Source organism: Reyranella sp. GW821-FHT14A01 (assembly GCF_058803965.1).
Window position 1 is genome coordinate 1 of record NZ_JBXAPM010000004.1, and the last position, 115343, is coordinate 115343.

89 protein-coding genes and 2 pseudogenes (1 of these 91 running past the window's edge) are annotated in these 115343 nt (G+C 65.0%); 61 read left to right on the forward strand and 30 right to left on the reverse strand.

What is annotated here, in order from left to right; translation table 11 throughout:
* Nucleotides 1-3245: pseudogene (locus tag AC1ROX_RS08910) on the reverse strand (hypothetical protein); the annotation flags it as partial.
* A gap of 332 nt (nucleotides 3246-3577) precedes the next feature.
* Here AC1ROX_RS08910 and AC1ROX_RS08915 point away from each other — a divergent pair.
* Together AC1ROX_RS08915 and AC1ROX_RS08920 are read left to right on the forward strand one after the other, a co-directional pair.
* On the forward strand, nucleotides 3578-4936 hold the full coding sequence (locus AC1ROX_RS08915) for a putative O-glycosylation ligase, exosortase A system-associated (protein WP_493124537.1): 1359 nt from the start codon (nucleotides 3578-3580) through the stop codon (nucleotides 4934-4936).
* A 62-nt stretch (nucleotides 4937-4998) separates the two neighbouring features.
* The gene (locus AC1ROX_RS08920; protein WP_493124539.1) at nucleotides 4999-5943 is read left to right on the forward strand and encodes a right-handed parallel beta-helix repeat-containing protein; all 945 of its coding nucleotides are present in this window, start codon (nucleotides 4999-5001) and stop codon (nucleotides 5941-5943) included.
* Nucleotides 5944-5955: 12 nt separating this feature from the next.
* On the opposite strand, the gene AC1ROX_RS08925 is transcribed toward AC1ROX_RS08920, so the two are convergent.
* Nucleotides 5956-7005 (reverse strand): right-handed parallel beta-helix repeat-containing protein, encoded by a 1050-nt coding sequence (locus tag AC1ROX_RS08925; RefSeq protein ID WP_493124542.1) that lies wholly within the window; start codon nucleotides 7003-7005, stop codon nucleotides 5956-5958.
* A 250-nt stretch (nucleotides 7006-7255) separates the two neighbouring features.
* Here AC1ROX_RS08925 and AC1ROX_RS08930 point away from each other — a divergent pair, with 250 nt between their 5' ends.
* Together AC1ROX_RS08930 and AC1ROX_RS08935 are read left to right on the forward strand one after the other, a co-directional pair.
* Nucleotides 7256-7936: a helix-turn-helix transcriptional regulator gene (locus tag AC1ROX_RS08930; protein ID WP_493124544.1), complete on the forward strand. Its 681-nt coding sequence runs from the start codon at nucleotides 7256-7258 to the stop codon at nucleotides 7934-7936.
* A gap of 519 nt (nucleotides 7937-8455) precedes the next feature.
* Nucleotides 8456-9187 (forward strand): phytanoyl-CoA dioxygenase family protein, encoded by a 732-nt coding sequence (locus tag AC1ROX_RS08935; protein ID WP_493124546.1) that lies wholly within the window; start codon nucleotides 8456-8458, stop codon nucleotides 9185-9187.
* A 12-nt stretch (nucleotides 9188-9199) separates the two neighbouring features.
* Here AC1ROX_RS08935 and AC1ROX_RS08940 read toward each other — a convergent pair whose 3' ends face one another.
* Nucleotides 9200-10453 carry a glycosyltransferase gene (locus tag AC1ROX_RS08940; RefSeq protein ID WP_493124548.1) on the reverse strand — a complete coding sequence of 418 codons (1254 nt, stop codon included), beginning with the start codon at nucleotides 10451-10453 and terminating at the stop codon, nucleotides 9200-9202.
* On the reverse strand, nucleotides 10450-12039 hold the full coding sequence (locus AC1ROX_RS08945; RefSeq protein ID WP_493125321.1) for a nucleotide sugar dehydrogenase: 1590 nt from the start codon (nucleotides 12037-12039) through the stop codon (nucleotides 10450-10452). Before AC1ROX_RS08945 ends, AC1ROX_RS08940 begins: the two co-directional genes overlap by 4 nt.
* A gap of 689 nt (nucleotides 12040-12728) precedes the next feature.
* Here AC1ROX_RS08945 and galE point away from each other — a divergent pair.
* The gene (gene galE / locus AC1ROX_RS08950) at nucleotides 12729-13712 is read left to right on the forward strand and encodes a UDP-glucose 4-epimerase GalE (protein ID WP_493125323.1); all 984 of its coding nucleotides are present in this window, start codon (nucleotides 12729-12731) and stop codon (nucleotides 13710-13712) included.
* A gap of 16 nt (nucleotides 13713-13728) precedes the next feature.
* Here the strand turns inward: galE and AC1ROX_RS08955 are convergent, their stop codons facing one another.
* Nucleotides 13729-14514, reverse strand: a complete 786-nt coding sequence (locus AC1ROX_RS08955) for a Crp/Fnr family transcriptional regulator (RefSeq protein ID WP_493124551.1) — start codon at nucleotides 14512-14514, stop codon at nucleotides 13729-13731.
* A gap of 545 nt (nucleotides 14515-15059) precedes the next feature.
* On the opposite strand from AC1ROX_RS08955, the gene AC1ROX_RS08960 reads away from it, so the two are divergent.
* Nucleotides 15060-15854, forward strand: a complete 795-nt coding sequence (locus AC1ROX_RS08960; protein ID WP_493124553.1) for a helix-turn-helix transcriptional regulator — start codon at nucleotides 15060-15062, stop codon at nucleotides 15852-15854.
* A gap of 85 nt (nucleotides 15855-15939) precedes the next feature.
* Here AC1ROX_RS08960 and AC1ROX_RS08965 read toward each other — a convergent pair whose 3' ends face one another.
* Nucleotides 15940-16845, reverse strand: coding sequence for a Crp/Fnr family transcriptional regulator (locus tag AC1ROX_RS08965; protein WP_493124555.1), 906 nt, complete (start codon nucleotides 16843-16845; stop codon nucleotides 15940-15942).
* A gap of 587 nt (nucleotides 16846-17432) precedes the next feature.
* Here AC1ROX_RS08965 and AC1ROX_RS08970 point away from each other — a divergent pair.
* The 11 genes from AC1ROX_RS08970 (at nucleotide 17433) to AC1ROX_RS09020 (ending at nucleotide 33983) form a co-directional block, all read left to right on the forward strand.
* Nucleotides 17433-18149 carry a Crp/Fnr family transcriptional regulator gene (locus AC1ROX_RS08970; protein WP_493124557.1) on the forward strand — a complete coding sequence of 239 codons (717 nt, stop codon included), beginning with the start codon at nucleotides 17433-17435 and terminating at the stop codon, nucleotides 18147-18149.
* 320 nt (nucleotides 18150-18469) lie between these two features.
* Nucleotides 18470-18805 (forward strand): hypothetical protein, encoded by a 336-nt coding sequence (locus AC1ROX_RS08975; RefSeq protein ID WP_493124559.1) that lies wholly within the window; start codon nucleotides 18470-18472, stop codon nucleotides 18803-18805.
* A gap of 3 nt (nucleotides 18806-18808) precedes the next feature.
* Nucleotides 18809-20632, forward strand: coding sequence for a glutamine--fructose-6-phosphate transaminase (isomerizing) (glmS, locus tag AC1ROX_RS08980; protein ID WP_493124561.1), 1824 nt, complete (start codon nucleotides 18809-18811; stop codon nucleotides 20630-20632).
* Nucleotides 20633-20896: 264 nt separating this feature from the next.
* Nucleotides 20897-21343: a hypothetical protein gene (locus AC1ROX_RS08985; RefSeq protein ID WP_493124563.1), complete on the forward strand. Its 447-nt coding sequence runs from the start codon at nucleotides 20897-20899 to the stop codon at nucleotides 21341-21343.
* Complete coding sequence (locus AC1ROX_RS08990; protein ID WP_493124565.1) at nucleotides 21343-22119, forward strand: cellulose synthase operon protein YhjQ/BcsQ; 777 nt, start codon at nucleotides 21343-21345, stop codon at nucleotides 22117-22119. The genes AC1ROX_RS08985 and AC1ROX_RS08990 overlap by 1 nt, the downstream gene beginning before the upstream one ends.
* Nucleotides 22116-24281: a UDP-forming cellulose synthase catalytic subunit gene (gene bcsA / locus AC1ROX_RS08995; protein ID WP_493124567.1), complete on the forward strand. Its 2166-nt coding sequence runs from the start codon at nucleotides 22116-22118 to the stop codon at nucleotides 24279-24281. The genes AC1ROX_RS08990 and bcsA overlap by 4 nt, the downstream gene beginning before the upstream one ends.
* 26 nt (nucleotides 24282-24307) lie before the next feature.
* Nucleotides 24308-27055 (forward strand): cellulose biosynthesis cyclic di-GMP-binding regulatory protein BcsB, encoded by a 2748-nt coding sequence (locus tag AC1ROX_RS09000; protein ID WP_493124569.1) that lies wholly within the window; start codon nucleotides 24308-24310, stop codon nucleotides 27053-27055.
* A 106-nt stretch (nucleotides 27056-27161) separates the two neighbouring features.
* Nucleotides 27162-31160, forward strand: a complete 3999-nt coding sequence (locus AC1ROX_RS09005; protein ID WP_493124571.1) for a cellulose biosynthesis protein BcsC — start codon at nucleotides 27162-27164, stop codon at nucleotides 31158-31160.
* Between the two features lie 59 nt (nucleotides 31161-31219).
* The gene (bcsD, locus tag AC1ROX_RS09010) at nucleotides 31220-31672 is read left to right on the forward strand and encodes a cellulose biosynthesis protein BcsD (RefSeq protein ID WP_493124573.1); all 453 of its coding nucleotides are present in this window, start codon (nucleotides 31220-31222) and stop codon (nucleotides 31670-31672) included.
* Nucleotides 31673-31674: 2 nt separating this feature from the next.
* Nucleotides 31675-32736, forward strand: a complete 1062-nt coding sequence (locus AC1ROX_RS09015; RefSeq protein WP_493124575.1) for a family 8 glycosyl hydrolase — start codon at nucleotides 31675-31677, stop codon at nucleotides 32734-32736.
* Nucleotides 32737-32789: 53 nt separating this feature from the next.
* A complete protein-coding gene (locus AC1ROX_RS09020; RefSeq protein ID WP_493124577.1) occupies nucleotides 32790-33983 on the forward strand; it encodes an EAL domain-containing protein in 1194 nt (397 codons plus the stop codon).
* 22 nt (nucleotides 33984-34005) lie between these two features.
* Here AC1ROX_RS09020 and AC1ROX_RS09025 read toward each other — a convergent pair whose 3' ends face one another.
* Together AC1ROX_RS09025 and AC1ROX_RS09030 are read right to left on the reverse strand one after the other, a co-directional pair.
* The gene (locus AC1ROX_RS09025) at nucleotides 34006-35160 is read right to left on the reverse strand and encodes a GGDEF domain-containing protein (RefSeq protein ID WP_493124579.1); all 1155 of its coding nucleotides are present in this window, start codon (nucleotides 35158-35160) and stop codon (nucleotides 34006-34008) included.
* Nucleotides 35161-35191: 31 nt separating this feature from the next.
* Entirely contained in the window at nucleotides 35192-37105 is a 1914-nt protein-coding gene (locus AC1ROX_RS09030) for a diguanylate cyclase (RefSeq protein WP_493124581.1), read from the reverse strand.
* A 215-nt stretch (nucleotides 37106-37320) separates the two neighbouring features.
* Here AC1ROX_RS09030 and AC1ROX_RS09035 point away from each other — a divergent pair, with 215 nt between their 5' ends.
* The gene (locus AC1ROX_RS09035; RefSeq protein ID WP_493124583.1) at nucleotides 37321-37674 is read left to right on the forward strand and encodes an SET domain-containing protein; all 354 of its coding nucleotides are present in this window, start codon (nucleotides 37321-37323) and stop codon (nucleotides 37672-37674) included.
* Here the strand turns inward: AC1ROX_RS09035 and AC1ROX_RS09040 are convergent.
* Nucleotides 37662-38660 (reverse strand): Gfo/Idh/MocA family protein, encoded by a 999-nt coding sequence (locus tag AC1ROX_RS09040; protein ID WP_493124585.1) that lies wholly within the window; start codon nucleotides 38658-38660, stop codon nucleotides 37662-37664. The two genes, AC1ROX_RS09035 and AC1ROX_RS09040, sit on opposite strands and share 13 nt — an antisense overlap.
* Nucleotides 38661-38905: 245 nt before the next feature.
* On the opposite strand from AC1ROX_RS09040, the gene AC1ROX_RS09045 reads away from it, so the two are divergent.
* Together AC1ROX_RS09045 and AC1ROX_RS09050 are read left to right on the forward strand one after the other, a co-directional pair.
* Entirely contained in the window at nucleotides 38906-48436 is a 9531-nt protein-coding gene (locus AC1ROX_RS09045; protein WP_493124587.1) for a choice-of-anchor I family protein, read from the forward strand.
* Nucleotides 48437-48548: 112 nt separating this feature from the next.
* Complete coding sequence (locus AC1ROX_RS09050; protein ID WP_493124589.1) at nucleotides 48549-49697, forward strand: alanine racemase; 1149 nt, start codon at nucleotides 48549-48551, stop codon at nucleotides 49695-49697.
* 6 nt (nucleotides 49698-49703) lie between these two features.
* Here AC1ROX_RS09050 and AC1ROX_RS09055 read toward each other — a convergent pair whose 3' ends face one another.
* Nucleotides 49704-52022, reverse strand: coding sequence for a DUF3141 domain-containing protein (locus AC1ROX_RS09055; protein ID WP_493124591.1), 2319 nt, complete (start codon nucleotides 52020-52022; stop codon nucleotides 49704-49706).
* 135 nt (nucleotides 52023-52157) lie between these two features.
* Here AC1ROX_RS09055 and AC1ROX_RS09060 point away from each other — a divergent pair, with 135 nt between their 5' ends.
* The 4 genes from AC1ROX_RS09060 to AC1ROX_RS09075 all read left to right on the forward strand — a co-directional run bounded on the left by AC1ROX_RS09060 (nucleotide 52158) and on the right by AC1ROX_RS09075 (nucleotide 54657).
* A complete protein-coding gene (locus AC1ROX_RS09060) occupies nucleotides 52158-52967 on the forward strand; it encodes a glycoside hydrolase family 25 protein (protein ID WP_493124593.1) in 810 nt (269 codons plus the stop codon).
* A gap of 57 nt (nucleotides 52968-53024) precedes the next feature.
* Nucleotides 53025-53447 carry a GlcG/HbpS family heme-binding protein gene (locus tag AC1ROX_RS09065; protein WP_493124595.1) on the forward strand — a complete coding sequence of 141 codons (423 nt, stop codon included), beginning with the start codon at nucleotides 53025-53027 and terminating at the stop codon, nucleotides 53445-53447.
* A 155-nt stretch (nucleotides 53448-53602) separates the two neighbouring features.
* The gene (locus AC1ROX_RS09070; protein WP_493124597.1) at nucleotides 53603-54268 is read left to right on the forward strand and encodes an alcohol dehydrogenase catalytic domain-containing protein; all 666 of its coding nucleotides are present in this window, start codon (nucleotides 53603-53605) and stop codon (nucleotides 54266-54268) included.
* Nucleotides 54232-54657, forward strand: a complete 426-nt coding sequence (locus AC1ROX_RS09075) for a zinc-binding dehydrogenase (RefSeq protein ID WP_493125325.1) — start codon at nucleotides 54232-54234, stop codon at nucleotides 54655-54657. The genes AC1ROX_RS09070 and AC1ROX_RS09075 overlap by 37 nt, the downstream gene beginning before the upstream one ends.
* Here the strand turns inward: AC1ROX_RS09075 and AC1ROX_RS09080 are convergent.
* Nucleotides 54644-57514: an ATP-binding protein gene (locus AC1ROX_RS09080; RefSeq protein WP_493124599.1), complete on the reverse strand. Its 2871-nt coding sequence runs from the start codon at nucleotides 57512-57514 to the stop codon at nucleotides 54644-54646. The two genes, AC1ROX_RS09075 and AC1ROX_RS09080, sit on opposite strands and share 14 nt — an antisense overlap.
* Before the next feature lie 155 nt (nucleotides 57515-57669).
* Between AC1ROX_RS09080 and AC1ROX_RS09085 the strand changes: the two genes are divergently transcribed.
* Nucleotides 57670-59274, forward strand: a complete 1605-nt coding sequence (locus tag AC1ROX_RS09085) for an ABC transporter substrate-binding protein (protein ID WP_493124601.1) — start codon at nucleotides 57670-57672, stop codon at nucleotides 59272-59274.
* Between the two features lie 7 nt (nucleotides 59275-59281).
* Here the strand turns inward: AC1ROX_RS09085 and AC1ROX_RS09090 are convergent, their stop codons facing one another.
* The 8 genes from AC1ROX_RS09090 to AC1ROX_RS09125 all read right to left on the reverse strand — a co-directional run bounded on the left by AC1ROX_RS09090 (nucleotide 59282) and on the right by AC1ROX_RS09125 (nucleotide 68179).
* The gene (locus AC1ROX_RS09090) at nucleotides 59282-60610 is read right to left on the reverse strand and encodes an LLM class flavin-dependent oxidoreductase (RefSeq protein ID WP_493124603.1); all 1329 of its coding nucleotides are present in this window, start codon (nucleotides 60608-60610) and stop codon (nucleotides 59282-59284) included.
* Complete coding sequence (locus AC1ROX_RS09095) at nucleotides 60607-61971, reverse strand: LLM class flavin-dependent oxidoreductase (RefSeq protein WP_493124605.1); 1365 nt, start codon at nucleotides 61969-61971, stop codon at nucleotides 60607-60609. Before AC1ROX_RS09095 ends, AC1ROX_RS09090 begins: the two co-directional genes overlap by 4 nt.
* A gap of 34 nt (nucleotides 61972-62005) precedes the next feature.
* Nucleotides 62006-62989 carry a 2-hydroxyacid dehydrogenase gene (locus tag AC1ROX_RS09100; RefSeq protein WP_493124607.1) on the reverse strand — a complete coding sequence of 328 codons (984 nt, stop codon included), beginning with the start codon at nucleotides 62987-62989 and terminating at the stop codon, nucleotides 62006-62008.
* A gap of 71 nt (nucleotides 62990-63060) precedes the next feature.
* Nucleotides 63061-63861, reverse strand: coding sequence for a YggS family pyridoxal phosphate-dependent enzyme (locus tag AC1ROX_RS09105; RefSeq protein ID WP_493124609.1), 801 nt, complete (start codon nucleotides 63859-63861; stop codon nucleotides 63061-63063).
* 50 nt (nucleotides 63862-63911) lie between these two features.
* Nucleotides 63912-65480, reverse strand: coding sequence for a multicopper oxidase family protein (locus AC1ROX_RS09110; RefSeq protein WP_493124611.1), 1569 nt, complete (start codon nucleotides 65478-65480; stop codon nucleotides 63912-63914).
* 15 nt (nucleotides 65481-65495) lie between these two features.
* On the reverse strand, nucleotides 65496-66746 hold the full coding sequence (locus tag AC1ROX_RS09115; protein ID WP_493124613.1) for a carbohydrate porin: 1251 nt from the start codon (nucleotides 66744-66746) through the stop codon (nucleotides 65496-65498).
* A 58-nt stretch (nucleotides 66747-66804) separates the two neighbouring features.
* The gene (locus AC1ROX_RS09120; RefSeq protein WP_493124615.1) at nucleotides 66805-67320 is read right to left on the reverse strand and encodes a ferritin; all 516 of its coding nucleotides are present in this window, start codon (nucleotides 67318-67320) and stop codon (nucleotides 66805-66807) included.
* 13 nt (nucleotides 67321-67333) lie between these two features.
* On the reverse strand, nucleotides 67334-68179 hold the full coding sequence (locus tag AC1ROX_RS09125; protein ID WP_493124617.1) for an FTR1 family iron permease: 846 nt from the start codon (nucleotides 68177-68179) through the stop codon (nucleotides 67334-67336).
* A 143-nt stretch (nucleotides 68180-68322) separates the two neighbouring features.
* On the opposite strand from AC1ROX_RS09125, the gene AC1ROX_RS09130 reads away from it, so the two are divergent.
* The 3 genes from AC1ROX_RS09130 to AC1ROX_RS09140 are packed head-to-tail and all read left to right on the forward strand — an operon-like array spanning nucleotide 68323 to nucleotide 72182.
* Nucleotides 68323-70446 (forward strand): VTT domain-containing protein, encoded by a 2124-nt coding sequence (locus tag AC1ROX_RS09130; protein ID WP_493124618.1) that lies wholly within the window; start codon nucleotides 68323-68325, stop codon nucleotides 70444-70446.
* Between the two features lie 5 nt (nucleotides 70447-70451).
* Nucleotides 70452-71132 carry an endonuclease/exonuclease/phosphatase family protein gene (locus AC1ROX_RS09135; RefSeq protein ID WP_493125327.1) on the forward strand — a complete coding sequence of 227 codons (681 nt, stop codon included), beginning with the start codon at nucleotides 70452-70454 and terminating at the stop codon, nucleotides 71130-71132.
* A gap of 27 nt (nucleotides 71133-71159) precedes the next feature.
* Nucleotides 71160-72182: an ATP-dependent DNA ligase gene (locus AC1ROX_RS09140; protein ID WP_493124620.1), complete on the forward strand. Its 1023-nt coding sequence runs from the start codon at nucleotides 71160-71162 to the stop codon at nucleotides 72180-72182.
* Between the two features lie 8 nt (nucleotides 72183-72190).
* Here AC1ROX_RS09140 and AC1ROX_RS09145 read toward each other — a convergent pair whose 3' ends face one another.
* The gene (locus tag AC1ROX_RS09145; protein WP_493124622.1) at nucleotides 72191-72442 is read right to left on the reverse strand and encodes a DUF6496 domain-containing protein; all 252 of its coding nucleotides are present in this window, start codon (nucleotides 72440-72442) and stop codon (nucleotides 72191-72193) included.
* Nucleotides 72443-72657: 215 nt separating this feature from the next.
* On the opposite strand from AC1ROX_RS09145, the gene AC1ROX_RS09150 reads away from it, so the two are divergent.
* Complete coding sequence (locus AC1ROX_RS09150) at nucleotides 72658-73266, forward strand: hypothetical protein (protein WP_493124623.1); 609 nt, start codon at nucleotides 72658-72660, stop codon at nucleotides 73264-73266.
* A gap of 6 nt (nucleotides 73267-73272) precedes the next feature.
* Here AC1ROX_RS09150 and AC1ROX_RS09155 read toward each other — a convergent pair whose 3' ends face one another.
* Complete coding sequence (locus AC1ROX_RS09155; RefSeq protein WP_493124625.1) at nucleotides 73273-74049, reverse strand: bestrophin-like domain; 777 nt, start codon at nucleotides 74047-74049, stop codon at nucleotides 73273-73275.
* Between the two features lie 94 nt (nucleotides 74050-74143).
* On the opposite strand from AC1ROX_RS09155, the gene AC1ROX_RS09160 reads away from it, so the two are divergent.
* The 3 genes from AC1ROX_RS09160 to AC1ROX_RS09170 all read left to right on the forward strand — a co-directional run bounded on the left by AC1ROX_RS09160 (nucleotide 74144) and on the right by AC1ROX_RS09170 (nucleotide 76761).
* Nucleotides 74144-75286: an aromatic ring-hydroxylating oxygenase subunit alpha gene (locus AC1ROX_RS09160; protein ID WP_493124627.1), complete on the forward strand. Its 1143-nt coding sequence runs from the start codon at nucleotides 74144-74146 to the stop codon at nucleotides 75284-75286.
* An 87-nt stretch (nucleotides 75287-75373) separates the two neighbouring features.
* Nucleotides 75374-75892, forward strand: coding sequence for a DUF1993 domain-containing protein (locus tag AC1ROX_RS09165; RefSeq protein WP_493124629.1), 519 nt, complete (start codon nucleotides 75374-75376; stop codon nucleotides 75890-75892).
* A gap of 65 nt (nucleotides 75893-75957) precedes the next feature.
* Nucleotides 75958-76761, forward strand: a complete 804-nt coding sequence (locus AC1ROX_RS09170) for an SDR family NAD(P)-dependent oxidoreductase (RefSeq protein ID WP_493124631.1) — start codon at nucleotides 75958-75960, stop codon at nucleotides 76759-76761.
* Here the strand turns inward: AC1ROX_RS09170 and AC1ROX_RS09175 are convergent.
* On the reverse strand, nucleotides 76758-78032 hold the full coding sequence (locus AC1ROX_RS09175; RefSeq protein ID WP_493124633.1) for an MFS transporter: 1275 nt from the start codon (nucleotides 78030-78032) through the stop codon (nucleotides 76758-76760). The two genes, AC1ROX_RS09170 and AC1ROX_RS09175, sit on opposite strands and share 4 nt — an antisense overlap.
* A 222-nt stretch (nucleotides 78033-78254) precedes the next feature.
* Between AC1ROX_RS09175 and AC1ROX_RS09180 the strand changes: the two genes are divergently transcribed.
* From AC1ROX_RS09180 to AC1ROX_RS09195, 4 genes are all read left to right on the forward strand, one after another.
* Entirely contained in the window at nucleotides 78255-78683 is a 429-nt protein-coding gene (locus AC1ROX_RS09180; RefSeq protein WP_493124635.1) for a hypothetical protein, read from the forward strand.
* Between the two features lie 105 nt (nucleotides 78684-78788).
* Nucleotides 78789-79202, forward strand: a complete 414-nt coding sequence (locus tag AC1ROX_RS09185) for a GlcG/HbpS family heme-binding protein (RefSeq protein ID WP_493124637.1) — start codon at nucleotides 78789-78791, stop codon at nucleotides 79200-79202.
* 11 nt (nucleotides 79203-79213) lie between these two features.
* Nucleotides 79214-80017 carry an SDR family oxidoreductase gene (locus AC1ROX_RS09190; RefSeq protein WP_493124639.1) on the forward strand — a complete coding sequence of 268 codons (804 nt, stop codon included), beginning with the start codon at nucleotides 79214-79216 and terminating at the stop codon, nucleotides 80015-80017.
* Between the two features lie 13 nt (nucleotides 80018-80030).
* Complete coding sequence (locus tag AC1ROX_RS09195; RefSeq protein WP_493124640.1) at nucleotides 80031-80552, forward strand: nuclear transport factor 2 family protein; 522 nt, start codon at nucleotides 80031-80033, stop codon at nucleotides 80550-80552.
* 277 nt (nucleotides 80553-80829) lie between these two features.
* Here the strand turns inward: AC1ROX_RS09195 and AC1ROX_RS09200 are convergent, their stop codons facing one another.
* On the reverse strand, nucleotides 80830-83649 hold the full coding sequence (locus tag AC1ROX_RS09200) for an ATP-binding protein (RefSeq protein WP_493124642.1): 2820 nt from the start codon (nucleotides 83647-83649) through the stop codon (nucleotides 80830-80832).
* Nucleotides 83650-83709: 60 nt separating this feature from the next.
* The gene (locus tag AC1ROX_RS09205; RefSeq protein ID WP_493124644.1) at nucleotides 83710-84591 is read right to left on the reverse strand and encodes a hypothetical protein; all 882 of its coding nucleotides are present in this window, start codon (nucleotides 84589-84591) and stop codon (nucleotides 83710-83712) included.
* 62 nt (nucleotides 84592-84653) lie between these two features.
* On the opposite strand from AC1ROX_RS09205, the gene AC1ROX_RS09210 reads away from it, so the two are divergent.
* The 8 genes from AC1ROX_RS09210 (at nucleotide 84654) to AC1ROX_RS09245 (ending at nucleotide 92285) form a co-directional block, all read left to right on the forward strand.
* On the forward strand, nucleotides 84654-85175 hold the full coding sequence (locus AC1ROX_RS09210) for an RNA polymerase sigma factor (RefSeq protein WP_493124646.1): 522 nt from the start codon (nucleotides 84654-84656) through the stop codon (nucleotides 85173-85175).
* A 51-nt stretch (nucleotides 85176-85226) separates the two neighbouring features.
* On the forward strand, nucleotides 85227-86246 hold the full coding sequence (locus AC1ROX_RS09215; RefSeq protein ID WP_493124648.1) for a FecR family protein: 1020 nt from the start codon (nucleotides 85227-85229) through the stop codon (nucleotides 86244-86246).
* Nucleotides 86247-86367: 121 nt separating this feature from the next.
* Nucleotides 86368-88842 carry a TonB-dependent siderophore receptor gene (locus tag AC1ROX_RS09220; RefSeq protein ID WP_493124650.1) on the forward strand — a complete coding sequence of 825 codons (2475 nt, stop codon included), beginning with the start codon at nucleotides 86368-86370 and terminating at the stop codon, nucleotides 88840-88842.
* 9 nt (nucleotides 88843-88851) lie between these two features.
* Nucleotides 88852-90018, forward strand: coding sequence for a PepSY-associated TM helix domain-containing protein (locus AC1ROX_RS09225; protein WP_493124652.1), 1167 nt, complete (start codon nucleotides 88852-88854; stop codon nucleotides 90016-90018).
* Nucleotides 90015-90200 carry a hypothetical protein gene (locus tag AC1ROX_RS09230; RefSeq protein WP_493124653.1) on the forward strand — a complete coding sequence of 62 codons (186 nt, stop codon included), beginning with the start codon at nucleotides 90015-90017 and terminating at the stop codon, nucleotides 90198-90200. The genes AC1ROX_RS09225 and AC1ROX_RS09230 overlap by 4 nt, the downstream gene beginning before the upstream one ends.
* Before the next feature lie 60 nt (nucleotides 90201-90260).
* Complete coding sequence (locus AC1ROX_RS09235; RefSeq protein ID WP_493124655.1) at nucleotides 90261-90458, forward strand: hypothetical protein; 198 nt, start codon at nucleotides 90261-90263, stop codon at nucleotides 90456-90458.
* 15 nt (nucleotides 90459-90473) lie between these two features.
* Entirely contained in the window at nucleotides 90474-90827 is a 354-nt protein-coding gene (locus AC1ROX_RS09240) for a hypothetical protein (protein ID WP_493124657.1), read from the forward strand.
* 147 nt (nucleotides 90828-90974) lie between these two features.
* The gene (locus tag AC1ROX_RS09245; protein ID WP_493124659.1) at nucleotides 90975-92285 is read left to right on the forward strand and encodes an MFS transporter; all 1311 of its coding nucleotides are present in this window, start codon (nucleotides 90975-90977) and stop codon (nucleotides 92283-92285) included.
* Here AC1ROX_RS09245 and AC1ROX_RS09250 read toward each other — a convergent pair.
* Together AC1ROX_RS09250 and AC1ROX_RS09255 are read right to left on the reverse strand one after the other, a co-directional pair.
* A complete protein-coding gene (locus tag AC1ROX_RS09250) occupies nucleotides 92282-92794 on the reverse strand; it encodes a hypothetical protein (protein ID WP_493124661.1) in 513 nt (170 codons plus the stop codon). The two genes, AC1ROX_RS09245 and AC1ROX_RS09250, sit on opposite strands and share 4 nt — an antisense overlap.
* Before the next feature lie 114 nt (nucleotides 92795-92908).
* Nucleotides 92909-94141, reverse strand: coding sequence for a cation:proton antiporter (locus AC1ROX_RS09255; protein ID WP_493124663.1), 1233 nt, complete (start codon nucleotides 94139-94141; stop codon nucleotides 92909-92911).
* A 117-nt stretch (nucleotides 94142-94258) separates the two neighbouring features.
* Between AC1ROX_RS09255 and AC1ROX_RS09260 the strand changes: the two genes are divergently transcribed.
* Complete coding sequence (locus AC1ROX_RS09260; protein ID WP_493124665.1) at nucleotides 94259-95026, forward strand: potassium channel family protein; 768 nt, start codon at nucleotides 94259-94261, stop codon at nucleotides 95024-95026.
* A 9-nt stretch (nucleotides 95027-95035) separates the two neighbouring features.
* On the opposite strand, the gene AC1ROX_RS09265 is transcribed toward AC1ROX_RS09260, so the two are convergent.
* Entirely contained in the window at nucleotides 95036-95392 is a 357-nt protein-coding gene (locus AC1ROX_RS09265; protein ID WP_493124667.1) for a type II toxin-antitoxin system PemK/MazF family toxin, read from the reverse strand.
* Entirely contained in the window at nucleotides 95389-95613 is a 225-nt protein-coding gene (locus AC1ROX_RS09270) for an antitoxin MazE family protein (RefSeq protein ID WP_493124669.1), read from the reverse strand. The genes AC1ROX_RS09265 and AC1ROX_RS09270 overlap by 4 nt, the downstream gene beginning before the upstream one ends.
* A 568-nt stretch (nucleotides 95614-96181) precedes the next feature.
* On the opposite strand from AC1ROX_RS09270, the pseudogene AC1ROX_RS09275 reads away from it, so the two are divergent.
* Nucleotides 96182-96628 (forward strand): annotated as a pseudogene (locus AC1ROX_RS09275) (helix-turn-helix domain-containing protein); the annotation flags it as partial.
* A 271-nt stretch (nucleotides 96629-96899) separates the two neighbouring features.
* Nucleotides 96900-97574: a hypothetical protein gene (locus tag AC1ROX_RS09280; protein ID WP_493125341.1), complete on the forward strand. Its 675-nt coding sequence runs from the start codon at nucleotides 96900-96902 to the stop codon at nucleotides 97572-97574.
* An 82-nt stretch (nucleotides 97575-97656) separates the two neighbouring features.
* Here the strand turns inward: AC1ROX_RS09280 and AC1ROX_RS09285 are convergent, their stop codons facing one another.
* Nucleotides 97657-98964: a cystathionine gamma-synthase family protein gene (locus AC1ROX_RS09285; RefSeq protein WP_493124671.1), complete on the reverse strand. Its 1308-nt coding sequence runs from the start codon at nucleotides 98962-98964 to the stop codon at nucleotides 97657-97659.
* Between the two features lie 89 nt (nucleotides 98965-99053).
* The gene (locus tag AC1ROX_RS09290) at nucleotides 99054-100013 is read right to left on the reverse strand and encodes an alpha/beta hydrolase (RefSeq protein ID WP_493124673.1); all 960 of its coding nucleotides are present in this window, start codon (nucleotides 100011-100013) and stop codon (nucleotides 99054-99056) included.
* A 391-nt stretch (nucleotides 100014-100404) separates the two neighbouring features.
* On the opposite strand from AC1ROX_RS09290, the gene AC1ROX_RS09295 reads away from it, so the two are divergent.
* From AC1ROX_RS09295 to AC1ROX_RS09360, 14 genes are all read left to right on the forward strand, one after another.
* Nucleotides 100405-106506, forward strand: coding sequence for a matrixin family metalloprotease (locus AC1ROX_RS09295; protein ID WP_493124675.1), 6102 nt, complete (start codon nucleotides 100405-100407; stop codon nucleotides 106504-106506).
* A gap of 99 nt (nucleotides 106507-106605) precedes the next feature.
* Complete coding sequence (locus AC1ROX_RS09300; protein ID WP_493124677.1) at nucleotides 106606-107004, forward strand: avidin/streptavidin family protein; 399 nt, start codon at nucleotides 106606-106608, stop codon at nucleotides 107002-107004.
* A 119-nt stretch (nucleotides 107005-107123) separates the two neighbouring features.
* Nucleotides 107124-107954, forward strand: a complete 831-nt coding sequence (locus AC1ROX_RS09305; protein WP_493124679.1) for a chromate resistance protein ChrB domain-containing protein — start codon at nucleotides 107124-107126, stop codon at nucleotides 107952-107954.
* On the forward strand, nucleotides 107951-109321 hold the full coding sequence (gene chrA / locus AC1ROX_RS09310; RefSeq protein ID WP_493124681.1) for a chromate efflux transporter: 1371 nt from the start codon (nucleotides 107951-107953) through the stop codon (nucleotides 109319-109321). Before AC1ROX_RS09305 ends, chrA begins: the two co-directional genes overlap by 4 nt.
* A 35-nt stretch (nucleotides 109322-109356) precedes the next feature.
* On the forward strand, nucleotides 109357-110124 hold the full coding sequence (locus tag AC1ROX_RS09315) for a hypothetical protein (protein WP_493124683.1): 768 nt from the start codon (nucleotides 109357-109359) through the stop codon (nucleotides 110122-110124).
* Entirely contained in the window at nucleotides 110084-110371 is a 288-nt protein-coding gene (locus AC1ROX_RS09320; protein ID WP_493125329.1) for a type II toxin-antitoxin system RelE/ParE family toxin, read from the forward strand. The genes AC1ROX_RS09315 and AC1ROX_RS09320 overlap by 41 nt, the downstream gene beginning before the upstream one ends.
* 12 nt (nucleotides 110372-110383) lie before the next feature.
* Entirely contained in the window at nucleotides 110384-110683 is a 300-nt protein-coding gene (locus AC1ROX_RS09325; RefSeq protein ID WP_493124685.1) for a Fis family transcriptional regulator, read from the forward strand.
* Between the two features lie 46 nt (nucleotides 110684-110729).
* On the forward strand, nucleotides 110730-111044 hold the full coding sequence (locus AC1ROX_RS09330; RefSeq protein WP_493124687.1) for a Rap1a/Tai family immunity protein: 315 nt from the start codon (nucleotides 110730-110732) through the stop codon (nucleotides 111042-111044).
* Nucleotides 111045-111224: 180 nt separating this feature from the next.
* The gene (locus AC1ROX_RS09335; protein WP_493124689.1) at nucleotides 111225-111536 is read left to right on the forward strand and encodes a sulfurtransferase TusA family protein; all 312 of its coding nucleotides are present in this window, start codon (nucleotides 111225-111227) and stop codon (nucleotides 111534-111536) included.
* 24 nt (nucleotides 111537-111560) lie between these two features.
* Nucleotides 111561-111923, forward strand: a complete 363-nt coding sequence (locus AC1ROX_RS09340) for a DsrE family protein (protein ID WP_493124691.1) — start codon at nucleotides 111561-111563, stop codon at nucleotides 111921-111923.
* A gap of 13 nt (nucleotides 111924-111936) precedes the next feature.
* Nucleotides 111937-112812 (forward strand): phosphate/phosphite/phosphonate ABC transporter substrate-binding protein, encoded by an 876-nt coding sequence (locus tag AC1ROX_RS09345; RefSeq protein WP_493124693.1) that lies wholly within the window; start codon nucleotides 111937-111939, stop codon nucleotides 112810-112812.
* Nucleotides 112813-112825: 13 nt separating this feature from the next.
* Nucleotides 112826-113647, forward strand: coding sequence for a phosphonate ABC transporter, permease protein PhnE (phnE, locus tag AC1ROX_RS09350; protein WP_493124695.1), 822 nt, complete (start codon nucleotides 112826-112828; stop codon nucleotides 113645-113647).
* Nucleotides 113644-114423 carry a phosphonate ABC transporter ATP-binding protein gene (gene phnC / locus AC1ROX_RS09355; RefSeq protein WP_493124697.1) on the forward strand — a complete coding sequence of 260 codons (780 nt, stop codon included), beginning with the start codon at nucleotides 113644-113646 and terminating at the stop codon, nucleotides 114421-114423. Before phnE ends, phnC begins: the two co-directional genes overlap by 4 nt.
* On the forward strand, nucleotides 114420-115343 hold the 5' portion of the coding sequence (locus AC1ROX_RS09360; RefSeq protein WP_493124699.1) for a 5-methyltetrahydropteroyltriglutamate--homocysteine methyltransferase. Its footprint extends 606 nt past the window's final position; 924 of the gene's 1530 nt are visible here — the first part of the coding sequence; its start codon is at nucleotides 114420-114422; the stop codon falls past the right edge of the window. Before phnC ends, AC1ROX_RS09360 begins: the two co-directional genes overlap by 4 nt.

The window sequence follows — 115343 nt, forward strand, 5'->3', positions numbered from 1 at the left end:
GTCCCGCCCGTCATCGTGTCGATACCGGCGCCGCCATTGAGCACATTGTTGCCTGCGTTGCCGGTCAGGACGTTGGCCAGGGTGTTGCCCACGCCGTTGATGTTGGCGCTGCCGGCCAGCGTGAGATTCTCGACGTTTGCCGACAGCGTATAGCTCACCGAACTCGACACCGTGTCAGTGCCGTGTCCGCTCGCTTCGACGACGACGTCGCCGGCGTGATCGACCCGGTAGGTGTCGTTGCCGGCCCCGCCCGTCATGGTGTCGGCACCGGCTCCGCCATCGAGCGTGTTGTTGCCGGCGTTGCCGGTGAGCACGTTGGCCAGTGCGTTGCCCGTGGCGTTGATGTTACCGCTGCCCGTCAACGTCAGGTTCTCGACGTTTGCCGACAGCGTATAGCTCATCGCGCTCTGCACCGTGTCGGTGCCCTGTCCGCTCACTTCGACGACGACGTCGCCGGCGTGATCGACCCGGTAGGTGTCGTTGCCGGCCCCGCCCGTCATCGTGTCGGCGCCGGCACCGCCATCGAGGATGTTGTTGCCGGCGTTGCCCGTGAGGATATTGGCCAGGGAGTTACCCGTGGCGTTGATGTTGCCGCTGCCCGTCAGCGTAAGATTCTCGACATCGGCAGGCAGTGTATAGCTCACCGAGCTCTGCACCGTGTCCGTGCCCTGGCCAGCCAACTCGACGACCACATCGCCGGCACGGTTCACGATATACACATCGTTGCCCGCGAGGCCCTTTATCGTGTCGGCCCCGGCGGTACCCACGAGCTTGTCGTCGCCAACCGTGCCCAGAAGGCCGTTGGCTGGTTCGGATGGTTCGGACGGCGCAGCTTCGCTCATGTCGAAGATCGTGCCGCTTATCTTGGACGGCGCGAGGCCATTCAGCCGGATGGTTCGTTCCGGTGAAATGGTGAGCAGCGTGCCGCCGAACCCGTCCGAACGGGCAGAGGCAAGGACTGAGGCGAGCGATACCGGGCCGAGGAGGGCGATGATGTCCGTGCCGGGCCGGAAGCCTTCTATCTCGAGCCGGCCGGGGCTCGCCGCACTTACCTCGAAGCGCGCCGCGCCGCCGCGGACCAGGGCGTAGTCCTGCCCGTCACCGGGCACGTAGACATTGGTGCCGGTGCCGCCGATAAGATAGTCGTCGCCGGCCCGGCCCTCGAGCCGGTCACCCCCGCCGGTGGAATTATCGATCAGGACATCGGAGCCAACCGTTCCGATCAGTGTGGTGCGGCCGACGCCGCGGTCATAGGCGAAGACATTGTCGCCCGTGAAGGTGACGGTGGTGTTCTGCGCCGTGGGAGCGACGACGCGCATTTCCGTCACGCCGATCTGCGTGCCGTCGGGCATGCGCGGAACGACCTGGTATTGCGCATCGGTCCGCAGGTCCGGCATGCCGGCGGCCAGGATCCAGCCATAGGCGCGCATCGCATCTGCCGCCACGCGGTGATCGGTTGGATCCTCGCCGCCGGCGAAGACGGTGATGATGTTGGCGTTGCTCATGGCGGCAAGTTCCGCCCAGTAGCCGGAGGACGGGCCGGTGCTGTAGGTGCCGGCGGCTTGGCTGGCCGCCGCCACCTGGGCCCAGTTGGTCAGCGCCTTGCCGTCGCTTCCATACACGTTCAGCGAGTAGTTGAAGCCGTTGTAGGGATTGATGTCGGAAGAGAGGAAGCGCCCACTGAGGAAGTTTGCCTCCCATTTCAGGACGGCACGGGCATCAGCATTGCCTTGAAGGGCGGCGAGGGCGGTGGTGCTGGCGAAGAAATCCTGCTGCCAGGGGGCTATCGCCCCGGTCTCGCGATAAGTGCCTTCGAAATAGCCATGGACCGCGCCCTGCTCCTTGGTGAGCTTTGCTGTCGACGCGTTGAGATAAGCCCAGTTATTGTCCGCGATCTGCGTGAAATACGTCTTCTCGTAGGAGCCGTCCGGGTTGGCATAGGCAGCTTCCTGGACAGCACGCAGCGACCAGGCTTGCGCGCGAAGTTCCTCGTTCGAGTTGGCGACGATGCCTTTTGCGTTCTGCCGGGGATCGTTCCAACTGGAAGCGATCACGAACGAGGCCTGGGCGTTCAGCATGTCGAGATGGTAGCGATCTCCGGTCAGGAGCCAGGCAACGTAGGAGGCGTCGGGGCTATGGGCACGGTCGGTGGTCCAGCCCGATTCGGTCCCCGCGATCTGCGACGGCCGGACGCTGCCGCGCGAGTCGATCCACAATGACGGGTAGTCCGTGACCGAGAGAACGTGACCTTTCGCCGTATCGTAGTAGTGCCAGGGAATGCTGCCCGCGGCCTGTGCCTGGGCAAGAGCATAGTTTGCGGCGGCGGCGTCTTGCGTAATCAGCCAACGGGCATTCGCCTCGGTGGTCGGGCCGATATCCGGCCTTCCACCGGTGGTCGGCATGTACTGGTAAAGCCCGTTGACTCCGAGCACGTTGCTCCAGGACGACGGTACCGCAGGAGCACTACCCACGGTGGCGGTGAGGTCGTAGTTCCAGATGGCGCCGGTCTGCTCCAGGTAGTCGATGTCATGCCGGACATTCAGCGTCGGCTTGGCACTGCTGTCCTGGCTGACGTCCTGCGCCCAGACCTGGTACTGATACTGCGTCAGGTTGGTCGTGCTGAAGCGTGTTGCGCCGCCCTCGACGATGGACAGGCTGCTGAACAGTATGGCGCCGCCGGTGCTTCCCATGGCGGTGTCATTTTGAAACATCACTTTGGTCGAGATGCTGCCGTCTGCATAGGTGACGACATCAAAGGTGACGTGCAGTGCACGGGTGACCGACACATCGAATCTGATTTCGGTCGCCAGCGCGCCCTGGCGAAGTACTTCGAAATCGCCACTCGACAAGGCGGAAGAGAGTTTCTGTGCGGCGTTGATCGTCACCGCGCCAAGGCCCGAGATGTTCATGTTGACGGTGAGGTCGTAGCCCTGTGCCAACGCCGCGTTGTTCGCGATGGCCGCTCCGGTGGTTGGACTGCTCGCCGACAACGTGCCCTGCAGCGTCGCGCCGGCGGCGATGGCGGGGGCGGCTGCGGTCAGAATGGCTGATTTTACGGACCCGTCGGCATAGCGTGACAGCACGTCCATCTGCAGCGGCACAACCTGAGTGCCCGTGACAGCGCTGATGGATTGTCCCTTCGGCAAGTCGCCATCGGCGAAAGTCTGATTGAAGCGGATGTACTGCGCAGTGCTCTTGGTCGTCGTCGCGTTCTGAATGCCGAAGTCAATATCTGCCAAGCTCATGCCCGCTCCTCATCGTATTCGCCATCGGAGTTACCACGACAAGGTCCTTCCACAACCATCGGATGATGGATAACAAAGGAGTTCCGGCGCTTTCCCACGCAACGGTCACAAGAGGGGCGAAAATGTATGAGGGCCAAGTAGAGCACGGCTCCTGCAGGATCCTGTCCTTCAGCCTGCCTGCGCTTTGGATCGCGATGAGCGCATGATCGACAGTCTCGTCATTCTGCTGACATGCGGCGGAATTGTCGCCGTAGCGGTTCGCGCCATCCTGATGGAACGCCGCGACAAGGCCATGCTTCCGAAGCGCCCGCCACGCTGAGCGAGTCGACGCGATGCAAGCCCTCTTCATTTTTGGCTGCTGGGCATCGCTGATTGTTCTGGGCGGCATGGCGCCCTTCGTGATGGCGCTTGCTTACATATGGGTGGATTTGTTCCGCCCACATGACGTCGCGCCGGCGCTCGGTCAGCTTCTTCCATTCTCCCTGACAACGGCGGCACTCGCTGTCGGGGCCTATCTTGTGCTGGACCGGCGGGATCCTCCGCGGCTCGGGCTGCTGACGGCGTTGCTGGTCGTTTGGGCCGCCTGGATCACCCTGACGACAAGCTGGTCGCAGTTCCCCAGCTCAGCTTGGTGGAAGTGGGATTGGGCCTTCAAGACGATTGTCTTCACAGCGGTGCTGCCATTCGTCTTCCGCTCTCGTGTCCAGATCGAAGCGGCACTGCTCGTCATTCTGCTATGCATAGCCTCGAACGTACTTCCCTTCGCAATCAAGTCGGTGATTGGCGGGGCCGGCTACGGTCGCGCATTCGGGCTGATCGACATCAATGGCGGCTGGGGAGGAGAGGGCAGCACCCTCGGCACCTATGCATTCGCCTGCCTGCCGCTGGTCGTCTATCTGCAGCGTCATTCCTTGCTGGCGCCGGCGCGAGGCTGGCTGCGCTGGGCCTATCTGGCCGCTCCGGCCGTTGGGATCATCGGAGCTTTCGGAACCTTCGCGCGGGCAGCCGTCGTCGCTTGCTTCGTCTGGGCGGTGCTTACCTGGTGGCAATCCCGCCACAAGCTGATGGTGGTGGTCATGATGGCAGCCGCGGCGGCGGCCGTGGTGCCTTTGATGGGCGATGCCTGGCTCGCACGCATCTCGACGTCTCGTGATCCACGCCAGGAGCAGAGCGCAAATACCCGCCTGGAGGTCTGGGCCTGGACGATCGACCTCGCCAACAGGTACCCCGCCGGCGCCGGCTTCAACTCGTATCTCGGCAATCGTATCGAGGTGCGCGACGAATATGGACGCGAGATCGTCGAAGAAGGCCGCGCGTTCCACAGTATCTACTTCGAGGTCCTGGGCGAGCACGGTTGGATCGGTCTCGCGCTCTTCTTCTCGATCTTCGCCGTGTTCTTCTTCGACATGTGGCGTATCCGGCGACGGGTGCGACACAGGCCGGATCTGGAATGGCTCGGAGACCTCGCGCGTGCGTTGAGTCATGGCGTGCTGATCTTCATGGCGGGTGCCGCCTTCGTCGGCATCGCCTTCTACCCGCTGCAATATTATTTGTTCGCGCTGGCGGTCAGCGCCTCGGCTGCACTGCATCGCGCCGCCGCGGCACCAGCGCCAACGGTCGAGGCCCGCGTCGCGCCGGCTCTGCCCGGCGGCTGGCGGCATCGTGTCGAGCATGTGAGACCTTCACGATAGGTCCAATCCGTCGGGCTCCGACGGCGAGCGTGTATGACAGGCGTCCTATAGGGTGATCATCTATGCGTTTTGCCACGCTCCTCTTCATTCTTCTGCTGTCGCCAGGTGTGTTGCACGCCGAGGCCCGGGTGCTTGAGGTCGGCCCGGGCCATCCTTTCAGCCTGCCGTCGGCCGCCGCTGTCGCGGCCCGTGCCGGAGATGTCATCAGGATCGCGCCAGGAACCTACGAGGATTGTGCGGTGTGGCGAGCCGATAGACTCGTCATCGAGGGGGTGGATTCTGAGCGCGTTGTCATCGGCAATCGCACCTGCGAGGGGAAAGGCGTCTTCGTCATTCCGGGCAACGATGTCACGGTCCGCGGCGTGACCCTCACCGGTGCCCGCAGCGCCAACAGCAATGGCGCGGGCATCCGGGCGGAGGGCATCAACCTCACCGTCGAGCGCGTGCGCTTCCTTCGTAACCAAAACGGCATCCTGCATGCGGGCGTGAGGCGCGGCGCGCTGATCGTGCGCGACAGCGTGTTCACCGGCAATGGCAGCTGCGAGCAAGAATGCGCCCACGGCATCTATGCGGGGCCGCTCGAACTGCTGCGCGTGGAGAACTCGCACTTCAGCGCTCAGCGCGAGGGTCACCACGTAAAATCTCGTGCCTACACGACCGAGGTTCTGGGCTGCTCCATCGAGGACGGGCCTCAAGGCACGTCCAGCTACCTGGTCGATATACCGAATGGTGGCGCCGTCCTGCTGCGCGGCAACCGGTTGTCCAAAGGGGCTCGCTCGAGCAACCGCAGCACCGCCATTTCCATTGGCGCAGAGGGAGTGGACCGGCCGACGCCCGGGATCCGCATAGAATCGAATGTCCTTGCTCTCGAGGGCGCCTACCGTACTGTCTTCGTCAGCAATCATACGGCGACGCCGTCATTGCTGAAGGGAAACAGCCTGCCATCCACGGTCACCCCGCTGCGCGGTGATGGCCAAGTGGTGTCCGGAGCCGGAATATCGCGCTGAATCCCTAGATCGCTACGTCGCCGGATGAGGCGTCCGCTCGATCACTGCCGAATTTTCAAGACGGTGCACAATCCAGCCGCGTAGATCCTGCCACGCCGACCGCAGCCATTGCCGCAGTCCGAACCACCATACCCCGGAGCGACTGGCCTCCAAGGCTTCGGAAGCAACGTGATTGTCCTCCAACTGCAGGCTCCGGCCGGACCAGTTCAGCACGAGCAGCCCGTCGCCCTCCAGTCGGTTGCTGGTGATCAGGAGAGGATGCAGGCTGGCAGAAGGGAGGGCCAGGATCCCGGCGCGGTGGCCTCGCGGGCCTGTCCCGCCCTCGATGCGGTTGCGCACAGCCGTCAACCCGCCCTCGACCATCACGGCGGCGCCTTCAAGCAGCGCCCCGCCGCCGATTCGACAACCTTCCAGCTCCGTTCGATCGGCGCCGGAGAGGATCGCGGCCTTTCCCTGGCCATTCTCGAATACGCTGTCCCGGATCAGCAAGGTATCGAGGCGGCCGGCACGCACCGCCGCGCTGGGCGTGCTGCCCGGCATCGCGCCATTGCCGCGGAAGGTGCTCCGCTCGATGCGCAGGTCGCCGCCCGCGAGGCCGGGTGCAAAGATGCCGTCTTGGTTGTTCTCGATCAGCACGCCGTCCAGGGAAAGGTTTGTGCCTTCCGACCGGATCGCCGCTCCGTGGCCATCGAGACTTCGCGCGCGAGCCAGGGCCAGATTGCGGACGCGAACGTTGTGACCCGTTACGACGAAGATCGCCTTGCCATGGCAGATGCGGTCGGTGATGCGCGTCGTCTCGCCGCTGCCCTCTATGATCAGGTTATCACCGCGCCACACGGCACAGTCGTAGTAGGTGCCGGGCAGGATACGGATCGTGTCGCCCGGGTTTGCCGCCGCCGCTGCCTCGCTGGGCAGACGGAAGGCGTCGTCGGGGCCCGTGCCAACCACCAGCACATCGGCATGGGCGCGCGCGCAAAACGCCAGGGACGTGCAGAGGAGCAACAATGTGGCCAGCTGCTTGCGGCAGCGACGCGCTCCGGCGCGGCGTGCAGGCCATTTCATCGAAGAGACTCTCCTTTGTGGATGCTGCCGCGCTACCGCGTGTCGCCCAGTAACGGGTGGAAGAGCATTAAATGAACACAACTTATCTTATGTTAATTGAGGCGAACCATCATGGCGCTATTCTCCTTCGAGAAGCTTGGGGGCTGCTATGCGACAGAGTCTAGCTACGATGGTCATTGAGCCACGTTCGCTGGTACGCGAAGCGCTGGTTTCACTGATGGTAAGTCATTCCTATCACATTGTCGGAGATATGGCTTCGCCCGCCGACATCGACAGGACCTCGACTACCACCGATGCGCCGAGGCTGGTCATCCTCAGCGCATTGCCGGTCGATGAGGCTGCCTGCGCAGCCACGCACATTCGGGAGCTGTGGCCGGAAGCCAAGGTCATCTTCCTCTTTGAGCGTGCGTCATCGGGCGATTTCCAGAAGGTGCTGGCTTCGGAGATCGATGGATGCATCCCATTGTTCGCGTCGCCGGATACGCTTGTCGACACGCTCCAGAGGATCGTTGCCGCAAACCTCCGGATCCTTGTTCTGAAGGCCGAGACATGTTCGTCGATGCCATCCCGGACGATCAGAGAAGAGGCCGACGCGTTGAGCCTTGCTTCACACGATCCGGCACGAGGGGACGATGTGAAGAACCGTGTCATCGACTGCTCTGCCTCGCTTCGATTGTCCTGTGGCCTGTCCCAGCGCGAAGAGGAGATCCTGAAGGGCGTGGTAAAGGGCCTTTCAAACAAGATGATTGCCCGCACGTGTGGCGTTACCGACGCGACGATCAAAGTCCACATGAAGTCGATCTTGCGGAAGATACGCGTGGCGAACCGGACGCAAGCGGCAATCTGGGCGCTCGAGCGGGGGTACGGCGCCGAAGTCAATCGCGGCCCGCTGGCGCTTCGTCCAGTGGCACACGGGGTAGCCGCGGCTTGACGCACTTTGGTGCAGCTGCCTCGGTATTCGACCATCGGCGTTCAGCGAGAGACATTCCATTGCAATCAACAATCGACATCGGGGAAATCGACCCCGCTGTCGATCGGAGGGCCACGGGTTGTCGCACCCGGATGGTTAGCCTGGTCGCCTGTTTTTCATAGTAAGTGGTCCCTACAGGGCTACATCCAAAGCGCTCGGAGTAAGTAAAGCGGTTCTGTTACCTTCGAATTGGCTGATTGTAACGATGTACCGGAAGCTCTCGCCGCCGTTTCAAGATTCAATCAGACGCACGTGCCGATAGACTGGCCGGCTGGGTCGGTCCGTTATCCATAATCTGGTGTAGCAATGATATCCTATGCACCGTTGCGGCCCGGTCCAGGTTTCGTTCCCAGTCATGCGGCCGCCTATTATGCGCAACGCTGCGTTACCCATCCGGCCATCAGAAGGTGTGTCGCTCGTGTTCTCGCGGCTGCAGTGAGATTCCGGCATGCCCCATTGGCGACCCGGCGGGAGCCTGATTTGCAGGACGTCGTGACCGTGTTGGAGCGGGATGGCATTGCCAAGGTGCCGGATCTCTTCTCACCGTCCGAGCTGGCGGATGTCGTTGGGTATTGCATGCGCCAACCTGTCGTGGTGCAGAAGGGGAGCTGTGTGTCGCTCAACGAGCTGCCCGCGGGCACCGCGATGGCCGCCTATGAGCTGCCAACAGTGGTTGCCTGCCCTTGGCTGATGAGTGCGCTCAATCGGCCAGACATCCTCCGGCTTGCATCGGCCTACCTCGGCTGCAAGCCGACCATTTCTGCCGTAGGCCTCAGGTGGTCATTTCCGGGCTCGAACGCGCCTGACATGACGCAGGCTTTCCATCGCGACCCCGACGAATGGCGATTCCTGAAGCTGTTCGTCTATTTGACCGACGTGGACGGTGAGACCGGCCCTCATATCTACGTCGCGGGCTCCCACAACACGCGCGGTCGCCTGCGCGGAAAAGCCTACTCGGAGGCGGAAGTCGAGGCCCGATTCGGAAAGCAGAATTTGCGGTCTATCCTCGGCCCGCGTGGTACGACCTTTCTGGCCGATACGATCGGCATTCACGCAGGAATGCCGCCGCAGCGTGCGCCGCGTCTTCTGCTGCAGGTGCAGTACTCGATCCTGGCGAACTTCGCGTTGCAATACAGGCCCGTCGTGGATCCCAGTCATCATGGACTCGATCCCTACGTGAACAGGCTTGTCCTGGCCCAAACCGGCAGCTGAATGGTTCTTCCGTCAGGGCGTCGCGAAATTCTCGCAATCGACCATCGTCTTGACGTGTACGGATTGTCGACCGCGATCGATGGTGCGATGGCAGATCGATTCGAATTCCCGGCCGATTGCCTGCCATGAAAAGCGCTGTTCCTCCAGCAGCCTTCGCGCGGAAGCTGCGACGCGCCTGCGCAATTGCGCATCGGCCAGCAATCGGATGATCTCGGCTGCAAACGCTTCGGGCGTATCGGCGACCAGGCAGTGCTCGCCCGACACAACCGCAAGACCCTCCACACCGAGCGTCGTCGAGACCACGGGGCGGCCCAATGCCATCGCCTCGAACGTCTTCAGTCGAGTGCCGCTGCCGACCCTCAGGGGGATCACCGAAACATCGCCTGCGAGTACCTCCGGCCTCATATCATCCACGAAGCCGGTGAACCGCCAGGGAAGGCCCCTTTTCGAAGCTTCGGCAACCAATGTCGCCGGCGGATTCCTGCCGACGACAGCCATGCGCGCATCCGGCCGGGCAGCGGCTACGATCGGCCAGACCTTGTCCATCAGGAATCCGATACCCTCGATGTTGGATCGACTGTCCATGGCGCCCGCGAATACGACGGTCCGCGCCGTATCTGCTGGAGGGTGGAAGGCGTAGAAGTCCAGATCGATGCCAGTATCGATTTCCTCGACCGCTTTCAGGCCGAACCGTTGACGCAGCACGCGGCCATCGCGCTGCGACACGGCCACGACCGTATCGAATCGACTGAGAGTCGTGTGTTCGAAGGCCTTCATTTTTGAGGCCTCGCGCTGCCACACGCGCTTCCATAGTCCTTTGGCCACGGCGGCGTGGCGTTCGTAGATCTCCGTTTCGACATTGTGGGTGAACATCACAGAAGGCGAATGCAGTGCCTTCGGCAGCAGCACCGCCGTGTGGGGAAAATCCACCACGACCACGTCCGGGCGTGCAGCCAGTTCGCGCGCCACGGCGCGGCGGCCGGCGGCCGAACGGTCGCCGGCGACCGAGACCGGCAATTGCCCGATCAGTGTCGCGAGACGCTTGAGCGGACCGTGGCTCGAAGCGGTCCAGCCGACAAAGGCGTCGCAGACCTCGGCAAGGCTGTCGGCATGCCGCTCGGCATCCGGTGGCCGGGGAGATGCAAGGGTGATCTCGAAGGCACCACCCTTCATTCCGCGCAGGGTTCCCACCGTCCGGATCTTCCCGCCTTCGTCGAGCGGAAACAGGAACCGCGGGCTGATGAACAGGAGACGCGGGCGGCTCACCAGCAGATACCCTTGTAGGAGATATCGGATCGAGCTCGCAGTTCCCCAATTCCCGCCAGATCCACGACGGCCTGGCCGTTGAGTGCCGAGAGCAGTGCCGGGCGGTCCGCCGCACCAATATGACCGATCACAGCCAATCGACTGCCCGTGAGAGCGGCTTCCGGGCTATCCACCATGAGTCTCTCCAGATGCGGAATCTCGCGTTCGACATAGCTTCGATTGCTGCCGAGCAGTGAGGCGACCTTTACCGGGCGATCGAAGATGCTGAGTTCGTAACCTTTGCCGATCAGCCTCTCGGCCAGCTGCACCAGCGGGCTTTCGCGCAGGTCGTCGGTGCCTTGCTTGAACGCAAGCCCGAAGAGACTGACGCGCTGGCGCCCATGACACGCGATCAAGTCGTATGCGCGATCGACAACGGCATTGTTGCTGCTCAGGACTTGCGACAGCAGCGGCATGGGGATCGACTTGCGATCGCCCAGGGAGAGCAAGCCACGCATGTCCTTTGGCAGGCAGGAGCCGCCGAAGGCGAAGCCGGGCCGCAGATAGGCCGAGGAAATGTTGAGAATCCGGTCTTCACAGAACAGCCGAAACGTAGCGGGTGCATCGATGCCATAGGCCGCCAGGACGACACCGGCCTCGTTGGCGAAGGCCAGCTTCACGGCATGGTAGGCGTTCGACAGGTACTTGACGCTTTCGGCGACGCGAAACGGCACGACATGCAGTGCCGTCGCCAGCGGCTCGTACAATTGGCGCAGCAGATCGGCATTATCGCCGGATGCCGCGCCGACAAGCGTGTAAGGCGGGGCGTGAAAGTCCTGGACCGCCGTTCCCTCGCGCAGGAACTCCGGGTTGCTGTAGTAATGCAGCCCATCGCCCATGCGCCGGCCGGCAGCGGCCTCGAGCGCCGGAATCACGCGCTCCTCGGCGCTGCCTGGCGGGAGGGTGGACCGCATGACCACGGCATGCGGGGCCTGCTTCGCGGCGATCGCCGCACCGATCTCCGCAATCACCGCATCCACTGCGTTGAACGCGACGCTGCCGTCGGCCGCGCTGGGGGTGCCAACGCAGATCAATGACAGGTCGGTGGCCGCCACGGCCTCCGCACCGTTTTCGGTCGCGGTGAGCAGGCCTTGCCCGACAGCGTCGGCAATCAGCTCATCGACGGAGGGCTCCACGATCGGAGACAGGCCACGGCTGAGCATATCGACCTTGGACGGTGTCACGTCGACCGCGATGACCCGGTGGCCCAGACCTGCGAGGCAGACGCTGGACACGACACCGACATAGCCGATTCCGAAAACCGAGATGCGCATGTATTTGAGCTCGCTGTTGCACGGAAACGATACGATCGCCGCAGCGACCGCAACGATCACAACTGCCATGGCGCGAACTGATCGTGCGTCGAGGTAGAAGAAGCGGCAAGCGCGCGGGAGGATAGCCACGTTATCGGCGGGCTCGATCGGGCTACCACCGCTGCACCCGGCGGCTGGACGTCGGTACAAGGAACGGAGGCGGGGGCGTCCAGCGATAACTTGCTGTTTGCCGCTGATGTCGGGCCGGACTTCCTCCAGGCCGAGCGGCAGCACATTCAAGCGATGTGCGCAGCCATTCTCGCCGGGCCCTGCACGATGCCGCTATTTTTCATGAGTCCGACGGATCGGGATCGACAGTGCCCTCTAAAGCCAGGGAAGCCGCAACTCTCGCCGAGTCCGCGAGAGCCTCTATCCGAGTCGGGAATGTTCTTTCCGAGCGTGCGATCTCGCTGGAATCCTGCTGGCGGATAATCGTCCAGCCGAACGGTGCATCCGATGGACCCGAACGGGTAACGCGCAACAGGTAATCGCTGGGTGGGCTCATCTAATGAGACCCACGCGGAAGTCGATCGATTAACTCTGAAGAATCTGGGTCGCCCAATTTCAGCGACTGAAAATCTGGCACCACGGCTTACCCCACCCGATAGTTCCAATCGCAAATTAGCCTGTTTTCGGCAAGCCACTTTTTGCAAAAGGTTTCTCCAAAAGCGATGAAAAGGTGTTGGTAAAGCCCATGCGGCGTCTTGCAAGCGGGAGAGCGCCAAAGACAGCCCGACCTCGATAGGCAAAGGCAGCCATTGAAGTCCACGATCTCATCCGGGCCCCACCGTCGGGAGTACTCCCTGAAGGTCTCTGCTCTCTGCAGCGCTTGTCAGCTACTACCGTGACTGAATTTGCTGAACGTTCAGGATGCCGGCTGGTTTCAGACCAGAGGCGGGCTGGCTGGAAAGATCGAGGATGCCATGAGCGGAGTTGTCCTGGTCACGGGGGGCGCGGGCTACATCGGCAGCCATGTCAGTAAGGCGCTTGCGGAATCGGGGGCCCTGCCGGTGTGTTACGACACGCTGGAAAAAGGTCACGCCTGGGCGGTCCGGTGGGGGCCGCTCGAATGCGGGGATATCGGCAATGCCGACCGGCTCGAGGAGGTTTTCACCCGGCACAAGCCGCGCGCGATTGTGCATTTGGCCGGGTACATCGAAGTCGGCGAGTCGATGCGCTGGCCCGAGCGTTACCTGCACAACAACGCCGCAAACAGCGAAGTTCTGATTGAAGCCGCGGTGCGCCACGGCATTGACGCCTTTGTCTTCTCCAGTACCTGTGCTGTCTACGGCGTGCCGCAGACCGAGCACCTGGACGAAACACACCGCATCGCTCCCCTCAACCCCTATGCCGAGTCAAAGGCACGGGTGGAAACCGCTCTTACCCGCGCTGCCTCCATGGGCTTGCGCGCGGCATCGTTGAGATATTTCAATGCCGCCGGCGCCGACGCCGGAGGCGAGATCGGCGAAGCGCACGAGCCGGAGACACATCTGCTGCCGCTGGCCGTCGATGCCGCGCTTGGGCGCGGTCCCTCGCTCACATTGCTTGGCGACGACTACCCGACGCCCGACGGCTCCTGCGTCCGGGATTTCATCCATGTCAGCGACCTGGCCGATGCGCATCTCCGCGCCTTGCAGTGGCTGCAGCGTGCATCGGCCGCGGGCTTGCACGAGCGCTTCAACCTGGGAAGTGGTTCTGGCCATAGCGTTCGCGAGGTCGTCGCCCAGACGGCCCGAATAGCGGGTCGCCCGGTGCCGCATCGGATTGGGGGCCGCCGACCTGGGGATTCGCCGCGATTGGTCGGCGACATCGGGAAGTCGCAACGCGAGCTCGGCTGGTATCCCGTGCGGGATCTCGACACCCAGATCGAGGATACGCTGCGCTGGCGGCGGAGAATGCCGCGTTGAGGCGCCTTGCCGGCCTCTAGGTCGCCGCCAGGTCGTCGAGGTTGATCTTCCAGTTCGACAGCAGGCCCGGAATATTCAGGTACCTTTTATCGAAGCCGGCGAGCTGCGCCAGCCGTTCCCTGTTTGCAACTTCGAGGGTCCTTCTTTTGTTCGAGAGGGCGCCGAGATCTCGCAGTTCGCGAACGATGCGATTGACATGGACAACGGAGAGTCCGCCGGCGTCGGCCAGGTCGATCTGGGTGATGGGGATTACGGCGCTCTTGATGTTGATCGCCTCCAATCGAGCCAGCTGTTCGCAGATGATGCTGGCAATGCGCGGAAGCGCCGCCCGTCGACTTATGCTGAGCAATCTTTCCCGAAAGATGCTCGCCTCGAGTATCGAGGCACGCCAGAAAGCCAGGCCGAGCTTTGGATGTTTTGAAAGCATCTGGTCCATATCCTCGTGGCGAATGATGCCGATCGAGCAGTTGGTCAAAGCCGTCACCGTCACGGTCTGATCAGTTTCGGGCAGCACGTAGCGGTGGAGGTCGCAAAAGTCCCCAGGATACTGAAAGGTGTAGATCTGCCGGCTGCCATCTTCGAGCCTCTTGTTCAGGCACGCCACACCAGCCAGCATCACGGTCAGTTGCCGCGGCGAACCACGCATATCGACGATGTTGCTGCCTTGGCGCACGGTCTCTTTGACCTTGACGAGACTCGTGACCGCCTGGAGGTCCGCCTCGGAATCGAGTTCCAGGCTTTTGAACTTGAAGATCAAAGCGTCGAGCTCACCTAACTTTGGAGACTTTATCGGTCCGACCATCGCCGTCTCCGTCCTGAAAGTCGCGGCTGGACTTTCGCTCGTGTGCAACCAAGGGTGCGATCGACAACGGTCATGGCATTGAGGACTTGCGTCCGAGGTCGCAGCGCCGCCGGCCTCGGAAGGGCAGTAACATGCTGACTCGGCCCATCGGCGAAGAAACCAAAGGACGGGTCATGCAGGAGGCTGGGATGGACATCCGGATCGGCCTGCCGGGCGAGAGGGCTGAGAAGGTTTCGGCAGGCCTTGGCACTTTGGCGCAGACGCCGCCGTCAACCTTCCCTTCATGAAGTCTGCTCCCACGCTAAAGCAGGCGTGGTCGCTCTCAAGTGCGAAGAAGTGGTAACCCGGTGGTCCGGCGCCAGCATGGGAGAGAGTTTGTAAATCTGTTGCCGGCACGCCGACTGCCGCGCAGGAAGGGGACATGTCGTTGCGCTTCGGATCCGGCGCTCACCAATGACGCAAATGTTATTTCGAAGACGTGTCACAAGTTAATTGGCCAACTCGCATCAGCCGATATTGAGATACCGGATGCTTGGGGGTGAGACATGGGGGCAGGTGTAGCAACAATTGTCGTCGAGCCACGCGACATCGTGCGCGAGGCGCTCGCGTCGCTCCTGGAAGGACTGCAGTATCGCGTAAGTTGCAAGGTCGCGAGTCCGGCGGATATAGCCGATACGTCGATTGCCGGAGAGAGATGCAAGCTGGCGATCCTGGGAGCGGTCTCGGCGGAAGATGGCGCGAGCGACGCTGCTCATATCCGGAGCGTGTGGCCGGACTGCAAGATACTCTTGATACTGGAGTCTGCCTCCTGCGCCGATCTCCAGGAGCTGGTGGACTCCGAGATCGATGGCTGCATACCCTTGGAAGCTTCGGCCGATACGCTGAGCAAAGCGCTGGATTTGATCATCGTTCAGAAACTCCGGGTGATGATCGCGGGTGGTTCCGGAATTCGCCTGATGCGAAGCGCGCAGCGGCAGCCCGGTCAACGCCTGTTGATCAAGAACGAGGCCTTGTCGATCGTTATCACCGACATGCCGGAGCTCGCGGTCAAGGAAAGCGGCCCCTCCCTCGTGAGCTCAGGAAACAATGACCGAAGCATGAATGGCATCTCCCCTCTACGAGAGAGAAACCTCTCGGAGCGAGAGATGCAGATTCTCGATAGCCTCGTGAAGGGGCATGCCAACAAGGTGATTGCGCGGACATGCGCCATATCCGAGGCCACGGTAAAGGTGCACATGAAGTCGATTTTGAGGAAAATTCGGGTGGCGAATCGAACGCAGGCGGCCGTCTGGGCTCTGGAGCATGGCTATTGTGATGAGGGACCGGAGGCCGAGCCCTGAAGTCAGTCGCTAAGCTGACAACCGGACTGGCCCTGGGCAGATATCCAAAGTCAATGCCGCGAGACGGCTGGACACGGCAGCGCCGTTACACTCCGGCTGGCGGTGAGAGGCGTTGCCTCTCGTTATCCGGCAGCCCCTGGGCCACAGGCTTGGAGGGCAATGCCGCCGCAGGGGGGCGGGGGAGGCTTATGGGCGGCGGCCGTCCAGGACGCGTTGAACTGCCCGCGATTTTGATCTGCCAGCGTGAGAGCAGCTGCGGCATGTTGAGGTAGTTGCCGTCGAAGCCGGCAAGACAAACAAGCTTTTCCCTGTTCGTCACCTTCATGGCGCGCCCTTGTTTCGACAGGAGGCCCAGGCGTTGAAGTTCCTTGTAGGTGCGATTGACATGGACGATCGAAAGTCCAGTCGCGTCTGCGACATCCAACTGGCTGAGCGGAATGATCGGATTGTCGAGGCCGACCACTTCCTGCCGGGCTAGCTGCTCGCACAGGAGATGGGCGACGCGCTGGAGGGCGGGTTGCCGGCCGACATTGAGCAACCGTTTCCGGAATATGCTTGCCTCCAGCACGGTCGCCCGCCACAAGGCCCGGCCCAGCGACGGATGCTTCGAAATCAGTTGGTCCAGATCGACGTGGTCGATGATGCCGATCGAGCAGTTCGTTATGGCCGCCACGGCAACTTCGTTGTTTGTCTCCGGCAACACATGCCGGTACAGGTCGCAAAAGTCACCGGGGTACTGAAACGCATATATCTGGCGGTCGCCGCTCGTGAGCCGCTCGTACAGACAGGCGACGCCTGCCATCAGCACCGTTGAATATCTCGGCGACTCACCCGGAGCTATGATGTCCTCGGTTCGACTGCCGATAGTTCTTACCCTGATACGACTGAGAAGAGCGTTCAACTCGTCATCGCTCTCCATACCCAACGTCTTCAGTTTCCGTCGCAGAGGACCAAAGCCATGGCGCTCCGATTGCTTCAGCAATGTGATCATGTGCACACCCCAAGTAGCTGCACTCGACGTTCTGTGCTCCCAACACAGTACTGACGCTGCTTCTGTGCTCCCAACACAGTCCCAACGCCCCCACTTCCGCGCTCTCAACTCGGTACTGGCGCTCACTCCCATTTCTCGACGCTGAGGCGACGCTTACTCGCGCGTTCCAAGATGGAAAAGGCGCGGCACTTATTACATTTATAGTGATAAGATTTAGCTGGCGATGTGATGGTCGTCACAATGATGTGTGCGCTCGGAAGTTGCGCATCCAGGGTTTACTCTCTTTGATGATGAATCGGGAGGAGCGCTGAGGTAGCCTTTGCCGAGAACCTGTCATGGCGACGCGCTGCCAGGACAATAGCTTTGGCTAGTGTTGGTCGGATGCCAACATACTAGATATTGCGATACATCCAGAATTAGAGCAGAGAGGGACTACGACTACTTTTGACTGCACGAAACTTGTCGGCGCATCGGACTCGCAAGCCGGCTCAAGATCCGCTCTTTCTCCCGGCCGGAATTTGTTCGGCGGCCGATCGGAGCGGAGACAAGGCAAGGCTTGGAACCGGTCGCGCCAGGGGGCGTCGTCGATGGCATCTGAAACTGGCTTGTTCGGTGCTCGCAACCCGTTGCCGGCACTGCCTCATGAGCTCTCGTCACGGTTGTTGACGGGTGCCAGGACGATAAAGCTCAAAAAGGGACAGATCCTTCTCGAAATGGGCACCGCCGGAGACGGCTGCTACTGGCTCAACGAAGGCGTGCTCAAGGTCAGCATCGCGTCAAGTCAGGGTGCTGAACGCATCCTTGCGATCCTGGGGGCCGGATCATTGGTGGGGGAATGCGCCATAATCGATGGGCTGCCGAGGTCTGCTTCCGTCCACGCGCTTCGAGACAGCAGCCTGACGTTCGTCGCGCGCAAAACTTTCCTCGAATGCTTGAAAATGTCGCCGAGCTTCTCCGCTTACCTGGTGGACATGCTGGTCGCACGGTTGCGGCGCGCCGACGAAGAGGTCGTGGCCGCGAGCTTCCTCTCGCTCAAGGCGCGCGTCGCCCGTGCGCTTCTCAAGTTCGCTGAGCATCTCGGCGAACCCACGATGACGCCGGATCAGGTCGAGATCCGGGAACTTCGCCAGGAGGACGTGGCGGCTTTGGCCGACGTGGCTCGCGAGAACGTCAGCCGGATCCTGAGCGAGTGGCGAAAGCAGAAGTTGATCGTGCCTCAGACGTCGACCGTCTATGTCATTCACAAGTCGAGGCTGGAGCGCGAGGCCGTCGAGGCATCGACAGGAGGCTCCATGGGATTGTGACGGAGAACGCCGCGCCAAGGTCTCCGCCACATTATGGGTAGCTCTTCTTCCCTCCCGTTCAATTGTCTGTTCTCCGGTAGGTTGCGGCAGCCCCTCACTGCACCCCCCAACAAAGCGGTGAGTGGTTAGGCCCTGCATAGGTTCACCTGCTTATGCAGGGCCGCCGAGGGCGCACTCGGGTGCCGCTGGGTCGGGGAGCAGGATCGAGGCAGGTGCCGCGGATGAGGGGGGTAACCCAAGTGTGGTCAGCCCTTTGCGTCGATGCGGACGCAACGCTTGCAGTTAACATTCCGTCCAGGTGGCCGCTGGGCGAGGTGCTTATGAGCAGGAGCAGCAAGAACGATGCGACGGTGACGCGAAGGATTGGCGCTCTCAAGCGTGTTATCGACGCGTCGTTGATGGAGCTGACGGAGGTCGAAGTCCTCATCAATGCCAAATGTGGAAGGCAGGCGGAGGGCGGCGAGCTCGAGAGAACGCGCATGGTGCTGACGAATGCGATCGTGAAAATGGATGCGGAACTCAAGCAACTCCAGCGCAGTGTGACCCGGGCGGAGCGCCCTATGGCTTCATCCAATGAGGCCCGATCCATGAAAGTCACTCAGGAGAAGTACGCCCTGAAACGAAGAGGGGCGAGCGACAACACGCTCGAGACATAGATCATGTGCGGCATCATCGGCATCATCGGCAAGCCGTCTGTCGCGCCCTTCCTGGTCGACGCGCTGAAGCGGCTCGAATATCGCGGCTACGATTCGGCCGGCATCGCCACATTGGTGAACGGCCACATCGATCGCCGCCGGGCCGAGGGCAAGCTGGTCAACCTCGAGGCGCGGCTGGCCGCCGAGCCGCTCACCGGCACGATCGGCATCGGTCACACGCGCTGGGCGACGCACGGCAAGCCCTCGGAGCGCAACGCCCATCCGATCGCTACCGACCGCGTCGCCGTCGTGCACAACGGCATCATCGAGAACTTCCAGGAGCTGAAGGAGGAGATGGAAGCGGAGGGTCGCCGGTTCGACAGCGATACCGACACCGAGGTCGTGGCGCAGCTCATCACCTCCTATCTCGATCGGCAGATGTCGCCGGAGCAGGCGATGGGCACGGCGATGGCGCGCCTGCGCGGCGCCTTTGCGCTGGCGGTGCTGTTCAGCGGCCGCCACGACCTGCTGATGGGCGCTCGTCGCGGCAGCTCGCTGGCGGTCGGCTATGGCGACGGCGCGATGTATATCGGCACCGACGCGCTGGCGCTGGCACCCTTCACCAAGCGGGTCAGTTACCTCGAGGACGAGGACTGGGTCGTGCTCACCCAGGACGGTGCGAAGGTCTACCAGGGAACGACCGAGGTGAAGCGCGAGATCCGGCAGACCGGTCTCAGCGGCGCCATGATGGGCAAGGGCAACCACCGACACTTCATGCTCAAGGAGATCCACGAGCAGCCGGCGGTGATCGGCGACACGCTGCAAAGCTATATCGACCCGGCGAGCCGGACGGTCGTCCTGCCGGCGTTGCCGTTCGACTGGAACAAGGTGAGCCGCATCACCCTGACGGGGTGCGGCGGCGCCTTCTACGTCTGCATGGTGGCCAAGTACTGGTTCGAGCAGCTGGCGCGGCTGCCGGTCGAGGTCGAGCTGGGCTCGGAGTTGCGCTACCGCGCACCGCCGCTGCCCGAGAGCGGCGTTTGCATCGCCGTCTCGCAGTCGGGCGAAACGGCCGATACGCTGGCCGCGGTGCGCTACGCCAAGGCCAACGGCCAGACCATCCTCTCGGTCGTGAACGTGCCGGAGAGCGCGATCGCCCGGGAATCGCAAGTCGTGCTGCACACCCTGGCTGGCCCCGAGATCAGCGTCTGCTCGACCAAGGCCACGACCACGCAGCAGACCGTCCTGCTGGCCGCGGCGATCGCGGCCGGCCGGGCGCGCGGCACGCTGTCGGCTGCCGACGAGGCGCGCTACGTGGCCGCGCTTATCGAGTTGCCGGCCCTGATCAACGAGGCGATGACCATGGAGGCGCAGTATCGGCAGATCGCCGACCATGTCCTCGCCGAGGCGCGCGACGTGCTCTATCTCGGCCGCGGCACGTCGTTCCCGGTCGCGCTGGAGGGCGCGCTGAAGCTGAAGGAAATCTCCTACATCCACGCCGAGGGCTATGCCGCCGGCGAGATGAAGCACGGGCCGATCGCCCTGATCGACGAGCTGGTGCCGGTCGTGGTCGTGGCGCCCAACGATCCGCTGTTCGACAAGACGGCGTCGAACTTCGAGCAGGTGAAGGCGCGCGGCGGCAAGCTGGTGCTGCTGAGCGACGCCGCCGGCGTGAGGCGCCTGGGACCGCACGCCGTCGCCACGCTCACCCTGCCCGAGGTCGATCCCGTCGTGGCCCCGATCCTCTACACGATCCCGGTACAGCTGCTGGCCTACTATACCGCCATCGCCAAGGGCACCGACGTCGACCAGCCGCGCAATCTCGCCAAGAGTGTCACCGTCGAATAGGGCAGGTGCCCGCGGGACTCAACGAAACCAGCGCCTATAGGGCGGTATCCGTCGCGTACCACTGCGCCCGACGCGGCATGTGCGGTTTCGAACCAAGCCACACCACACAAAAATACCGTGAATCCAACGGCTTGTGACCGGCTCGTGACGATGGCGCATGAGAAATGAGCGCTAACACTCACTTTTTGATGGCGTATATAGTGGATGCCGAGGTGACGAGCCGCGAGTGATGGTGTATCAAAATCACCGGGTGGAGTTACGGACATGGCTATCAAGAACAACGACGATGTCGTCCATCTCCTCGATGCAACCGGTCGCACCGGTACGCCTTACCGGGAATTCGAAACCGTTTCGGATCAAATGTCGGCACCCCTGATAGACGCCATCTTCGGCAAGGATCCACCCCCTGCGGCGCGGGAAGAAGCGCCCTTGCCCGTGGGCTCGGGGTCCGGCCACGACCTGCTGGCGGACGTCTTCGACCGTTCGCCGGGTCCCCTTGGGGCAAAGCCCGCGGATCATGGAGGGTGGCGTGACGAGGCTTTCAGGCAGGTTTCGGCGCCGCCCGCCCGGCCTCCGGCTATGGCGCCCTCCAGCAGTCCCGTGAGATCGCTGGCCGATATCCGCCGAATCATCACCCAGCCTGTCGAACACGCGGCGGCGACGCCGTCGACTGGCAGCCTCAACGGACTCTTCGACCGACTGGCGCGTTAATGTCCGTTGTCTGCTTTTGTTCGCCCAAGGGCGGTGTAGGCAAGACCTCTCTCAGCATCAATGTCGCGGGCGTGCTGGCCCGCTCCGGTTTGCGCGTGCTCGTCGTCGATCTCGACGTGCAGAACTCGATGCGCCTCCATGCCGGCATCCAGCTCGCCGACGACCGCGGCTGGGCGCACTGCCTGGTCTACGGACGATCCATTCGCGACGGCGTCCTGCCGGCCGGCAACAATCTCCTCGTCCTGCCGTTCGGGCAGGTCACGCCGACCCAGCTCCATGCCGTATCGGAACACCTGGTCCGCGACGGCACCTGGCTGGCCAACACGCTTGCCCCCTTCATCGAGCGCGGCTTCGTCGTCGTTATCGACACGCCGCCCGGTCCCTCGGTCTTCCTCGAGCAGACACGGTCGATCTCGACGCTCGACATCGTCATCCTGCAGGCCGACGCCACGTCCGTATCGCTGCTGCCGTCGGTCGAATCGCAGACTTTCCTGGGACGCACGCCCGAAGGATCGCGCCGCCAGGTACGCTATGTTTTCAATCTGGTCGACATGCGCCGCAAGCTGACGCGCGACGTGACCGCGCTGCTGCGGCGGAGATTGGGGCAGGCGATGCTCGGCACCGTCAACTACGACGACAGCTTCGGCGAGGCGGTGGCCCACCAGCAACTCGTGATCGATCGCGCGCCGACGAGCAAGGCGGCGGCCGACGTGCGCGGCCTGGCGGCCGCTGTGCAAGGACTGCTTCTCGACGGCATGGACCCCGGACAGCGATGACCTCACTCGGCAATGTCGAGCTAACCCCGAACCGGCGAGTCCCGATCGTCACGAGACTCCTCTATCTCTTCGTCGCGCTCGTCGCCCTGGGGCCAGCCGCCTTCGTCATCATCACGCCCTTCGACCTGCAGACGCAGGCCATCTTCGCCGTCTTCACGGCCGCCATCTTCCTGCTGGTGAACCGCTTCAAGAATCGCACGGCGACCCTGATCGTCGTCGTTCTGTCGGCGCTCGTGTCGACCCGATACCTGTGGTGGCGAACGACCGAGACGCTGGGCTTCGTCGATCCGTTCGACATGATGTTTGGGTACGGCCTCTATGCCGCCGAGGTCTATGCCTGGATCGTGCTGATGATCGGCTATTTCCAGGTGATGTGGCCGCTCGAGCGGCAGCCGGCGCCCTTGCCCGCCGACGTCCAGGAATGGCCGACCGTCGACGTCTTCATCCCGACCTACAACGAAAGCCTCGACGTCGTTAAGCCGACCGTGCTGGCGGCGATGGTGATGGATTACCCGCCCGACAAGTTCAAGGTCTACATCCTCGACGACGGACGGCGGCCGGAGTTCAAGCGCTTCGCCGAGGAGGCGGGCTGCGGCTACCTGATCCGTCCGACCAACGAGCACGCCAAGGCCGGCAACATCAATCACGCGCTCACGATCACCAAGGGCAAGCTGGTCGCCATCTTCGACTGCGATCACATCCCGACGCGCGCCTTCCTGCAGATGACGGTCGGCTGGTTCCTGCGCGACCGCAGGATGGCCATGCTGCAGACGCCGCATCACTTCTATTCGCCCGATCCATTCGAGCGCAATCTCGGCACCTACGGCCGGGTGCCGAACGAAGGTCAGCTCTTCTACGGCCTCATCCAGCCCGGGAACGATTTCTGGAACGCGACCTTCTTCTGCGGCTCGTGCGCGGTGCTGAGCCGCGAGGCGCTCGACGAGGTGGGCGGCATCGCCGTCGAGACGGTGACCGAGGACGCCCATACCTCGCTGCGCATGCATCGCAAGGGGTGGCACACCGCCTATCTGCGCTGGCCGCTGGCGTCGGGCCTGGCGACCGAGCGTCTTTCGATCCACATCGGTCAGCGCATGCGCTGGGCGCGCGGCATGATCCAGATCTTCCGCACCGACAATCCGTTGCTGGGGCGCGGCCTGACCTTCGGACAGCGCATCTGCTACCTGAATGCGATGATGTACTTCCTGTTCCCGGTGCCGCGCTTCGTCTTCCTGACGGCGCCGGTGGCGTACCTGCTGACATCGCAGAACATCATCGTCGCCAGCGCGCTCATGGTCATGGCTTATGCCGGGCCGCACATGTTCCACACGTTGAGTACGCAGTCGCGGCTCGACGGGCGATACCGCTATTCGTTCTGGGGCGAGATCTACGACAACGTGCTGCTGTTCCACATCATGGGACCGACGCTGCTAGCGCTGATCAATCCCAAGGCCGGCAGTTTCAACGTCACCAGCAAGGGCGGCATCCTGGAGAAGGAGCTTTACGACACGCCCATCATGCGGCCGCTGATGATCCTGGCCGTGGTGCTGATGGCGGCCATCGGCGTCGGCTTCTATCGTCTCCTGTTCACCGAGTTGTTCCCGGGCGATGCGCCGGTGCTCTGGATGAACCTGTTCTGGTGCTTCTACAGCGCCTTCACCGTGTTCGCAGCCCTTGCCGTCGGCCGCGAAAGACGGCAGGTCCGGGCTCAGCCGCGCGTCCGCATCCGCCAACCGATCGCCCTCTATTTCGACGGAAGGCGCTCGATGATGGGGCGGACCGAGGATCTTTCCCTCGGTGGCGGCCTGCTGCGGATGGACGACCTCGCGGCCGATGTGACGGTGAACGAGGAAGTCGTCGTCAACTTCGAGCAGATCGAGGGCATTTCCGCGGTTCCGGCCCGTGTCGTTGCGGTCAAGGGACGAGAGGTCCGCCTCGAATTCATGCCGACGAACCTGGAAGAAGAGCGGACGATCGTCAGCGCCGTGTTCGGTCGCGCCGATGCCTGGCTCAACTGGGACGACCGGCCACCGGATACCGTGGGCAAGTCGTTGATCGATCTCTCGGGAGCCGTTCGCGATCTGGCCGGCATGGCCTTCCGCAACATCCGCCGGCCCCGGGCGTCGGTGCAGCAACCGGTGGCGGCGCCGTCGAGGTCGACGTGAGGGCTGCAACGGTCCGTCGCGCCGCGATGGCTCTTGTTCTCACGATCGTTGCCCCTGCCGTTGCGCAACAGGATCTCGGCCCGCGGACCGGTACCGGCTCCCAGCCGATGACCTTCTTTCCGCCGCAGGCGAATACGCCGACTGTCCAGCTCACCCAGCCGACCCAGATCACGCCGAAGTTCGAGCTGCCCTCCAGCTTCCCATCCATTCCGTCGGGCGTCGCCGTCATTCCGCCCCCGGACGCGCAGCGGCCGCAGGCACCGCTGCCGACGACCACGCCGATGCCGCCGGCGAACGTGGCAACGCCCATCGTGCCGCCAACCATTCCTGGAGCGCCCGCACCCGCCAGTCCCGTGCCGGCGGGCGCCCAGAGACCGGCCGCCCCGCAGGCACTTCCGCCGGCCGCGCCCGCTCCACTGCCACAAGCGGTCGCGCCGGCGCCGGCTCCCGTGCCCGCAGCGCCCATAGCGCCAGCTCCCACGGTGGCACCGCTGCCGCCGGCGACCCTTCCGCCCGCCGCGCCGGCCGTCACGGCAACGCCCGTCCCGCCGCCCGGCCCGAACCGGCCCGACATATTGCCGACGCCCTCATCGCCGCCGATGGCGAACTATCCGATATTCACCGGAACCGCGGACGGTCGCAGCCAGCTCATCCGGCTGCGAGACCTGCGGAGCAAGGCCCTTCACCTCGATGGCGCCGCGGCCGAGACCGGCATTGTCTTCACGACCCGCCAGGACGACGCCTTCGTCGCCGCGCGCATCAGCCTCGTCTTCAGCTATTCCAATGCCGTCGCCCGCGACGACGGCGTGCTTCAGGTGTTCCTGAACAACGAGCCGATCGGCTCTGTTGCACTGGGCAAGGCGGCTGGACCGAAAGCGCGCGCCGATTTCACCTTCACGCCGGCCTTGCTGTCGACCGACAACCGCCTGCAGTTCCGTTTCGCGCTGAAAGGGCAGGGGGCGAACGCCTGCAAGCTCGACCGTGACCGGGCGGTCTGGGTGAACATCGAGCCTGCGACCTTCATCTATCTCAGCACCACGCGGTTGCCGATCGCCGACGACCTGGCCTCGCTGCCGCGCCCCTTCTCCGATCCCAAGGATCCGCTGCCGCTCAGCCTGCCGTTCGTGCTGCCGCTCGATCCCGAGCCCGGGGTGCTGCAGGCAGCCGGTATGGTTGCCGGATATTTCGGCCTGATCGCCGGCAACAAGGGGGCATCGTTCCCGGTGCAGTATACCGGGCTGCCGGCGAGCAATGCCGTTGCCCTGGTCCTGGACGGCCACTATCCGCCGGGCGTTGCAGCCATTCCCGGTGAAGGCCCGCGGGTCGCGGTCGTCGCCAACCCCTCGCAGGTCGACAGCAAACTGTTGCTGGTCATCGGCGACAATGCCGAGCAACTACAGACTGCCGCGGCCACCCTGGCGACATCCACCTCGCGCCTGAGCGGTGGCTGGTCGGCCGCCAACGAGCCGTTGCCGTCGCCGCGGCGGGCCTACGACGCGCCGAAATGGATTCCGAGCAATCGCCCGGTGCGGCTCGGCGAACTGGCCGATGGCGGTGCCATAAACGGCCGTCGCCTCATCGATTCGCCCAAAGTGTCCTTCCGCACCGCGCCCGACCTTTTCTTCGGCGCCCTTTCGGGCGGCAAGATGTACGTGCACATCCGCCGCGCCGACGACAGTTGGGTCGATCCCGGAAATTCGCGTGTCTTCGTCGACCTCAACCAGCGCACGGTTGGCGAAATACCGCTCGAGCCCAAGCTGAAGGTGCTGTCGCGCCTGAAGGAATGGCTGTTCCCTGGAAACGCCGAGGACCGCGTCAGTCAGGTGCTGCTCCCGGGCTTCCAGCTCGCCAGCCAGAACCATCTCGATTTCCTGTTCGAATTGCGGGCCAAGGCGGACGCCGATTGCGAAATGCTCGACTGGAGCGACCGCACCGGCATCGATCCCGACTCGACGATCGATCTCAGCCGCGTCGCCCATTTCGCCGCTTTTCCGAACCTGGCGCTGTTCGCCAATGCCGGCTTCCCGTTCACCCGCTATGCCGACCTCGCGACCACGGCGTTCGTGATGCCCGAGAAGTCGTCGCCGGAAGAAGTCCAGTCGCTCCTGAACCTGCTGGGCATGATGGCCGACGCGACGGGCGTCGTGCCGACCCGCTATGAGGTGGTCGATGCGGCCAAGGTCGAGTCGGTGGCCGATCGGGACCTCATCGTCATCGGTCTCAACTCGAACCAGCCATTGCTCACGCAGTGGGAGTCCCACAACTCGGTCCGCATCGCGCCGACCAGCGTCACGGCGGCGCCCGGCCTCAGCTTCCTGCAGCGTCAGTTCCAGCCGACCGATCCGCGAGCGCCATACTATCGCGGCGCGGCCCCGGAACTGGCGAAGGCCAATCTCGGCAAACCGTTCGCTTACCTGTCCAGCTTCTGGTCGCCGCTCAACGAGGACCGGCTGGTGGTCATGGTCGGCAGCACCCAGCCGGCCGCCCTCGTGGAAATGAGCAGCCGTCTCGGCGATCCAGAGATGGCGGCGAACGTGCAGGGCGATTTCTATTACCTTTCAAGCGGTAAGGGCGAATTCTACACGTCAGGTATCAGGAAATTCGTCGGCGGATTGCCGATTTGGTGGCGAATTCAGTGGCTTGCGGGATCTTTTGAACTGGCTGCATTCATTTGCGTGATTTGTGTTATATTGATCTTCGCGGTTACGATTGAACGGTTCTCGGCGCACAGGGCTAACCGGCTTCTTACCCGGACGTTGTCCGACAGAAGTTGATTGAGTTTGGGGTCTTATGAGAAGGACGAGGCGTTCGGAGCGTAGCGGGGGACTGACCAGCGTTCTCGCCAGCGCGGTCGTCGTTTTGTCCGCTTCAGGCCAGGCCTTGGCAGCGCCGCCGACGACGGCCGATCCTTCATCCTCGTCGATCTACGGCCTGCTGTTCGAACAGGCCTCGATGTGGCGGGAGCGCAATCGCCCGGACCTCGCCGCGCAGTCGCTGCGCAAGATCCTGGAAAGCCAGCCCGACAATACCGAAGCCTTGTTCCAGCTCGGCTCGATCGAGCTGCAGAACCAGCGTTTCGAGCAGGTCCGCGCGACGATCGCGCGCCTTCGGCAGATCGATCCCCGCGACGCGCGGGCGACGGAACTCGAGCGCGCCATGGCGGTCGGCCAGACCGACGAGGTCGCCTTGGCCGAAGCTCGCCGCCTTGCCGCGGCCGGCGCTTACGATCGCGCCATTGCGATGTACCAGCGGGCATTCCGCGGCGGTCCGCCGCCCTTCGACCTCGCCGTCGAGTACTACGAGACACTGGCAGGCACGGGCACGGGCTGGGATGAGGCGCGCCTGCGGCTCAAGGCTCTGGCCGAGCGCAGCTATGCGACCTCCCGGACCAAATTCGCTTACGCCCGCATCCTCACCTACAACGAGCAGACACGGCGCGAAGGCATTGTTCTGCTGGCGGAATTGGCGAGCGATCCGGCCGTCGGGCAGGCGTCGTTCGAGGCCATGCGCCAGGGCATGCTGTGGCTGACGGTCGGGCCGCAGGACAAGCCGTTCTTCGAATCCTATCTCCAGCGATTCCCCGGCGACACCGTCGTGCGCGACAGGCTGACCGACTCGCAAAGGCCGGTGCGCCAGGATCCGATCGGGGCGGCCATCATCGAAGCCTACCGGCTTTCGGACCAGGGCCTGAACGACCAGGCCGTTGCGCGCTTCGAAGGGGTCCTTCAGTCGGATCCCAACAACGCGGATGCCGTTGCCGGCATCGGCATCGTGCGTCTGCGGCAGGAACGCTTCGCGGATGCGCGGGACCAGCTCGACAAGGCCATGAAGATGGCGCCCAGCCGGGCGGCCGAATGGATGCAGGCGCTCGAGTCGGCAAACTTCTGGATGTCGTATCGCGAAGCCGTCGCGTTGCGCGATCGGGGCGACTTCGCCCAGGCGGAGAAGATCCTCCGGCCGCTGGCCGACCATACCGGCACCCCTAAGGAGCGCGGCATGGCGCAGGCCCTGATGGGTGACCTGCTGCGCCGCCAGGGCAAGCAGCGCGAGGCCGAGGGTTACTATCGCGATGCCCTCGCCCGCGATCCGGGCAACAAGGAAGCCGTGGCAGGCCTTTATCAGGTGCTGACCGCCCAGGGACGCGACACCAAGAGCGAGCCGCTGGTCGCCAATGTCGATCCGGCGATCCGAAACCGCATCCAGTCCGACGGTGCCCAGGAGGCCGCGCAACGCCTCCGGGTCCAGGCAACCGGCCTCGAGCGTTCGCAGCCCGAACGGGCCGAGCAGCTCTATCGCGACGCGATGCGCATGGACTCCTCCAGCCCGTGGATCCGCTACGACCTCGCGAAGTTCCTGGCCAAGAGGGGCCGGGTTGCCGAAGCGCAGGCGCTGATCGACGAACTGGTTGCCAGCGGGCGTCCGGAAAGCATCTACGCGGCCGCCGTCTACTATTCCGAACAATCGCGCACGGGCGAGGCCGTGGCCCTGCTCGACCGGATTCCGGTCAACCAGCGCTCGGCGCGGATGAACACGCTGCGCAACGATCTCCGCAACGCCGGCGACACCGATCAGCTGATCGCCGCCGCGAAGGCGGGCGATACCGGCGCGCGGGCCACCCTGGCATCGCGCGCCAACGCCCCGAACGCGACGCCGTCGCAGCAGGCCAATGCGGCGCTGGCCCTCGCCAAGGTCGGCGATCGCACCCAGTCGATGGCGGTCGTCCGCCGCCTCTCGGCCCGCAACGACCTCAGCGCCGATACGCTGCGCACGATGTTCTACGCCGCGTCGGAGGCCGGCCAGGACGCCGAGGCCAGCACGCTGCTGGCGCGCATCTCCAAGAACACCGGCGGCCGCGACGTGGCGAACCTCCAGGAGTCGCTGGCCATCCAGCAGGCCGACCGGCTGCGCACGCAGAAGAACGTGACGGCTGCCTACGATGTGCTGTTGCCCTATGTCTCCGGCCCATCGCCCAGCGTCGGCGCGCGTCTGGCGCTGGCCCGGGTCTACAAGGATTCGAACTTCGGCGAGCAGGCGATCCAGGTCCTCGACGGCATCATGGTGTCCTCGCCGGCGGATGCCGATACGCTCCAGCAAGCCGTGAGTATCGCCATCGATCTCCGGCGCTATGAGCGGGCGGACGTCTGGATGGCCGAAGCGTTGCGCCTGCAGCCGCAGAATCCGCGCCTCTACATGGTCCAGTCGCGCCTGCTGCGCGCGCAGGGTGATTCGACGGGCGCCAAGCGCGCCCTCGAGACGGCCCAGCAGCTCAACCGCGGCCTGGGTCAGACCGAACTGGTTCCGTCGCCGGTGCCCGCGCCGGCCGCCGAGCCCGTGATTCAGCGTGCGGCCGTCGAGGCGCCGAGAGCCGGTGGCGTGAACGCGGACACCGCTACGCCGGTGGCGTCGCTTCGACCCGACGGCCAGGGCACGGATGCCGAGTTCATGGCCGAATTCGAACGACGGGTCGCGGCGAAGAAGGCTTCGGTCACCAATACCGATGGCGCGCCGAATCGGGCCGAGGTGATGTCGCTGGACCGGCCGTCGCTGGCGACGCCGGCCGTGCTGACGGCGCAGGCGGGGCCGGTGCGCGCCGCGCCGCCCGTCCTGGTGGCGCAGAATCCGCTGGTGCCGTTGCGCCGGCCGGGTGGCGAGAGCAGCGCGAACACGTCGGCGACCGCGATGACGCCGCCGCCGCTGCCGGGCACGCCGGGCGCGCCGTCGGGTTCGATGAGCGACAACGATCCCCTCAGCCGCGAGATCGAGCGCGAGCTCAACTCCTTGAAGAAATCCACGGCGATCATCGTCGATGGCGGAATCGGCTTCCGCGGCCGATCCGGCGAATCGGGCCTCGGCCGCATCAATGAGATCAACGTGCCGATCAAGGCCCGTATTCCCATCGGCAATGCCGCGCTGGTTCCGACGATCATGCCGGTGACGATCAACGCCGGTACCATCGGGGGCGACCTGTCGACCCTGCAGCGCTATGGCGCGAATGCGATCGCCGGGCTGGCGGGTGGTCTGCAGCCCAACAATGCGCAGGCCACGGGCATCGCCTTCGGCATGGGGCTCGACTGGGGACGTCTCTCCATCGACGTCGGCAGCACGCCGCTCGGCTTCCCGCTCACCACCATCGTCGGCGGCATCGCCTGGAACCAGCCGCTGGGCGACAAGATGAACCTGAAGCTCGAGGCATCGCGCCGGTCGGTCACCGATTCCGTGCTGTCCTATGCCGGCGTGACCGATCCCATCACCGGCCTGACCTGGGGTGGCGTGACGCGCAACGGCGGCGAAGCGATCATCAGCTACGACGATACCTCGCTGGGCATCTATACGAAGTTCTCCTACGGCTACTACACGGGCACGAACGTCGCGAGCAACCAGTCCTACGAGTTCACCGCGGGCGCCTATTTCCGGCCCATCAAGGACGAGGACCAGGAGCTCAAGGTCGGAATCTCCGCGACCTACCTCAGCTACAACCAGAACCTCAGTTATTTCACCTATGGCCAGGGCGGCTACTTCAGTCCGCAGAGCTTCTACAGCCTGACCTTCCCCGTCGACTGGACGGAGACTTCCGGCAAGTTCAAATACAATGTCGGCGCCACCCTTGGTGTGCAAAGCATCCAGCAGAGTTCGGCGCTGTTCTTCCCCACCAACTACTACTTCCAGAACGCGGCGAACGTCCTGGCCACGACCGGTGCTGCGGCGTTTGCGCCTATTTTCCCGGCGCAGAGCAACACGGGCATTGCCTTCGGCCTGCGACTGGGCTTCGAATACGCTGCAACCGAGCGGACGTCGATCGGGGCCAAGGCCAATTTCGACAATGCATATCAGTACGACCAGGGCACAATTCTGCTATTCCTGAGAAGCTCGTTTAACTAGCTCTGCTTCAGAACGGACCTTCGATGGCTGTCCGCCCCGCAAACAATTCATTCGATGCGATGACCCTTGGAATTGCCGCCCGGCGCTCACGCCCGGCGCCGCTGGGGAGTCTCATGGAAGGGCTGGCGACGGCGCTCTCGCAGGTCGCCGGGGACGAGCAGGCGTTGCGCATCCTGGCCGGTGCCGGCTCCGCCATTGCCAAGCAGCAGCCTATTCCGGTCTCCAATTCGCTCGCCGATCTCAAGGCGGCGATGAATGCCGGCCTGCAGGCCCTCGACTGGGGCCAGCTCGATATCTACGAGGCCGAGAAGGCGCTCGAATTCGTCGTCATCGGCTATCCGTACCTGGAAAGCGTCGAAGCGCAGACGGCCTTCGCCGCCATCCTCGAAGCGCTTCTGGAAGGCTGGCTGACCCAGGACGCGGCACGCCCGGGCCTCTCGATGCGCCTCGCCGAACGCGGCAGCGGACCCTATCCGCCACTGGTCTTTCGTTACGAACGGTCTGGCTTGTAGCCATGGACCGGGATCGGGTGCCGGGTGGAACGCGCCGGCGGCTCCTGAAAACGGGCGCCGGACTTGCGGCGCTTTCGCTCTGTCCCACGGCCGCCCGGGCGGATCAGAACTGGCAGACCTTCAGGCGCCGGTTCATCGTCGACGACAGGCGGGTGATCGACAGCGGCAACAACAATGTCAGCCATTCCGAGAGCCAGGGCTGGGGACTTCTCTTTGCCCAGAGCTACGACGACAAGGAGACCTTCGCGAAGATCTGGGACTGGACGTCGAAGTCCCTGCAGCGGGGTGACGGTCTCTTTTCCTGGCGCTGGTCGCCCAATGCGAAAGATCCCGTTCCGGACAAGAACAACGCGGCCGACGGCGACATCCTGATCGCCTGGGCACTCATGCGCGCCGCGGCGAAGTGGAACGAGCCGCGCTGGTTGCAGCCGTCCCGGCGTATCCAGTCCGCGATCCTCGAGCGACTTGCGGTCGAATTCCAGGGGCGACTGATCCTGTTGCCGGGCGTTCAGGGCTTTGCCCGCGGCAGTCGCTACGTGGTCAATCTTTCCTATTATGTCTGGTCGGCGATCCACGATTTTTCCGAAGGTGCGGGCGAGCGGGCAAAATGGCGCCGCCTCGAGGCCGACGGGTTGTGGCTTTGCGACAATGCGGCCTTCGGCGACTACAAGCTCCCGCCGGACTGGCTGCTGTTCGGGCCGCAGGTCTTCAGGGTCGCCGACGACTGGAAGCCGTATTTCGGGTTCGACGCCGTACGGATCCCGCTCTACCTGGCCTGGAACAACCAGGCCTCCCGCCTCGGCCGCTTCGTGACGGCGTGGAAGACACCGAGATTCGGAGGGCGCCCGCCGGCCTGGATCAACCTCGACGACGGTTCCGTGGCGCCGTTTCCGTCCAGCGGCGGTTACGCGGCCGTGGCCGCGGTGACGCAATTCGTGGCCGACGGGGCCAACGGACCGGCGCCGGTTGCGACCGTCGGCGACGACGACGACTACTATTCCGCCAGTCTCAAGCTGCTCTCGAATCTGGCAGGCCAGGAAGCGTCCCGTGCAAAACGCACCTAGCCGGTTCGCGGTCCCGGGGATGTTGCTTGGCCAACCCTGATCAGGCCCCTTCGATGTCGCGCAAGTTCCGTTCCCTGGTCGCCAGCGGCGACGACGAGCTTCGGGCAGAGCTGGTCGAATGGGCGATCAATCTCAATTTCACCGTCCGGGCCATCGGCTCGGCAGAGGAACTGCCCGAGTTTCTGCAGGGACGTCATTTCGATTGGCTGTTCCTCGACGTCGAACTCGGACACGCCCAATGCCAGAGGATCATCACCACCCTGAGTGCCGGCTGGCGGCCCCGAACCGTCCTGGTCGGCAACATCGATGCGGCCGATCGCAATTCCATTCGACGCAATGCCATTCGCGCCGGCCTGGATGTCGTCGGCGTTCTCGCAAAGCCGCTTTCCTTTGCAGCCCTGGCGGCACGGTTGAGCGCGCTCGAGGCCCGCGAAAAGGACAATACGATCGCCGACCTTGCCGCCCGCGAGTTCTCCCCAATTCCAACCGACGAGCTCGAGGTGCACTATCAGCCCATCGTCTCCATGCCGGACCGCGTATTCTCCCGGGTCGAAGCGCTGGTACGGTGGCAGCATCCCGACTTTGGCCTGATCGGGCCGGACGGATTCATCGGTCTCGCCGAGCGCTCGGGCGCCATCATCCCGCTGACATGGGAAGTGCTGACGAGGGCGGTCGAGCAGCAGGTCGCCTGGAAGCGCGAAGGGCTGCCGCTTTCCATGTCCGTCAACGTGTCGGCGCTCTTCCTCGTGTCGCTGCAGACGGCGGACGACATTCTCGAGCTGCTGCAGGCGAGGGGAGCGGACCCGCGGTCCCTCATCCTGGAAATCACGGAAACGGAGAGGGCACCCGATCCGACGGTCGCGCGCGGCCTGCTGATGCGCTTGCGCGAGGCGGGCGTGCGGATATCGATGGACGACTACGGCGTCGGCTATTCCGACTTCGGGCGACTGCAATACTATCCGTTCACCGACCTGAAGATGGACCGTGGCCTGATGACTCGCGTTGCCGGGGACCAGGAGGGGCGGGACATCGTCGCGATGCTGGCCTCCCTTGCCAGGCGCGAGGAAGTCACTCTGACGGGCGAAGGCATCGAGACGCAGGAGCAGTGGGATACGCTGGAAGCGTTCGGCTGCGACTTCGCCCAGGGGTTCCTGATCGCCCGGCCGATGCCCGCCGATCAGGTGACGGGCTGGATCGAAAGAATGGCGAGCGCCGGACGGTATTGGCCGCCGGGGTCGAAGGACTGAGCTTTCAATGGAGCCGCGCGCTCTATGAAGCGGGCGCGATGGCCGGTTCGTCGGCGCTCCGGACCTGGTCGCGACCCAGGGCCTTGGCCCGGTAGAGCGCCGCGTCGGCATTACGCATTGCGGCCTGCAGATCCCCCTCGAGCCTCGCCAATCCGACGCTGGCGGTGATGCGAAAGGAACGGTTGTCGACGTCGATCGACATTCCGGCGATGCCCGCGCGCAGCCGCTCCGCGATCTGCCTGGCTTGCGGCTCATCGACGTCACGCAGCAACGCACAGAATTCTTCCCCGCCGTAACGGGCGATCAGGTCCTCGGGGCGAAGCTGCTGGCGCGCGAGACGGGCGAAGGCGACGAGCGCCTGGTCGCCGCCGGCATGGCCGAACACCCTGTTGACCTCGGAGAAGTGATCGAGGTCGATCATCAGCACGCAGGCCGGGCCACTCAGGTGCTCTCCCATCTCGAGGAAGAACCGGCGGTTGGGCAGACCCGTCAACTGGTCGGTCGCCGCCAGTTTCTCGTAATGGTGCCGCAGGCGCTCGTTGGCCATCATCAGGAAACCGAGCGTCATCGCGACGACGCAGATCGTATTGAAGAGGAGCGTTATGCCCTGGGTCGGATCGTAGAAGGGCGTCGTCGGGCCTTCGGGCGGGTCGCTGAGGGTCGAGAAGACCGTGCGCACGATCATGGCGAGGGCCATGAGAATCAGCGCGATGGCCGTCGGGATGCGACTGTTCAGCGGTTCGCTGATCCGCGCCCGGAAAACCTCCCAGCCGGAGAGCGCGGACAGGATGGCGATCACCAGGGAACCGAGCGCGACGCGCACGTTGACGTCGGCGCCGCTCAGCAGGGTGACCGTATAGAAGACAACGAAGAGGGCCGTGGGGATGACGGCAAAGTTGATGGCGCGCTCGCCGGTATTGAACCGGCGCACGCTCATCCACACGGTGGCATATGCGGCAACGACCAGCGAATTGGCCATGATGACGAGCGCAATCGGTGAGCTGTTCGTGCGCAGGCTGAGTTCGAGGGAGCCTACCGCTCCCAGCGCGAGCGCCGTGGCCCAGCCGCGAATCCCCAGGATGTCGCGATGATGAAACCAGGAGAAAAAATAGATCCCGGCCATCACGAGGCCGATCACGAAATTCAGCAGATAAAGCGTCAGGATGTCGATCGACATCAGCTATTCCGCGCTGACCTGTTGGGCAATTCTAGGCGCTTTCGGCGCCCCGCCAGGCGACGACCTCGCCCGACATGACGAAGCGGTCGCGACCGGAATGCTTGGCGGCATACAGCACCCGGTCGGCTGCCGCGACCAGCGATGCATAGTTGTTCGAAGTCTCGGCATTCGGCCAGCCCGTCGCGCCGCCCACGCTCAATGTCACCCGCTTCGTGGGCGGATTCATCGCATGCGGTATTCCGAGGGTTTGCAGGGCCTCGCGAAGGCGGACGGCAACGCTCGCGCAGCCAACCTCGTCCGTATTCGGCAGCAGCAGCGCGAATTCCTCGCCGCCGTAGCGGGCTGCGAGATCCGCGGGACGCCGGGCTTCGGCCGCTATGGCCTTGGCGACGGTCCTCAAGCAGACGTCACCGGCCTGATGGCCATACTGGTCGTTGAACTTCTTGAAATGATCGACATCCACCATCAGAAGCGACAGGGGAAATCCGTCGCGTTCCGCACGACGCCATTCCTGTTGCAGCTTTTCGTCGAAATGGCGGCGGTTGGCCAGGCCGGTCAGGCCGTCCTGAGTGGCCATGATGGCCAGCTTCTCTTCCAGATCCTTGTGTTCCGTCATGTCGCGGGAAATCGCCACGACGCCGTCGACCTCGTCGGTGTCCGGATCGTGGGTCGCCCGCAAGGCGGTTTCCAGCCATATCTCTCCGCCCTGCCGGTGCCGTGTCCGATAGGTGATCCTGGTTTCTTCGACATGACCCGTCTTGAGGGCCTGGACGATTTCCCGCACGCGAGGCGCATCCTCGGGGCTGACCCCGGCCAGGGCGAGCGTCCCTTTCAGTTGCTCGGCGCTCCAACCGAGGAGCCGCAGACACGAGGGGGATACGTAGAGAATGCGTTCATCGAAACCGATGCGCATCACCATGTCGCTCGACTCCTCGGCCAGCAGGCGGAAGTCTGCCTCCTTGGCCGTCAGCACCGCTTCCATGCGTTGTCGCTGCAGCAACTGGCGTACGAGGTAGAAGCCTGTACCGGCGATCAGCGCAATCAAGCCAAGCACGAGCGCCATTCGGATCGTCGCTTCTTGGCGCCAGGGCGCCAGGACCTCGTCCTTTGCCTGCGTGGCGACGACGAGGACCGGAAACCGGTCGCTCAACTTGTAGAAGCCCAGGCGCCATGAGCCGTCAAAACTCGACTTGAAATAGTAGATGCTGGCCGGGAGCCGGGATTCGAGATCCCTGATGAGGGGAGAGTTCGACAGATCGCGACCGACGGAGCCCTCGTTGTCGACGCTGCGCGCGAGGACGACGCCGTCCTTGTCCAGCAACGCGATGACGCCCGTGGGGCCGAGGTCGAAGCGCTTGTAGAAATTCGCGAAGTAACTCGAGTCGATGGTCGCCAGCACGACGCCGGCGAAGGAACCGTCCGTATGATTGAACCGGCGCGAGGCGGTCACGACCCATTGTCCGCCCGAACGGCTCTTGACGGGTTTTCCGATCAGCAGCCCCATGTCCGGCGATTCCCGGTGCCGCTTGAAATACTCGCGATCGCTGTTGTTGAGGGTAGAAATATCGACGTTCTCCGACGTCGCCAGCCAGCGGCCCGTTTCATCGTAGACGAAGAGGCCGCGGACTCGCCCCATCGCGCTCTTGCGGAAATTGATGTCGCTCTGCAATCTTGCGGTGGCAACGGGGCCTGTGCCTTCCGTCTCCAGGCGATGGACGAGGCCGATGATCAGGCTGTCGGCTATGTCGAACGAGTCCTGGGCGTGCTGGACCAGCGACTGGGAAATGTTGGCGACATCCACTTCAGCCGCTTTGAGTGCGTCGCGCCGCAATCCCACTTCGCGTGTGGCGCTGAGGACGAGGAGCGCCGAACAGACCAGAAAGACGAAGCCGGCCGCCAGATAGACCGGGTGGCGAAGGCTGATGTTGCGGAGGCGGAATTTCATGCCGCACTTCCAGGGGAACGAACGCGCAGACGAACGCTTCCGGATGGGGGCGCACCGATGAGTGCGGTCAGGTCCATCAATCTTCCCAGAGAAGGCAGCAAATTACCCCAAGCGTCGCAAGCATAGGCCAACATCGACGGCAAACAAACTCGAATAGTCGCAGTGGCCGATCAATTTCATGTATTCTTCTGCCTCTGGAGCAGGAGTCGCGACGCGTGGCCAAGGTAGCGGTGAGGAAGTCGGGCATTCATGGCCAGGGCCTTTTCGCCGTGGACGAGATTCCATGGGGCACCAGGATCATCGAATACAAGGGCGAGCGGATTCCCGACCGGATCGCGCTGGCCAGAATCGCCGAAGGCGCCGACAGCATATTCGAGCTGGGAAAGAACGTGAATATCGACGGCGCCTCGAAGGGCAACGAGGCGCGCTACGCCAACCACCGCCGCCGCAAGCCCAACGCCTTCATCCTGCGCGACGAGGGCAGGATCTGGCTCGTGGCGGGAATAGAAGGCATCGCGGCGGGCGAGGAAATCACCTTCGACTACGGATCGACCTTCTATCCGCGGTGAGGCGCCAACCGACCGGCAAGTATCCCCTCGACGATCTCCTGAACGTCGAGCGCCTCTTCGAGCGTCGCAAGGTGATGGGCCTCGCCGCGCGCCAGCTTCGCCACGCCCTCGAGCTGCCGCTTGAGGGCGAGGGGACGGGCGCGCTCGTTGGGCATGGCGTCCGGTGCGGGCTGCCAGGTGCCGTCGGGCAGGCGCCGCTCCGCGATCGACCAGTCGCAGAGCCGAACGGCACCCCTGTCGCCCTCCAGCATCCAGACATTGTGATCGTCCTTCGCCGTCGCGCCGACCGCGCCTGAGAGCGTCACCGGCAGGTCGCCGGCGCGCAGCGTGGCCGCGATGCGCCGCTCCGACTTGCCCGGGTCCGTGAAGAACGCCTGGCCATCCAGCCCGTGCAGCGGCCCGAGGAGACGCCGCGCCAGGAAGAGGAAGTGCGAGACGACCTCGCGTGTGAAGCCGCCTTGCATCGGCCCGTCGAGCCAGGCAACGGCATCGGCCTGCCAGGGGCGCGGCCAGACCTTGAAGCCCACTTCTATCTCCAGGTGCCGCGGCGCGCCGATTTCGCCCTTGCCGATCCAGTCCCGGAGCGCCGCCACGGCGAAGGAGGAGGCGAAGGGGAAATTCACGGCGCCCCTTGTGCCGGCCTCTGCCACGAAAGCGCGTGCGTCTGCCACGTCAACGGACAGCGGCTTCTCGCCGAAGAAGCTCCTGCCGGCGGCGAGGGCCGCGCGTGCGTGGCCGAGATGCGAGGCCGGTGGCGAGGCGATGTAGATACAGTCGCTCGCCGCGATGACCGAAGCCGCATCGGACAGGCGCGGCACCTCCGGAAAGTTTCGCGCCATGCGTTGCATCGCTTCAGGCGAGGGATCCCAGATGCCACAGGCATGGAGCAGATCGGGACTCTGCTGAAGAATCGCATTGAGCAATCGCTCGCCCATGATGCCGGCGCCGATGATGCCGATCGCCACGCTCTTGTTCGTCACTTTCATCACACTCGCTTCGCATGCGTCGCAACAAAGATTGCACAAATCTTTAAAAAGATTCCGCGCGAAAATCTACACGACGCACAACGTGTGACATCAACTCGTAAACGAGCGCTCCTAGAAAAATCGCAGGAGATTTTCTGCCGGCGCCATTCCTTCGGCGCCGAACTGCAATCTGCGGTTCGGGGAAGGGCGGAGCCATGCCTGCTCAACGGGTGGCGGCGGCGTTCGTTAACGAGGAGCTGCAATCAATGTCGACCTCATATCACTCGCTCGCTTCCGGCAACCTCACGCAGAACTGGAGCAACGGCAGTCAGATCGCGACCAGCGACGACTGGTCGGGTGTGCCGAGCATCATGGGGTACAAGGCCGACGGGGAGGTCGACGTCAATGCCAACGCAGTCGGCAACCCCGACACGTTCACCACCGGTGGCGTCACCGAATTCGTCAACATTCCCAACCCGACCGTTGCACTCAACGGATCGGGCTCGGCGCCCGCGCCCCAGCTGATCTTCTATCTCGACGCCACCGGCCGGCAGGATGTCCGCGTCCAGTTCAACGCTCGCGATCTCGACGGATCGAGCGATGATGCGGTCCAGCCCCTCACCGTGCAGTACCGAATCGGCGCGGCGGGTGCCTGGATGGAAGTCCCGGCCGGTCACTTCGCCGACGTGACGACCGGCGGCACGGCCACGCAGGTGACGGCCGTCGACCTGACTCTGCCGGCCAACGCCAACAACCAGGCGCAGGTCGAAGTCCGCGTCGCGACCATCAACGCCGGCGGCAACGACGAATGGGTAGGCATCGACGACATCCACATCTCCAGCACCGCCGCCAACACGCCGATCGATCTCTCGACCTATGTCCTGGTTGGGCGATACGACCTGCCGGAGCCGACGCGGACCGACGCTCCCGCCGGCAGCGTGCTCGCCCAGGAAGTCTCGGGCGTGACGTACAACTGGGACACCGACACGCTGTTCGTCGTCGGCGACGGCGGCACCTCGGTCGTCCAGGTGAGCAAGACCGGGCAGTTGATCAACTCGATGACCCTGGCGCCGGGCGGCAGCCCGCAAGGCACCGCGTTCTACGACCCGGAGGGGATCACCTACATCGGCAACGGCAAGTTCGTGATGACGGAAGAGCGCGACCGGCAGGCGGTCGAGTTCACCTACGCCGCCGGCACCGTGCTCCAACGCGGCGACGCGCGAACCGTCGACCTCGGCACCTTTGTCCAGAATATCGGCCTCGAAGGCCTCACCTATGACCCCTCGACCGGCGGATTCATCTTCGTCAAGGAGTCGGGTCCGGAGGGAATTTTCCAGACCGCCATCGACTTCGTCGCCGGCACCGCCACCAACGGCTCGGCGAGCACCGAGAATTCCGTCAATCTTTTCGACCCGGCTCTGGCCGGCCTGGCTGATTTCGCCGACGTCTTCGCCCTGTCGAACCTGCCGTCCCTGAATGGAACGTCGCAGGCGAGCCACCTGCTCGTGCTGAGCCAGGAAGACGGCAAGATCGTCAACGTCGACCGCGCCGGCAACGTCCACAGCTCGCTCACCATCGTTTCCAATCCAGGCAATCCGCTGTCGGTCCCGGCCCAGCAGCACGAGGGCCTGACCATGGATCGTGATGGCAATCTGTATGTCGTCAGCGAAAATGGCGGTGGCGACTTCGATCATCCGCAGATCTGGATCTATGCGCCGTCGTCGGCCGCCAACCAGGCGCCGACCGTCGTCGCCCTGAACAACCAGACCAACACGCTGCCGGAGAACTCCAACACGACGGCCCGGATCAAGGTGGCGGATGTGGCCGTCACGGACGACGGGCTGGGAACGAACGAACTGACCGTGACCGGCGCCGACGCCGCGTTCTTCGAGGTCGACAGCAACGGCCTGTACATCAAGGCCGGCACGACCCTCGATTTCGAAGCAAAGTCGAGCTACTCGGTCACGGTCAACGTCGATGACGCCGTCCTGGGCGATTCGCCGGACGCGACCGCGTCGTTCACGCTCAATCTCACCGATATCGTGAACGAAGGTCCCGTCGCGCCGACCCTCTACGTCTCGGAAGTGGCACCCTGGTCGAGCGGAAACAGCCCCGCTGCGCTGGGGGCCGACTGGTTCGAGATCACCAATGGCGGCACGAGCGCCATCGACATCACCGGCTGGGAGATGGACGACAGCTCGGCGAGCTTCGCCTCGGCGGTCGCACTCAGCGGCATCACCTCCATCGGAGCCGGCGAGTCGGTGATCTTCCTCGAAGTCGCCGATGTGGCACAGTTCGCGGCCAAGAAGGCTGCCTTCCTGGCGACCTGGTTCGGCTCCAACCCGCCCGCCAACCTTCAGATCGGCAGCTACAGCGGCGGCGGCGTCGGCCTCAGCACGGGCGGCGATGCGGTCAACATCTACAACGCCGCAGGCGTCCTTCAGACGGGCATCACCTTCGGGGCTTCGCCTGCCGGCCCGTCCTTCCCGACGTTCGACAATTCGGTCGGCCTGAACAACACGGCGGTCTCGGATCTGAGCGAAGCGGGCGTGCACTCGGCCTTCGTCGCTTCCGGCGATGCGAACGAGATCGGCTCGCCGGGCACGGTCGGCAAGGTCTTCATCTCGGAAGTGGCGCCCTGGTCGAGCGGAAACAGCCCCGCTGCCTTGGCGGTCGACTGGTTCGAGGTCACCAACAGCAGTGCCTTCGCCGTCGACATCACCGGCTGGAAGATGGACGACAATTCAGGTTCGTTCGCGGCCTCGGTGGCGCTGAGCGGCGTCACCTCCATCGGCGCCGGCGAGTCGGTGATCTTCCTCGAGGTCGCCAATGCCGCGGATTTCGCGGCCAAGAAGGCAGCCTTCCTGTCGACCTGGTTCGGCTCGAACCCGCCTGCCAACCTGCAGATCGGCAGCTACGGCGGCAGCGGGGTCGGTCTCGGAACCGGCGGCGATGCCGTGAACCTCTACAACAGCGCCGGCGCTCTGCAGGCGACCGTGGCTTTCGGCGCGTCCCCCGGCGGCCCGTCTTATGCGACGTTCGACAATACGTCTGGTGCGACCGGCGCACCGACGCCGATCTCGCAGCTCAGTGCAACCGGCGTCAACGGCGCGCACGTTGCCGCGGGTGACGCGGCCGAGATCGGTTCGCCCGGTCAGATCGCCGCCGTCGCCGACACGACGGCACCGACGCTGTCCTCCTCGTCTCCCGCCGACAATGGCACGGGCGTGGCGGCTTCCGCCGACATCGTCCTGAACTTCAGCGAGGCCGTGAAGGCCGGCACTGGCGACATCACCATCACGAACGGCGCGGGCGACGTGCGCACCATCACGATGGGCACCAACGATGCAGACGGCACCGTCACCATCACCGGCAATCAGGTCAAGATCGACCTCGCCACCGACCTGGCGTCCGGCACCCACTACGATGTGGTCGTGGCGGCCGGCGCCATCGAGGACATGGCCGGCAACGACTTCGCGGGCATTGCGGCCAACGCGCTCGATTTCGCCACCGCCGCTCCGCCGCCCGCACTCACCGGCATCTACACCATCCAGGGCGCCGGCCATCAGTCGGCCCTGGCCGGCACGACCGTGACGACCCGCGGCGTGGTGACGGCCATCGATAGCAACGGCTTCTACATCCAGGACGCCGCCGGCGACGGCAATGCCGCGACGTCGGACGCCATCTTCGTCTTCACCGGCGGTGCGCCCTCGGTCACCAAGGGCCACCTCGTCGAGGTACAGGGCACCGTGACGGAATTCATCCCGTCCGGTGCTCCCGTGGGCAGCCTCTCGATCACCGAGCTCACCTCCCCGGTCGTGACCGACATGGGCGTCGGCCCGGCTATCACGGCCGTGCAGATCGGCGGCAGCGCCGGTCTGAAGCCGCCGACCTCGAATCTCGACGATGACGGCCTCACCACCTTCGATCCGGTCAACGACGGCATCGATTTCTACGAGGCCCTCGAGGGCATGGTGGTCACGGTCAAGGCGCCGGTCGCCGTCAGCCCGACCAACAGCTTCGGCGAGATCTTCACCATCGTCGACAACGACGACGATCCCGCCAACGGCCTGAACACCAACAGCCCGAGCGCGAATGGCGGCGTGATCGTCACCGGCGGCGATCCGTCGTTCGGCAACACCAACACGGTGGGCGGCGACTTCAACCCGGAGCGCATCCAGATCGACGACGACAGCGGCATCCTCGCCGGCTTCGTCACCCCGGGCGTCAATGTCGGTGCCCAGCTCAGCGACATCAAGGGTGTCGTGAGCTACGCGTTCGGCCAGTACGAGGTGGTGGCGACAGAGGCCTACACCGTGACGTCGCCCGGCACGCTCGCGCCCGAGACGACGTCGCTCGTGGGCACGTCCAGCCGCCTGACCGTCGCCAACTACAATATCGAGAACCTCGACCCCGCCGACGGCGCTGCAAAGTTCGGCGCGCTGGCGCAGCAGATCGTGAACAACCTGAAGGCGCCGGACATCCTGTGCCTGCAGGAGGCGCAGGACAATAACGGCCCGACCAACGATGGCGTCACCTCGGCCTCGACCACCTTGCAGATGCTGGTCGACGCCATCAACGCCGCCTCGGGCGGCACGGTGCAGTACGCCTTCCAGGACAATCCCTTCATCGGCGACGACCTGAACGGCGGCGAGCCCGGCGGCAATATCCGCAATGCCTATCTCTACCGCGTCGACCGCGGCGTCGACCTGATCGAAAGCTCGCTGCGCACCATCGATGCCAACGGCGCAGCCACGACCGTCGTCGGCGGCAATGCAGCGGCGGACCATCCCTTCTTCGCCTCGCGCCCGCCCCTGGTCGCGGACTTCACCTTCAACGGCCAGACGATGACGATCGTCAACAACCACTTCTCCTCGAAGTCGGGCAGCGGGGCGCTGATGGGCACCCAGCCGCCGTTCGACTCGGCCGAGGATGCGCGCGCCGAGCAGGCGCAGGCCGTCAACACCTTCGTCGACTCGCTGCTGGCCGCCAATTCGGACGCCCGCGTCGTGGTGGCGGGTGATCTGAACGAATTCGAGTTCGAGGAGCCGATGGCGGTCCTCCAGGGCACGGCCACCTATCAGGACGGCGCGGACGCCAACACCCTGCCGGAATACACGGTGGGCGGCTCCGCCGTGCTCGACTCGATGGCCGACATGCTGCCGGTCGACGAGCGCTACGACTATGTCTTCGACGGCAACTCGCAGTCGCTCGACCAGATGTACGTGACCGATGCCGCCCGCGCCAATGCGCAGTACGACATCGTTCACATCAACGCCGAATTCGCCAACCAGGCCAGCGACCATGATGCCCTGGTAGCCAGCTTCGACATGTCGTCCCCGGTCTCGACCACGCCGACCGGTGAGATCTCCTTCGAAGTCGCGGGTTCGCTCACCCTGGCCGGCGCGGAAATCTCGGCCTTCGATGCCGGGAGCGACCGCCTGTTCACGACCTCGAACGTCGGGCTGCAGGTCGTCGACCTGTCCGATCCCGAGGCGCCCACGTTGATCACCACGGTCGACTTCAAGACCCTGGGCTTCGCCACCACCGATATCACCAGCGTCGCGGTGAAGAATGGCATCGTGGCCGTCGCCCTGCCGGCCGCCGACAAGCAAATGCCGGGCAAGGTGGTGTTCCTGAACGCCGCCGACCACTCGTTGATCGGTTCGGTCAATGTCGGCTCGCTGTCCGACATGCTGGTCTTCACCGCCGACGGGAAGAAGATCCTGGTGGCCAACGAGGGCGAGGTCGCCGTCGACGGCACCGACAACGCTCCCGGCTCGGTCAGCATCATCGACATCACGAATGGCGTCGCCGCAGCCACGGTCCAGACCGCGACCTTCGACAGCTTCAATGGCCAGGAGGACGCGCTGCGCGCCGAAGGCGTGCGCATCTTCGAGGGCCGGTCGGTCTCGATGGATGTCGAGCCCGAATACATCGCGATCTCGCCGGACGGCACCAAGGCGATGGTGACCCTGCAGGAGGCCAATGCGGTGGCCATCCTCGACCTCGCCACGGCGACCTTCACTGACATCGTGCCGCTCGGCCTCAAGGACTGGACCGGCCTGCAGATCGACGTCAGCGACCGCGACGGCCCCAATGGCACGACGTCGGCCAACCCGATCACCGACTCGCACCTGTTCGGCATGTACATGCCGGACGCCATCGCCAGCTACTCGGTGGGCGGCCAGGCCTTCTACGTGATGGCCAACGAGGGTGACAATCGCGACGACTTCCTCGACCCGAACGAGACCATCCGCGTCGGCTCGGACGCCTACGATCTCGACGACGCGCTGTTCCCCGACGAGGCCGCACTGAAGGAAAACGGGGAGCTCGGCCGCCACACCGTCTCCAACGCTCCGGGCCTGCGCGGCGACACGGACGGCGATGGCGACATCGACCAGATCCTGACCTATGGCGGCCGGTCATTCTCCATCGTCGACTCGGCGGGCAACCGCGTGTTCGACAGCGCCGACGTGATCGAGCGCATCATCGTCGAGCAATTCCCCGATCTGTTCGACGACACGCGCAGCGACGACAAGGGCGCCGAGCCGGAGGGCATCACCATCGGCGTCGTCGGCGGCCAGACCTACGCCTTCGTCGCCCTCGAGCGCTCGAACATCACTTTGGCCTTCGACATCACCGATCCGGCCAATGTCAGCTACGCCGGTGCCGCCTCCAATGCCGGCGACCTCAGCCCCGAAGGCCTGCTGTTCATCCCGGCAGCGGACTCGCCCAGCGGCAAGGACCTGCTGGTCAGCAGCAACGAGGTGAGTGGCACCGTCACGATCTTCGAGGTCAACCCGCCGGCGCCGTTCACCCTGCAGCTCCTGCATCTCTCCGACGGCGAGGCGGGTCTGCTGGCCGGCGACACCGCTCCCAACCTAGCGGCGCTGGTCGATGCCTTCGACGGCGACTACGGCAACACGCTGATCGTGTCGGGCGGCGACAACTTCCTGCCGGGCCCGTTCGTCAATGCCGGTGCGGATCCCTCGCTCAACAGTGTGCCGGGCATCGGCGCCACGGCCGCCGCGCGTCCCGACATCGCGATCCTGAACGCACTCGGTGTCGAGACCTCGACCATCGGCAACCATGAGTTCGACCTCGGCTCGACGGTCTTCCGCGACGCCTTCACGCCGTCCGGTGCATGGGTCGGCGCCCAGTTCGCCTACCTCTCGTCGAACCTCGACTTCTCGGGCGATAGCGCGCTCGCGCCGCGCTATGTCAACACGGTGGACGGCAACCCCGAGACGCCGATCGCCGACGCCAGCACCCTGAAGGGCAAGATCGCTCCGGCGGCGGTGGTCACCAAGGGTGGCGAGAAGATCGGCATCGTCGGCGCCACGACGCAGCTCATCGAAAACATCTCCTCGCCCAACGGTACCGAGGTCAAGGGCTTCCCGACCGGCGCCGGCCCCAATGGCGAAGCCGACAACATGGATCTGCTGGCGGCGCAGCTTCAGCCGATCATCGATGAGATGATCGCCAGCGGCATCAACAAGATCATCGTGACCTCGCACCTGCAGCAGATCGCGAACGAGCAGCTCCTCGCGACCAAACTGAAGGGCGTCGACATCATCCTCTCGGCGGGCTCGAACACCCGCCTGGGCGATGCCGACGACGAGGCGGCGGCCTTCCCGGGCCACGAGGCGAGCTTCGACGGCACTTACCCGATCGTCACCCAGGGCATCGACGGCAAGACCACGCTGATCGTCAACACCGACGGTGAGTACACCTATCTCGGCCGCCTGGTCGTCGACTTCGACGCCAATGGCGACATCATCCTGGGCAGCCTCGCCGAGAATGTCGGTATCAACGGTGCCTATGCTTCGACCACGGAGAACGTGGCCGAGGCGTGGGGCGTGGACGAGGACGAGCTGGACACGACGGCCTTCGCCGAGGGCACCAAGGGCGATCAGGTGCGCGACATCACCGAGGCGGTCGATGCCATCATCGCGTCCAAGGACGGCACGATCTACGGCTTCACCGACGTGTACCTCGAAGGCGAGCGGGCCTTCGTCCGCTCGCAGGAAACCAACCTCGGCAACCTGTCGGCCGACTCCGGCATCTATGCCGTCAAGAAGGCGCTGGGCGATGCCGCCGATGACCTATTCATCGTCGGCCTGCGCAACGGTGGCGGCATCCGTGCCCAGATCGGTTCGGTCGACGACGACGGCAACAAGGTCGCGCCGATCGCCAACCCCGACGCGGACAAGCCCGACGGTGGCGTCTCGCAGCTCGACGTCGAGAACGCGCTGCGCTTCGACAACAAGACGATGGTGTTCGACACAGACGCGGCGGGCCTCAAGGCCATCCTCGAGCACGCCGTGGCGGTGGGGCCCGGCGACGGCCGCTTCGCCCAGGTCGGCGGCTTGCGCTTCTCCTACGACCCGGACATGGCCGCCGGCTCGAAGGTGATAAACATCTCTCTGGTTGACGAGAACGGCGTCGTGATCCGGCGTGTGCTGGAGAACGGCGTGGTGTCGGACGAGGCGCCGGACGTGATCACCGTCTCGACGACGTCCTTCACCGCCAACGGCGGCGACACCTATCCGATCAAGGCCAACGGCAGCAACTTCCGGTTCCTGCTGAACAACGGCACCCTGGGCATGCCGGTCGACGAGGCGCTCAACTTCACGGCCCCGGAGAATATCCCGGCCGATGCGCTGGGCGAGCAGGACGCCTTCGAGGCCTACATGCAGGCCCGCTACGGGAACGTGGACAAGGCCTACGACCTGGCCGATACGTCGCAGGCGGACGACATGCGCATCGAGAACCTGAACGTCCGGGCCGACGGCGTGCATGGTGCTTCGGCGCCGGGCGGCACCGGCGACGACCATGTCACCGGCACGGGGGCCATCGACAACCTGATGGCTGGTGCGGGCGATGACAGCATGAGCGGCGGCGCGGGCGCCGACGTGATGGACCTCGGCACCGGCGCCGACACGGTGCGCGACGGCCTGTCCGACCTGGCGGGCGATCGCATCTCCGGCTTCGGTCTCACCGACATGTTGGACATCGACGATGCGTTCATCGGCCGTACCAACCTCAGCGTCATCAAGACCGCCGACGGTGCGACGCTCAGCGCCGGCGGGTCGAGCTTCCATCTGGTCGGCGATTTCGCCGCCGGCGACTTCCTGGCGGTGGCGCGCGGCATCGGCATCGATGCCCACACGACCGTCACCTTCGAACGCTACCTGCCGACCCTGTCGGAAGGCGTGCGGGTCAACCCGGCCCTGATCAACGGTATCGCCAGCGAGGAATTCCTCACGGGCGACGGCAATGTCGAGTTCACCCTGACCATGCAGTCCGCCACGTCCGAGTACAGGAACAGCCTCGGCACCTACATGGTGGCGGCGGACGGCACGATCTCCGATGTCCGGATCCTCTTCAGCAACACGCTGGGTGCCGGCTCGGCGACGGTGAATCTCGGCAAGCCCGATGCCAACGAGAAGATCGGCTTCTTCCTGATCCAGGACGGCGCCGACGCCTACGGCAACCTGCCGAACAACCTGTCCTTCGTCGATCCGGGCACGATGAATGTGTCCGACCTCGACAACGGACTGGCGCCGGCGCTGCGCAGCGCAACCCTGGGACAGCTGAGCAGCGCGCAGATCTTCCACTCGTTCTCGACGCTCAATCCGGGCGACGCGAACCAGTCGCTGTCCGGTATCTCGACGAACGGCCGCGAGCTGCTTATCGGCTTCGAGGATCAGTTGGTCACGTCGGGTGACAACGACTTCCAGGATGTCGTGTTCAGCATCCGGGTGAACACCGACAACCTGCTGAACGTCTGACGTGTGAAGGGCGGCGATGCCGAGGGTTTCGACCTCGGCATCGTCGTCTCCAATTGCGCGGGAATGAGATATCGTCCTCGGTCACGCATCTATTGCTGACCGAGAGACGGAAATGACCGAGCCGCTGATTCCTCAACGCCCGACCTGGTGCGAAATCGACCTGTCGGTCGTGAAGGAAAACCTTGTCCTGTTGCGCGAGATGGTGGGCCCCGGGGTCGCCATCTTCGTTTGTCTCAAGGGTGATGCCAGCGGCTGCGGCGACGTTGCCGTCGGCCGCGCCGTGCAGGACGCGGCCGTCGCCAGTGTCGCGGGCCTGGCTTTCGGCAATCTCGACCGCGCGGTCGCCGCGCGTGACGCCGGGATAAGGTTGCCGATCCTGCTGTACCCGACATGCCTGCCCGAGGCGGCGCCGTTCCTGGAACGGCATGATTTCATGCCGACGCTATCGACCCTGGCGGAGGTGGCGGCCTGGTCGCACCATGCGACCTCGCTGAAGGTCCACCTGAAGCTCGATGGCGGCGGCTTCCGGGCCGGCGCCTTGCCCCATGACGCCGCCGCGGTCGCGCAGGCCATCGCCGCCAGTCCGACCTTGCAGCTCGCGGGCGTCTACGGCCATCCCATGACGTCCTACGGCCCGGTCGACGCCGGTTACACCGACGCACAGATCGCCTCCTGCCTTGCCGCATTCGACGCCATTGCCAAAGCCGGCATCGAGGCGCCGATCCGCATGCTCTCGAGCTCGGCGATCATCCTCAGCAATCCGGAGGCCGATCTCAACGCCGTCGATCCCGGCCGGCTCATCCTGGGCCACGGCTTTCCCGCAGCCGCCGGACGCGAGCGACCGTGGCGCAATGCGCTGGTGGGCCTGCGCAGCCGCCTGGTCATGGTGAAATCGTTGGCCGATCCGGGCGATGTGATGCCGGCGCCGTTCCTGCCGCTGCGTCCTGGCATGCGCCTCGGCCTGATCCCCTATGGCTGGAGCGATGGATTTCCGCGGCGCATGCCGGGGGCCGCCACGGCCCTCGTGCGCGGCCGCCGCGTTCGCCTCCTGGGACCAACCCATTCCGAGCTGATCCGCGTCGACCTCACCGACGCTCCCGAAGCCCAGCTCGGCGACGAGGTGGTTCTCCTCGGGCGCTCGGGCGGCGAGGAGATCACCTTGCAGGAGCTCGCCCAGCAATGGGGCGTCGATGTCTCGTCCCTGTATCCCCAGGTCGCCAAATCGATCCGTCGGGAATATGTCGGGTCGGGCAATCGCTGAGAAGCGTCAGCTATACGAGGTTCCGTTCGGCGACTGATTCTGGAACGGCTGGTTCTGGAACGATTGATCCTGGAACGGCTGATCCTGGAACGGTTGATTCTGATAAGGCTGGTTCTGGAACGTCTGACTCTGGAAGGGCGGATCCTGATAGGGCTGGTTCTGCAATCCCTGGCCCTGCAGGGGCTGAGCCTGGTGCCCCTGGGGCAGGAACGCTTCCTGGACGCGGCGCATCCGGGACTCCGTCGGCGGATAGCCGCTGGCGGCCATCACATCCTGTATGACCTGCCAGCTCGTCTCGCGCTGTTGCGCGTCCTCGGGCAGGAGGAGGGGCAGGGCCTCGATGGCGCGCTCCTCGTCGAGGCGCAGCAGCATATGCTGGTCGCGGACCAGCTTCTTCATCTCTGCGCCGGACAGCTGCTCGTTCGTCGGATCGAGGCGGCGCACCGCCTGCAGGACGGAGTAGCCGCGCTCGTCGGTGGTGCCCTGGTCCATCCGCAGATAGGCGATCGCCCGGATGACGGCGGCGGCCACGCCACCGGCCTCGAACTGCTCGTCGAGCTCGGCCCGCCGCTCGGCGATGACCGTGTCGCGCGCCAGGTCGCGCGTGGCCGCTTTCGGCCGGTCCTGGGCGTCGATGCCGGCCATCGCCTGGAGGAGCGGAGAGCCATAGGTCGCCAGGAACATCGCCTCGGTCGTTGCATCGCGCACGGTCTGGTAGTTCTGCCAGCAGCTTGCGATCCAGGAGGAGGTGGCTTTTTCCCAGGCGCGCAGCGGATTGTCGTCGGCGACCGGCCGGCGGTCGGCGCGGACGGCGGTCGCCAGCGACTGGATCGGCGAGGCTGCGGGGTTGCGGTCCGAGAGGGCCGCGAAGCGCAGGCGGTTGGGATGCGCCTCGCGCAGCCGATCCGCCGACTGTTCGGTGGTCGCGGCCTTCACGACCGGCTGCAGGAACGTGCGATAGAGGGCCTTGTTGACCTCCGAGACCCGCGCTGCCGTGGCAAAGCAGCGTTCGTCCTCGGCGCTGTTGGTGCCGAGCGCGCGGATGTCGTCGAGCTTGCGGGCTTCCAGGCTGAACAGGTGCTTGCCGTGCAGCAGGCCGGGATTCACCGTGTTGTCGTCGGTATCGGTGATCACCGCTTCGTAGAGGCCCGGCGGCAGAAGGTCGATCATCTCCATGCAGGAGGCGAACTCGGCATGTTCGCGCGTCGCGACCTGGCCCGAGACGAAGATGCCGAGATGGCCGACCGTCTTGTGCAGCGTATAGACGATGGTCTGCCCGTTCTCGACGATGTCGTCGTCCCTTTCGTAGAGGTCCAGGATCCAGTCCAGCGCCTGCTGCGGCGGAGTGATGTTGTCGCCCCACGAGCAGAGCACGACGATGGGGGAGCGCACGTTGCGCAGGTCGACGCGGATGCCGTCCGTCGTGCGGATCTCGCCTGAGGTCAGCTTGTTGCCGACGAACAGATTGTCGGCGATCCATTGCATCTCGCCGGCGTTGAGCAGCACCGGATTGCCCCACCAGGTCTCGAAGTCGAGGAAGCGCGGCGCCTCGGTATCGACCTTGGAATAGAGGTTGTAGCCCTTCTGCCAGAAGGTGTTGGCGGGATTGAGCGATTCGAAGTTGGCGATCAGGTTGGCGCCGTCGAAGATGCCCTTGCCGAGATCGCCCGAGAGCGCGGTGACCCAGGTTCCGCCCATGGTGCCGCCCAGGTAGCGCAGCGGATTGCGGCCGTGCACGCCCGCCCAGTAGGAGAGCGGCGCGCCGGCCAGCACGATCGGCCCGAAGATCTCGGGCCGGATCGCGGCCGTCATCATGATCTGCCATCCCGCCTGGCAGTTCGCGACGACGACCGGCTTGCCGTCGGCATCGGGATGCAGGCCGGCCACCACCTCGACGAATGCGGCCTCGGCGGCGCAGACATCCTCGATGGTCTGTCCCGCGACGGGTTCCGGCAGGAAGCTCACGAAATAGCATTCATGGCCCGCCGCGAGCGCCACGCCGATCTCGCTCTCCTGGCGCATGCCGCCGATGCCCGGCCCGTGCCCGGCACGCGGATCGACCACGATGAAAGGCGCCTTTTCGGGATCGACCACCGTGCCGGCGGGCGGAATGATGCGCACCAGCATGTAGTTGACCGGCCGCGCCAGCAGCCTTCCGTCGCGGATCAGCTCGAACTCGAAGCCCAGCACGTTGGGGGCGATCTTGTTCGACTGCTCGAAGAAGGTGTTTCCGCGCTGGCGCAGCGCGTCGAGCGTCAGGATGGAACGCTGCCATGCGTCGATCCAGTAATCGCCGATGAAGCCGAAATTGGGCGTGGCGGACATGATGCAACTCCTGGGTCAATGACGTCCCCAAGTGTCACACCGCCCTGCTACAGCGATGTGAACCGCCTTGTGTCCGGTATCCGACTTGTCCGGTACTCGACTTGCCGCGCGCGCCGAACGTCTTACTGTCCGTGCATGATCTCCCGCAGAGCCCTCCTTTCCGGCCTCGCCGCGACGACGGCCGCCGGATGCACGCCCATCCAGCCCGTATCGACCGCCATGCCCTATCCGATCGCACCGCCGCCGCCGGATCGGGCGGCGATGGGGCTGGATGCGGTCATCGACCTCAGCCGTAGCGTCACCGTCACGGATTTCCGCGCGGTTCGTCGCAGCGGCATGCTCGGCGTCATCCACAAGGCGACCGAAGGCGGCGACTATCTCGACACCGCCTATGCCGGCCGGCGTCCGCAGGCCGAGGCGGCGGGCCTGCTGTGGGGCGCCTATCATTTCGGCACGGGCCAGACTTCGGGCGCGCGGCAGGCGGCGTACTTCCTCTCCGTTGCTCGGCCCGGTCCGCGCACCTTGCTGGCGCTTGATCTCGAGGCCAACGAGAACAACCCGCGTAACTCGATGCGGGTCGACCAGGCCGAGGAGTTCGTGCAGGCCGTCGCCGCGGCGACCGGACGGCTGCCGATCGTCTATGTGCATCCGACCTGGGCCAACGGCGAGCCGCTGCCGACGTCTGGTCTGAGCCTCGGCGCCCGCATCACGCCGGACTCGATCCTGGCGCGCTGCGGCCTGTGGATCGCCGACTATCACGATTCACCTGAAATCCCCTTCGCCTGGGAAACGACCGGCTGGCGCCTCTGGCAATATGCCGGCGACGAGAGCGTGGGCAAGCCGGCTTACAACCAGACCAACATCGTGCAGGGCGTCAGCCACTGCGACCGCAACCTGTTCAATGGTGACGCGACTGAACTGCAGCGGTTCTGGAGTGCCAGCTAGGCCAGATTTAACGTCGCTTAACCTGTGTTGGTCGGTCGGGAGTGATAGCTCTCGTCAATGCCGACGTCCCATCAGACTCTCACGCTCGACGATGCGAAGCAGATGCTGGCCGCAGCCGAGGCGCAGGCAGCAAGCTTCGGTGTTTCCTACAATATCGCGGTGGTCGATAGCGGCGGACATCTGCTGGCTTTCTTGCGTCAGGATGGCGCACTGATCGGCAGCATCGATCTCGCCATCGGCAAGGCGGTGACGGCGCGCATCTTCGACAAGACGACCGCCTATCTCGGCGAGCTGGCCGCGCCGGGAAAGCCGCTCTTCGGCATCGAACAGAGCAACGGGGGCAAGGTCGTCATCTTCGGTGGCGGCATTCCCGTCATCGTTGATGGAAAGGTCATCGGCGCAGTGGGCGCCAGCGCCGGAACCGTCGAGCAGGACATCGCGGTCGCGCAAGCCGCAGTCAGCGCGATCGCTTCGGCGTGAGCGCATGAGACGCCTGCCGTTTTACCTCATTTAACCAAGCGCTTCAGAATCGCTGCGATACAAGCAACAGGGACACGCCACCGAACTCTTGGTCGCCAAGACTGGTCGCTGCCTGTCACCGGAAATCAGCTCAACAACACAGGAAGGTCGTGCACATGAAGGCCGCTCGCATCCACGAATATGGCAAGCCCGTCGTCCTCGAGGACATTCCGGTTCCGGACATCCAACCGGACGAGATCCTGGTCCAGGTGAAAGCGTGCGGCATGTGCCGGTCGGACGCACAGCTCATCGACGGCTACTTCCGTCCCTTCGCCGACATCCCGACGCCGATCACGATCGGTCATGAGATCTCGGGCGTGGTGTCGAAGATCGGCAAGGACGTTCCGAAGAAAGCGGGCTTCGCGCAAGGCGATTCCGTCGGCGTGGCGCCGGGCTGGGGTGACGGCGTGTGCCGCCACTGCCTCGTGGGCAATACGCATATCTGCGCGAACGTTCGCTGGCCGGGCTTCGGACCTTATGGCGGCTTCGCTGAGTACATCCCGGTGCCGGCGCGCTATCTGGTCAAGGCCGACAAGCGCCTGAAGTTCGAGCAGATCGCGCCGCTGACGGATGCCGGTCTCACGCCGTATCGCGGCATCAAGAAACTGCGCGACGCCGGCGCACTCGGACCGGACAGGGTCATCGGTGTCTTCGGCATCGGCGGACTCGGGTCCTATGCAGTCCAGTATGCGAGGCTGCTGGGCGGCGGGCCAAGGTCGTCGCCTTCGCCCGCAACGCCGACAAGCTGGCGGTCGCGAAGGAGAATGGCGCCGACCATGTGATCTCGATCAAGAACAAGACCGCGGACTCTATCGCGGCCGAACTCGAGAAGGCCGTCGGCCAGAAGGATCTCGACGCCATCATCGACTGCGCCGGCGCCACCGAAATGATGGAGCTCGCCTTCAGCCTCCTCGGGATCAGCGGGCACTATGCCAATGTCGGGCTGGTCGGCGAGCGCATCAGCGTGCCGCTGCTGCCGCGCGTGAACCGCGAGCAGACGTTCCACGGCTCCTACTGGGGCAACAATGTCGACCTCGCGGAAGTCCTGTCGTTGGCCGCCCAGGACAAGGTCCGCCACATCAGCAAGCTCTTCAAGTTCGAGCAGATCAACGAGTATCTCGACCTGATGCGGGCCGGGGATATTGTCGGTCGCGCCGTCATGAAGTGGTGAGCGAGCCGCGCGCGCGTCGCAGGACACTGTCGGCGGCCATCAGGTCGCGCGTCGTGAAGCCTTCGCGGAAGCGGCGGTAGACGGGAAGGAGGAGGCCGGTCGCCTCGTCGGATCGACCGGTTTCCAGATAGTGGGTGGCCAGATCGGTGGCGATCCGCAGTTCATAGGACAGGGCGTCGATGGCATGCGCTTCCTCGAGCGCGTCGCTGAAGAGCTTCTCCGCCCGGGCGTGCGATCCGGTCCGCCGCAGGATCTGCGCTTCGATCCGCGTCAGTTCGGGTCGGCGCAATAATACGCCCTGCTGCGCCTCGTAGCGCATCGCTTCCGCGATGGCGTCGCTGGCTTCGTCGAAACGGCCCTCGCGTATCAGGACCTCGGCGAGGGTGTTGATGAAGCCGGCGATTCCCCTGACGAAGCGGGTTTCGATCAATTCATCGATCGCGGATCGCATCCGGTCGGCAGCACCGGCTTGGCCGCGCCGGTCATCGAGTGCCGCCGCAAAGAAGCGCTGCATCGGAATCCAGTTCGCGAGCATCTCGATCTCCAGGATCGATCGCAGCCGGGTCGTGCAGTGTTCGAGGAATTCGAGATCGCCGTTCAGGAGCGAGACAGGGCAGCCGGCGAGTGCCAGGACGTTCGACTGGGAGACGAGATGGCCGGTGCTCTCGGCGGCCTCGATCGCGTCCCGCGCAACGGCTAGGCCGTAGTCGGGCCGTCCGTTCACCCAGGCGAGCATCGGGATGTAGCAGCGGATGCCGATATAGCGGTCGACCTGGAAGCCCGCCATCCGCGATCCCTTGCCGATCCGTGGATACGCCGCCGCCAGCCTTTCAAGCGTGGCCAGGGAAGCGGTCAGGTCTCCCGTAAGGGCCTTCGCCCAGGCCAGCAGGCGTTCGCCTTCCGGTGCCATGGACCAATCCTGGTGCCGGGCGCAGAGTGCCCGGAACTCCTCCAGCCGCTCGATCGTGTGCCGAATGCGTCCGACCCGTCCCAGATAGATCGCAAGCCCCGCCAGCGCCTGAAGTTCGAAAGCGAGATTGCCGGCGCGTCTCGCCAGGGCGAGGGCCGTGAGCCAGATATCCTCGATCTCGGGTACGAAGGTCCGCGCGTAGTTCATGCACCAGGCGCGGGAGATCGCGAGCTTGGCCTTGAGCAGGTCGTTGCTTCCGATCCTTTCCGCATGGTCCAGCGCGACCTCGACCCGGTTCTGGGTCTCCGACATGAGCGACTTCTCGAACCACAGCGGAATGGTGGCGACGGTCAGCCGAACGCCGAGAGCTGGATCACCCCCGTCGCCGAAGGCCCAGGCCAGCGCCGCGCGCACATCGGCAATGCGGCCGAGATAGCGCTGGGTCCAGTCGTCGCCGTCGCGCCAGCCCCATTCCGCCTCGGACTGTTCGAACAGAGCGAGGATGCGTTCGGCATGGGCGCGGCGCGATGGACCATCAAGTCCGGCTTCGAGCCGTCGCCTGGTTGCGTAGCGTCGCGTGCTGTCGAGCAGCCGATAGCGCAGGCCGGCGCCGCCCACCTGGGCGGTCAGCAGCGACTTGGCGACGAGGCCGCCCAGGCCGGTGGTGACATGGGCCGGCCGCAGCCCGGCGGGGGCGGCGACGGCGGCGATATCCTCGAGCTCGAAGGCGTCGGCGAACACCGACACCAGGCTGAAGATCGTGGCTTCGTTGGGCGACAGCAGCCGGAAGCTCCAGTCGATCGTCGCCAGCAGTGTTTCCTGACGCGGCGCCGTGCCTTGGGAGCGCGAGCGTGGAATGCTCAGATGCCGGTCGAGCATGGCCAGCAGGTCTGGCATCGTGTGATGCTCCGCTTTGGAGGCCGCCAGCTCGATCGCCAGCGGCAATCCATCGAGGGCCCGGCAGATCTGTACGACCGCGGTGCAGTCCGCATCGACGAGTTCGTAGCCCGCCCATTCCGACGCCCGGCGCGCGAACAGATCCACCGCCGGAAACCGCATGACCTCGCTCAGGGTCAGGCGTTCGCCGGGATCGGGGCAGGCGAGGGGGCCCAGCCACACGACATGTTCGGCGGAAGTGTCGAGGGCTTCGCGGCTGGTGGCGAGCAGCTTCGATTTTCCGTCGCGCGCCGAAAACACGCGGGTGAACGCTGCCACGCCCGGCAATACGTGCTCGCAGTTGTCGAGGAGGATAAGCAACCGGCGTTGTTCGAGATATCCGATGACGGCGGCGAGCGCGTCGGCCGGATCGCCGCGCAAGCCGAGCGCCGCCGCGATCGCAGCGGGAACCAGCGCAGAATCCTCGATGGTCGAGAAATCCACGAAGCAGACGCCGTCCGGGCAATGCTCCGCGAAGGCCTGCGCCGCCGCGACGGCCACGGTCGTCTTGCCGACTCCGCCGGTCCCCACCACCGTGACGTGGCGCCCGTCGTGCAAGGCCGCGAGGGTATCGGCGATGTCGCCCTCGCGGCCGACGATGTGAGGTTGCGGAGGAAGGCCGCGCATCCTTGCGGTCTCCGGCGGCGTGCTCTCGTCGGCGACACTCGCCGTGTCGGTCTGCACGGCCGACACGAACCGGTAGCCGCGACCCGCGACCGTTGCGATATAGGTCGGCTGCTTCTGCGTGTCACCCAGGGAGCGACGCAGGCTCCACATGTTGACCTTCAGGTTGCTGTCATGGACGAAGACGTTGGGCCACGCGGCGGAAACAAGTTCGTCCCTGCCGACAACTTCGCCACTGCGTTGCACCATCAGGTTCAGGAGCTCGAAGGCGCGAGCGCCCAACTGCACCCGGCGATCCCCCTGCATGAGCAACTGGCGGCTTGGGAACAGCCGGAACGGGCCAAACAGATAGACCCGCTCGCTTCCGGTGTTTGAAGGCTCTGCCATTTAACCGGTTTTAACCCGTCCACTTCGCCGCTGCCAAACGCCGGAGAGGACTTCGGGTAATCCGCTTCGCGATCCGGGTATTGTTTTCGAACTGTGACGCAGCACGCATTTTGCTTCATGCTCCCGCGTGGCGCGGGTCGCCGGAGGGATTGGGCATGCTGGCAAACGTCGGGCGCAGGGTTCTCGGTCATCTGGTCGGCGGAACGGCAGTGGCGCTGTTGGCCGCACTGCCCGGCACGGCTTCGGCGCAGAAGCCGCCCTCCACCCTGAAGGTGGTGATGCACTCCGACCTCAAGGTGATCGATCCGATCTGGGTCTCGGCGCAGATCGGGCGCACGCACGCCTATCTCGTCTATGACACGCTGTTCGCGCTCGACGCCGACCTGAAGCCGCAGCCGCAGATGGTCGACAGCTACACGGTCAGCCCGGACGGGCTGGTCTATACGTTCAAGCTGCGCGACGGCCTCACCTGGCACGACGGGGCGCCCGTGAAGTCCGAGGACTGCATCCAGTCGATCAAGCGCTGGGCCGAGCGCGACGGTGTCGGTCAGCGCCTGATGCTGCACACGCAGTCCTTCGACGTCGTCGACGACAAGACCTTCAAGCTCACGCTGAAGAATCCCTACGGCTTCGTCATCGCCTCGCTGGCCAAGCCCGGCAGCACCGTGCCCTTCATGATGCCCAAGCGCGTCTCCGATACGCCGGGCTCGCAGCAGATCAAGGAGGCCACCGGCTCGGGCCCGTGGATCTTCAAGACCGACGAGTGGAAGCCCGGCGAGAAGGTCGTCTACGTCAAGAACCCAAACTACAAGCCGCGCGCCGAGCCGCCCTCGGGCCTGGCCGGCGGCAAGGTCGCAAAGTTCGACCGCATCGAATGGCTGGCGATGCCCGATATCCAGACGGCGGCCAACGCGCTGATGACCGGCGAGATCGACGCCATCGAAGCGCTGCCCCTCGACCTGAAACCCATGGTCGAGAAGAACAAGTCGATCGCCTTCATGCGCGGCAAATATCCCGGCCAGTACACGTTCCGCCTGAACTGGCTGCATCCGCCGCTCAACAATCCGAAGATCCGCGAGGCGATCGGCTATGCGATCGACCAGCGCCCCTATCTCGAGGCCCAGATCGGCAACGAGCAGTTCTTCCAGCTCTGCAAGGCCTACTTCATCTGCAGCACGCCGCTGGCCAGCAACACGGCGATGGACGGCCGTCTCGAAGGCAACGTCGCCAAGGCGCGCGAGCTCCTGAAGGAGGCCGGCTATGACGGTACGCCACTCGTGGTGATGCACACGACCGACCTGCCGGCGCTCATGAACCTGGCACCGGTGGCGAAAGCCCAGCTCGAGCGCGCCGGCTTCAAGGTCGACATGCAGTCGATGGATTGGCAGACGACCGTGGCCCGCACCAACAAGAAGGATCCGCTGGCGCAAGGCGGCTGGAGCATCTTCCTCACCAGCTGGGGCGCGCTGGATTCGTCCGATCCGATCGTGTCGCAGAACCTCAACGCCTCCTGCGAGAAGGCGACGCCTGGCTGGCCGTGCGACAAGCGGATCGAGGAGTTGCGCGACCAGTTCGCTCTCGAAAGCGACGCGGCGAAGAAGAAGGCGATCGCCGACGAGATCCAAACCCGCGCCGTCACGCTGGGCACGCACTATCCGCTGGGCGAGTGGTACGGCCAGTTCGCCTACCGCACCAATACCTCGGGCTGGATGCCGCCGATGACGGCCATGCTGTTCTGGAACGCCGAGAAGACGCAGTAGCCGCGATTCACGGCAGGAAAGGGTCAGCCGGAATCGGCAGGCCCATGTTTTCCCGCAAGGTCGTCCCCCTGTAGTCCGGCGAGCGCAGGCCGCGGCGTCGGAGTTCCGGCACGACCAGCTCGACGAAGTCGCGCAGGCTGCGCGGCTGGACGGGCATCGACAGCATGAACCCGTCGCACGCCTTGCCGGTGTACCAATCCTCCATCATGTCGGCGACCTGGACCGGATCGCCCTTCACCATGTTGCCGCCCATCGACGGCAGGACGCGCTCATAGGTGCCGCGCACGCTCAAACCCTCGCGCATCGCCATCTCGAGCACCGAGCGGCCGATCGCGGTGCCGCCGACGCTTTCGCCCGGGCTCGCCGGCATCGGTCCGTCGAGATCGGCCTCGCTCAAGTCGAAACCCACCAGCTTCGACAGGTAGCTGACGGCAAGCGACGGCGCGATCAGCGACTGTAGTTCTGCGTAGAGGTCGTCGGCCTCGGCGCTGGTGCGGCCGACGAACACGCTGAGCGCGGGCAGGATCTTCAGCGCTTCGGGTGGGCGGTCGTATTTCGGCATGCGCCCCTTGATGTCGGCATATTCCCGCTGGGCCTGCACCTTGCTGCTGGCCGTGCCGAACAGGCCCTCGCCGCCATAGGCCGCCAGTTCCTTGCCGGCCTCCGACTGGCCGGCCATGAAGACCACGGGCTGGCCCTGCGGCGTGCGGGCGACATTGAGCGGTCCTTTGACCGCGAAATGTGCCCCGCGATGATTGGTCAAGCGCACACGCGCCGGGTCGAGATACCGTCCCGTCGCCTTGTCCTGCAGGAAGGCATCGGTTGCCCAGGAATCCCAAAGGGTGCGCACGACATCGAGGCTTTCCTGCGCCCGCGCGTAGCGCTCGAGGCGGCCCATATGCTCGTCGCGGCCGAAGTTCTTCGCATCCTCGACATATTGGGTCGTGACCAGGTTCCAGCCCGCCCGGCCGCCGCTCAGGTGATCGAGCGAAGCGAACTTGCGGGCGATGCTGAACGGTTCCTCGTAGGTGGTCGTCGCCGTGGCGACCAGGCCGATCCGGCTCGTATGCTGGGCCAGCGCCGCGAACAACGTCACCGGCTCGAACACCGCCGGACGATCGGACGGGCTGTTGGCGGCGAACAGGGCGGGCTTGTCCATCTGCCGAACGCCGTTGCCGTCGGCTAGGAACATCATGTCGAGCCCGCCGCGTTCGGCGATCTGCGCCATTTCGACCATGCATTGAAGCTGCATGGTGGTCGTCGGGAAGGAATCGCGATGACGCCAGCCGCCGAGATGGCCGCCCAGGGCGCCGCCGGTGAAGCCGAGAACCATCATGCCGCGCCGCGCTCCGCTTTTTGCGGCGCCGCATGCCACCGGCTCGGGGCATCGGGCAGGCCGAGATGGCCGCGCAGGGTGGTGGTCTCGTACTCCTTGCGGAAAATACCGCGGCGCTGCAGTTCGGGCACGACCAAGTCGACGAAATCCCTGAGGCCGGTCGGCTGGACCGGCGCCATGATGGTGAAGCCGTCGCCGGCCTTGCTCCGCCACCAATCCTCCATCTCGTCGGCGACCTGCGTCGGACTGCCCTTGAACACCGGCCCGCCCAGTGCCGGCAGCGTGCGCTGGTAGGTCTCGCGGATGGTGAGGTTGTCGCGCCTTGCCATGTCGATGATGTAGCGGCGCAGGCTGCTGCCACCCAACGTCTCTTCGGCGAGGTCGTCGAGAGGCAGCGGACCCTCGAGCGGCAGGTTCTCGAGATCGTGCACCAGCATCTTGGAGAGATAGTGCACGCCCAGCGCCGGCGAGATCAACGACTGCAGTTCCAGGTACAGCTCCTCCGCCTCGGTGGCGGTGCGGCCGGTGAAGACGCTGACGCCCGGCAGGATCTTCAGCGTGTCGGGCGAGCGGCCATAGCGCGCCATGCGGCCCTTGAGGTCGGCATAGGCGTCGATGCAATCCTGCTTGGTGGTGCCGGCGCCGAACAGCGCATCGGCATAGCGCGCCGCCAGTTCCACGCCAGGGGCGGACTGGCCGGCCATGAACACGATGGGCCGGCCCTGGGGCGTGCGCGAGATGTTCAAGGGGCCCTTCACCGTGAAATGCGGGCCGCTATGGTCGATGGGCTGCACGCGTGCCGGGTCGAGATACTGGCCGGTCGCCTTGTCCTGCGGGAAGGCGTCGTCGGCCCAGCTGTCCCACAGGGCCGCGACGACTTCGTAGAATTCCTGCGCGCGGGCATAGCGGTCCTCGCGGCCCATATGTTCGCTGCGGCCGAAGTTCAGCGCATCGCCGGCATTGGAAGCCGTGACGAGGTTCCAGCCGGCGCGGCCCTTGCTGATATGGTCCATCGAGGCGAAGCGGCGGGCGACCATCCAGGGCTCGTCATAGGTGCTGGTTGCCGTGGCGACGATGCCGACGTGCCGGGTCACCATCGAGACCGCCGAAAGCAGCGTCGTCGGCTCGAAGAAGGACGGCCGCGCCGAGGGGTGATTGGCCGCGAACAGCGCCGGGCGATCCATGTCGCGCACACCGTTGCCGTCGGCCAGGAACACGCAGTCGAACTTCCCCCGCTCGGCAATCTGGGACATCTCGATGAAGGCCTCGAGGTTCATCACCGGTCTGTCGAAGGCATCCTTGTGTCGCCAGCCGCCGAGATGGCCGCCGACGAGATTGGGAATGCAGGCGAGATGCATCATGACATCGGCTCCTGTTTCAAGGGGGTGATCCTCATCAGGCGGCGAAATCCGGGATGGGCGTCAGTACCCGCGCGTCCTTCAGGAACAGTTCTATATTCTCGCGCAGAAGGGCCGAAGCCGCACGCTGGACTTCGGGTGCGAAGCCGGCTGTGTGGGGGGTGAGGACGACATTGTCCAAGGCCCTGAGTTCGCTCGGCACTTCAGGCTCATTCTCGAAGACATCCAGGGCTGCGCCGGCAATGACACGCTCGCGCAGGGCCACGATGAGCGCTTGCGTATCGACGATGCTGCCCCTGCCGACATTCACAAGGTAACCCTGCGGCCCGAGCGCTTTCAGCACCTCGGCGTCCACCATATGGAAGGTCGATCGGCCGCCCGGCGCGGCGATGATCAACAGATCGACCGATTCCGCAAGCGCGCGCGCCGACGTGAAATACTCCCAATGGAATTCAGGACGGGCGCGGCGCGTGTGATAGGCGATCGTCATGTCGAAGGCTTCGGCTCGTCGCGCGATCTTCTCGCCGATGGCGCCGAGGCCGATCAATCCCAGGCGCTTGCCGGTCGGCAGGGGCCGCACAATCGGTCCGTTGCGCCATTCGCCGCGTTTGGTCAGGGCGTCGTACCAGGAAATGTCGCGCATGATGGCGAGAAGCAGCGCAAAGGCGTGATCCGCCACGGCGACGGCGTTCGTTCCCGCGCCGTAGGAAACCATGATCCCGCGTTCGCGGGCGGCGACGAGATCGATGTGCTCGAAGCCCGTGCCGACGCAGCAAATGAGCTCGAGCGCAGGCAGCAGGTCCATGTGCTCCCGACTGAGCCGTCCGCCTGTCACCATGATGCGCGCCTGCGCCAGCACGCCGGCATCGGGCAGCGCCCCCCGCGGCGGGAAATCGATCAGCGTGTAGTGCTCCGAGAGAGCGTGCCGGAAGGGCAGCCCCTCGAAGTTCATCAGGAGTTCGTGCTTCATGCCATCGGCCTCTGCGGTGAGCCGACCTGATTCCTGCAATCGGCCGGCCATTAGCGCCGGAGCAAAAAGTGGACCGCAAGAACCCTATGTCACTCAGACTGCATTCTGGCGGGAGGGGGTGCCTAACCCTTGGTCGCGACCGGCCAGTAGTGCCCGTCGGGCGTGGAGCGCTTGCCGAAGATCGCCTCGCCGACACGCACGACGTCGGCGCCCTGCACGATCGCGTCCTCGAAATCGTTCGACATGCCCATCGACAGTTCCCGGATCGCGCGATGGTGCCGGACGGCCGTGTCGCGCAGCTCGCGCAGGCGTTCGAAGCAGGGCCGCACCTTCTCGAGATCGGTGCTGAACACCGCCAGCGTCATCAATCCTCGGGGCTTCAGCCGAGGAAACTGGCCGAGCCCATCGAGGAAGGGCAGCAGCTCGCCGGGCTGCAGGCCGTACTTGCTTTCCTCGCCCGAGGTATTGACCTGCACGTAGACGTCGAGCGAGCGCTCCTCACGGTCGAGGCGGGCGTTGAGCGTCTCGGCGAGGCGCACGCTGTCGAGGGCATGGAACTCGCGGGCGAAGCGGGTCAGGTATTTGACCTTGTTGGTCTGCAGGTGGCCCACGATGCACCAGTCGATGGCAAGGTCCGCCAGCTCGGCCCGCTTGGCCACCGCTTCCTGGATCTTGTTCTCGCCGAAGTCGCGGATGCCCGTCTGATAGGCGAAGCGCAGGATATGCGCCGGCACCGTCTTGGTGATCGGCAACAGCCGCACCGACTCGCGCGCCCGCCCGGCGCGGGCACAGGCCTGCACGATCCGTGCCTCGACCGAAGCGAGGTTGCGGCTGAACATGCCGAGCGGATCGACGCCGAAACGCTGGATGTCCGCGTCTGTGAGGCCGGCAGGCTCCTGGAGTGAGTCAGCTACTGAGGTCATGTACGCAGACTAGAGCAGGATGAATTGAAGTTCGAGATGACGGATTGTTCTTAATGCTTGTGCGTCGCCGGCTTCGGCGTGCAGACGGCGCGGTCCATCGGCGTCATCGCCAGCCGGTTGGTCGAGGAGGGGGTGCCCGGCTCGCAGCGGCCGGCGTCGCGCGACATCTCGATGACCTGCATCATGCCGCCATCTTCGTGCTCGCCGATATGGCAGTGGAAGATCGACTTCCCCCGGATCAGCGGATTTACGTAGGAGATGCGCACGACGACCGAGCCCCAGGGATCCTCGGCCGTAGGGCAGGTGCAGCCGGTGCAGTTGCCCTGGGCGTCGCACTTGCAGCGGTTGGGGTTCGCGGCATCGGCGGCCCGGTAGTCGACGGTCACCGTGTCCTGCCAGCCGATGAAGGGCACGTCCTTGCCGTTCCGCTTGATCACCTGGAACTGCAGCTGGTGATGATGGAAGACGTGGTTCTCCGCGCTGCAGTTGTTGATCGTCCATTCCTCGACGCAGCCGATGCGCACCCGCACGTTGACGATGCTCATGTCGGTCTGGGCATTGTTGATACAGAACTGGCTGCCGTCTTCGGTCTCCGAGAAATCGATGGTCCGGCCGCAGCAGGTTTCGACCTGGCGCAGGTCGGGGACGGAGGGAAAACGCTCCGGCAGCTTGACCTCGGTCTGCGGCGGGCCGCTCGACACCAGGGTCGCGAGCGTCGTGCGCGGATGCGGATCGCCGCCCGGTCCCATGTCGATCTCGCGCGTGCGGAAGACATATTCGCCGGGCGGGCCGCCGACCACGAGGAACTCGCTGCGCGCGCTGGTCGGCAGCAGGAGATGGTCGTAGGGCACGAGCTGGTTGCGCCGCGAGCCGTCGCGCGCGACCTCGTAGAGCTTATGCCCGGCGATCTCGAGGTCGTAGAAGATGTCAGCGCCGATATTGCCGACCCGCCAGAGCTGGACCTCGCCGGGGCGGATGTCAATCGTCGGGTTCACCAGGCCGTTGACGAGGCGCAGGGTCGGATTGCCGGGATCGGGCGGGTTCGGGACCTTGCCGTCGACGATCTGGATGTCGCGCAGGATGATGTGGCGCCGTCGGATGTTCTTCAGCTCGGGCCACGGCTCCAGGACGTCGTCGACGCTCAGCAGGCCCGACAGGCCGCCGCCGATCTGGAACTCGGTCGTGCCGTGCCAGTGCGGGTGATACCAGAAGAGGCCCTGCGGATGGTCCTTCGGGAAATCGACCTCATATTTGTAGTCCTCGGCCGGCGCCACGCGCAGGAAGACATCGTCTCCCGGCGACCGCGGCGACACGTTGGTGCCGTGGTAATGCATGTTGGTGTTGCTGGCCGACCGGTTGCGCAAGGTCAGCGAGAGCTTGTCGCCCGGCTTCACGCGCAAGGTCGGTGGTGCGAACAGACCGTTGTAGAGCGTCGTCGTCACGGTCTTGCCGTCGATCTGGATCGTGTGCGGCGCCACCGTCAGTTCCGTCACCAGCCGTCCGTTCTCGCTGCTGATCTCCGGCGGCTCGACGAAGGCCGGTCGCTTGGGCGCCTCCTGGCTGGCGACGATGCCGGGTGTCAGGACCAGGAGAGAGATCGTCGCGAGTCGGCGAAGCATATCGGCGGCCTCTCTCTAGAAGAACTGCGTGGCGCGGAAACTGAAGACGGCCGCCACGTTGTTGTAGGGAGTCAAAGCGGGCTGGAAATAGAACTGGACGTTCGGCGTCAGCAGCCAGGTCCGGTACATCGAAAAGGCCCAGTAGGCTTCCACCATCGTCTCGCTCGGTCGCACATAGGTGCCCTGGTAGAAGTTCATGTTGGTGGCGTTCCACGCCATCGCGACGCCGATCTGGTCGTGCGCGCTGCGCTTCAGCGGGTCGTTGTAGACGAAGCCGCCGGCGATCGAGGACTGGATGGGGAAGCTCGAGTTCCACGCCGTGTTGGCGCGCACGAACAGGCCCCATTTGTCGCCGATCGGCTGGGCGGCGTTGAAGGAGAGGCCGTCGCTGGCCAGCGGCTGGATCGTGACGCTGGGCTGGTTGTAGTAGAGCAGCGAGTAGGTGCCCTGTCCCCACTTGGGAATGGTGGGCGACCAGGCGGCATAGCCGAACCAGGCATACTGGCCCTGGCCCAGGGTTGAGAATTGCAGGTAGCTGCCGCTCAGGTCATTGGCGTCCTGGAAGCCGCCGGCGAGGGTGATCTCCTTGGTCGGGTTGATCTGGACGTAGGCGCCCAGTCCCGCCTGCGTGTAGTTCTGGCTGCCGTTCTGCGTCATCGAATAGCCGATGAAATTCACCTGCTGGTCGTTGGCGTAGGCATTGCCGTCGAAATTGGAGAAGGCGTACTGGCCGACCGAGATCGACAGCCAGTTTCCGATGCTGTGCGTGTAGGTGAGCTGGACGAACTGGTTGTTGGCGGTGGGCTGGTTGTTGAGCGGGCTCACCAGGTCGAGATTGGCGCCGACCGCGGTACCGTCGTTGCCCGACCAGTATTGCGTCGCCAGGAAGTGGAACTGGAAGGAGCCGGCGCCGAACTTGTCGCTGTTGAAGGCGCTCCAGTTGACCGCCGGTGAGAACATGCCCTGCACGGCGCCATAGCCTCCGTTGGGCACACCCCACTGGCTCATGCCGGAGGCTTCCATCGAGAAGGTGATGCCCGTCTCGTCCTCGATCTCCTTTTTCATCCTGGCGTACTTCACGTGCGCCAGGTCGATATCCTCGCCGAGCGAGAGGTCCCGTCGCGCCTTGGCGGCGCGGGTTTTGTCATGGACCTTGCCGACCAGCTTCTGGTCGGTCGGGAGGGCGGCGATGTTCTGCGCTTGAGCCTCCTCGGCGGACATCGCCAATGCCGTGAAGACCAGCCCGCAGGCTGCCGCGCGCCTCATGTCTCTCCCCCTTCGTCTCCGCACCGATTCCCCTCGGCGATCCCCCGCGCCGACCCGCTCAGGCGGCTGTCGCCATCCCCTTCTGTGCGCCCAGCGCCGTCAGCTCGCGGTCGATCAGGTAGAGCGCGTCCGAACCGTTGCCCACCAGCTCGATGCGGTCCAGCACGAAGCGGCACTGGGTATTCTCCGCATGCTGCCCGTCGACGAACTGCTTGAGGAAGGATTCCGTCGCGTGGTCGTTCTCCGCGCGCGCCTGGTCGTAGGTGGCACCGACGCTCTTGGTCACCCGCAGTTCGAGATCGCGGACCGCCTCGAACACGCCCTTCACGGCATTGGCCGCGATGACGGGCTGCGGCACCGACGCGAAGGTCACCTTGGCGCCGATCTCCGTCAGGTATTTGAAGAGGAGATGCATGTGCACCAGCTCGTCGGCCGCCTGGGCCACGAGGAAGTCGTGCACGCCAGTGAGGCTGCGCTCCGCCGCCCATGCCGCGCCCTGGAGGTAGAAGAGGTGCGCCTCGAGCTGGCCGTTCATCAGCTCGTTCAGGGACGCCTTGAGTTTGTCGCTGGTCATCTGTCGCTCCGGTTCAGGTCTTGGAAGGCGCGCGCCCTTTGCCGTGGGTAGCGGCGTGGTTAGCCTCGACGCGTCTCATGGCGATGACGATCGCGACGATGGTCGCGACGTAGGCCACGATCTCGAGGCCGGTGGGCTTCTGCTGGTAGCCCACCAGGGTATGCAGGATTCGTCCCAGGATGCTGCTCTGACGCAGGATGTGCGAGGTGTTCCACACCTCCTCGGACCAGAAGGGCAGGTAGCCGGCCGACTGCAGCAGGCCCACCGCCTGTGCCGCAAGGCCCGCGGCCAACAGCGTGATCAGCACGGAGATCACCTTGAAGACGTGCTGCAGCGGGATGGCAGCCAAGCCGAGATAGAGCGCACCGGCGACCGCCGCGCCGCCCAGCACGCCCAGCCCGACGCCCGTCGCGACATCCATGGCGGTGATGCCGCCGCTCGCCGCCGCGCCGTAGACGAAGAGCACGACTTCGAAGCCTTCGCGCAGCACCGCGACGCAGACGACCACGGCCAGCGCCTTGAGCGGCTTGCGGCCCTCGGCGACGTCGCGGCCGACCTGCTTCAGCTCGGCGGCCATCTGGCGGCCGTGCACGGACATCCACACCACGGTCCAGCCGAGCATGGCGACCGCGATGGCGAGGATGACCGCATTCAGGATCTGCCGGCCGGCGCCGGCGAAGAGATGACCGATCTGGTCGGCGAGTCCCGCCATGACCAGCGCCCCCGCGACACCCGCCGCGATACCGGCGCCGATCCACCAGGTCCGGCCCGCCATGCCGCGCGTCGCAGCAAGCACCACACCCACGACGCGGCCAGCTTCCAGCACCTCGCGAAACACGATGACAAGGACCGCGAGCATGCCCCAACTCCCCCAAAGCGACGCGGATATGCAAGTCGTTCTTAATTGCAATAAGGGATCGCTTGTTTCTCTGTCAACTACACTTTCTATGAAGGTCTTGATGCGCTGCGGATCATTGGCGGACGGTTGGCGTTATAGGCGCGATGTCGCCCCTTTTTCAGCCCGGACGCACCGTATGGAAGGTCGAGCGTGCCCACAGGGCTGCCGTCCTGATCGATGGCGCGGCTTTCTTCGCGGCCGTGCGTGAGGCGTTCCTGCAGGCGCGGCGTACCATCTTCATCGTCGGTTGGGACATCGACAGCCGCACCGAGCTGGTCGGCGACAAGCCGCCGACCGACGGGCTGCCGACGAACCTGGCGGGCTTCCTCACCGAGCTGGTGGCCCGGCGGCCCGAGCTGCAGATCCATCTGCTGCTGTGGGACTATTCGCTGCTCTACGCGCACGAGCGCGAGCCGCTGCCGCGGCTATATCTCAACTGGCAGATGCCGCCGCAGGTGACCTTCTGCCTCGATTCGACGGTGCCCTTCGGCTCCTCGCAGCACCAGAAGCTGGTGGTGGTCGACGATGCGCTGGCCTTCTCCGGCGGCCTCGACCTCACCATCCGGCGCTGGGACACCAGCCGTCACGAGCCCCGAAACCGCAAGCGCGTCGATCCGGCGGGCGAGCCCTACCGGCCGTTCCACGATGTGCAGATGATGGTCGATGGCGAAGCGGCACGGGCGCTGGCGCTGCTGGCGCGGCGCCGCTGGTGTCATGCCAAGGGCGGCGAACCCGACGTTCGGCCGGAGGGCGATCCGTGGCCGCAGACCTGCGAGCCGCATTTTAAGGACGTCGAGATTGCCATCTCGCGCACCCAGCCGCGCTATCATCGCGAAGAGGAGGTTCGCGAGGTCGAGGCGCTGTTCGTCGAGAGCATCGCCCGCGCCGAGCGCACGATCTACATCGAGAACCAGTTCACGACCGCGGGCGTGGTGGCCGCCGCGCTGGCCCGGCGGCTGCGCGAGCGGCGGGAGCTGGAGGTCGTCATCGTGGCGCCGCGCAGCCACGATTCCTTCGTCGAGCGGCGCACCATGCGCAACGGCCGCCTCCGCTTCTGGCGGACCGTGAAGGCGGCCGGCGGCGATCGCGTGCGGCTGCTCTACCCGTCCATCGAAAAGGACGGCCAGTCCACGCACACCATGATCCATTCCAAGGTCATGGTGATCGACGATCTCTTCCTGCGGGTCGGCTCGGCCAACATCAACAACCGCTCGATGGGCGCCGACACCGAATGCGACCTCTCGATCGAGGCGGCCACGGAGGATCAGCGCGCCGGGATCGTGGCGATGCGCAACCGCCTGCTGGGCGAGCATTGCGGTGTGCCGGCGGAAGAGGTGGCGGACGCGATGGCGCAGCACGGCTCGATGGTGCGGGCAGCCGACACGCTCGCCGGCAACGGTCACTGCCTGCGCCCGATCGACGACGGCAAGCCCGACCGCAGCCTGTTCGCACGGCTGGCGGAGCGGGTTGCCGATCCGTCACGGCCGATCCGGCTGGGACGCTTGGCCGGCCGTCTGATGCCGCGCCTGCTGTTCCACGGCAGCCGCACCGTGACCGGCGGCGCGGGTACAGTGGTGGTCGCCGCGCTCGCGCTGATCGTCGCGCTGACGCTCGCCTGGCAATTCACCGGGCTCAGCGAGTTCGCGAATCCCGATCACATCCGTGAGCTGCTGCAGGAAAGCGCCGGCAAGCCGTGGGCGCTGGCTTTCGTCGTCGGCATCTTCCTTGTGGGCGGCATGGTGGCCTTTCCCGTCACCATCCTGATCCTGGCGACCGCGGCGGTGTTTGGCCCGTGGCTCGGCATGCTCTATGCCGCAATCGGCGTTGCGGCGAGTGCGCTCATGATGTTCGCGGCGGGCGCGCGCTTCGGGCAGGAGATGCCCAAGCGCCTGCTCGGCAGTCGCTGGGACAAGGTGCGCGACCAGTTGCAGCGGCGCGGACTGCTGGCCATGGTCGCGATCCGCGTCGTGCCGGTGGCGCCGTTCTCGCTCGTAAATCTCGCGGCGGGTGCGAGCTCGATACGGCTCGTCGACTTCCTGCTCGGCACGCTGATCGGCATGGGACCGGGTCTGGCGGCCATCGCGTTGATGGGCGACCGCATCGTGAAGGTCCTGGCCAATCCCAGCGCCGACGAGGTGGCCTTGCTGGCGCTCTGCGTCGCGGGCTGGATCGGTCTCTCCTTCGGTGCGCAGGCCGTGGTCTCCCGAATGGGCGGACGCGCGTCTTGAGTTCCGTGCGCGTGATGACCTGGAATATCCACGGCGCGCTGGGACGCAATCCGCGCTTCGATCTCAACCGTGTCATCGAATTCGTGAGGGGCCATGCGCCCGACATCGTGGCCCTGCAGGAAATCGATTCCCGGCGCGCGCGCGAGGCCCATGTCGGCAATCCCTTCGACGTGCTGCAGGAGGCGCTGGGCACGCACGGGATCGGCGCCAAGACAGTGGTGACGGCGGATGGCGAGTACGGCCAGGCGCTGATCAGCCGCTGGCCGCTGGAGAGCACGCAGATCCACGATCTTTCCTATCCAGAGCGCGAGCCGCGGCGTGCCATCTGCAGCGATGTGGCGACACCCTTCGGCCCGTTGCGCGTGATCGCCACGCATCTTGGCCTCAGCCTCCGCGAACGGCGCAGCCAGGCCATCACCCTGCTCAAGATGCTGGGCCGGCTGGACCGGCCGACTGTGGCGCTGGGCGACTTCAACGACTGGTTCTGGGCGGGCTCGGTGCGCCGCAGCCTGGCGCGCACCCTGCCGGGCTTTAGCCGGCATCGCACCTTTCCGTCGCGGCTGCCGCTCTTCCAGCTCGACCGCATCTATCTTTCGCCCGCCTCGGCGCTGATCAGCAGCCGCACCGACTACCAGGCCCGGGCGATCTCCGATCACCTGCCGGTGATCGCCGACATCGCGGTCTAGACCGTGCCCCGCACGGAAACCGTCGCGATGGAGGCACGGCAAGTCGACAGCCTGCCGGAGGATAAAGGCTGGCAGTACGAGCCCAAGTGGGATGGCTTCCGCTGCCTCGCGCGCCGCGACGGCGGCAAGGTCGAACTGATCGGGCGCTCCGGCAAGAGCTTGTCACGATACTTCCCCGAAATGGTCGGGGCGCTCGCTACCGTGAAGCACAAACACTTCGTGCTCGACGGTGAGCTCGTCATTCCCGTGGGGCCGAACCTATCGTTCGAAGCGCTGCAGATGCGCCTGCATCCGGCGGCCAGCCGGATCAAGCGGCTCGCCGCGGAGACGCCGTCGCTGCTAATCGCATTCGATCTTCTGGAAGACGAAAAGAGACGGGATCTGCACACGGAGCCGTTGTCGGTGCGGCGAGCCGCTCTGGAGTGGTTCTTCGCGACGCTCGGCGATGTCGAGGCTCTCCGCCTGTCGCCGAAAACGACCCGTCTTGCCGAGGCACGCAAGTGGCTGAGCCGTGCCGGTGGCGGCTCGCTGGATGGCGTCGTCGCCAAACGCCTCGACGAGCCGTACAGAGCGGGCGAGCGGGCCATGCTCAAGATCAAGAACCTGCGCAGCGCCGACTGTGTGGTCGGCGGGTTTCGCTACGCCACTGCCAAGAAGGGATCGAGGAGGGAAGTCGGTTCACTCCTGCTCGGCCTCTATAACGAGGCGGGACTGCTCGACCATGTCGGCTTCACCTCGGCGCTGGCCGGTCTCGACCGGGGCGCGCTGACCGCCAAACTCGAGAAGCTGAAGGGCGACGGCTTCACCGGCGATGCGCCGGGAGGTCCGAGCCGTTGGTCGACCGAGCGCACGGCGCAGTGGGAGCCAGTGAAGCCGAAGCTCGTAGTCGAAGTCCAATACGATCATGTGACCGGGCGGCGTTTCCGCCATGGTACCGGCTTCCTGCGCTGGCGCCCGGACAAGGCGCCGCGCGATTGTTCCTTCGATCAGCTGGTGAAGGAGGCGCGCCCGTCGCGGGTCATGCGGCTGCTGAAGACAAAGCGGTCTTGACCGCGAGATTAGGCCTTCTTCTTCCTCTTGGCCGCCGCCGTCTTTCGCTTTGCCGTGGTCTTCTTCTTCGCCGCGGTCTTCTTTTTTGCCGGCACCTTCTTGCCCTTTGCGCGCGCCTCGGAAAGGCCGATGGCAATGGCCTGCTTGCGGCTCTTCACCGTGCCGCCCTTGCCGCCCGGGCCGCTCTTCAGCGTGCCCTTCTTGCGGCGCTCCATCGCGCGCTCCACGTCCTTGCTGGCGCTTCGGGAATACTTCGCCATGTTTCCTCCGGGTCAGCTCATTCGCCTGTAACGGCGCCGTCGCGCTTTGGCTGCGCACGCTGGTGTCTTCGTTCCGTAACAGGGAGATGGATGGTGCACGTCAAGTGCACCGTTTCATTTTTATCGCTGTTTTTTTCCCAATCTGTAATGCCGATGCCGCGCCGAGGCGCAAGGGTCACTCCCTTCGACCCACTTTCAGGTTTTCGGGAGACGCAATGTCGGGCGCAGGCATCTATTGCATCGAGACCACTCATTGGGAGCGCGCCGGCACACCGCAGCCATCGGTCCGCCACATGCTGCGCCTGCTTGAAAGCATCGATGGTACGCCCTTCAAGCATCGTACCTTCACATCGTGGGAGGAGTTGAGCGGCCTGTTGGTCCAGGCGACGCGCGAGAGCAACGACGGCTTCCCGGTTCTCTATCTTGCGTCGCACGGCACCGATTACGGACTGACGGCGACGCAGAAGAGGGGTGGCCGGAACCGTAGCCGCTCGGTCGACTTGGCCGAGCTGGCCACACCGCTGCGCGGACGCGGCGCGGGGCGGGTTCTCTTCCTGTCGGCCTGCGAGATGATGCGGCGGCGCTCCTCCTCTGTGCTGCGCAGCTTCCTGGCCGAGACCGATCTGGAGGCCGTCATGGGCTATGGCCGCGAGGTGACGTGGCTCGAATCGACGCAGCTCGAGCTCGGCCTGCTGTCCTGGCTGTGCCACGGCTTCGACGGCAAGGCGGCTTCGCTCGACCGCACCGTCAAGCGCGCCACGGGCACGCAGGAACTCATGCGCCGACTCGACCTGCGATTGGCAAAGCGTAGTCGCAAGCGCTGAGCGCCGCTACGGCCGTCCGATCTCCGACAGCGCCCGCTGCAGCGGCTCGCCGGAGATCTGCAGCCAGCTGTGATGCATGGGATCGCCGAGCTGCAGGATCAGGAAGATCGCCCCGGTGACGGCGACAGAAGAGAGGAAGAGACTCGCGACCACGGTGAGGTTGGGCGGCGCGAATACGCCGAAGCTCAGAAACACCAGGAACAGCCAGAAGATCAGCACGAACAGGAACTGTGTCGGCACCGTCGTGCCGGGATTCTCCCACAGCAGCCAGCGCTCGGCGTAGATCTGGTGGGTGATGCCCAGCGCCTGCGCCGCCAGCGCCGTGTGCCGCCGGTCCGGCAGGTCGAGTGACAGGATGGAGCCCAGCAGCCTGTCGAGAAGATCGGCGGTGCCGCTCGAGTCCTTCGACGGCGGCGGCGCGACGGGAAACAGCTCCTCGTTCTTGCGGCTGGCATAGGCGCGCAGATGGATCCGCGCTGCGTTCGCCTCCGGCCCATAGGCGCGCAGCATGTGATCGAGCTGGACGATGTCCGAACCGAGCTTGGTCACGATGCCGGCGTTTACGGAATAGGCGCTGTTGGCCGATGACAGCATGAGAGCCAGCACCAGCGAGGTCAGCGACGCCACGATGGCCGCCGCCAGCTTGACCACCGCGCCCGACTCCTTGGTGAGATGGTGCTCGGGAAGCGCGCGCGCGAGGAAGAGGCCGATCAGTCCGCCACCGAACATGGCGACGAAGGAAAGTAAGCAGATGATCAGGTACGGATGATCGAGCATCGGCATTGATAGCAGGTATCGCAGCGCGGCTCGCGCGTTTGTTGCGTGCGGTAATGCACGAGACCTACTATCAGCGCGCCGGATTGCAGAAGGAACGACGATGGCCGCGCTGTTGAACGAAATCGACCTGATCGATCGCATCCTGGCGCACATCGACAACAAGACGACGGACAAGGGCACGACCGTGTGGCGCGAACCGGTCGAGAACTATCATTCGGCCGAGCGGTTCGCCGCCGAGATCGAGGTGCTGCGCCGCGTGCCGATGGCCTTCTGCCCCTCGGCGGCGCTGCCAGAGCCCGGTTCCTACATCGCGCGAACGACGGTCGGCACGCCGCTGCTGGTGGTGCGCGGCACCGACGGCATCGTGCGCGGCTTCCGCAACGCCTGCCGCCATCGCGGCATGAAGCTGGAGGAGGGCGAGGGCTGCAAGCGCGCCTTTGCCTGCCCCTATCACGCCTGGACCTACGGGCTCGACGGCGCGCTGCGCCACATCCCGGGCGAGGACGGCTTCCCCGGCCTCGACAAGGCGGCACACGGTCTGGTGCCGATGGCTTCAGTGCAGGAGCGGAACGGCATCGTCTTCGTGACGCAGGACGAACCACTGTCGGACGGGCCGCTCGGCGACCTGCCAGAGGTGCTGACCGATGACTATGTGCTGTTCAACAAGATCGAGTTCGACGACAGGGCGAACTGGAAGGTGCTGGGCGAGACCTCGATGGAGGGCTACCACATCAAGGCGCTGCACAATCAGTCGTTCTTCCCCTACGGCTACGACAATCTGAACGTCGTCGAGCTGCACGGCCGCAATTCGCGCATCGTCTTCCCGTTCCGCCGCATCGAGAAGCTGCGCAGCGTTCCGCGCGAGGAATGGAGCACGCAGGGCCGCATCACCGACGTGCACCAGCTCTTCCCCAACACCCATGTCAGCGTGCTGTCGAGCCACGCCATCCTGATCATCCTCGAGCCGGTGTCGCCGTCGGAAACGCACTGGGTCGTCTACCAGCTCGCGCCGCGCATCAAGAACGGCAAGCCGCTCGACATCGAGCAGGCGCGCAAGGACGCCAACTTCGTGCAGGAGAGCGGCATCCTGGAGGATCGCCACGCCGCCCGCGAGATCCAGGCCGGCCTCGCCTCCGGCGCCAATACCCATTTCACCTTCGGCCATTACGAACAGGCGATCGGGCATTTCCATCGCCACCTCACAGAGCATGTGGAGATGCTGAAGACTCCTCTTCCTCGTTAGGGGAGAGGAAGAAGTGCAGCTCTGGCGGTGGTCGATGGAATGGCGTAGGCCCTGCGCTCAAACCACCAACCCAACTCCGAGGTTCTCATGATCCATACGCTCGTCGTCGGCCAGTTCAGCAAGATGCTGGGCAATCTGCTCGCCATCCTCAACGAGGCCGAAAAGTATGCCGCCGAGAAGAAGTTCGATGTCGCGGTCCTGCTGCAGTCGCGCCTGTCGCCCGATCAGTTCAACCTGATCCAGCAGGTCCAGACCGCCTGCGACACCGCGAAGCTGGGCGCTGCGCGTCTGGCGGGCACGGAGAAGGACGCGCCCGTCAATGCCGACACCGAAGCGACGCTGGCCGAGATCAAGGCGCGCATTGAAAGCACCGTCGCCTATCTGCAGGGCTTCACGGCGCAATCCTTCGCCGAGGCGGCCGAACGGCGGATCACCCAGCCGCGCTGGAACGGCAAGTCGCTTTCGGGCGAGGAGTTCCTGGTCCAGCACGTCATTCCGAACTTCTATTTCCATGTCACAACGACCTACGCGATCCTGCGCCACAACGGCGTCCCGGTCGGCAAGCGAAACTATCTGGGCGTCATGCCCTATCGCGACCCGGCATAACCTCCGGAACTCATGCCCCTCTCCCTATCGAAGGAGAGGGGCATTCTCTCCAAAGGAAGCAAGACATGTCGAAGCGTGTTGAAGGAAAGGTCGCCGTCGTCGTCGGCGCCGGGCAGACCCCGGGCGAAACGATCGGCAATGGCGCGGCCATTGCCCAGCTGCTTGCGCGCGAGGGCGCGACGGTCCTCTGCGTCGACCGCAGCGCCGAGCGGGCGGAGAAGACGGCGAAGGATATTTCTTCCACGGGAGCTGTCGTTTCGGCGATGGAAGCGGACATCACGGTCGCCGCCGACTGCGCCCGCATCGTCAAGGAAGCGGTGACGCGCTACGGCCGCATCGACATCCTGATCAACAATGTCGGCATCGGCGGCGGCGGCGACGCACCGGCCCATCGCATCGAGGAGCAGGTGCTGGACCGCATCCTGGACGTGAACCTGAAGGGCATGTGGCAGACGATAAAGGCGGCCATCCCGGTGATGCGCACCCAGAAGGGCGGCTCGATCGTCAACATCTCCTCGCTTGCGGCGACCAGCGGTGCGACGCAGATGGCCTACGAGGTTTCGAAGGCGGCGGTGAACCGGCTGACGACGCATGTGGCCCAATCCAACGCCCGCTACGGCATCCGGGCCAACGCCATCATGATGGGCTTCATGGACACGCCGATGGCCATCACCGGCATCTCCCAGGCGACCGGCCGGTCGACCGCGGAGGTCCGCGCCGAACGCAATCGCATGGTGCCGCTGCGGGGCAAGATGGGCACCGGTTACGATACCGCCTATGCCGCGCTGTTCCTCGCTTCCGACGAGGCCCAGTTCATCACCGGCGAGATCCTGCGCGTCGACGGCGGCATGGGGCTGGGGCTCGCCTAGGCTTTCAGGGCGGCCTGGCGGGCGCGCAGCTCGTCGCTGGGCCGGATGTCCGTCGATCGGCTGTAGATCGTCATTGCCACCGCCAGCACCGCGACCATGAAGCCGAACAGCGTGCGATAGGCTTCTTCGGAGCGGGCGCCGTCGGGCAGGGGCGGGAAGGCGCCGATGATGATGCCCGACAGGGTCTGCATGCAGGCGACGCCCAGCATCACGCTGGTGTTCATGGTGGCGATGCCGCGGCCGATCAGCCGGTCGGGGAAGATCCCGCGGCCATGCGTCATCACCATGGTGCTGCAGGGGCTGAGGAAGCCGATCCCGACGATCGCGGCGACCGCGACCCACAGCGGCGCCCTGGCCCACAAAGCGAGCACGGCGAGGATGACGGCGACCGACAAGGTGCCGGCCATGGCGATGCGCTTGCGCGTGTCGAACACGCGGTCGAGCGGGCTGATGGTCAGCATGCCGATCTGGTAGGCGATCACCGCGACCAGCAGCACGTTGCCGGACTCGACCGGTGTCAGCCCGTGGACCTCGCGCAGGAAGGGACCGCCCCACAGGCCCTGGATGGTGAAGGTGCAGGCGTAGTTGCAGAAATTGAGCGCGATGATGAACTTGAGCTGCGGGTTCTTCAGGACCTCGCCCAGCCCGCGCATCATCTCGGCCGCCGATTCGGGCTTGCGCGCGAGGAAGGGATGGCCCGGCGGCGCGTCGCGCACGATCAGCCAGACACCGAGTGCCGCCAGCGCCGTGAAAGCCACCATGATCCCGAACACGCCGCGCCAGCCGATCTGCTCCGTACCCCAGGCGAGCGGCGTGGTGGCCAAGAGGTTGCCCAGCAGGCCGACGGACAGGACGATGCCGGCCAGCGTGGCGAACCGGTCGGGCGGGAACCAGCGCGAGATCACCACCATGCTGCCGATCAGCATGACGCCGAAACCCGCACCCATCAGCGCCCGGCCGGCGAGCAGTTGCGGCCAGCCCGGCGCCAAGGTGAACAGGGTCGCCCCGACTACGGCGACGACCAGCATGCCGGTCACGGTGCGGCGCGGCCCGTAGCGGTCGAACAGGAAGCCACAGGGGATCTGCATCGCCGAGAAGCCGAAGAAGAAAGCCCCCGTCAGTGCGCCCAGCGCGCCCGCCCCGATGCCCAGGTCGCGCATCAGGTCGAGCCCGATCGTGACATTGGCCGCACGGAAGAAGTGGCTGGCGACATAGGCGGTCGCCAGGGTCGCCACGATGATTCCGGCCTGTCGCCGAATACCCGGCGACATCAGGTAGCGTTTCCTCTTTCCATTCCCGCTTTCTCGACCGGCATGTGCCGGTGGCGCGTTGCTTGCCTGTAGTGCTATCGGCAGGGCAGGACCATCGCAATCGATCCATTCCGCCCGCCGGATGCGGTCGGGGCTCCCAGATTGCAACTATAACGAGCAACAAAATATAGACATACAATCCGGATAGATCTTCTTCCAAGTCAACATCCCGGGAGGGAACAATTGAAATACACAGGTCTTTTGCGGGCTGCTGCGCCCCTGCCTCTGCTGATGGCCGCGCTCGTCCTGGGCGGTTGCACCTCGTTCAGCGTGCTGGAGAAAGAGATGCCGAAGCTGGTCGGGCAGCCGGTCGACGTCGCGGTTGGCAAGCTCGGTTTTCCGAACGCCGAGCAGACCATCATGGGCCAGAAGGTCTATACCTGGTCCACGACACACCAGGGCACCTCGATCGTGCCCACGACGAGCTACTCCACCGCCTATGTGGGCACCAAGCCTGTGTCGGCGCAGACGACGACCTATTCGACGCAAGACTATACATTGTCCTGCACGCTGCGCCTGATCGTCGACGATAAGGGCATCGTGCGAAAATACAGTTACGACGGCAACAACGGCGCCTGCTTCACCTACTCGGATCGATTGACCCGGAACTAGGCCCGGCGCGGCGCCTTCACAACCCTTCACAACACTTAACTCGCCCGGCGACCTCCCAGCCGCGATCTTCCGCCCCGTCAGGACGACGGGAGCGGAGAGAACGCCATGCAGATCACGTCCCACCAGGCACAGGCCGTCATCGACGGCGCCGCCGCCAAGGCGCTCGAGCTCGGGCTGCCGGTGATTGTCGCCGTGCTCGACGCCGGCACGCATCTCAAGGCCTTCCGGCGCATGGACGGCGCGGTGCTGGGCTCGATCGACGTCGCCATCCGCAAGGCGCGCACGTCCGTGCTGTTCCAGGCCAACAGCGAGGCCGTCTGGGATTACTGCAAGCCCGGCGCGCCGGCGCCCGGTCTGGAACTCAGCAATGGCGGCCTTGCGCCGTTTGCCGGCGGCATCCCGCTCAAGTCACGCGACGGCGCCCTCATCGGTGCGGTCGGCATATCCGGCGGCACGGTCGCGCAGGATTTCGAGGTCGCCCAGGCGGCCCTCGCGGCCTTCGAACATCTTACCCACTGAAGGAGAATCCCATGTCCAAGACCATCCTCGTCACCGGCGCCGGCTCGGGCTTCGGCAAGGCCGCCGCCATCGGCATGGCGAAGAACGGCCACAGCCTGATCGCCTGCGCGCAGGTCTCGTCGCAGGTCACGCCGCTGCGCGAGGAAGCCGCGGAGCTCGGCCTCAAGAACTTCCGTGTCGAGCGCCTCGATCTCACGGACCCCTACGACATCAAGCAGGCCCAGTCGTGGGACTTCGACGTGCTGTGGAACAATGCCGGCATGGGCGAGGCGGGACCGGTCTGGGAGATCCCGGTCGATCTCGTGCGCAAGAACTACGAGGTCAACGTCTTCCTGCCGCTCACCCTGACGCAGGACGTCGTGCAGAAGTGGGTGCGGGAGAAGAAGAAGGGCAAGGTCGTCTTCACCTCGTCGATGGGCGGCCTGTTCACGCCGGCCAACTGGGGCACGTACGTCTCGACCAAGCATGCGCTCGAGGCGATCGCCGAGGCGCTGCAGCAGGAGCTGGCCGCCTACGGCATCAAGGTCCAGACCATCAATCCGGGCGCCTATTACACCGGCTATAACGAGACGATGGCGGACAATCCCTTCCGCTGGCTCGACGACACGAAGAACTTCACCAAGCGTGCCGATCTGCGCAAGGGCTTCGACGATTTCTTCGCCACGCCCGAGGGCAAGATGGATCCGAAGGAGATGATCGACCGCATGATCGAGATCGTGCCGGCCGACACGGGCAAGTTCCGCAACGTCGTGCCCAAGGTCATCGAGGACATGTTGAAGAAGCACCAGACCGACGCCTGGGAAAACACGATCTAGCGGGGAGGGAGCGATGCCCGGTTTTCGCATTTCGCTTGTGGTGGCGGCGGTCGCCCTCGGAATGGCCGCCTTTCACGCATCCGCCGGCGCCAATCAGGGAGAGACGATGATGGCCAATGCTCCAACCAAGCAGGAGCGCAACAAGGCGCTCGTGCAGGATCGTTTTACCGCCTGGGCCAACGGCACGGGCAACCCGTTCGAGCTGCTGGACGACAATGCGACCTGGACGATCACCGGCCGCTCGGCTGCATCGAAGACCTACCCCAACAAGGAAGCCTTCCTGGTCGAGGTCATCCGGCCGTTCAACGCCCGCATGCAGGCGCCGCTGAAGCCCACCGTGCACGGCATCTATGCCGACGGCGACATGGTGGTGATCTTCTTCGATGCCAAGACGATCGCCAAGGACGGCAAGCCCTACGTCAACACCTACACCTGGTACTTCGACATGCGCGATGGCAAGGTCGTCAAGGCGACCGCCATGTTCGACAGCATCGAGTTCAACGAACTGTGGAGCCGCGTCCAGCCGACCCCTTAGTCGGATCGGTGCAGGGCACGCCGCTCGACCTCTGCATCGATCTCTACGGGCTGTGGCTCCGCTACGAGTCGCATTCCACCTTCCACAGCGGCCAGAAGGCGCGCGCAGAATATGCTGTCGAGTGCGATTGCCGGAACGGCCATCACGAGCGGGGACTGGCGGAGTTGCGGAAGCTGCTACGCCGGGGGCGGGTGCCGTTGCCGGATGGCGGGTGAGGATGATGAAAGGTCCCTCGCTGCGCTCGGGATGACAAGAGAAGGCGCAGCGACACCCATTGTCATCCCGAGCGCAGCGAGGGACCTTTGGTGTCGAGTACGCGCTTCGCCGCCCTGAGGTCCGCTGTCTCGAACCCTTCGCTGAAGCGGGCGTAGGTGTCGGACAGGATCGCGTGGGCATCGGGAGGTCTCTCCAGGCGTGCAAGGCTGGTCGCGGTGCGCAGGCGCCAGGAGAGGGCGCCTTGTCGGTCGGCCAGCTCCAGCGACTCGCGGAAAGCCTGTTCGGCGGCGCGCTCGTTGCCGGCCTGCAGGAGCACCTCGCCATGCACGCGCAGCAGCTCGGGGCCGTTATGGACGTCGCCCGGTGCGATCGACGCGAAGGTCTCGTCCAATTGCGCCAGTGCGAGATCGAGCTGGCCGAGCGACGCCAGGCCCTCGGCCATCGCACAACTCAATGCCGGCACGAAGAGTTCGTAGCGTTGGCTGCGCAGGCCGGTCAGCGATTCGCGCAGCAGGCGCAGGCCCTCTCGCACCTCGCCGCGGCGCACCAGCAGCTCGCCCTTGAGGCCGAGACCGAGCGTTCTGTACGGCGCGAGGGAATTCTCGGCCGCCACCTGGATCAGGTCCTCGATATAGGCCTCGGCCTTCTTCCAGTCGCCGGTCCACAACAGGATCGTCGTCGCCCAGATCAGGGTCAGGCAGGCGGTGACGGGATCGCGCCGTTCCGCCGCTTCCTCTTCCTGCAGGAGGGCCAGCGCCTGCGTGGGGAAACCCTGCAGCCACAGAGTCCGCGCCAGCACGATCCGGCGATCCTGATGGAAGCCGAGATAATTGGTCGCGAAACGGTAGGGCTCGGGCCGCAGGTCCTGCGAGGCTTCCAGCGCCGCCCGTGCCGCCTCGAGGTTGCCGCTGAGATGGTGTGAGATGCCCAGCATAACGTGAGCCGCCACGGTCCCCGTCGGCTCCTGCAGCACCGGCGCCAGCGCCTCGGCCTCGTGCGCGATGGCGAGCAGCGGGTCGAGCTCGCCCTTGCGGCGGTGATACATGTGGTAGTTGGCCAGCAGCCGGAACTGGAAGAACGGATCGCGGATCGTCGCCGAAAGTTTCAGCCCGGCCTCGAACGCCGCGCGCGAGCGCTCGTCGTTGCCCGCGGTGAACATGATGCAATAGGCCAGCGACGAATGGAGGTTCATCTCCCAGAAGGTGCCGCTGAGCGGCGCGTCGAGCACCGCAAGGGCGCGCTCGCACCAGAGCCGGCATTCGCCGAGCAGCGAGAACTCGCGGAACAATCGCGTCGCGGCGTTGGTCAGCTTGACGGCCAGTTCGGCATCGCCGGCCGGGCCGAAGCACCATTCCAGTCCGGCGCGAATGTTGGCCAGATGCTCGGGCCCGTATTCGCCGATCTGGTGATTGTGCACGACGAAGTGCCGGAGCAGCTCGGCGTAGTAGCGTGCATGGCGGCGGGCGACGATATCGGCCTCGCCCGACAGAGCGAGCTTCGACTGCGCATAGGCACGCGTGATGTCGAGCAGGCGGTAGCGCGTCTTGCCGTCGCTCGTGTCGACGACGACCAGAGACTTGGCGGCGAGCTGCGCCAGATCGGCGGCCACCTCGGTCGGATCGAGCGCGTCGTCGGCCGCAACCGCCTGCGCGGCCTCGATGATGAAGGGTCCCACGAACACCGAGAGCCGGCGCAGCACCATCCGTTCGCGCTCGGCGATCAGCCCGTAGCTCCAGTCGAGCGTCGCATGCAGTGTCTGGTGGCGCGGCAGGGCGGTGCGGCGTCCCTGCCATAGCAGCTTCAGCCGGCTGTCGAGGAGCGTGGCCGTCTCCTGGAAACCGTGCGTGCCGATGCGGCCCGCGATCAGCTCCAGCGCGAGCGCGATGCCGTCGACCTTGCGGCAGATGTCGGCGACGGTCTCGGCCTCGCTGTCGGTCATGCGGCGGCGATGCCCGCCCGCGACCGCGCGCTCGACGAAGAGCTGGCTGGCCGGATAGTCGAGGAGCTGCGCGCTGCTGGTGCGCGCGCCTTGCGGCGGCGCGGCCAGCGACGGCAGCGGATAGACGTGCTCGCCCTCGGCGCGGAGGATTTCGCGACTGGTCGCGAGGAGGCTCACCTGCGACGTCTCGTGGACGATGGTCTCGGCCAGTTTCGCCGCCGCGTCGATCAGATGCTCGCAGCAATCGAAGACCAGAAGGGCTTCGCGATGGCGAAGATGGTCCACGATGCTGCCGGTCGGATCGCTCGAATCCGCCATCACACCCAGCGAGCAGGCGACGATCTGGGCGAGATTGTCGTGCGGGCTGCGCAGGCCGAGATCGAGGAAGAAGACGCCGTCGGCGAAGGCGCCGAGATGATTGTGCGCGACCGCCAGCGCCGCCGTCGTCTTGCCGATGCCTCCGGCGCCGTGGATCGTCACGAAGCGGTGCCGGGCCAGCAATCGCGAGATCTCGATGATGTCGGCGTCGCGACCGAGGATGCGCGGCGGTCGCCGCGGCAGGCTCGTGATGCGCTGCGCCGAGACGGGTCGGGCGGGGACGGCCTCCTCGCGCGGTTCATGCCAGGTCACGCGGCCGGCGAAGCTGTAGCCGCGGCCCGCGCTGGTCACGATGTAGGGCAAGGCGCGACCCTCGGCCTTGAGGGCCTTGCGCAGGCCCGCGATGTGGACGCGCAGGCTGCTTTCCTCGACGGTGATGTCGGGCCAGACCCTGGCGAACAACTCCTGCTTCGGCACGATGCGGCCGGCCTGTTCCAGCAGCACGACGAGGATATCGAGGGCGCGGCTGCCCAGTCCAACCTCCTCATCCTGCAGCACGAGACGCCGCTCGGCGGGGAAGAGCCGGAAGGGACCAAACTCAGCAAATCGTACCGAGGAAGACATTCGGTCTCCTGATGCACGCGGACACGAGGAGCTTCTAACAATTCCTCCGTGGAGGAGCGGTCAAGTTTGCTTGAGCAGGCGCGCCGTCGCCACCGCGACGGGCGTGCGGCGTGCATTGTATATAGCGAGATCCAGGGCATCGTCGGCGCCGTCCTGCGGGCGACCTTCGACGCTCAGCACGTCGTCGCGCTGGAGCATGCGGGTGAAGGTTGCGTCGAGTTTTCCGCGCGAGATCCAGGCTTCGTCGCCGAACACATCCTGCGCGAAGCGGGAGAGGTAGGCGAAGGACATCATCGCGGCCGGGATGGCGACGCGCGCGCCGATCGCCTGCGCGAGATGATCGTGCGTATGATAGTTCTCTGCGGGCAGGCTGAAGAGCCGCGATTTCTCCAAAGACATTTCGATGCGGCGTGGCGGAAGCTCACTCACGGGCGTTGCAGCCGGTGATGGAGGAGGCGCCGCCGCGCGCTGCACGCTGTCGCTGCGGATGGCGCAACTATGGTCGAAGATGGCGAGCGTCTTGTCGTCGGCGTCGAAGAACGAGGCGCGCATGACGATGAAGTCGCGACCGCGCTTGCGGGATTTCTCGACCACCGCCACGTCGGCGCGGATCGGCCTCCCGAGTCGAAAGGGGCGCAGGAACTGCGCCGACGATTTGCCGTGCAGGAACGGCGTGCCGACCAGGTGATCGTAGCGTTGCCGGAACAGGCCGAAATGCCCGATCTCGCCCGGCGCGCGCAGATAGAAGCCCGACGGAAACCACATGTAGGTCGACAGGAATTGCGGATGGACGAGGCCGTCGGCGGGATCGCCCACGAGCCAGCCGCTCTCATCCTCGACGGCATAGGCAAACTTGCGCACCTGCTCGATCGCCGGGCTGAAGAAGGTTGAGCCCAGCGACAAAGGCACGGGGAGGTCGTCGAAGGCCGGTGTCATTTCCAATTGAGAATCAATCTCATCTCTGTATTGTCGGCCAAGGTTAGGGAGTTGGTTGGGCGAGAAGTATGCCTGAATCGTCGATGTTGCAGGCCTATCGGGAGCATGAGTGGGAGCTGCTGCGCTATCTCGCGCGGCGGCTCGGCTCGATGCACCTGGCCTCCGACATCGCCCATGACCTTTACCTGAAGCTGCTGGGCGGCGCCGATCATCCCGATATCCGCGACCGCAAGGCCTATCTGTTCGGCATGGCGGCCAATCTCGCGACCGATCATCTGCGGGTCGAGCGTCGGCGCAGCGAAATCCTCGACGAGGCAGGGGAAGTGGCGTGGCGGCGCACCGATGCGCTGACGCCGGAACGCCATGCCGCGGCGCGCGACGAGCTGCGCTATTTCGAGGAAGTGGTGCGCGCGCTGCCGGAGCGCGCCCGCCAGGTCTTTCACCTCATTCGCTACGAAGGCAAATCGCAGGCCGAGGTCGCGGCGATCCTCGGACTGGGCGCCACCACGGTCTACAAGGACCTCAAGCTGGTGATGGATACGCTCCTGCGAGCCCGGCGTTCGGTTCGGGACGGGGAGCACGGGAAATAGCCCGGCCAATCGGTCTATTCCATGAGCGCCTGACAACGTGATCGAACCATCGTGACAGAACCCGGCAAATCGCAGAACCCAGAGAGCGACCAAGCGTCCATCGCGGACGCGGCGCTGGGCTGGCTGCTGCGTCGCCAGGAGGGCACGCCCTCCTTGGCCGAGCAGGCGCGCTTCCAGGCCTGGCACGATGCCGATCCGCGCCATCGCGCGGCCTATGACGAGGTTGCCGCGATGTGGCGCGACGCCGGCGCCCTGGAGCAGGCCTTTGCGCCGCAAGGGCAGGAGCCGGCCGATCGACAGACGCCCGTTCCGTTGCCGCGCAAGCGCCGCTGGCCGGTTTTTGCCGCGGCCTCCTCGCTGCTCGCGGTTGCCTGCCTGATTTTCTTCCTGGCGATGCCGTCGCTGTCCAATCTGCCCGGCCGACTGTTGGCGGATCACGGCACGCAGGCAGGCGAACAGCGGCGTGTCGTCCTGCCGGACGGATCGGTCGCACTCCTGAATACCGACAGTGCGATCGATGTCGCCTATTCGGACCGGCGGCGCGTGGTGACGCTGCTGCACGGGGAAGCCTGGTTCCAGGTCAGCAAGGACGCCCAGCGGCCCTTCGATGTCGTGGCGGCCGGAGGTCGAGCGACCGCGGTCGGCACGGCCTTCGCGGTCCGCCACGAGGAGGGCGGCGCCACGGTGACGGTGACCGAGGGCGTCGTGCGGGTCACGTCGCCCGACACAGCGCTCGCATCGGCGCAGGCGCCCAGCCTCGTCGAGGCAGGACAGCAGGTGAGCTACCGGAAGGGCGCGGCGCCGGGACCGGTCCGCTCGATCGATGCCGCGACCGTCACAGCCTGGCGTCACGGCAGCATCGTGATACGCGGCCGGCCGCTGGGCGAGGCGCTTGCCGAGATCGGCCGCTACCGTCCCGGCCGGTTGATCCTGCTGGGTGAGGCAGCACGTCAGAGCCCCGTCACTGCGCGCCTTGCGCTGACCGACATCGATGGTGGCGTCGACGCGCTGGCCGCCACACATGGTCTCTCGGTGACACGCGTGACGAACTGGCTCGTCATCGTGCGCTAAGCGCCTTCGCCATAATTTTTTCAGAATTCGGCACCGATCACCCACTGTTCAATCGGTCCTTGAATGACAGGAGCGGAAGCCGCCGCCCGCTCGCTGCCGATAGCAACTGCGTGAAAGAGTGATGATGCGGGAAAATGGTGCGGGCAGGCCGGTTGGCCCGGGCGGGCGTATTCGGAAGATCGTCTTCGGTGCGGCGGGCGTGGCGGGCTTAACGGTCGCCCTTCAGTCCCCGGCGAGGGCTGACGATCCGCTGGCGATTGCGCCGGCGTCGCAGGTGGCGCAGGCCGACGTGGCGCGCAGCTTCTCCATCACGCCACAGCCGCTCAGCTCGGCACTGGACCGTTTCGCCGAACAGGCCGGCGTCTCCTTCGCCTATCGCTCGAGCGATCTCGCACCCCTTCAGTCGCCGGGCGTGTCCGGCTCGATGACCCCGCGCGAGGCCCTGCAGCAATTGCTGGTCGGGACCGGCGTGTCGTTCAGCTTCACCGGGCCGACCACCGTCACGCTGGCCCGCGCGCCCGATTCGAGCGGCGCGATGCAGCTCGATCCAGTGCAGGTGCAGGGCAACCTGGTGCCGCCGCAGGCCATGATCGACAACCTGCCGGCGCCCTATGCGGGCGGGCAGGTGGCGACCGGCGCGCAGGTCGGCGTCCTCGGCGAGCGCACCTTCATGAACACGCCGTTCAACCAGACGAGCTACACCTCCGAGCTCATGCGCAACCAGAATGCGCGCACTCTTGCCGACGTCGTCGCCAACGACCCGTCGGTGCGCAATTCCTGGTCGGCGGTCAGTTACACGACACCGTTGATGATCCGAGGATTCAACTTCAACAATAACGATTGGGCCTTCAACGGCCTCTACGGCGTCGCGCCCCCTGTTCAAGTGACGCCTGACTATCTCGAGAGGGTCGAGATCCTGAAGGGCCCGAACGCCATGCTGAACGGCATGCCGCCGTTCGGCAGCGTCAGCGGCAGCATCAACCTGGTGCCGAAGCGCGCCGCCAACGACCCGCTCAACCGGGTCACCGCCACCTACGCCTCGGGGGCGCAGTTCGGTGGAGCCGTCGATTTCGGCCGCCGGTTTGGCGACGATAAGGAATATGGCGTGCGTTTCAACGGCACTTATCGCAACGGTCCGACGGCTGTCGACCGCCAGACACAGGAGCTGGGTGCCGCCGTCTTCGGCATGGATTTCAAGGGCGATCGCGTCCGGCTCTCGTTCGACTATGGCTACCAGACGCAGACCGTGAACTCGCCGCTGCGTCCCACCTATGTTGCCGCGGGAGTCGCGGTGCCGGCGGCGCCGGGCGGCCGCGCCAACTGGTTCCAGCCCTGGACCTACATGCAGACGGACGATCTGTTCGGCGCCGTCCAGGGCGAGTTCGACATCACGCCCGACTGGACGGCCTTTGCCGCGATCGGCGGCCGCCAGCAGAAATATTCCAGCCTGTCCGGTTTCGCCACGATCACCAATGCCAACGGCAATCTGACCGATGCGCCGTTCAATTTCCCGGGCTGGTCGAACGCGGATACCCAGACGGCGGGCGTGCGCGGCCGCGCCACGACCGGTCCGGTGAGCCACTCTCTGTCGGTCACCGGCACGCGCGTCTACCTGGAGAACGGCTCGCTCTCGCCGGTCCTCGTCTCCATTCCGTCGAACCTCTACAATCCCACCTTCATTGCGAAGCCCTTCGTACCGACCCTCAATCCGCCGAAGATCGCCGGCACGCAGCTCACGAGCCTTGCCGTGGCCGACGTGGCGTCGGTGTTCGACGAGCGCATCCAGTTCATCTTCGGCGGCCGCCTGCAGCGCGTCCAGGTCACCAACTTCAGCAACGTGACTGGGGCGATCACGGCGTCCTACGACCAGAGCGCCTTCTCGCCGGCGCTCGGCTTCATCGTGAAGCCGTGGGACAATGTGTCGATCTACGGCAACTGGATCGAAGGGCTGCAGCAGGGACCGACGGCGCCGGCCGGCACCATCAATGCCGGCCAGATGTTCGCGCCCATGAAGACCAAGCAATACGAGGTTGGCGCCAAGGTCGACTTCGGCAAATTCGCGTCGACGCTCAGCCTGTTCCAGATCGAACAGCCCTCGGGCTTCACCAACCCGTCCACGGCCGTCTTCGCGGTCGACGGCATCCAGCGTAACCAGGGTATCGAGCTGATGGTCTTCGGCGAGCCGTGGGAGGGCTTCCGGCCGCTGGGCGGCATTACGCTGATGGAAGGCAAGCTGCTCAGCACCGCGACACCCCTCACGCAGGGCAAGACCGCGCCGGGCGTGCCCAACGTCCAGCTCAATCTCGGCGCGGAATGGGACGCGAGCTTCCTGAAGGGCCTGACCTTCTCGGGGCGCCTCATCTACACCAGCGCGCAGTATCTCGATCCGACCAACTATCAGAGCATCCCGGGCTGGACGCGCTTCGATGCGGGCGTGCGCTATGCCTTCGAGCGGCCGGGTGGCAAGCCGGTGGCGCTGCGCCTGAACGTCGAGAACCTGTTCGACACCAACTACTGGGCTTCGGCGACCAGCACCTTCGGTTTGGCGATGGGCGCGCCGCGCACCTTCCTGCTGTCGCTGACGACCGATTTTTGACGGGAGAGCATGGCCCGCGACGATATCACGAGGCTGCGGCGTTGGGCGCTGGTCCATAAATGGACCAGCCTGGTGTGCACGGCGTTCCTGCTGCTTTTCTGCCTCACCGGCCTGCCGCTGATCTTCGGCGACGAGCTGCGCGACCTGCTGAGCGACGAGCCGCCGTACGCGGACCTGCCCGCGGACACGCCGCTTGCCAACCTCGATCGCATCGTCGCGACGGCGAAGGAGAAGCGGCCCGACCACGTCGTCTGGTTCGTCTTCGTCGACGACGACGAGCCCAAGGTTCTGGTCGGCATGCTGCCGTCGCCGACGGCCGATCCGAAGACCTCGCGCCGGCTGCGGTTCGATGCCCGGACCGGCGAACTGCTGAACGAGATCGAGCCCTACGATGTGCGGCCGGTCACCTTCCTCGACCTGATGCTGCGGCTGCATCGCGATCTCTTTGCCGAGCTTCCCGGCGAGCTGTTCCTGGGCTTCATGGGGCTGGTGTTCGTGGTGGCCGTCGTCTCCGGCGGCGTCCTCTACGCCCCTTTTGCGCGGCGGCAGCGGTTCGGCGAGATCCGGGGCGCGTCGCGTCGCCTATGGTGGCTCGACCTGCACAACATGCTGGGCGTGGTGACCATCGCCTGGGCCATCGTGGTCGGTGCGACCGGCGTGATGAACGAGCTGTCGCAGCCGCTCTTCGCCGTCTGGCAGCGCACCGACGTGGCCGAGATGCTGAAACCCTATCGAGGACAATCGGTGCCCGAAGCCGCGTCCTTCTCCTCGGTGCAGGCTGCGTTCGACCTGGCGGCCAGAACCCTGCCGGGGCGCCGGCCCACAAGTGTGGTGTTTCCCAACGTGCGGGTCGGAAGTCCGCATCACTATCTCGTCTGGACCAAGGGCAATGCCGCGCTCACCGGACGGCTCTTCACACCGGTTCTGGTCGATGTGGTGAGCGGCAAGCTCGCCAGCGTTGTCGAGATGCCCTGGTACCTGCGCACGCTGCAGGTCTCGCGGCCGCTGCATTTCGGCGACTATGGCGGCATGCCGCTCAAGATCATCTGGGCGCTGCTCGACCTCGTGACCATCGTCGTGCTGGGCAGCGGCCTCTATCTCTGGCTGTCGCGCCGCCGCTCGCCCATCGAGGGGCGCCTGCGCGAAGAAGCGGCGGTGCAGGAGCCGGCGCGATGAAATGCTGGCGCTGGCCCACGCTGCTGGCGCTGCTGACCGTCATCGGCCTCCTGTCGGCGCTGCTGGGCGAGGGCGGAGCGTTCTGGTTCGTGTCGTGGATCGCGCTCTCGATCCCGCTGCTGGCCATTGCGCTCGCCGTGTTGCGGTCGCTCGCCAATCTTCCGGTGCGGCGCAGGCCGTAAGCCTCTACGCTCTCCCGACGTCTGACTTCCGAGCGCTGGACTCCGACACAGGGGGAAACGATGCGGGTGAAGTGGGGAGAGCGGCCGCGCTGGTATCGCTGGGCCGTGCCGGGTGCCTTCGTCGGCATGGCGATCGGCGCATTCGCGGTCTTCGAATATGCCTATAACGGCACGACGCTCGATCGTTACCTGATCATGGTTGCGGGTTTGCTGGGTGGCGGTGCCGTCGGCGCGCTGCTGGCGCGGATCACGCGGTAGCGGGGGAGGGGACGCGTGTCGGCGAGAACCATCCTCATCACGATCGGGCTTTCGGCCTGGTTGCTGGCCTCCGTCGTGGCGTTCCTCATCGTCGCCTACACGACCTTCTTCGGCATCGCCGTGATCGGCCTCGCCATCGCCTATGTCAGCACGCAGTTCGAGCTCGATGCCGACACGCCCGTCGCCAGCAGCCTCAACACCAGCTTCCTTGCCGCGCAGCTTCAGGCGAAGCGGGATCTGTCGGCGGAGCAGCGCCAGGCCGCCCATCACGAGCAGTCGCTGGCCAGCCAGTCGGCGCGCTTCTTCAAGCTCTTTGGCCTGGGCCTCGCGGTCATCGGCCTGTGCGGCGGGCTCTACTACCAGCTCTGATGTCCCGGCCCGCGGCCGCGCAACGGGCATCGTCGGCCTAGCCGCCATGCAGCCGCCGCCGTAGCTATTTCCCACCGTCCCGGGGACAATTCGGGCCGCGCCGCCGGATTTCGGTCGCGCCAATGAGAAGGCTCGAGAGGAAACGACATGGACGGAGGGGATGGCTCGCCGCAGGGCCGCGCGCCGCATGGCGCCGTGCCGCAAACGGGGAGCATCGAGGGCCCGCGCTCGTGGCGGGCGGCGTGGCTGACGCTGGCGATCCTCTCCGTGTCGTTCGGCTCGCCCTTGCTGATCGTCGTCGGCCTGAAGCCGATGCAGGAGGCGCTGGGCCTCGAACGCTCGGTGCTGGTGCTGGCGGGCTCGCTCGCCTGGGTGGGCACGGGTGCGGGTGGCATCCTGATGGGCTGGCTGGCCGACCGGATCGGCGTGCGAGCGACCGTCGCCATCGGCGCCTGCATGATCGCGGGCGGGCTGGCGCTCTCCTCGCACGGCTCGCTGTGGGCGCTCTACCTCGGCCACGGGCTGATGCTGGGCCTGCTGGGCAATGGCGGCGTCTACCCGCCGCTGCTGATCTATGTCAGCCGCTGGTTCGACCGCCGCCGCGGCACCGCCATCGCGCTCATTTCATCCGGGCAATACGTGGCCGGCGTCCTGTGGCCGACCATCTTCGAGGCCGGCATCAGCTCGTGGGGCTGGCAGGCGGTGATGCTGGCCTATGCCGGCGTGGTGCTGGCGCTGATCCTGCCGGCGACGTTCTTCCTGAAACCCGCGCCGCTGCCGCCGGTCGAAGCGCCGGCCGCGGCAACGGCACACACCGCTGCCACGCCGCCGCAGGGCAGGCGCCTCGTCGCCGGCCTGCATCCCAACCTGGCGCAGTTGTTGATCTGCATCGCGGGCTTCTGCTGCTGCATGCCGATGGCGATCCCGCAGGCGCATCTCGTCGCCTTCTGCAGCGACATGGGCATCACGCCGACGCGCAGCGCCACCATGCTGTCGATCATGCTGGCCGCCGCCTTCCTGGCGCGCCAGGCCTGGGGCGCGCTGGCCGACCGGATCGGCGGCCTGCGCACGATCATGGCCGGCTCGGCCTTCCAGGCGGTCACCATCGCGGCCTTCTCGTTCACGCAAGGAGAAGCCGGCCTGTTCGCCATCTCGGCGGCGTTTGGCCTGGGTTTCGCGGGCATCATCCCGTCCTATGCCGTGACGATCCGCGACCTCTATCCGTCGTCGGAAGCCTCCTGGCGCATCCCGCTGACGCTCTTCACCGCCATGAGCGGCATGGCCGTGGGAAGCTGGTGGGCCGGGCTCCTCTACGACCATTTCGGCTACTACGCGCCCGCGTTCGCCTCGGGCGTGGTCTTCAATGTCGTCAATCTGCTGATCGTGGGCTTCCTGATCTTCCGGCTAAGCGGACCGCGGCGGATGACGGCGTGGCCGAAGGCGCTGGCTCGCGGCTAGTTCGACGTCATCTTGCACGCCGCCAGCTCCTTGCGGCGTGCGGCGTCTTCCAGTTGGTGCCGGTCCGCGTGCGTCCGGTTGCACCAGTTCATGTGTTGAACCAGGTTCGAACTCCACCGCATCCCTTCGAAGACGCAAACCGACCCCAGCGACTGGGCAAGCTCCACCTGAGTCCGCGATCTGGCCGCATACTCGTTGCAGTTCTTGATAGGAACCGCCCCGAAATCGCCGCGGCACGTGCCGAGGGCCTTTCGGCGTTCGTCGTCTTCACGGCCACGGTCCCGGGCGGATACACCCTTGCACCACGCCAGGTGGTCTGCCGGTTCCAAGCTCCAGCGCGGCCCGGGGAAGCCACAGCCGGTGGCCATCTGAACCTGGCTGGTCGCCCGGGCGACGTAATCCAGGCAGCTCTCGATGGGGAGAGGGCCGAAGGAGCCTTGGCCAAAAACGGGCGTGACCACCAGCATCGCGAGCGATGCGAAGCAACCCGGCAGCATCTTGGCATTCATGTCGTTCTCCAGGCGGGAATTCTCGCGGCTCGCCGTGATGACGAAATTCCAGCCGATGATCCAAAGGGAACGGCGCTCCGCCGGTGGAGTTCCGTCAGGTTGAACACCAGGGGCTCATCGTCCCCGGCGCTTGTCGATGAATCGCATGATGGGGGTGACGGTCGTTCCATGCAGCGCGATCGAGATGACGATCACGAGGGACACCGCGTTCCAAAGCAGGTCCGGCTGTTCGAAGGGCGCGCGCCCGAGGGCGAAGGCGACATAATAGACTGAACCGATGCCGCGAATGCCGAAGAAGGCGATGATCGCCCTCTCCGGCAGGGGCTCCTTGCGGCCGATCAGGCTGATCCACACAACGAGCGGCCTGACGACCAGAAGCGTAAGCACCGCGAAGCCGACAACGGCCCAGTTCGTATCCCTGAGCAGGCCGCCTTCCGCCAGAGCGCCGCCGAACAGCACGAGAAGCATCATCATGAGCATACGTTCGATCTGTTCGGCGAAATCGTGCAGCTTCTCGTGGTAGCGATGCCGTCGCTCGAAGCTCCGGAAGGCGACCGCGGAGACGAAGACCGCCAGGAATCCATATCCGTGCGCCATCTCGGCGAGGCTGTAGGCGATCGCGGTAATTCCCAGCGCCACGAACCCGTCGCCCGTCCTCGAAAGGTTGGAGCGGTTGGGGAGGCGGAACGTCAGCCAGCCCAGGCCGCGGCCAACGGCGACCCCGACGGCGATCCCCGCCGCCAATCGCCAGCCGAGATCCATCGTCAGCCAGTTCAGCCACCACGCCTCGCTACTCGTGTCCGCCGCCGCGAGGAGGATGGCGAGATAAACGAACGGGAAGGCAAGCCCGTCGTTCAAGCCGGCCTCGGCGGTCAAGGTGAAGCGAACCTCGTCTTCACCACCTTGCCCCGGCGGGCCGACCTGCACGTCGCTCGCGAGCACGGGATCTGTGGGAGAGAGCGCCGCTCCAAGCAGCAGCGCCGCGGCCAGCCCGACGCCCAACAGCCCGTGGGCCAGCAGGGCGATGGCGAGGATGGTCAGGGGCATGGCAAGGCCCAGCAGCCGCCAGGTGAGGCCGGCGGTCGCCCAGGCAAGCGGCCGGTCGAGCTTCAGCCCGGCGCCCATCAGCGCCACGATGACCACCGCCTCGGTCAGTCGCTCCGTCAGCTTGAGGTGGGCCTGCGGCGCCGGCGCCTGGGCATAGTCGAAGGCACCGGCCAGCAAGGCGCCGGCAGCGACGCAGAAGATGGGGAGCGAAAGCGGCAGCTCCTTCAACAGCATGGGAAGCCACGCCGTCAGGAGCACGATGGCGCCGAAGCCGGCGAGCATCACGATATAGGGGTCCATGATCCTCGCTTGGGGCCGGAATCCGGCCGACCTCAACGTGCGGGCGTGAACGGTGTTCCTTGTCGAACGACCAATCAGTGCCCGACCGTCGAGGCCATGGTATCTGGACGCATGGCAATGGCCGGACTGCGGGAAAAGATCCAGGGGCTCTACTTCGGCGACGACAGGCGGGCCCGCACATTTCGTTATGGGCTCATCTGCTTCGATGTCGCCACCATCGTCTTGTTCCTCGTCTCGCCCCTTGGCGGCCATCAGCCGTGGATGATCGGCCTGGACCTCGTCATCGGCATCCTCCTGTCGATCGAGTTCCTGGCGCGCCTTTGGGCGCAACGCCGGCCGCTCCGCCATCTGTTCAGCCTCACCTCGGCGGCCGACCTGATCGTGATCCTGTCCCTGTTGCTACCGGTCTTCCTCGAGAACCTCGGGTTCCTGCGCATCGCCCGGGCCTTGCGCCTGTTGCGCTCCTACCACCTCCTGCGCGATCTGCGGCGGGACTCGGAATGGTTCCGGCAGCACGAGGACATCATCCAGCGGACGGTGAACCTCGGCGTCTTCATCTTCATCGTGACGTCGGTCGTCTACGTCACCCAGCACAACATCAACCCGCAGATCGCGAACTATGTCGACGCGCTCTACTTCACCATCACGACGCTCACGACGACCGGCTTCGGTGACATCACCCTGAAGAGCCCCGGCGGCCGCCTGCTTGCGGTGATCATCATGGTCGTCGGCGTGGGACTGTTCCTCCGCCTGCTGCAGGCCATCTTCCGTCCCAACAAGGTGCGCTTCGAATGCCCATCCTGCGCGCTCCTCGTGCACGACATCGATGCCGTGCATTGCAAACACTGCGGGATCGTCCTGCAGATCCGGAACGAGGGAATTTGAGGGGAGCGGCTATTCCGCCTTCCTTCCGAGCCTCGGCGATACGGCAAGTCCGAGAAAGACCATCATCGCCTGATTTAGCCGAACGACATCCTCGTCATCGAGTCGCCCGATCCTGTCGCCGACTTTCGATCTCGGAACCGTGGTAACCTTGTCGACCATCAGCCGGGACGGGGAGCGCAGCCCGTTGCGCTCGTTCGGTTCGACAAGCAGCCGGAACAGCGGCGCGTCGGCCGGATCGGTCGTGAAGGCGCAGATCGTTATGGAGTCGGTGGCGTCGAAATTGTCGTCCTGCACGATAACGACCAGGCGCGGCTTGCACGCATGGTTCTTGCCGCCCGAGACGGTCCAGACCTCGCCGCGCTTCACTCGTCGCGGCAGTCCGAAACCGCGTCGATAAACGCCTGATCCTCGTGTGCTCGAGCACTCTTGGCGACCGCGAGCGACTGACGGTGTGCCTCCGTCTTGAACGACGACGCCCGTACGTCCGGTACCCAGATCTGGATCGGCCGCAATCCTAGCGCCCGCAGCCGGTCGCGATGTTCCTGCACCTTGATCCGCGTTGGCTTGGCCCCTCTTGTTGTCGGCATCTCTCATCTTCTGTTGGGTTACATGTAATCTGACTTGCGGGGATGAAGATCGCAAAGCTCGCTCGCCGTCTCGGCATCGTTCGACTGCTTTGTCGGCATCCCTCCGCGGTCGTCGCGACGCATCAGTAATTCACTTTTATAATGTGTAATTTGAAAATATCCTGCCAAGCGCCCGCTGATCGCCCGCGTTCCTCAAGTCTATAATAGACGTTTGAAGTCAAATATCTCATCCTACCCATATTATGGAATTTTATTGCGCCTTAGTTCTTCATCGCAGCGCCGCTTGCCGAACCTTCGGTTTGGCAAAGCGTTGCTAGGCATACGCGATACGCGTACATGTGGACGCTAAGAGATTTATCTCTCTCATTTGCTTTCGAGCTGTGCGACGGGCCCGTAGTTACTGTTCGTGTTGTTACTCCAGCCGGTACGCTTGAGCTGATGGGAGAGGTAATTCATTTGGACGACGAGCGCTTAGAGATCACTCGAGCGCACATTCAGGGGTTACAGCCGAACGCGTGTGGTCATGCCAACATGCGAGTGATTGGGCAAAAGCTTCTAGAGGAAACCAATGTCCAAGAAATCATCATTCAGGGAAGCACTCGAACAACTGGTGCAAACCCCAACCGCAAGCCGCGTCCGTACTGTATACGATCACGTTAGCCTCCTGCTGCAGAATAAAGATGGAATAAGTAAGCCTATCGATCTGGCACGTGTGCTTGTTCAATTTGGATTGTCTCCGCGGAAAGCTCACGATGTTATTGATCGGCTTGTTCGACGGAAGGATGTGGCAATCGAAGCAAATTCCGCCGCCGTGGCTCGGTTTGGGTTGAATTCCCTAACTGATCTCGGCGTCACTGCTTCGAATATCTCTGTTCCTTCGATTATAAATGTGCGCTCCGTTCGACAGCGCCTTGGTCTATCGCAGAGTGAATTTGCGGTTCGTTTCGGCTTGGAAGCAGACACAATCAAGAACTGGGAGCAGGGTCGCTACAAGCCAGATAGAGCTGCCTTGCTTCTACTTCGTGTTATCGAAAGTGATCCAGCTGCAGTTGATCGCGCTTTAGGACGGGCGGAGATACATCCGTCTGCAATGCGTTCGATGGTGGAGAGTCAAAATGATGACGCCCGCCGTTTGATGAGAAGTCCGCACTTGAGAGCATTGGCAGATTTGGCTCCGACTAACGTCGACCGTTCACATCGACGGGATGTGATAGGTGCAATTTACCAGTCGAACGAGGCTGTCGATGCCGGCATGGGAAAGATTCTCGAAGTAAGGGGAAATGCACATGAAGGTGCAGGAAGTGGTTACTGGACGAGCATCTCGACTGGTGCGGTTGATGCATCCTCAGGGGGCTTTGCCTATTCCAAACCTGATTCAATCCCTTCAAGAAAGGTACAAGTTCGAGAAGCGCCCGGAGGACCTGGTGCAGGTGCACTCGGACAAGATCGCGATCTTCGAGCACGGGCATTACAGCAATCGCTACATTAAGCGACTGCTGATAGGTGATGGATTCTTTGCTTGTGATGTACATGGCACCACCGACGCAGCGGACGAGTTAGCTGATGATTTGGAGCACTGGGCAATCAACGAGCTCGGATATCGGCGCAAAGATGATGGCGTTTTGGGCGTAGCGTATGCCAGTGAGCTTGAAGTGTCGTTTGCGCCATCAGAAGCGGCGATCTTGCATGCGTTGACGTCAATGGGCCGCGTTATCGGTGATCTTGTAGTCTCGTATGGGAATAAGTCACCTGCCTATAGTCTTGAACGCATTAGCTTTGTTCCTGATCCTACGGTTAATCAGGCGCTTCGTGCGATTCCATTCGTTTTGGAACGTCGGGTCGGGTTGCAATTTTCACACGAGATTTGGTACTCAGCAGCTCCTTTGCGCACTAATGATCATATTGCCATGCTGACAGATTATGCCGATCTCTATGAAACGGAGAAGCGCGACATTCGCTAAGCGTGTTCGCGATAGGATAAAAATGGCTATTCAAATGTTTCAGCCATGGCGGTAGCAACAGCCGCGCAAATCTCTGCGTCGTCTAACCTTTGCCCGTCACCGCCAACGCCTGCGTAAGATCCGCGATCAGATCATCCGGATGCTCGATGCCCACCGACAGCCGGATCGTGGTGTCCAGAACACCGATGCGGTCGCGGACTTCCAGTGGCACACCCGAGTGCGTCATGGCGGCGGGGTGGCTGGCCAATGACTCGGTGCCGCCGAGGCTGACGGCGAGCTTGAAGATCTGCAGCGCGTTCAGGAAGGCGAAGGCTTCCTTTTCGCCGCCCTTGATATCGAAGGAGAAGGTCGAGCCGGCGCCGGTGCATTGCCGGTCGTAGACCGCCTTCTCGGGCGAGCCCTCTTCGAGCAGGCCGAGATAGTGGACCTTCGCCACGCGCGGATGGGCGGCGAGCCATTCGGCGACGAGCTTGGCGTTGGAGTTGGCGCGCTCCATCCGGAGGCCCAGCGTCTCCAGCGAGCGTCCCAGCATCCAGCAGGAATGCGGGTCGAGCTGCGTGCCGAGGCTGCCGCGCAGGGCGCGGATCGGGCCGACGATTTCCTTTCGGCCGAGCGTCGCGCCGGCGATCAGGTCGGAATGGCCGCCGACATACTTGGTGAGCGAATAGACCGAGACGTCGGCGCCGTGGTCGAGCGGCCGCTGGAAGACCGGGCCGAGCAGGGTGTTGTCGCAGACCAGCATGGGCTGGACGCCGTTCTGCCAGCGGGCGATCTCCTCAGCCAGGCGGCGCAGCAGGGCAATGTCGACCAGCGTGTTGGTCGGGTTGGCCGGCGTCTCGATCATGATGACGGAGATGCGGCCCTTGCCCATCGTCTTCTTGCGCGCCTCGGCGATGGCGTCGCGGATCGTCTCCTTGTTCACGCCGTCGACGAAGCCGACGGCCGAGATGCCGAAGCCCGACAGCGTCTTGGCCAGCAGGGTCTCGGTGCCGCCGTAGAGCGGCTGCGAGTGCAGCACCACGTCGCCCGGCCGTGCGAAGGCGAGCAGGGTCGTCGAGATCGCCGACATGCCGGAGGAGAAGAGGGCACAGGTCTCGGCGCCCTCGTAGACCGCGAGCCGGTCCTCGACGATCTCGCTGTTGGGATGGTTGAAGCGCGAATAGACCAGGCCGGCGGCGCTGCCGGCGGGCGGCGTCTTGCGGCCCGACACATAATCGAAGAAATCGCGGCCTTCCTCGGCCGAGCCGAAGACGAAGGTCGAGGTCAGGAACACCGGCGGCTTCACCGCGCCTTCCGACAGCGCCGGGTCGTAGCCGTAGGACAGCATCAGCGTCTCGGGCCGGAGCTTGTGGTTGCCGATATGGGTCCTGGACGGGCGGGGCGCGGTCATGGCGTGTCTCCTGTCGGAAGGGGTGACCTCTTCCCCCATGATGACGACAAAGATGACAGCAAGTGTGTCGAAAAGGTGGGGACGGTTCCCTACGGCGCCATCAACGCCGCGATTTCCGACCGCACGCCGGCCGATCGCCGGTAATACTGGTGCGATCCCGCGAAACCGTCGTCGTAGTCGGCGAAGCCGCTGCAATCGACCATGCGGTAGACCGCGGGCGGGAACAGGCCTGCGTCGCTGCCGCCGCGCGGACCGTCCTGCCCCAGGCGATGGCAGTTGTTGAGCGTCTCGCTCAGCACATCCAGCACCTTGTCTCCGCGATTGTGGAGGATCGTGATGCGCTTCGCGAGCCGGCTGAGTGGGGCCAGGCTGTTGGTGACCGCCGCGTCGAAAGCATCGTCGACGATGTCGGGCGCGGCCATGAAGATCTGGTCGAACATCTCAGCATCGCCGTTGCCGTTCGCGAACCAGGCCTGGACCGCTGCCTGCAGCGCGAGATTGCCCATGCTGTGCGTCAGGAGGAAGGTCCGCCGGCCGTTGGCCCGCGCCTTCTGCAGGATGGGCAGGAGGTTCGCGAGGAACCTCATCAAGGGGAGCCCCGAACCGCCCGCCGCCTTCTGGTCCGCGGTGTAGGGCAGGGTGGGGAACGGGATGGTCAGCAACTGGCCGCGCGAGGGCCAGCTGAAGGTCACGACGGCGGTATCCGCGTCGCCGACATTGGAGGCGAAGAACCATTCGCGATTGAAGGCGGCGCGCGTCAGGGCATTCTCGAAGCTATTGGCGAAGCCGTGGATAAAGACGAGGATGTTGCGCCCGCCATCGGCCAGGTCGTCGAAGACCGCCTGGCTGAAATTGCCCTTCTGCAGGTCGTGGATCGAGCGGATGGCGCCCACCGTGTCCGCGGTCAGGCCGGCGCTGTCGACGAAGGCGGTCCCGTAGGTGACCTGCAGCGGATTGTCGGGCGCGACCATGCTGAACGTGTAATTTTCCGGCCGGTCCGCCGGATGGTTGGCGATGCGGTTCGTCGCGAAATAGACGGTGGTCGTCATGCTTTCCTCCCCGTATCGCGTTCGAGCGTGATCGCCTGCCGGGCTTTGTCAATGTGCATCGTTGCACATCAAAAAATGCTCCCATTGCGTGCGGCGCTTGACGCAACTAATGCACTCTCAGATTGCATGAATTCTACCCGCGCAGTATGTGTGATGTGTCGGCACGCTGCGGGGAGCAGCTCGTTGCCGGCGCAATGCCGGAAGCGAGGGCCCAAGCGGGCCCTCGTCCGGTCTTGGGGGCGGTGTGGCGTTTCTGGCGGGCATCGATCAGGCGACTTTTAGCAGCACGAGCGGCCTTCAGCCGCTTCGCGCGGCCGCCATGACGTGCGTCTTCGCTCACGCTCCAGGCCTCACAGAATCCCGCACCTCTTTCATCGCGTAGGACATTCCCGTGCCCGGTACAGCGACGACCATCATCATCGACGGTACACCCACCAATGGGGCCGACCCCTGGACCGATAGCCTGGTCGGCGGCGGTGCCTGGAAAGATGGGAACGGCGGCACCGTCACCATCCAGTGGACGGCCTTCCAGGGCACGATGGACGGCCAGAACTCCTATGGCTGGACACCGGTAGCCCTTGCCGGGCTGCGGGAGGCGCTGTCGCTGTGGGAGAGCGTGGCGAACATCGATTTCGTCGAGGTGTCGGGCGCCGCCAACGCCGACGTGAAGTTCTGGTGGGGCACGGAGACCCAGGCGGGCGGACCCGGTGTCCTGGGCTGGAGCGATCTCCCGGGCTTCGAGGATTACTACGAAGACCCGACCTCGGAGACGCGCGACGTCCTGTTCAACGCGCAGGATTCGTCCTTCTCAGGTGCCCTGGGCAAGGGGAGCCTGGGCCTCGTCACGATGGTCCACGAGATCGGCCATCTGCTCGGGCTCGCCCATCCCCACGATGGCGGAGCTGGAGACGATGCGACGACGTTCGATCTCGTGGAGTACGGGAATCCCTATGACTTGGGCAATGGCTGGCTGAACCAGGGCCTCTACACGACGATGAGCTACAATTTCGGCTGGTCGTCGGAATTTCCCGACCACACGGACGAATCGTGGGGGCTGAGCTACGGCCCGATGATGCTCGACATCGCCGCCATCCAGGAGATCTACGGCGCCAACACGACCTACGCGTCAGGCGACACTGTCTATCTGCTTCCCAAGATGAGGGGGGCCGGCACCTCCTGGTCCAGCATCTGGGACACCGGCGGCATCGACACGATCTCGGCAGTCGGTGTGGAGGGCGCGACGATCGACCTGCGCACCCCGATTGATCCTCTTTACGATTCCACTCTCGTCTCAGCCTCCTACTACCAAGGCAGCATGATCGGCGGTTACACGATCGCCTACGGCGTCGTGATCGAGAATGCGATCGGCAGCGACTACAACGACTGGCTGTACGGCAACGAGGGCAGCAACCGTCTCGAAGGAGGGCTCGGCAACGATCGGCTGGACGGCCGGGAGGGCGCCGACACGATGATCGGCGGCGCCGGTGCCGACAGCTATCAAGTCGACGACGTCGGCGACGTGATCGTGGAGCTCGATGCCGGCCCCGACATCGATTGGGTCATTTCGATGATCGACAACTTTACGCTTGGTGCGAATGTCGAGAATGTAGGCTTGGCGGGATCCTGGGGCTCGATCAACGCCAAGGGCAACAGCTTGGCCAACGTCATGACCGGCAATGAAGGCGACAACGTCCTCGACGGCGCCGGCGGCGCCGACACGCTCAATGGCCGCGACGGCAACGACCGGCTGGTCGTCAACGATCTTTCGTTCGCGAAAATCGAAGGCGGCGCGGGGACCGACACGCTGGCGCTGGGCGGGGCCGGTCTTGTCCTCGACCTTACCAATGCGTCCACGGCGGCGAAAATCCAGACCATCGAGCGCATCGACCTTGCCGGCACCGGCAGCAATACGCTCATCGTCAACCAGAGCAGCGTCTTCAACATCGGCGCGGTTGTCGGCAGCAAGCGCATCCTCGTCGTCGAAGGCAATTTTGGCGACAAGGTGCAGTTCGTCGAGTCCAGCTGGACGAACACCGGATCGTTCACCGACGCCGACAAAACGTTCGACCGCTGGGTACTCGGCAATGCCGAAGTTCATGTCGAGATGTTCGCGTCCCCGTCGGGTGTCGCCATCATCGGGACGGCCGGCAACGACATCATCTCGACGACCGTGAGCGTGCCTGGTCAGCCTTTTGCGACCAACTATGCTGACGTCATCGATGGCGGCGCCGGCGACGACACGATGGCGGGCGGGGCCGGCAACGACGTCTACTACGTAGACACTTCCCTGGACGTTGTGATCGAACAATTGAACGCCGGCCGGGACAAGGTCTATGCCAGCGCGAGCTACGTCCTGGGCGCGAACGTCGAGGACCTCACCATGGCCGGCGCCGCGAATATCAACGCCATCGGCAACAGCCTCGCCAACATCCTTGCAGGCAACGCCGGCAACAACGTGCTGGACGGCGGCGCCGGCGCCGACACGATGATTGGCGGACTGGGCGACGACACCTATTCCGTGGATTCGCTTCTGGACCTCGTGATCGAGGACGGGAATGCCGGCCGGGACAAGGTTTTTTCCAGCCTGAGCTACGTCCTGCGCCGGGACGTCGAAGATCTCACCCTGACCGGTACCGCGCATATCGACGCCCTCGGTAATGCCCAGAACAACGCACTAGCAGGCAACGCCGGCAACAACGTGCTGGACGGCAGCGCCGGCGACGACACGATGGCAGGCGGGTTGGGCGACGACACCTATTACGTGGATTCGCTTCTGGATGTCGTGATCGAGGAGGCGAATGCCGGCCGGGACGCGGTCGTTAGCAGCGTGAGCTACGTCCTGGGCACGAACGTCGAAGATCTCACCTTGGCCGCGTGGATGGATGTCAACGCTACCGGCAATGCCCTGAACAACGCCCTTGTCGGCAACACCGGCAACAATGTGCTGGACGGCAGCGCCGGCGACGACACGATGGCGGGCGGACTGGGCGACGACTCCTATTACGTGGACACCCTTCTGGACGTCGTGGCCGAGGCGGCGAATGCCGGCCGGGACAAGGTCTTTGCCGGCTTGAGCTACGTCCTGGGCGCGAACGTCGAAGATCTCACCCTGACCGGTACCGCTTCGATTGACGGCACCGGCAATGCCCTGGCCAACGGGCTGATCGGCAATACCGGAAACAACGTGCTCGACGGTCGTGGCGGCGCCGACACGATGGCCGGGGGCCTGGGCGACGATACCTATGTCGTCGATGCCGCCGGCGACGTCGTCGCGGAGAGCGCAAGCGAGGGAACGGATACCGTCCAGGCGTGGCTCGGTTGGACGCTCGGCGCCGATCTCGAAAATCTGAAGCTGATGGGCTCGGCCCACATCGACGGCGTCGGCAACGGTCAGAACAATGTGCTGACCGGCAATTCCGGCAACAACATCCTGTCCGGTGCCGGTGGCGATGACACGCTCGACGGTGGTACAGGCGCTGACGCGATGGCAGGTGGCCTGGGCGATGACACCTATGTCGTCGACTCCGTCGGCGATCTCGTCACGGAGGGCGCAGGCGCGGGAACCGACACGGTCAACGCGTGGCTCGGCTGGACGCTCGGCGCCAACCTCGAGCAGCTCCGGCTGCTGGGCACGGCCGACCTCAACGGCACCGGCAACGGCCTGAACAACGCGCTGTTCGGCAATGCCGGGAAGAATATCCTGAGTGGCGGTGCCGGTGCCGACACGATGACGGGTGGGCTGGGCGACGATACCTATGTCGTGGATCAGTCGGACGACGTCGTCGTCGAGGCCGCCGGCGGCGGATCGGACTTGGTTCAATCGACCGTGTCCTATCAGCTGGGTGCCAATGTCGAGAACCTGGTCCTGACCGGCAAGGCTTCGATCGCCGGGACGGGCAACGAGCTGGCCAACATCCTGACCGGCAATGCCGGCAAGAATGTCCTGGATGGTGGTGCGAGTGCCGACACGATGGCGGGCGGCGCCGGCAACGACACCTACATCGTCGATAATTCCGGCGATGTGGTGACTGAGCTGGTGGACGGCGGCATCGATACCGTGTCCTCGTCGGTCAACTGGACGCTGGGCGCCAATATCGAGAGGCTGACGCTGACCGGGGCGGCCGCCCTCAAAGGCAATGGCAACGAGCTGAACAACATCCTGACCGGCAACGCCGATAACAACGTTCTGGATGGCAAGGCCGGTGCAGATTTGATGGTCGGCGGCCTGGGTAACGATACCTACGTCGTTGACGTCGCCGGCGATGTCGTCACGGAAGGTGTAGGCGAGGGTACGGACACGGTCGAGGCGTGGCTCGGCTGGACGCTCGGCGCCAACCTCGAACAGCTCCGACTGATGGGCACGGCCGACCTCAGCGGCACTGGCAACGGCCTGAGCAACGCGTTGTTCGGCAATGCCGGGAAGAACGTGCTGAACGGCGGCGCGGGTGCCGACACGATGGCGGGCGGCGCCGGCAACGACACCTACCTTGTCGACAATGCTGGCGATGTGGTGACCGAGCTTGCGGCGGGCGGCATCGATACCGTGTCCTCGTCGGTCAACTGGACGCTGAGCGTCAATGTCGAGAGGCTGACGCTTACCGGAACGGCAAACCTCAGCGGCAGCGGCAACGAGCTGAACAACATCCTGACCGGTAACGCTGGCAACAACGTTCTGGACGGTAAGGCCGGTGCGGATGCGATGACCGGCGGCCTCGGTAACGATACCTACGTCGTCGACGCCGCCGGAGACGTCGTCACGGAGGGCGTGGACCAGGGAACGGACACGGTCAACGCGTGGCTTGACTGGACGCTCGGCGCCAACCTCGAGCAGCTCCGGTTGATGGGCACGGCCGACCTCAACGGCACCGGCAACAGCCTGAACAACAGCCTGTTCGGCAATGCCGGGAAGAATCTCCTGAACGGCGGCGCCGGCGCGGACACGATGACCGGTGGACTGGGCGACGACACCTATGTCGTGGACCAGTCGGACGACGTCGTCGTCGAGGCTGGCAGCGGTGGCGGTGTGGACCTGGTGCGGTCGTCGGCTGACGCTTACCAGCTCGGCGCTTATGTCGAGAACCTCATCCTGACAGGCACGCGCTCGATCAAAGGCACCGGCAATGGGCAGCGGAACGTGATGACCGGCAATACGGGCAACAACGTATTGGATGGCGGCGCCAAAGGCGACACGATGATGGGCGGCGCTGGCAACGACACCTACATCGTCGACGATCGCGACGACATCGTGGTCGAACTGGACGGCGGCGGCGTCGACGCGGTGCTTGCGTCCGTGACCTGGACCCTCGGTGCCGCGCTCGAGAAGCTGACGCTGACCGGAGTGGCCAACCTCGGAGGCACCGGCAACGAACTGAACAACATCCTGACCGGCAACGTCGGTGCCAACGTGCTGGATGGCGATGCCGGTGCCGACACGATGGCGGGCGGGGGCGGCAGCGATACCTATGTCGTCGACCAGATCGGCGACATCGTCATCGAAGCCGAGAACGCAGGCGTGGATCTGGTGCGCGCAAGCGTGAGCTACAAGCTGTCGGCCAATGTCGAGAATCTGACACTGGGCGGAAGCGCCCATCTGAGCGGAACGGGCAACGCGCTGGCCAATACGCTGCTAGGCAACGACGGTGACAACGTCCTCGACGGCGGCGCCGGCCTGGACAGGATGGAGGGCGGCCTGGGCGACGATACCTATATCGTCGACAACGGCGGCGATATCGTGAAGGAGGCTGCGGCGGCAGGCACCGATACGGTGCAGTCGTCCGTCACCTGGGCGCTGGGCGCAAACTTCGAGAACCTCATCCTCGCGGGTTCAGCCCGTATCGACGGTACCGGCAACGAACTTGCCAATGTCCTGACCGGCAACGGCGCCAGCAACGTCCTCGACGGGCGCGCCGGCGCCGACACGCTGACCGGCGGCAGCGGCGACGACACCTATGTCGTCGAGAATGCAGGCGATGCCGTGGTCGAGCTGGCGGGCGGTGGCACGGACATGGTCCAGGCCTGGATCAGCTACGCGCTCACCGCCAACGTGGAGAAGTTGAAGCTCTCCGGCACTGCCGATATCGACGGGATGGGCAACGAGCTCGGCAATGTCGTGACGGGCAACGCCGGCCGCAATATCCTCGATGGGGGCCTCGGCGCCGACATGCTTACAGGCGGCGGCGGTGGCGACACGTTCCGCTTCAGCACCGCGCTGGGGCCCGGCAATGTCGACCGCATCGTGACATTCGAGCACGCCATCGACACGATCCAGCTCGACCACTCGATCTTTGCGGCGCTCGGAACGGGCGCACTGGCGGCCGGAGCATTCAACAGGGGCGCCGTGGCAACCCAGGCCGACGACCGCATCTTGTTCGATGCGGCATCGAAGACCCTCTACTTCGATGCCGACGGCGTGGGCGGAGTGGATGCGGTGCAGTTCGCCACCATCGACAAGCTGAAGGGCGGGCTCGACCACACCGACTTCCTGATCGTCTAGCAATCGCCGGCTGCCGGCGGCTCATTCGAAACCGGTAGTCCGGGACCTCATTATTCCTGTAACGAGAGGCGCTTGCTCGTTGCCGGAGGAGGAGCTTTCGTGAAATTGCCGATAAGTGCGCTGGCGCTGGGCTTACTGGTGGCCGCGTCGGGCGCGAACGCCCAGGGCCTCCCCGAGCAGTCGCTGTGGAAGAACACCAAGGGATCGCTCCTGCTGATCACCAAGGTCGATGCGGCCGGCAAGACTTTCCGCGGCACCTTCGTCAACTACGCCAGGGGATATTCCTGCGAAGGCGTGCCCATCGCGGTCTCGGGAAGCCTCGACGGCGACAAGGTCTCGATGGTCGGCAGCTTCGCGCCCTGCGCCCAGACCATGACGATCTGGCAGGGCACGGTGAGCGGCCCGACGCTGAACATCACCTTCGACCTGCGCTATGTCGACAAGGAGTACAGGTTCCAGGAGACCAAGGGCTCCGACGCCTTCACGCGGCAGAACTGAAGGCGCCCTTGACACCGCGACGGGTCATCGCGTTAGCTGTGGCCGATGGGGATTGCGATCTCCCCATGAGGCGTCAGCCGAAGCATCGCGTCCTGGCCACCATTTAAGGACGCACTGCCATGCCTTCGCCAAATTCCATCTCCGTCGACAAACTCGTGCGGCTTCTCGGCCGTCCCGATTCACCCGTGCTCTTCGACGTGCGCACGGACGAGGATTTCAACAACAACCCGTTGCTGATTCCCGGCTCGCAGCGCCGCGACTGGAACGACGTCGCGACCTGGGGAACGTCCTTCGTCGCCCGGCAGAAGCCCGCCATCGTGATCTGCCAGAAAGGCCTCAAGCTCAGCGAGGGCGTGGCGGCCTGGCTGCGCCACGAGGGGGCGTCGGCGCTCAACCTCGAAGAGGGATTCCTCGGCTGGCAGAAGCGGGAGCTGCCGCTGGTGCCGATGGCGAAGCTCCCGAAGCCGGACTCCCGCGGGCGCACGGTCTGGGTCACGCGGGCGCGGCCCAAGGTCGACCGTATCGCCTGTCCGTGGCTGATCCGGCGCTTCGTCGATCCCGAGGCGGTCTTCCTGTTCGTCACGCCGGCCGAGGTCCTCGACGTGGCGGATCGCTTCGGCGCCACGCCGTTCGACGTCGATCACGAGAGCGTCCATTGGAGCCACCGCGGCGCGCGCTGCACCTTCGACCTCATGGTCGAGGAATTCGGCCTCGCGACCGAGGCGCTGAAGCGGCTGGCGCTGATCGTGCGCGGCGCCGATACCGGCCATCCCGAGATCGCGCCGGAATCGGCCGGCCTGCTGGCGGCCTCGCTCGGCCTGTCGCGCATGTATTCCGACGACCTGCAGCAGCTCGAAGCGGGTATGCTGCTCTACGACGCCTTCTATCGTTGGTGTCGCGACGCCGTGAACGAGGGGCACGACTGGCCGCCGATGGCAAAGAAGCAATGAGCGATCCGCATGGCGTTCCGTTCGCGGAGGCGATGAAGGTCTGGGCGCGCGTTGCCGCCCTTTCCTTCGGTGGGCCGGCCGGCCAGATCGCGGTGATGCATCGCATCATCGTCGAGGAGAAGAAGTGGATCGGCGAGAACCGGTTCCTCCACGCGCTGAACTATTGCACCCTGCTGCCTGGTCCCGAGGCGCAGCAGCTCGCCATCTATATCGGCTGGCTGATGCACCGGACGAAGGGCGGCCTGGTCGCGGGCACCCTGTTCGTGCTGCCCGGCCTGCTGTCCATCATGGCGCTGAGCTGGATCTACGTCCTGCTCGGGCAGGTCCCCATCGTGCAAGGGCTCTTCTTCGGCCTCAAGGCGGCCGTCCTGGTGATCGTGGTCGAGGCCGTGCTGCGGGTCGGCAAGCGGGCGCTCAAGAACAATACGCTGCGGGCGCTGGCGGGCGCGGCGTTCATCGCGCTGTTCTTCTACGGCGTGCCGTTTCCGCTGATCATCCTGGCGGCCGGCGCGATCGGCTACTTCGCCGGCCGTGCGGGCATTGCCGCCTTCCTGGCCGGCGGCGGACACGGCAAGCCGGGCGCCAATCAAGTTGCCGATGCCGACTCCCTGCTGGGCGAGGAGACGCCGGCGCATGCCCGGCCCAACCTGCGCTGGTCGCTGACCGTCACGGCGGTCCTGCTGGCGCTGTGGCTCGTTCCGGTGGCCGCGCTCTACCTGGGTCTCGGCGGCTGCAACGTCTTCGCCCAGATCGCGGTCTTCTTCAGCAAGATGGCCGTCGTCACTTTCGGCGGCGCCTACGCCGTGCTGGCCTATGTCGCGCAGCAGGCCGTCGACACCTATCACTGGGTGACGCCCGGCGAGATGCTCGACGGGCTCGGCATGGCGGAAACGACGCCCGGCCCGCTCATCATGGTGACGCAGTTCGTGGGCTTCCTGGGCGCCTGGCGTCAGCCCGGCTCCCTGTCGCCATTGCTGGCCGCGACGCTGGGCGGGCTGCTGACGACCTGGGTGACGTTCGTCCCGTGCTTTCTCTGGATCTTCTTCGGCGCCCCCTTTGTCGAGGCCCTGCGCACGAACAAGGCGCTCGGCGCCGCCATGGGGGCGATCACCGCCGCCGTGGTCGGCGTGATCCTGAACCTCGCGGTCTGGTTCGCGCTGCACGTCCTGTTCGCGAAGCAGGTGTCGGTCCACTTCCTGGGCGCGACCCTGGAGATGCCGGTGCTGGCCTCGGTCGACCTGCCGTCTCTGGCGCTCTCCCTGGCGGCGGCGGTCGCGATCTTCCGGTTCAGGATGGGCATGATCCCGGTCCTGCTCGCCAGCGCAATGGCGGGCGTCGTCTTCCATCTCGCCCTGGGTGCCGCCTAGCACCCGCTTCGGCATTTTGGTGCTACGCTGAAAGAATGACGACATCCCTTCGCGAGGCTTGGGCCGAGCTGCCGCATAGGCTGAAACTGCTGGAGCCGCTGCAGTTCTCTGACGCGGACTGGTCCCTGCTCGAACGTCTGCAGGCGAACTTCAACGATCGCGACGTGCATACGCGACTGCCAATGCCGATTGCCCGCTTCCGCGAGGACGCGACGCAGGAGATCTTCGAGCACGCGCAACGGTTTGACGATGTCGTGACGGTGAACGTCGATGAGCGCTGGGCCGAGAAAGTGGCCGACGGCGAGGCCGATCTCATGGCGGAGTATGTCCGGCTCTACAATGAAGACGTCGACGAGATGATGAAGCTGCTCGTTCCCTCGGCGCAGTACCGCAAGGAGCATTACGCCTACGGCCGGTTCGTCTTTCCCGAGCCTCACGGCCTACACACCGACCATAGTCTCGAAGATCCGTCGGCGGGCGGCGAGCCGATCTGCATCGCCCGCATCGAGACCCTGGGCACGCACTATGTCGACGGCGACTACCGGACACAGACGCCCGAGACGCAGAGCATGCTCAAGGCGATCCGTTACTGGACGCCGGTTCCCGAGGGCCAGCCGGAAGAGGTCTTCGAGGAGTTGCTGAAGAGCGGCACGCTCAAGACCATCCCGGTGAACCACGTCATGCTGATGGTCGCCGGCAACGCCTCGGAAAACGCCCAGGTCACCCAGCACATCTCTGCCCGCCCGCCGGAAGGCGGGATGCATTCGGCGTTCTTCCAGCGGCAGTACCGATTGCCGAGGTAGCTCAGCTGTCGACCGTGTCCGGTCTGGACTTTATATGGTACATAATCTATATATGAGCCAGCAGGATGCCGGGCTTTGGGAGGTTCGCAGTGATCTTCCGAGCAAGCGGATTGCCCGGATGCTGTTCTGTATTGCAGGGGATCGGATCGTGGTGCTTCACGGCTTCATCAAGAAGACCCAGAAGGCACCGGAGTCGGACCTGGCGCTGGCCCGCAAGCGCAAGCGCAGGCGCGAATTCGGAATTTGAGAGGGAGTGGACATGAAAAAGAAAAAGGCGGTCCGGTCCGCGGCCAAGCTTCCGACCCTCGACGATTTCCTCAAGGAGGAAGGCAAGCTCGAGGAATTCGAGGCCATTGCCATCAAGGAAGTCCTTGCCTGGCAGATTGCCGAGGCGATGCAGGCCGGCAAGATTTCTCGCAGCGCCATGGCCCAGCGAATGAAGACAAGCCGCAGCCAGGTCGGGCGCCTGCTTGATCCCAAGGACGGCAATGTGACGCTCGCAACCTTGCAGCGCGCCGCAACCATTGTAGGGCGAAAGCTACGGCTTGAACTTGTCTGACTCCCACATGGTGTGCCGTCTCCTCGGCTGCATTGTCATTGCCGGCATGGCGTTTTACCTTGCGCCGGTCGCCCATGCCGAGGCCCCGGCGCGGGAGATGCTGGCGGCGGCGCGCAAGGGCGACGCGGCGATGGTGGCGGCGATCGGCGGGATGGGGTTGGGCCTCGGCTGGGCCAATGCGGAGCTGATCACCCGCAAGCAGCCGCCGCTCTATTGCCTGCCGCCCGATCTCATCCTGACAGCGTTCCAGACGGTCGCCATCCTGGAGAACTTCCTGAAGCGCGAGCCGTACTATGCCGACCTGCCGGCCGGTGCCGCCGTCCTGCATGCGATGATCGCCACCTATCCCTGCGGCCGTTAGCGGAGCCTTCGGTTCCGCGTGGCGCGGGCCCTCTTGTTGACCCTCTCGGACCCACTCCCTAATCTCCGCCTCCAGAGCGACACCAGTGGAACGCCGTGCTCCGGGGGAGCCAGTCGTCCTTCGGGACGGGGCGTTGTTCGTGTCCGCCAGATCATTCCTTCGACGTAGCCGACGCATCCGATGCCCCGCTGTCCTGGCCGGGCCGTCGGCGCGGGCGCGTCTTTCGTGAATTGGTGGGATCCGGTGGAACAGGGGGCTTTTCCCAGGGCGGATGACGAATGGAACGCGGGCCATCTGGGCTGCGGCCCGCTCGTGCTCGACCTGCGCAAGAAGCTGAAGGCGATGCCCGGCGGTGTGCTGCACGTCATCGCGCTCGACATCGCGGCGCCCATCGACATTCCGGCCTGGTGCCGGCTCACCAAGAACGAACTGCTCGCGCACGATCCGGCGACCCAGAGCTTCTGGATCCGGTCGCGCGCGGACTGGACCTGAGAGATCAACAAGGAGGAGAGAGAAATGCCCGGTTCATTCGTCGTCAGCCTGACTCACGCCAAGAACGACACCGACAAGGCCACGGTGGCCTTCGTCGTCGCCAATGCCGCCGTCGCGTCGGACAAGAAGACCATGGTCTTCCTGTCGATCGAGGGCACGCGGCTCTCGCAGAAGGGCTATGCCGACGACATCCACGAGGAAGGCTTTGCGGCGCTCAAGGACCTGATGAAGAGCTTCGTCGAGGCCGGCGGCCAGATCTTCGTCTGCTCGCCCTGCTTCAAGAAGCGCAAGCTCGACGAGAACAACCTGGTCGATGGCGCGCTGATTGTGGGTGGCGCCAAGCTGGTCGAGTTCATGGGCGAAGCCTGCCCCAGCGTCAGCTACTGAGCCGGAGGAGACGATGGCTGCCAATCGCCGTTCGTTCATCGCCGCGTCGCTGGCGTTGCCGCTGCTCGGCAGCCCCGCGATCGCGCAGGGGAAGAAGAAGCTGCGCTTCGGCGTTGGCCCGCTGATGCCTACGCCCGACGATACGAAGAAAGCGTACCTGCCGGTCTTCGCCCATCTTGCCAAGGAACTGGGCAACCCCGACTTCGACCTGGTCGCCACGACCGACTGGGCCGGCATGGCGGTGGCCATGGGCTCGGGCCAGCTCGACGTCGCCTGGATGGGCCCGTGGGGCTACATCATCGCCAACAACGCCACAGGCTGTCAGGCTGTGGCGACGGTGAAGTATGACGACAAGCCGACCTACCTGGGGATCATCGTCGCCAAGCCCGACCTGCAGGTGACGAAGTTCCCGGACGACACCAGGGGCAAGTCGATGTCCTTCGCCGATGTCGGCTCGACCTCGGGCTGGTTGATCCCGACCTATTACGCCAAGGAAGTCTGGAAGATCGATCCCAAGACCTTCTGGAAGTACAGCGAGGGCGCCACGCATCCGGCCAACGAGATGGCGGTGAGCTCGGGCCAGGTCGATATGGCCACCGACTTCGACCGCCAGCGTAACGCCATGATAGCGGCCGGCCGTATCAAGGAAGACAGCAACAAGATCATCTGGACGTCCGATCCACTGCCCAACGACGCGATCGCCCTGCCGGCCAGCGCGCCCAAGGAGCTGGGTGCCCAGGTACAGAAGATCCTGACCGCTATCACGGTGGAGCAGGCCAAGACCTTGCTGCCGCCGCGCTACACCGGTTTCGTGCCGGCGACGCACAAGAGCTACGACATGATCGAGAAGGCGGGCATCGCCGTCGGCAAGATCAAGCCGAAGGCGTGAGGATGCGCGTCTGATGGCGAGCGCGGCCGAAAAGGCGCTCGCGGATCTCGAGGCGCAGGGTCGGGGTTTCAGTGCCCGCCGCCTGCGCCTGTGGCTCATCGCGGCCCTGGTGCTCGCCTTCTATGCCGTGTCGTGGGACCTCGCGGGCATCGATCTCGAGCGGCTGGCGACCGGCCTGCCCAAGCTCGGACACTGGATCGCCTCGGCCTGGCCGCCGGACACCAAAGAGGTGCCGCTCTTCGCCTATCGCATCGCCGAGACGGTGGCGATGGCGGCGCTGGGCACGACACTCGCCACCTTACTGGCGATTCCGATGGCGATCCTCGCCAGCTGCAACATCACGCCGTGGCTCGCGCTCTATTACCCGGTGCGCTGGTTCCTGAACGCGCTGCGCGGCATCGACTCCTTCGTCTTCGCCCTGCTGTTCGTCGCGGCGGTCGGGCTCGGGCCCTTCGCCGGCGTGATCGGCATCGCGCTCCATACCTGGGGAAGTGCGGCCAAGTTCTTCGCCGACCATATCGAGAATGCCAATCTCGGCCCGCTGGAAGCCGTGCGCACGACCGGCGCCGGTCGCTTCACCGCGATCTGCTATGCGCTGGTGCCGGACATATTGCCGGTGATGCTCTCGACCACGCTCTTCTGGTGGGAGTTCAACATCCGCGCCTCGACCGTGCTGGGCGTGGTCGGCGCGGGCGGCATCGGGCTCGAGCTGAAGAACAGCATGGACCTGCTCGACTTCCCGCGGCTGTTCACCATCATCGCCATGATCCTGGTGGTCGTGACCGTGCTCGACCAGGTTTCGGCCTGGCTGCGCAAGCGGCTGATACGGTCATGAATGTGACCGACCCGAACACGGCGCGCATGAACACCGCACCGCGCCTGACCGCCATCGGCCTCGCCAAGGACTTCAAGGGCCACGCGGCGATCCAGGACATCAGCTTCACCGTGCGCGAGGGCGAGTTCGTCGCCGTGCTGGGGCCCAGCGGCGCCGGCAAGACGACGCTCTTTCGCTGCCTGACCGGCCTGCTGTCGCCGGACAAAGGCGAGGTCAGGGTCGACAACGACGATATCGTGAGACTGCATGGTCGCGCGCGGCGGCGCATCGCCGTGGTGTTCCAGCAGTTCAACCTGGTGAGTCGTTTGAGCGCGCTCGACAATGTGCTGGCGGGCCGCCTCGGCCATGTACCGGCCTGGCGCGGCGTGCTGCGCCGCTTCGACCGCGCCGACCGGCTGCTGGCGCTGGAATGCCTTGATCGCGTGGGCCTGTTGCGCCAGGCGATGCAGCGCGCGGATACCTTGTCGGGCGGCCAGCAGCAGCGGGTGGCGATCGCGCGTGCCATGGCGCAGCGGCCGAGCCTGATCGTGGCCGACGAGCCGGTCGCCAGCCTCGATCCCGCCGCCGGGGCGGGCGTCCTGGAGCTACTGCAGCGCATTGCGCGCACCGACGGCGTCGGCGTCGTCTGCTCCCTGCACCAGGTCCACCTGGCGCGCACCTATGCCGACCGGGTCGTCGGCCTGTCGCAGGGGCGGAAGGTGATCGACAGTCCCGTCGGGCGCTTCGACGAGCAGGCGTTCGAGAAGCTCTACGGCAACACCGAGGGGACGCCATGAAGCCGACCGAGACCCACGTCTTTCCCGACGGCATCGCCGGCCCCGACGTCAGCTTCGACGGCGGCGACCTCGATTGCGGCAACGGCCTCCTGCTGCTGATCCGCAAGCATATCGACCCGATGTCGCGCGGCCAGTTGCTGGAGATTCTCTCGACCGAGATTTCCGTCGACGAGGACCTGCCCGCCTGGTGCCGGCTGACCTCCAATGAGCTGGTCTCGTTCCGCAAGGTCGGCAAGCAGCGCAGCTTCGTGATTGCCAAGGGCAAGCTCGCGGAGCGTGGCGCCAACGACGTGCGACCTTCATCGCTGGGAGCGCGCCACTCCAGTGGCGCTCATACTCATGCCCCGGAAGCACCGCGCGCACCCATCTCCGCACCCTCGGTGCCGGCCATGTCCGTGATGGGCATCGGCTCCTGGCCGCGACCCCGCTGGATGGTCGAAGCGATGCATTCCTATGTCGAGGGCAAGCTCGACGAGGTAGCGTTCCACGAGACCGCCAACGACGCCGTGCGCCTCGTGGTCGCCGCGCAGGAGAGGGCGGGCGCGGGCGTGATCACCGACGGCGAGCAGCGCCGCGATTCCTATGCGAGCTTCGTGGCGACGCGGCTCGACAATTGCCAGCTCATCCCGCTCACCGACCTGCTGCCGCTGGTCGACGATCCCGAGAAGTTCGAGCGCGAGCTGCGGGCGCTCGACGTGCCGGCCGCCGACGTGCGCCATCCGGCGGTGCTGGGTCGTATTTCCCGCAGTCGCCCGCTGGTGCGGCACGAGGCCGATTTCCTGCGCACGCTGACGAAGAAGCCGATCAAGGTCGCACTGCCCGGACCGTACCTGCTGACGCGCACCATGTGGATGGAGTGCCTGAACGAGCGCGCCTACGACAATCGCGAGGAGCTGAGCGCCGATATCGTGACGGCGCTG

Coding starts and splice junctions, on each gene's coding strand:
- AC1ROX_RS08915 (WP_493124537.1), top strand. CDS start 3,578: ATGCAAGCCCTCTTCATTTTTGGCTGCTGGGCATCGCTGATTGTTCTG.
- AC1ROX_RS08920 (WP_493124539.1), top strand. CDS start 4,999: ATGCGTTTTGCCACGCTCCTCTTCATTCTTCTGCTGTCGCCAGGTGTG.
- AC1ROX_RS08925 (WP_493124542.1), bottom strand. CDS start 7,005: ATGAAATGGCCTGCACGCCGCGCCGGAGCGCGTCGCTGCCGCAAGCAG.
- AC1ROX_RS08930 (WP_493124544.1), top strand. CDS start 7,256: ATGGCTTCGCCCGCCGACATCGACAGGACCTCGACTACCACCGATGCG.
- galE (WP_493125323.1), top strand. CDS start 12,729: ATGAGCGGAGTTGTCCTGGTCACGGGGGGCGCGGGCTACATCGGCAGC.
- AC1ROX_RS08955 (WP_493124551.1), bottom strand. CDS start 14,514: ATGGTCGGACCGATAAAGTCTCCAAAGTTAGGTGAGCTCGACGCTTTG.
- AC1ROX_RS08960 (WP_493124553.1), top strand. CDS start 15,060: ATGGGGGCAGGTGTAGCAACAATTGTCGTCGAGCCACGCGACATCGTG.
- AC1ROX_RS08965 (WP_493124555.1), bottom strand. CDS start 16,845: ATGATCACATTGCTGAAGCAATCGGAGCGCCATGGCTTTGGTCCTCTG.
- AC1ROX_RS08970 (WP_493124557.1), top strand. CDS start 17,433: ATGGCATCTGAAACTGGCTTGTTCGGTGCTCGCAACCCGTTGCCGGCA.
- AC1ROX_RS08975 (WP_493124559.1), top strand. CDS start 18,470: ATGAGCAGGAGCAGCAAGAACGATGCGACGGTGACGCGAAGGATTGGC.
- glmS (WP_493124561.1), top strand. CDS start 18,809: ATGTGCGGCATCATCGGCATCATCGGCAAGCCGTCTGTCGCGCCCTTC.
- AC1ROX_RS08985 (WP_493124563.1), top strand. CDS start 20,897: ATGGCTATCAAGAACAACGACGATGTCGTCCATCTCCTCGATGCAACC.
- AC1ROX_RS08990 (WP_493124565.1), top strand. CDS start 21,343: ATGTCCGTTGTCTGCTTTTGTTCGCCCAAGGGCGGTGTAGGCAAGACC.
- bcsA (WP_493124567.1), top strand. CDS start 22,116: ATGACCTCACTCGGCAATGTCGAGCTAACCCCGAACCGGCGAGTCCCG.
- AC1ROX_RS09000 (WP_493124569.1), top strand. CDS start 24,308: ATGGCTCTTGTTCTCACGATCGTTGCCCCTGCCGTTGCGCAACAGGAT.
- bcsD (WP_493124573.1), top strand. CDS start 31,220: ATGACCCTTGGAATTGCCGCCCGGCGCTCACGCCCGGCGCCGCTGGGG.
- AC1ROX_RS09015 (WP_493124575.1), top strand. CDS start 31,675: ATGGACCGGGATCGGGTGCCGGGTGGAACGCGCCGGCGGCTCCTGAAA.
- AC1ROX_RS09020 (WP_493124577.1), top strand. CDS start 32,790: ATGTCGCGCAAGTTCCGTTCCCTGGTCGCCAGCGGCGACGACGAGCTT.
- AC1ROX_RS09025 (WP_493124579.1), bottom strand. CDS start 35,160: ATGTCGATCGACATCCTGACGCTTTATCTGCTGAATTTCGTGATCGGC.
- AC1ROX_RS09030 (WP_493124581.1), bottom strand. CDS start 37,105: ATGAAATTCCGCCTCCGCAACATCAGCCTTCGCCACCCGGTCTATCTG.
- AC1ROX_RS09040 (WP_493124585.1), bottom strand. CDS start 38,660: ATGAAAGTGACGAACAAGAGCGTGGCGATCGGCATCATCGGCGCCGGC.
- AC1ROX_RS09045 (WP_493124587.1), top strand. CDS start 38,906: ATGTCGACCTCATATCACTCGCTCGCTTCCGGCAACCTCACGCAGAAC.
- AC1ROX_RS09050 (WP_493124589.1), top strand. CDS start 48,549: ATGACCGAGCCGCTGATTCCTCAACGCCCGACCTGGTGCGAAATCGAC.
- AC1ROX_RS09055 (WP_493124591.1), bottom strand. CDS start 52,022: ATGTCCGCCACGCCCAATTTCGGCTTCATCGGCGATTACTGGATCGAC.
- AC1ROX_RS09060 (WP_493124593.1), top strand. CDS start 52,158: ATGATCTCCCGCAGAGCCCTCCTTTCCGGCCTCGCCGCGACGACGGCC.
- AC1ROX_RS09065 (WP_493124595.1), top strand. CDS start 53,025: ATGCCGACGTCCCATCAGACTCTCACGCTCGACGATGCGAAGCAGATG.
- AC1ROX_RS09070 (WP_493124597.1), top strand. CDS start 53,603: ATGAAGGCCGCTCGCATCCACGAATATGGCAAGCCCGTCGTCCTCGAG.
- AC1ROX_RS09080 (WP_493124599.1), bottom strand. CDS start 57,514: ATGGCAGAGCCTTCAAACACCGGAAGCGAGCGGGTCTATCTGTTTGGC.
- AC1ROX_RS09085 (WP_493124601.1), top strand. CDS start 57,670: ATGCTGGCAAACGTCGGGCGCAGGGTTCTCGGTCATCTGGTCGGCGGA.
- AC1ROX_RS09090 (WP_493124603.1), bottom strand. CDS start 60,610: ATGATGGTTCTCGGCTTCACCGGCGGCGCCCTGGGCGGCCATCTCGGC.
- AC1ROX_RS09095 (WP_493124605.1), bottom strand. CDS start 61,971: ATGATGCATCTCGCCTGCATTCCCAATCTCGTCGGCGGCCATCTCGGC.
- AC1ROX_RS09100 (WP_493124607.1), bottom strand. CDS start 62,989: ATGGCCGGCCGATTGCAGGAATCAGGTCGGCTCACCGCAGAGGCCGAT.
- AC1ROX_RS09105 (WP_493124609.1), bottom strand. CDS start 63,861: ATGACCTCAGTAGCTGACTCACTCCAGGAGCCTGCCGGCCTCACAGAC.
- AC1ROX_RS09110 (WP_493124611.1), bottom strand. CDS start 65,480: ATGCTTCGCCGACTCGCGACGATCTCTCTCCTGGTCCTGACACCCGGC.
- AC1ROX_RS09115 (WP_493124613.1), bottom strand. CDS start 66,746: ATGAGGCGCGCGGCAGCCTGCGGGCTGGTCTTCACGGCATTGGCGATG.
- AC1ROX_RS09120 (WP_493124615.1), bottom strand. CDS start 67,320: ATGACCAGCGACAAACTCAAGGCGTCCCTGAACGAGCTGATGAACGGC.
- AC1ROX_RS09125 (WP_493124617.1), bottom strand. CDS start 68,179: ATGCTCGCGGTCCTTGTCATCGTGTTTCGCGAGGTGCTGGAAGCTGGC.
- AC1ROX_RS09130 (WP_493124618.1), top strand. CDS start 68,323: ATGTCGCCCCTTTTTCAGCCCGGACGCACCGTATGGAAGGTCGAGCGT.
- AC1ROX_RS09140 (WP_493124620.1), top strand. CDS start 71,160: ATGGAGGCACGGCAAGTCGACAGCCTGCCGGAGGATAAAGGCTGGCAG.
- AC1ROX_RS09145 (WP_493124622.1), bottom strand. CDS start 72,442: ATGGCGAAGTATTCCCGAAGCGCCAGCAAGGACGTGGAGCGCGCGATG.
- AC1ROX_RS09150 (WP_493124623.1), top strand. CDS start 72,658: ATGTCGGGCGCAGGCATCTATTGCATCGAGACCACTCATTGGGAGCGC.
- AC1ROX_RS09155 (WP_493124625.1), bottom strand. CDS start 74,049: ATGCCGATGCTCGATCATCCGTACCTGATCATCTGCTTACTTTCCTTC.
- AC1ROX_RS09160 (WP_493124627.1), top strand. CDS start 74,144: ATGGCCGCGCTGTTGAACGAAATCGACCTGATCGATCGCATCCTGGCG.
- AC1ROX_RS09165 (WP_493124629.1), top strand. CDS start 75,374: ATGATCCATACGCTCGTCGTCGGCCAGTTCAGCAAGATGCTGGGCAAT.
- AC1ROX_RS09170 (WP_493124631.1), top strand. CDS start 75,958: ATGTCGAAGCGTGTTGAAGGAAAGGTCGCCGTCGTCGTCGGCGCCGGG.
- AC1ROX_RS09175 (WP_493124633.1), bottom strand. CDS start 78,032: ATGTCGCCGGGTATTCGGCGACAGGCCGGAATCATCGTGGCGACCCTG.
- AC1ROX_RS09185 (WP_493124637.1), top strand. CDS start 78,789: ATGCAGATCACGTCCCACCAGGCACAGGCCGTCATCGACGGCGCCGCC.
- AC1ROX_RS09190 (WP_493124639.1), top strand. CDS start 79,214: ATGTCCAAGACCATCCTCGTCACCGGCGCCGGCTCGGGCTTCGGCAAG.
- AC1ROX_RS09195 (WP_493124640.1), top strand. CDS start 80,031: ATGCCCGGTTTTCGCATTTCGCTTGTGGTGGCGGCGGTCGCCCTCGGA.
- AC1ROX_RS09200 (WP_493124642.1), bottom strand. CDS start 83,649: ATGTCTTCCTCGGTACGATTTGCTGAGTTTGGTCCCTTCCGGCTCTTC.
- AC1ROX_RS09210 (WP_493124646.1), top strand. CDS start 84,654: ATGCCTGAATCGTCGATGTTGCAGGCCTATCGGGAGCATGAGTGGGAG.
- AC1ROX_RS09220 (WP_493124650.1), top strand. CDS start 86,368: ATGATGCGGGAAAATGGTGCGGGCAGGCCGGTTGGCCCGGGCGGGCGT.
- AC1ROX_RS09225 (WP_493124652.1), top strand. CDS start 88,852: ATGGCCCGCGACGATATCACGAGGCTGCGGCGTTGGGCGCTGGTCCAT.
- AC1ROX_RS09230 (WP_493124653.1), top strand. CDS start 90,015: ATGAAATGCTGGCGCTGGCCCACGCTGCTGGCGCTGCTGACCGTCATC.
- AC1ROX_RS09235 (WP_493124655.1), top strand. CDS start 90,261: ATGCGGGTGAAGTGGGGAGAGCGGCCGCGCTGGTATCGCTGGGCCGTG.
- AC1ROX_RS09245 (WP_493124659.1), top strand. CDS start 90,975: ATGGACGGAGGGGATGGCTCGCCGCAGGGCCGCGCGCCGCATGGCGCC.
- AC1ROX_RS09250 (WP_493124661.1), bottom strand. CDS start 92,794: ATGAATGCCAAGATGCTGCCGGGTTGCTTCGCATCGCTCGCGATGCTG.
- AC1ROX_RS09255 (WP_493124663.1), bottom strand. CDS start 94,141: ATGGACCCCTATATCGTGATGCTCGCCGGCTTCGGCGCCATCGTGCTC.
- AC1ROX_RS09260 (WP_493124665.1), top strand. CDS start 94,259: ATGGCCGGACTGCGGGAAAAGATCCAGGGGCTCTACTTCGGCGACGAC.
- AC1ROX_RS09270 (WP_493124669.1), bottom strand. CDS start 95,613: ATGCCGACAACAAGAGGGGCCAAGCCAACGCGGATCAAGGTGCAGGAA.
- AC1ROX_RS09280 (WP_493125341.1), top strand. CDS start 96,900: ATGAAGGTGCAGGAAGTGGTTACTGGACGAGCATCTCGACTGGTGCGG.
- AC1ROX_RS09285 (WP_493124671.1), bottom strand. CDS start 98,964: ATGACCGCGCCCCGCCCGTCCAGGACCCATATCGGCAACCACAAGCTC.
- AC1ROX_RS09290 (WP_493124673.1), bottom strand. CDS start 100,013: ATGACGACCACCGTCTATTTCGCGACGAACCGCATCGCCAACCATCCG.
- AC1ROX_RS09305 (WP_493124679.1), top strand. CDS start 107,124: ATGCCTTCGCCAAATTCCATCTCCGTCGACAAACTCGTGCGGCTTCTC.
- chrA (WP_493124681.1), top strand. CDS start 107,951: ATGAGCGATCCGCATGGCGTTCCGTTCGCGGAGGCGATGAAGGTCTGG.
- AC1ROX_RS09315 (WP_493124683.1), top strand. CDS start 109,357: ATGACGACATCCCTTCGCGAGGCTTGGGCCGAGCTGCCGCATAGGCTG.
- AC1ROX_RS09325 (WP_493124685.1), top strand. CDS start 110,384: ATGAAAAAGAAAAAGGCGGTCCGGTCCGCGGCCAAGCTTCCGACCCTC.
- AC1ROX_RS09330 (WP_493124687.1), top strand. CDS start 110,730: ATGGCGTTTTACCTTGCGCCGGTCGCCCATGCCGAGGCCCCGGCGCGG.
- AC1ROX_RS09335 (WP_493124689.1), top strand. CDS start 111,225: ATGCCCCGCTGTCCTGGCCGGGCCGTCGGCGCGGGCGCGTCTTTCGTG.
- AC1ROX_RS09340 (WP_493124691.1), top strand. CDS start 111,561: ATGCCCGGTTCATTCGTCGTCAGCCTGACTCACGCCAAGAACGACACC.
- AC1ROX_RS09345 (WP_493124693.1), top strand. CDS start 111,937: ATGGCTGCCAATCGCCGTTCGTTCATCGCCGCGTCGCTGGCGTTGCCG.
- phnE (WP_493124695.1), top strand. CDS start 112,826: ATGGCGAGCGCGGCCGAAAAGGCGCTCGCGGATCTCGAGGCGCAGGGT.
- phnC (WP_493124697.1), top strand. CDS start 113,644: ATGAATGTGACCGACCCGAACACGGCGCGCATGAACACCGCACCGCGC.